This is a genomic window from Allobosea sp. CRIB-10 (genome assembly GCF_900112185.1).
Taxonomy (GTDB): domain Bacteria; phylum Pseudomonadota; class Alphaproteobacteria; order Rhizobiales; family Beijerinckiaceae; genus Allobosea.
Window position 1 is genome coordinate 277,646 of sequence record NZ_FOKP01000002.1, and the last position, 112,040, is coordinate 389,685.

The following is a 112,040-nucleotide window of genomic DNA, read 5'->3' on the forward strand; positions in this document are numbered from 1 at the left end:
AGGCCGGCGCGCACCGCTCGACGGCCTTTTCTGTTTGATGCCGTCTTACTTCCCCACCTTCCCGAAGGCGAAGAACTGGGTCTCGCCGGAGGAATCGTCGACGCCGTCATTGTCGGTGACGACGAAGAGGTTGCCTTCCTTGTCGACCGCCATGCCCTCGACCTTGTCGAGCCCGTAGCCGCCGAGCTTCATCATGTCGGGCGTCAGGTCGCGCAGCAGCGTCTTCTCGACGGTCGGGATCTCCGAGGCGCCGAACGGCGCCGGCTTCAGGCCTTTTACCGAGAAGGTCGCCAGCGTCTTGACCGCCTTGGCGCCGAACTGGTTGTCGCGCTCGATCACGGCGAAGGTCTCATCGCCGAGATAAGTCAGCTCGGAGAGTCCCATCCAGGCGCCCGCGGACGGAGCGGTCAGCGGGTAGTAGAGAATGCCCCAGCTCTTGGTGAAGGGCTTATAGGAGAGGAGCTTGACCTTGCCCTTCGGGTCGTCCTTCCACTCGCGCTGCACGGCGATCCAGACCGTCTCGTCCTGGCCGGTGCCGGTGACGGCGACGCCCTCATAGCCCTGATTGGTCGCCTTGGCGGCGAATTCCTCCGGCAGGACGATCTCCTCCTCGATCTCGCCCTTGGCCGAGGCGCGCAGCAGGAGGTTCTGCGTCGGCTTCTCCTTGCGCTCCGGCGCGCCTTCCGAAGCCAGCCAGAAACCGCCGCCCGGACGGGTCGCGATCCCCTCGAGATCATAGGAGGCGGGCTTGCCGTCCTTGGTCACGGTGATCGCTCCGGTGATCGTCGCCGGCTTCTTGGTCGCGTTGATCTCGAGGATACGCGAGGGCGTATAGGCGCTGTCGGTGACGCTGAAGAGCCGGCCCGGCAATTCAGGATGGGCAGCGAGGGCCGAGAGCGCCCCCCAGCCGAGCGGGGCGCCATCGACATCGGCCGAGACGATGGTCGGATAGGCGGCCGGACCTTCACTGCGCTCATAGATGGTGACTGCCGCCCGCGCGCCGCCCTTGTCGCCGAGATCGGCTTCCGAAGCGGAGACGAAGAGGTTGCGCTGCGGGATGGCGAGCAGGCCTTCCGGCGCGATGCCGCCCGGCAGCGCCTGCAGGAAGCGCGGAGCCTTGCCCGGTCCCTCATCCTTGAAGACGACGACGAGCGAAGCGCGCTCCAGCCCGACGAAGAACAGGCGCTCGCCATTATAGGTGCCGACCTCGATGCCCTCGGGCTCGCTGCCCTTGGCGGCCGAGCGGCGCTCCGGATAATGGCCGAGCCGGATGGCGATGTGGTCGACCATGTTGCCGGCATCGAACTCGACCGTGCCGTCCTTGCGAAAAATCGTGAAGCCGCGCGAGCCGCCCTTCCAGTCGCCCTCATTGGCGGTGACGAAGCGGTCATTGTCGAGCCAGCGCACGGCATCAGGCTCGCGGCGCACGCCCTTCAACTCCTCGACCGGCTTGATCTCACCGTCCCGGGTCTTGTCGATGCCCTTGAGGTCGACGGTACCGGCCGGGAAATGCGCGACGAGCTTGCCGGTCTTCGTATCGACCACGGCAAGGTGGTTGTTCTCCTGCAGCGTCACTACGGCGAGGCCGTCAAGGTTGACGTCGACGAACTCCGGCTCCGGATCACTCGGCTCGACCGCGGCGATGCCGGTGAGATCGACGACCTGCTTCGTGTCGCAATCGGCCTGCCCATCCTTGATACCGATCATAGTGAGGTTGCCGCCGGGAAGCTGCGGCAGGTCGCCCTTGCCCAGCTTCTCGTCGCGCTCGTTCTCGATGACGATGGCGAGCTTGCCCTTGTCCTTGGTCAGCGTGATCGAGTCGGGCTGGCCGCCGAGCTCGCATTTGGCCGTGACCTGCCTGGTCTTGAGGTCGATGGTGGCGAGATGGCCGGCAGGCTCCTTGAAGTTGTCGCCGGAGCTGACGACGACGGCGAAGGCGCGCTCGCCGAGGATCACGACCGAGGTCGGCTCGCCGCCGACCGGGATGAAACCGGCTGGCTTGGGCGCATTGGCCGTGGCGATGTCGACGAGGCCGATCGCCTTCTGCTCGGCATCAGTATAGGCGAGCAGGGTTCCCGCCTCATTGGCAGCGATGATCTCCGCGACCGTCTTCTTTTTCGCATCGCGATCAGCCGGCAGGTTCAGCGGCACCTGGAAGGTGGCGATGCGGTTGAACGTTGGCTCGGCGAGCGCGGTTCCGCCGGCAAGGAGCGTCGCGAGAGCGGCAAGGACGAGAGGTTTGCGCATGGGACGGTCCTGTTCCGCAGGGTGAGGAGGCAGGCCATCCGGCTAGTGAGCACAGGCGACAGTTTCGTGACAAATGGTCGTAAATGAAGGCCGCTGCGCAAGGACCCGCAGCGGCGTGAATTGGGAAAAGGGGCTGGTCAGCGCAGCGCGGCTTCGGCCCCGGCGGCATCGGAGACCGACCTCTTCAGGCCGATCACTTCGAGCTCGGTGACGATGGCGACCGCCGCGGCCTGCGCCAGGACGAAGGCGATGCCGAGGGTGGACGGCGTAAACCAGCCGGCAACCAGGATCAGCACGCTGTCCGCGACCCAGAGGATGTTGATGCCGATCACCGCGTAGACGGCGAGCCGCGGTAGGCGCACCCGGCCGGCAAAGAACGCCAGCGCGGCGGCGCAAGGCAGCAGCACGAGGCCGGCGCCGCGCAGGAATTCCGCGGGGAAGCCGAGCAGGCCGGACAAAGCATCGGCGCCAAAGGTGAGCAGCAGGCCGGTCGCGGCGCAAGCGGCGGCGTCGAGGGCAAGGGCGTTGCGCAGGAAGCGCGAGGACTGGATCAAGGCCATGGTCGTTCTCCGATCGGCCGCCCTGTCATCGGGCAGCGGTTGCTGATGGAGGCCATGCTGACGAAGCCAAGGCGGCCGGTCGATTAAGCGGGAGGTAATTGGAAGGCAGCCCGGCCGCAGCTAGCTTGCACGCCATGAACAAGCACCAGCAGCCCGCGATCGGGCATCTCATCCGCGACTGGCGCCAGCTGCGCCGTCTCAGCCAGCTCGACCTCGCGCTCGAAGCCGAGATCTCGCAGAAGCATCTCAGCTTCGTCGAGAGCGGCCGCTCGGTTCCGAGCCGGGACATGGTCCTGCTGCTCGCCGAACATCTCGGCGTGCCGCTGCGCGAGCGCAACGCGCTCCTGCTAGCCGCCGGCTATGCGCCGGTTTATCTCGAACGCTCGCTGGAGGATCCGGGCCTGCAGGCGGCGCGCAGTGCAATCGACCTGCTGCTCAAGGGGCACGAGCCCTACCCGGCCGTGGCGGTCGACCGGCACTGGACCCTGCTCGCTGCGAACGCGATGATCGCGCCGCTGCTGACGCTGGTCGAAGACGCCGATCTGCTGCGCCCGCCGGTCAATGTGCTCCGGCTCAGCCTGCATCCGCGCGGGCTCGCCCCGGCGATCCTCAACCTCACCGAATGGCGCGGCCATCTGATCGCTCGCCTGCGCCAGCAGATCCGTGCCACCGCCGACCCGCTGCTCGCCGAGCTGCTGACCGAATTGCTGAGCTATCCCGTCGCGGCTGCGCCCTCGGCCAAGGGCAAAGCGCAGGAGGAGGCGGAGCCTCCGATCGTGGTGCCTTTGAAGTTGCGGCTGGGCGAGACCGAGCTGTCGCTGATCTCGACGACGACGGTGTTCGGCACGCCGGTCGACGTGACCTTGTCGGAGCTGGCGCTGGAGACCTTCTTCCCGGCCGACGAGGCAACGGGCCGGGCGCTGCGGGCGATCGCAGAGACGATCACGTCCGCTTGAGCGCGGGAACCAAAATCCGGCCGTGACGTTCTCCCATCCGAAGCGGCGCCGAGGCGCCGAGTTCAACTTATTCGGAAAGGAACACGTCCATGGGCAGCACCGCCGACAAGATCAAGGGCATGGCCAACGAGGCCGCCGGCAACATCAAGCAGGCAGCCGGCAAGGCGCTGAACAAGCCCGAGCTTCAGGCCGAGGGTATCGCGCAGGAGCGCAAGGGCGAAGCCCAGCAAGCGGTCGGCAAGACCAAGGACGCCGTCAAGAAGGTGATCGACAAGGCCTGACCGTCAGGCCGGCTCCGACCACAGAAGAACGGGCGCCGCAAGGCGCTCGTTTTTTTGTTTTCAGGCCGCTCCGCCGAGGCCGCCGAGGAAATCCTTGACCCGGCCGAAGAAGCCGGCTGTCTCGGGATGGGTGGCGCCCGAGCTCTCGCGCTCGAACTCCATCAGCAGTTCGCGCTGGCGAGCGGTCAACTTCTGCGGCGTCTCGACCAGCACCTGGATGTAGAGATCGCCCATCTCGCGCGAGCGCAACACGCTCATGCCCTTGCCCTTCAGGCGGAACTGCTTGCCGGTCTGGGTGCCCTCAGGGACTTTCACCCGGGCCTTTTCACCATTCAGCGTCGGCACCTCGATCTCGCCGCCGAGCGCCGCCGAGGTCAGGCCGATCGGCACGCGGCAGAACAGGTCGGCACCGTCGCGCTGGAAGATGGCGTGCGGCTTGATCGATAGGAAAATATAGAGATCACCCGCCGGCCCGCCGCGCAAGCCAGCCTCACCCTCGCCGGCAAGGCGGATGCGGGTGCCGTCCTCGACGCCGGCCGGGATGTTGACCGAGAGCGTGCGCTCGCGGGTAACGCGGCCGGCGCCCTGGCAGCCGGTGCAGGGATCGTCGATGATCTCGCCGCGGCCATTGCAGGTCGGACAGGTGCGCTCGACCGAGAAGAAACCCTGGCTGGCGCGGACGCGGCCATGGCCGCCGCAGGTCGGGCACTGACGCGACTTGGAGCCCGCCTTGGCGCCGGTGCCGGAGCAGACCTCGCAGGTCACCGAGGTCGGGACGCGGATCGTCTCGTTCTTGCCGGCATAGGCCTCCTCGAGGCCGATCTCGAGATTGTAACGCAGATCGGCGCCGCGCTCGCGGGAGTTGGCGCCGCGCGGACCACCGCGGCCACGGCCTTCGCCGAAGAAGGATTCGAAGATGTCGGACATGAAGTCCGACATGTCGGCCGGGCCACCGCCCCCGCCGCCATTCTCGAAGGCCTGGTGGCCATAGCGGTCATAGGCGGCGCGCTTCTGGCCGTCAGAGAGGATCTGATAGGCCTCGTTGATCTCCTTGAACTTGATCTCGGCCTGCTTGTCGCCCGGGTTCTTGTCCGGGTGATGCTGCATGGCGAGCTTGCGGAAGGAGCTCTTGAGCTCGACCTCCGTCACGGTCCGGGAGACCCCGAGGATCTCGTAATAGTCGCGCTTAGACATTCAACCAGCTGCCCCTGCGCCGCCCTGCGCTTGCTGCGCGAGCCGGCGAGTCATGTCCTGCCGACGCCATCGCCTTAATGGAATGGCCGGGTCAAGCCCGGCCATCCCGTCACAGTCGATGGATGACCAAAAGCGCGATCAGGCGCTCTTCTTCTTGTCGCCCTTGTCGTCGCTGACGTCCTTGAAGTCGGCGTCGATGACGTCGTCCTTCTTCGGCTCCTCGGCAGCGGCGCCGTCGGCGGCATTCGCTTCGGCCTGGCTGGCGGCATACATCGCCTCGCCGAGCTTCATCGACGCCTGCATCAGCTCGTTGGTGCGAGCCTGGATCGCCTCGACATCCTCGCCGGTGAGCGCGCTCCTGAGGGCTTCGAGCGCGGTCTCGATCGCGCCCTTGTCGGCGGCCGAAACCTTGTCGCCATAGTCCTTCAGCGACTTCTCGGTCGAGTGCACGAGGCTCTCGCCCTGGTTCTTGGCCTCGACCAGCTCACGACGCTTCTTGTCGTCGGCGGCGTTCGCCTCGGCGTCCTTGACCATCTTCTGGATCTCGGCCTCGGAGAGACCGCCGGACGCCTGGATGCGGATCTGCTGCTCCTTGTTGGTGGCCTTGTCCTTCGCCGTCACCGAGACGATGCCGTTGGCGTCGATGTCGAAGGTCACCTCGATCTGCGGCATGCCGCGCGGGGCCGGCGGAATGCCCATCAGGTCGAACTGGCCGAGCAGCTTGTTGTCGGCCGCCATCTCGCGCTCGCCCTGGAAGACCCGGATCGTCACCGCGCCCTGGTTGTCCTCGGCGGTGGAGAAGACCTGGCTCTTCTTGGTCGGAATCGTGGTGTTGCGGTCGATCAGGCGGGTGAAGACACCACCCAGCGTCTCGATGCCGAGCGAGAGCGGGGTCACGTCGAGCAGCAGCACGTCCTTGACGTCGCCCTGCAGCACGCCGGCCTGGATCGCGGCGCCGATGGCGACGACCTCGTCAGGGTTGACGCCCTTGTGCGGCTCCTTGCCGAAGAACTGCTTCACGACTTCCTGGACCTTCGGCATGCGGGTCATGCCGCCGACCAGGACGACCTCGTCGATCTGGCCCGCGGACAGGCCGGCATCCTTGAGCGCCTTGCGGCAGGGCTCGATGGTGCGCTGGATCAGGTCGTCGACCAGGCTCTCGAACTTGGCGCGCGAGAGCTTGATGGCGAGGTGCTTCGGACCCGAGGCATCCGCCGTGATGTAGGGCAGGTTGATCTCGGTCTGCGAGGCGCTCGACAGCTCGATCTTGGCCTTCTCGGCCGCTTCCTTCAGGCGCTGGAGAGCAAGCTTGTCCTTCTTCAGGTCGATGCCCTGCTCGCGCTTGAACTCATCCGCCAGGTACTCGACCAGCCGCATGTCGAAGTCCTCGCCGCCGAGGAAGGTGTCGCCGTTCGTCGACTTCACCTCGAAGACGCCGTCGCCGATCTCGAGGATCGAGACGTCGAAGGTGCCGCCACCGAGGTCATAGACCGCGATGGTGCCGGCCTGCTTCTTGTCGAGGCCATAGGCCAGCGCGGCCGCGGTCGGCTCGTTGATGATGCGCAGCACCTCGAGGCCGGCGATGCGCCCGGCATCCTTGGTGGCCTGACGCTGGGCGTCGTTGAAATAGGCCGGGACGGTGATGACGGCCTGCGTCACCGGCTGGCCAAGATAGGCCTCCGCGGTCTCCTTCATCTTCGTCAGCGTGAAGGCGGAGATCTGCGAGGGCGAGTAGTCCTTGCCGTCGGCCTCGACCCAGGCGTCGCCCGACGGAGCCTTCTTGATCTTGTAGGGGACGAGGTCGATGTCCTTCTTGGTCATCGGATCGTCGAAGGTACGCCCGATCAGGCGCTTGATGGCGAAGAAGGTACGCTCCGGATTGGTGACCGCCTGGCGCTTGGCAGGCTGGCCGACCAGACGCTCGCCGTCATCCGTGATGGCGACGATCGAAGGCGTGGTGCGGGCGCCCTCGGAATTCTCGATGACCTTGGGTGTCGACCCTTCCATCACTGCAACGCAGGAATTGGTGGTTCCGAGGTCGATACCGATTACTTTACCCATGGATGGGATCCCTTTCGATTTAGCAGATCGCCGGAAGGCCGCGTCCAGGACGCCGTCCCCCGGCCCATGGCCCCGGATCGCCCCCACCTACCGCGGCGAACGAACCCGGGATATCCACGTCTGGCGACCGAAGTGACGGAACGGAGCCTCGGCTCCTTTCCGGCTTCGCCCGCCGGTTACAACAAAGAGCGGCCGGCCCTGCGTTTCGGCGCTCGCATGCTAGTGCTGGCGCCTGGCGCAATCCGGCCCCGATGGCCTTTGAAAAACCACCGCTTCGGGGCGTATATAGGGAGGGTGACGGGTTGCTTGCAAGGCGCGGAGCCGGATTAAGAATCGGCTTTGCGCATGGTCCTGCACAGAATTCGCGGGGCTGACCATTCCGGGTAAGTGTTGCCCGCATGCTCTTGCGCAGCGGACGTAGCCATTCCATTCAGGAAGACCTTGCGCCACCAGGAAAACAGCCGTGACGACGCTCCGCCGCCCGACTGCCCATCGCCTCGCCGCCGGCGCAGCGCTGGCCTGGCTCGGCCTTGCGGGTTCGGCCATGGCGCAGCCGCTGCAATTGCCGGGCGCACAGCCCTTCAACCAGCCCGGCGCCCAACAGTCGGCCCCAGCCTCCGTCGGCGGCCCGGCGACGCCGCGGCCGCGCACCATGCCAGCCATCAAGATCCCTGGCGAAGACTCGATCCTCGGCAAGACCTTGCGACGCAATGGCGGCTTCGGCGAAGCGACGCTGGAGAAGACCGGCAGCGGCTATGGACTGAAACTGCGGGCGGAAGGCTTCCAGTCCAGCAACCTCGTCGAGCCCTGCGCCATTTCCTTCGGCGACGCGCCCGTGCCGGTGACCTCGCTCGGCAAGCCGGCGGGGCTGCCGCGCTACAAGCTCGAGGCGCCCGCCTGCCCGATCGTCTTCGACGTGCTTGATGGCGCCTTCCTGGTGCTTGAGCCGGAGCAGCCCTGCGTGATCGAGGCCGCCGCCTGCCGCATCGAGCCACGTGGCGTCTGGGGACCGGATTCGCGCACCCTGGCCGCCCGGGCGAAAGACATCGAGGCCGAGCGCAAGCACGCGGAAGGCGCCGTGCGCGATGGCTTCCGGGCGCTCTCGGCCAAGGCCGACCTGACGGAGCAACGCACGATCGCGCGCGAGCAGGCCGGCTTCTCCTCGGAGCGCGAGCAGATCTGCCGCGACTTCCAGCGCGAGGGCTCGCATGGCTTCTGCGGCGCCCGCATCACCGAGGCGCGCGCCGCCTCGATCCGCTCCCGCCTCGGCCTGCCCGAGCCCAAGCCCGAGACTGTCAAGCCGCGCCCCGCCACGGCGAGGCGGACGCCTCCGCCTCCGGCGACGCCCGCTGCGACCATCCAGTAGGTTTTCGCTCAAGCGGCCTCGCCGCCCGCGACCTGCCCGGCCTCCCAGCCCAGGATGGCGCGCTTGCGCGTCAGCCCCCAATGATAGCCGGTCAGCGCGCCGGACTTGCCGATGACGCGGTGGCAGGGCACCACGAAGGAGATCGGGTTCTTGCCGACCGCCGCGCCGACCGCGCGGGCCGCCGAGGGCTTGCCGATATGATCGGCGACGTCGCCATAAGTGGTGGCGCAGCCGACTGGAATGCGCAGCAGCGTCTCCCAGACGCGAACCTCGAAATCGGTGCCGATCAGCACGACGCGCAGCGGCGTCTGCGGCGACCAGCTGCCCGGCTCGAAGATGCGTGTCGCATAGGGCGCCGTCGCCTGCGGATCGAAGCGGTAATCCGCATGCGGCCAGCGCCGCATCATGTCGGCCAGCGCCTCGGCCCGGCCGCCGATGACCTTGCCGCCGTCGAGGCTGTTCGAAACCCAGCCGAGACCGGCAAGGCCGCGCTCGGTCACGACGACCAGCGCCTCGCCGAAAGGCGACTGATGGAAGCCATAGGACATGCGCAGCCCCTCGCCGCCGGTCTTCCACTCGCCCGGCGACATCGCCTCATGGGTGACGAAGAGATCGTGCAGGCGGCCCGGCCCCGAGAGCCCGACCTCGAAGGAGGTGTCGAGGATGCTGGCTGACGCAGCCAGCAGGCCCTTGGCGTTGTCGAGCGTGATCGCCTGCAGGAAGGCTTTCGGCGTCAGCCCGCACCAGCGCCGGAACAGGTGATGCACATCGGTCGGGGTCGCGCCTGCGGCATCGGCGATCGCCTCGATCGTCGGCTGCTGGCGCCAGTTGTTGGTGATGTAGGACAGGATGCGGCGCACCGTATCGTAATCCGAGCCGGGCGCGACCGCCGGGAAATCGGCTTCCGAGGGGATGGCTTCGGTAGCGCGGGCGAGCACGGCGTTGGAGACGACTATCGGTTTCATCGCCGTCCTGAGACTGGAATGAGCGTTCATCTTTCTATCCTCGCGATCTCAAATCTCATGCTCACGAAGCTAGTCATGTCAGCATGCGTCTCCCACCCGAAAGCTGACAAGCTCGTCTTCACCGTGGGAGGCGCGTAGACATCCACAAATGACCGATTCTGCCGACCGCGTCGTCTCGCTCTACACCCGCCATGCCGCCGCCTATGACCAGCAGCGCGGCCGAAAACTGATGGAAGCGCGCTGGCTCGACCGCTTCCTCTCGTTGCTGCCGGCGACGCCATCGGTGCTCGACATCGGCTGCGGCATGGGCGAACCGATCGCAAGGCATCTGATCGAGCGCAACTGCGTCGTGACCGGCATCGATTCGGCGGCACCGTTGATCGCGCTCTGCCGCGAGCGCTTTCCGGAGCAGGACTGGCTGGCCGGCGACATGCGCGAGCTCGCGCTCGGCCGGCGCTTCGACGGGCTGATCGCCTGGGACAGCTTCTTCCATCTGACGCCCGACGACCAGCGCCGGATGTTCCCGCTCTTCCGCGAGCACGCAGCCGAAGGCGCGGCGCTGCTCTTCACCAGCGGTCCCGGCCATGGCGAGGCGATCGGCAGCTTCGAGGGCGAGCCGCTTTACCATGGCAGCCTAGATCCAGCCGAGTATCGCGTGCTGCTGGATGCGAACGGCTTTGCCGTCGTCGAGCATGTCGTCGAGGACCCGGACTGCGGCGGCCATACGATCTGGCTGTCGCACCGGACAACCTGAGGCCTTCCTCAAACGAATTGCAGCAACTTTGTGCGCGTCAGGCGCTGGTTGTTGCGATGCCATTCGTCGTCGGTGAAGAAGACCGGCGAGCCCTCGTCCCAGCCGCTGCAACTATAGTCCGACTGCTCGGCGAAGAAGGCGACGAAGTCCTCGCGCGAGCGCCATTCGGCAATAGCTTGGCCGGGATGATGGCCATCGAGGATGTCGCAGAGCTTGATCCCCGCCTCTGTGCGGATCAGGCCGTGACCGCAGTAGTCGCGGTGGAATTCGTGAATCAGCCCCTGGCCGACCGGACGGGCCGTCACACGATCCCAGACCTGCCCTGCCAGAACCGGGCCGAACAAAGCGCGATCGAGCTTGTCGCGCAGGACGAGCGCATAGCCGCGGACAGCCGCTTCGCCGTCGTTCTCAGCGGGAGGAGGGCCGCGCCGAGCGCGATTGGCCCGCACCGCCGCGATGACGACGACGATGATGGCCGCCCATGCGATCAGCGGGATGACCGTCGCAGCCATACTCAGGCAGGCTCGAAATCCGGGCCGCGCTTGGCCTTGGCGAGCGCCGTACCGAGCGCCTGCGCAAAACCCTCGCGCTCCCCCGGCGAAAGCGCAGAGGCGACCACGGTGCGCCGGCCGCGCGAGACCAGGGACAGCTCGAGCAGGCCGTAATCATCGTCGTCTTCGCGCTCGAGCTTGGTCCAGGCGGGGTTGGAGCGCCAGATCTTCTCGCGGCCGTGATGCGAGACCTTGCGCAGCAGCACTTCGAGCGGCGTCACGACGATACGCTCGAAGGCGCGGGCCGCATTGAAATTGACCTTGAAGGCGATGAAGAGCGCCAGGATGTCGAGGCCGAAGAAGCCGGCGACCGGCCAGGCGCCGAGCACGATGAAGGGAATCGAGGCTGCGACGCTGGTCAGGCAGACCAATGTCATGACGATGCGGAAGCCGTCCTGGCCGAGCGAGCGGTGCGGCGTGATCGTCGCGTCGAAGACAGGCTTCTCGGCCGCTTCGGGGAGGTCGTCTGAATTGGGCTTGCCCAAGGTCATCTGCGAACTATAACGCCGCGATGCCCGCGCCGAACAGCCAAAAACGCCGCAGCCCGTCGCCGAAGCGGATCACGAAGCCGCGCAGCGCCGCCGAGATCTATGAGATCTTCAACCGTTTCCGGCAACAGAGGCCCGAACCCAAGGGCGAGCTCGACTATGTCAACGTCTTCACCCTGCTGGTCGCCGTCGTGCTCTCGGCGCAGGCGACCGATGCCGGGGTCAACAAGGCGACGAAGCGGCTGTTCGAGCTCGCCGATACGCCAGAGAAGATGCTGGCCCTCGGCGAAGACCAGGTGCGCGAGCTGATCAAGACGATCGGGCTCTACCGCAACAAGGCGAAGAACGTCATCGCGCTCTCGGAGAAGCTGATCGCCGAGTTCGGCGGCGAGGTCCCCACCGCGCGCGAGGCGCTGGAGAGCCTGCCCGGCGTCGGCCGCAAGACCGCTAATGTCGTGCTCAACATCGCCTTCGGTGAGATCACCCATGCGGTCGACACTCATGTCTTCCGCGTCGCCAACCGCCTGCGCATCGCGCCCGGCAAGAACGTGCTGCAGGTCGAGCTCGGCCTTGAAAAGGCAGTGCCGGCCGAGTTCGGCCGGCACGCGCATCATTGGCTGATCCTGCACGGGCGCTACACCTGCAAGGCGCTGCGGCCGGCCTGCGAGACCTGCGTCGTCACCGATCTCTGCGATTCGCCCGACAAGCGGATCGCCTGAGCCATCAATTGATCGCCAGCCGAGCCTGCTTGATGATGCCGGCCCAGCGGCGCGACTCGGCCTCCATCATCGCTGCGAACTCCTCCGGCTTGTTGCCGATCGGCTCGGCACCCTCGTTCTGCAGACGCTCGCGGATGATCGGGCTGTTGATGGTCTCGACCGTCGCCTGGCGCAGCTTGGCCGCGATGTCCTTGGGCGTGCCCTTGGGCACGACGAAGCCGTACCAGGCCGTCGCCTCGTAATCCGGCCAGCCGCTCTCGGCCACCGACGGCACCTCCGGGAAGAGCTTGGCGCGCGCCTTGCCGGTCACCGCCAGCGCCCTGACCTTGCCGCCATGGATCAGGCCGAGGACCGAAGGCACGGTGGTGATCATGAAGTCGCTGTTGCCGGCGAGCAGATCGGTCAGCGCAGGCCCGGCGCCGCGATAGGGCACGTGCACGGCCTCGAACTGCGCGGTTTGAGCCAGCAGGATCGTGGCAAGATGGCTGGCGGAGCCATTGCCGGCCGAGCCGTAGGTCAGCTTGCCCGGGTTCTTCTGAGCCTGGCCGACGAGCTCTGCCAGCGTCTTGTGCGGCGAGTTGGGCGAAACCACCACCACGAGCGGCGCCGCGGTGATTAGCGTCAGCGGGTCGAAAGCGGTCAGCGGGTCGACCCGGACATTCTTGAACAGATGCGGATTGACCACCATCGGGCCCTGATTGGCCATCAGCACCGTGTAGCCGTCGGGCGCAGCCGCGGCCGCCTGGGCGGTGGCGAGATTGCCGCCGGCCGAGCCGTTGTTCTCGACCACGAGCGACTGGCCAAGCCTCTCGCCGACGCCCTGCGCGACGAGGCGCGCGATCGCATCCGTGCCGCCGCCGGCGGCGTAAGGCACCAGCAGCTTCATCGGCCTGTCCGGAAAGGCAGCCTGGGCGCGGGCGAAGTCAGGCAGGCAGGTGCTGGCCAGAGCGGCCGTGATCAGGCTGCAGAGATGGCGGCGCGTGATCGTCATGGGTCAGTTCTCCTCCCGTTTCCGCCCTCTCTGCAAGCGCGAGGATCGCACTGGCGGGGACGATGACGTTTCCTTCGAAAATGCGGCGCGCCGTGCGCACCAGGCTGGCGCGGGCCACCTGACCGGCGGCATCGAGCGCAAGGTCGACCTGGATGGCGCCGCTCGGATGCTCGACCGCGACCAGCGAGTCGGCTTCGGCGCTGAGCATCTCGGCGGCGACGCTGCCGGCGATGCGGCTCGCCGCCGCAACGCAGAGCGCCCCGGTGACGGCATGGCTGCGATGGCAGCGATCCGGCGTGAAATAGCGCGAGGTCAGGCTGCCGCCGCGGCGCGCGGGCGAAAGCACACCGACCTTGGGAATGACGCGTCCGGCGACATCGCCGAGTCCCATGCGCCGGCCGGCCTCGCGGCGAAGCTCTTCCAGGCGCGCCAGCAGGGCAGCGTTGGCATCGAGCTCGGCCGGCGTCTCGTCGCCGGCGAGGCCGAGATCGGTGGCGCGCAGGAGCAGCATCGGCGTGGCGTAGTCGACCAGCGTCACCGGGATGCCGTCGATCTCCTCGCGACCGCGGCCAGTCGGCAGCAAGGCGCCGGTCTTCGAGCCGACAGCTTCGAGGAAGCCGAGCTTGATCGGGGCCGCCGTGCCGGCGACGCCGTCGATCGCAGTCGCGCCGTCATAGGCGACGACGCCGCCTGGGGTCTGCACGGCCGCCTCGATCAGCGCGCCGGTGTTGCGGTTATGGATGCGCACGATGGTCTCGCCATCGGCGGCCGGCACGAGGCCGGCCTCGATGGCGAAGGGGCCGACGGCGGAGAGCATGTTGCCGCAGTTCGGGCTCAAATCGACATGGGCACGCTCGACCGCGACCTGGGCGAAGAGATAGTCGACATCGGCATCCGGCCGGCTGGAGCGGCTGACGATCGCGACCTTGCTGGTCAGCGAATTGCCGCCGCCGAGCCCATCGAGTTGCAGCATATGCGGCGACCCCATCGCGGCGAGCAAGACGCGATCGCGCGCCGCCGGATCGGCCGGCAGGTCGCGCTCCAGGAAGAAGGGGCCGCGCGAGGTGCCGCCGCGCATCAGCACGCAGGGAATGCGCAGGGCCTGAGCATGCGGAAGCTGGAAGGGAGCGGACAAGGGCGTCACCCGGCGGTTGGCGATGCCCCACTCTTCTCAAATCGAATAATCGCTGTGAAATGCAGAGATCGGCGCTATTAATGCTTCATGAGCATCAATTTCGAAGCCCTCGATTTGCGCGCCTTCATCTCCGTGGTCGAGCTCGGCGGCTTCCACCGCGCCGCCGAGGCGCTCAACATGTCCCAGCCGGCGCTGAGCCGGCGCATCCAGCGCCTGGAAAGCGCGGTCGGAGCGGCGCTGCTGGAGCGGACGACGCGCCGGGTGGCGCTCACCATGGTCGGGCGCGAAATGCTGCCTTTGGTCCGACGCATGCTCGACGAGTTCGACAGCTCGATCTTCGCGATGCGCGATCTCGGCAGCCGCCGCGCCGGGCTGATCGCGCTCGCCTGCGTGCCGACGGCCGCCTTCTACTTCCTGCCCTCGGTGATCGCGCGCTTCCAGGCGCAGTAGCCGAACATCCGCTTCCGCATCCTCGACCTCTCGGCCAATGACGGCCTGGAAGCGGTGGCGCGCGGCGAGGTCGAGTTCGGCATCAACCTGATCGGCGGCTCCGATGGCGAGCTCAGTTTCGAGCCGTTGATCGACGACCCCTTCGTGCTCGCCTGCCGGCACGACCATGCGCTGGCAAGGAAGTCGGCGCTGGACTGGGGCGACCTCGAAGGCCATCCGCTGGTCACCGTCAGCCGCAGCAGCGGCAATCGCGCCATCCTCGATGCGGCGCTGGTCAAGGTCGGAGTCCGGCTCGACTGGTCCTTCGAGGTGACGCACCTCTCGACCTCGCTCGGGCTGGTCGAGGCGGGCCTCGGCATATCCGTGCTGCCCAAGCTGGCGACGCCGGGCGCGGATCACCCGATCATCGTGACCCGACCGATCCGCGACCCCGAAGTCTCGCGCACGATCGGCGTGGTCAGGCGCCGCGGCGTCAAGCTTGCGCCGGCTGCGGAGCGCTTCCTGGAGATGCTGCTCGGAACCTGGCGCGGGCCCCTGCCCGCTTCAGGCTGACGCTCAGCCGAAGACCCAGAGCCCGGCGAGTCCGGCCGAGCCGACGATGATCCGCCACCAGGCGAAGGGCGTGAAGCCGCGCTTCGAGACGAAATCGAGGAAGCTGCGGACGACGATCAGCGCCGAGATGAAGGCGGTGACGAAGCCGATCGTGATCAGAGTGAGATCGTTGGTCGTCAGCTCCTTGTAGTTCTTCAGGAGGTCGTAGGCGAAGGCGCCGGCCATGGTCGGCATCGCCAGGAAGAAGGAGAACTCGGCCGCGGCCCGCTTGTCGGCACCGAGCAGCATCGCGCCGACGATGGTCGAGCCGGAACGCGAGACGCCGGGCACCATCGCGAGGCACTGGATGAAGCCGATCTTGAGATACATCGGCAGCGGGAACTTGGTGGCGTCGTGATGCTTCACCTCGAGCTCAAGCTCGTCGATGACAAGGAGGACGAGGCCGCCGGCGATCAGCGTGCAGCAGACCAGGAAGGGGTTGAATAGCACGCCCTTGATGAAGCCGTGCGCCAGCGCCCCGATCACCGCCGCCGGCAGGAAGGCGACGAGCACGCCGAGGACGAAGCGCCTTGCGGTCGGATCGGTCGGCAGGCGCAGGGCGATGTCGAGCAGGCGACGGAAATAGACCAGCAGGATCGCCAGGATCGCGCCGAGCTGGACCAGGATCTCGAAGGCCTTGCCCTTGGATTCGAAGCCGAGGAAATGCCCGAGCAGCAGCAGGTGGCCGGTCGAGGACACCGGCAGGAATTCGGTCAGCCCCTCGACCACGCCGAGCACGGCGGCGACAAGCAGGTCATGCATGGGAGGGTCCTTCCGAGCCTTGCTGGTGCGGCGCAACAAAAGCGTGCCGAACGCGTTAAAGCTATGGCGCAGGGTCTTTGCAAATTGGTTACCAGATCGGCAAGGATTTCCGCGCAATCCGCCACTTTCCCCCGTCCCGGGTTGTGAGGCTTAGCCGGCAGGCCTATACGGGGGCGCTCTATCGCGCTGCATCACGCGCCGGCCTACCTCACCCGAACCTTCATCTGTTCCAGCAATCGATGGCCACGCTCCACCATTATCCGCTTTGCCCGCATTCGCGTTTCATCCGGCTCGCCCTCGGCGAGTTCGGCCTCGATGCCACGCTGATCGAAGAGCGCGTCTGGGAACGGCGGCGCGAGTTCCTCGAGCTCAATCCGGCCGGGACGACGCCGGTGCTGCGCGAGGATAGCGGCCTGGTCGTGCCAGGCCCGGGGCCGATCGCCGAATATCTCGACGAGACCCGCGGCCTTGCGCTGGCCGAGCGCCGCCTCCTGCCGGAAGGCCCGGGCGGGCGGATCGAGGTGCGCCGGCTGCTCGACTGGTTCAACATCAAGTTCAACGAAGAGATCACCGCTCCGCTCGTGCTGGAGAAGGTGATGAAGCGCTTCATGAGCCGCGACGAGGGCGGCGGCCCGCCGGAGATGAGCGCGATCCGCGCGGCGCGCGGCAATGTGCGCTATCATCTGCGCTACATCGCCTGGCTGACGGCGAAACGGAACTGGCTCGCCGGTGACAATCTGAGCTATGCCGATCTCGCCGCGGCGGCGCATCTTTCCTGCGTCGACTATCTCGGCGACGTGCCCTGGGACGAGGACGAGGCTGCCCGCGCATGGTATGCGAGGATCAAGTCCAGACCGAGCTTCCGGCCGCTGCTGAGCGACCGGATTCCCGGCATGGCGCCCTCGGCCCATTACGACGACCTGGACTTCTGAGCCCCGACAAGCTCAAGGCCGCGATCGCCGCGCGCGCGAAGGCCGAGGGTTTTTCGGTGCTGCGCGTCGCCTCGACCGATGCGATTCCCGAGGCGCCGGGGCGCCTTGCCGGCTGGCTTGAGGCCGGCCATCACGGCGATATGACCTGGCTGACCGAGCGCACGGCCGAGCGTGCCGATCCGGCGACATTGTGGCCGGCGGCACGCTCTGTCGTCATGCTCGGCATGAGCTATGCCGGCGAAGGCGACCCGCTCGCGGTCCTGGAGCAGCGGGATCGTGGCGCGATCTCGCTCTATGCCCGCCGGCGCGACTATCACGACGTGATCAAGGGCAAGCTGAAGAGCATCGCTGGCGTTCTGGCGGCGCGCGGCGATGCCGAGGTCAAGGTCTTCGTCGACACCGCCCCGGTGATGGAGAAGCCGCTGGCGCAGGCCGCGGGCCTCGGCTGGCAGGGCAAGCAGACAGTGCTGGTTTCGCGCCAGCATGGCGCCTGGCTCTTCCTCGGAGCGATCTACACCTCGGCGGAGCTGCCGCCGGACGAGCCTGAGCGCGACCATTGCGGCTCCTGCACGCGCTGCCTCGACATCTGCCCGACCAAGGCTTTTCCGGCACCCTATCAGCTCGATTCGCGGCGCTGCATCGCGTATCTCACCATCGAGCATCAGGGCCATATCGACCCAGAATTCCGCGAGGGTATCGGCAACCGCGTCTTCGGCTGTGACGACTGCCTCGCCGTCTGCCCCTGGAACAAGTTCGCGGAAGCCTCACACGAAACGCGCCTGGCGCTGAAGAGCGAGCTCGACGCGCTGCCGCTGGCCGACCTCGCAGCACTCGACGACGCTGCCTTCCGCACGCTCTTCGCCGGCACGCCGGTGAAGCGCACCGGCCGCGAGCGCTTTGTCCGCAATGTGCTGATCGCGATCGGGAACAGCGGCGATCTGGCATTGGCCGCAAGCGCCGAAGCTCTGCTCGACGATCCCTCGCCTTTGGTGAGGGCGATGGCCGCCTGGGCGCTTTGGCAGCTTGCCCCCGATCGTGCTGCCGAACTCGCGCCAGCGCGGCTCGCGCAAGAAGCCGACCCCGAGGTCAGAGCCGAATGGACTCAGCCTTCGCCAAACCAACTGGAATCCGTATGAAGCTCGTCATCTTCGGCCTCGGCTATTCCGCCGGGTTCTTCGCGCGCGCCGCTTTGGCCAAGGGCTGGGAGGTCACCGGCACGGTGCGCTCGGCCGAGAAGGCCGGCGAGCTCAGCAAGCAGGGACTGCACACGCTGCTCTTCGGCGGCTTTGCAGTCTCGACGCCTCTGGCAAAGATCGTCGCCGAGGCGGACGCGGTGCTGGTCTCGGCCCAGCCGGACGAGAACGGCGACCCCGTGCTCGGCGCGCTCGCCGACAAGCTCGCCGCCGCCGAGAAACTGCGCTGGATCGGCTATCTCTCGACCATCGGCGTCTATGGCGACCATGGCGGCGCCTGGATCGATGAAACCGCCGAATGCCGGTCGACCAGCCGGCGCTCGCGGCAACGGCTGGAGATCGAACAGGACTGGCTCGCCTTCGGCGATAGCAGCGGCAAGCCGGTCCAGGTCTTCCGCCTTTCCGGCATCTACGGCCCCGGCCGCAGCCCGATCACCAAGCTGAGGGCCGGCACCGCCAACCGGCTGATCAAGCCCGGCCAGGTCTTCAACCGCATCCATGTCGACGACATCGCCGGCTTGCTGATGGCCTCGATCGAACAGCCGCGCGCCGGAGCGATCTACAACGTCACCGATGACGAGCCGGCGCCGCCACAGGATGTCGTCCGCTTCGCCGCAGAGGTCTCAGGGCTTACGCCGCCGCCGGAAACCCCGTTCGACCCGGCCAAGCTCTCGCCGATGGCGGCGAGCTTCTACAGCGAGAACAAGCGAGTCTCGAACGCGCTGGTGAAGCGCGAGCTCGGCTATGCCTTCCGCTATCCGGAGTATCGACAGGCGCTGCGCGACCTCGCCGCTGCGGGCGAGTGAGCCGAATCAGGCGGCGTAGCGCCCGGCGTCGCCGTCGAGATACTCGATATAGCGCCGGTCGATCGCGGCGACGGGCAGGATGACCAGCACGTCGGTGGTGCCGAACTGCTTGTCGATCACGGCGCCGGAGCCGAAGCGGGCGCCGAGGCGCAGATAACCCTTCACCAGCGGTGGCAGGCATTTCAGCGCGAGCTTGGCGTCGACCATGCCCGCGGGCAGGCGATCCATCCCGACATGCCGCTCCGGCTGCGCCACGACGCGCCACTCGCCCTGGGCGGTGGCGTGGTGGTGGATGAAGCTGAGCGGCAGGGCCAACATGTCGGGATCGACGCCATCGAAGCTGGCGCAGCCGAACATCGCGTCGATGCGGTGATGCCGGCAATAGGCCCAGATGCCGTGCCAGAGCAGCTCGACCGTCTTCTTGGTGCGGTAGGGCTTCAGCACGCAGGAGCGGCCGAGCTCGAGGAAGCGCATGTCGGGATGGCGCGCCAGCAGTGGCGCGATGTCGAATTCGGATTGGGTGTAGAAGCCGCCGAGCTTGGCGACGGCCTGCTCGCGCATCAGCCGGTAGGTGCCGACCACCTTGGGCTTGATCCCGCCGAAGCGGCCACGCGCGGCGTGGTCGATGACGAGGAGATGGTCGCAGACCGCGTCGAACCGGTCAGCATCGCGGCGGAACATGCGCGAGACGACGTCGGGCTTGGCCGACATCTCCTGATAGAAGACACGATAGCGCAGGCGCTGCGCCCGCCAGATCTCGCGCGGCCCGCGCGCCAGCCGGACCTCGAGCGTGCCGGAGCGGCCGAGCGTGCCGGAGAGAGCGTCGGGACCGGGAAAAGCGAAGCCGCCAAGCTGCTTGCCGGCAGCCAACAGGTTCGACGGGGAGAAACGCTGCAACAGGGCCTGGCCGGCCGGCTTCTGCTTTGCCGGCTGACGGGAACCCTGAAAAACGTCGTGCGTCATAGACGGTCTGGCCCCTGCGATCTCGGATCGGCGCATGACAGCTCTGCGCCGACCGTCTTACGGGATCGCGACAAAACTACGTCACTGCGATGACGAAGCCAACCGTCTGTGGAGGAAACCCGGCTCAGGCCGACAGCATTTGTGTCGTTCGCAGATGCGAAAGCCGCTCGATCCAGCCGCGTAACTGCTCGCGCGAGAGCGGCTTAGCCAGGCAATCATCCATGCCGGCGGCGAGCGCCTCGCGCCGGTCCTCCTCCGCCGTGTTGGCGGTCACGGCAACAATCGGTAGCCGCTCCGAGCCTGGCGCCTTCTCGGCCGCACGTATCCGCCGGGCGACGGCGAGCCCGTCCAGTACCGGCATGCGGACATCAAGCAAGGCGAGATCGAAGCCTTTCACCTCGCCCGAGCGCGCCTCCTCGATCAAACGAACAGCCTCGCCGCCATCGCGCGCCCAGACCGCGCTGCAGCCGAATCGCTCCAGGCTGCGGGTCAGCAGCAGCGCGTTGATCTCGTTGTCCTCGGCGACGAGGACCCGCAGACCGGCGACAGGCTGCCGTGCCGAGGCGACGCCGGCCGGCGCTGCGACAGCTGTGCCCTGCGAGCGCTTGACGGGATCGAGCCGCACCTGGAGCGAGCGGGCTCGGACCGGCTTGACGAGGAACCCACTGAAGCCCGCGGCATAGGGCGAGCCGAAGCTGCGGCGCTCGGCTGGCGCCAGCATGATCACGATGTCGGCGACGCCGGCCCGGCGCGCCGCGGCTGCCACAGCCTCGATCTCGCCGCCCGGGAGGTTGCGATCGATCAGCACCGCGGACGGGGCCGAATCGCCGGCGAGCTCGGCAAAGGCCTGAGCATGATCGCCAGCCTGCACAACCTGTGCGCCCATGCGTTCGAGGCAGGCGACGATATGCGCGGCGCTGAACGGCGCGGAAGACGCGACCAGGATGCGCCGGCCTGCCCAATCCGGCGAAGCGGGAGAGGCGCCGGCGTCCACGGCTGCCCGCAACGGCAGGGCCAACCGGAACAGCGCGCCGCATCCCTCGCGATTGGTGGCCTCGATGTCTCCGCCCATCGCGCGGGCGAGCCGACGGGCAATGGCGAGGCCGAGGCCGGTGCCGACCTGCTCGCGGTGGCCGGTCATGCCGCCCTGCTCGAACTCCTCGAAGATCGTCGCCAGGCGTTCCGGCGGGATGCCTGGACCGGTGTCGGCGATGCTGACGACGAACCCGCCAGCGACTGCGTCCGCCTCGATGCCGACGCCACCCTCTTGCGTGAACTTCACGGCATTGCCGACGAGATTGAGCAGAATCTGGCGCAGGCGCTCGGCGTCTCCGACGAGCTGCCCAGGCAAGTCCGGCCCGAGCAAGGCGGAGATCTCAATGCCCTTGGCTTGAGCGCGTGGCGCCATCAGCTCGGTCACATCCTCGATCAGCGCAGCCGGATCGAACGGCGTATCGAGGAGTTCGAGCTTGCCGGCCTCGACCTTGGCGAAGTCGAGGATGTCGTCGACGAGACCGAGCAAGGCCTCGCCGGAGCTGCGCAGTGCCTTGACGTAAGTGCTCTGCTCCGGATCGAGCCTGGTGTCGCCGAGCAGATCGGCCATGCCCAGAATGCCGTTGAGCGGGGTGCGGAACTCGTGGCTGACGGTCGCGAGAAAACGCGACTTGGCAGCGCTCGCCTCCTCGGCCCGGCTGCGCGCCTCCTCAAGCGCCGTTTCAGTCGCGATCCGCCCGCTGATCTCGCGGCCGACACGCTGCAACACGGTCTGCCCGGCGGCGACCGGCACGATCGTCTCGACCCAGGATAACCAGCGTTCGCCCTCTTGCGTCTCGATGCACTCGTCGACGACGCGGGCACCATTTGGCAGCACCTGGACCGGCCGAGCAATACGGACGCGCGGCTGTTCGACGCTGCCGACGGCCTCGACCTCGCTCTTGCCGATCAGCGCCGCATAGGCGGCGTTGGCGTAAATGATCCGGCCCTCGCTGCGACGCACGATCAGATCGCCCTGCGCCTCGATCAGGCTGCGATAGCGCTCCTCGCTGTCGGCAAGCACCCAGAGCCGGTCACTGAGCTTCTCGACATCGGCCGTCAGAGCCCGCGCCTGCTGCGTGATCTCCTGCCGCTCGCGCAGCAGGCGGATCGCTACGACGGCACACGCAATCGCCAGGGCGACGGCGGCGCCAGACAGCAGGACGGCGAAGGACGGCAGCTCGATCATGCCATACCATCTAGCATCGACCCTCTTGAGAAAGGGTTCGCCCCATCAGCGAGGGTGCCAGATGGTTTGAATGGTTTCGTTAACCTTTCATCAGGCGGCAATCCGTCGTCAGGCAGCCTGGGCCGCCTGGTCGATGCGCGAGCGATAGGACAGCGCCTCCGCGAGATGAATGCGCCCGAGCCGGTCCTCGCCGTCGAGATCGGCGAGCGTGCGCGCGACCTTGAGGACGCGGTGATAGCCGCGCGCCGTCAGCCGCATCGCCTCGGCGGCGTTTCGGAGCAGCGCGAGCCCGGCCGCATCCGGCCGCGCCACCTCGTCGAGTTGCGCGGACGGACAACGGGCATTGGTGGTACCGCCCGGAAGCCCGAGCGCGGCGTAGCGCTCCGATTGGCGGGCACGAGCCGCGGCGACGCGGGCGGCGACCTCGGCCGAGCCCTCGGCCGCGGCCGGCAGGATGAGATCGGCGGCGGTCAGCGCGGGTACGTCGATGGTGATGTCGATCCGGTCCAGCATCGGGCCGGAGATCCTCGCCTGGTAGCCCGCCATGCAGCGCTCGTTCGGCTGCCGGCGGCAGGCATAGCCGGGCTCGGTCGCCTTGCCGCAGCGGCAGGGATTCATCGCCGCGATCAGCTGGAACTTGGCGGGATAGACGGTGCGGTGATTGGCGCGCGAGATCAGCACCTCGCCGGTCTCCATCGGCTGGCGCAAGGCATCGAGCGCCTGCGCCTGGAACTCCGGCAACTCGTCGAGGAAGAGCACGCCGTGATGGGCGAGCGAGACCTCGCCCGGCTTGGCCTGCAGCCCGCCACCGACCAGCGCCGCCATCGAGGCGGAATGATGCGGTGCGCGGAAGGGGCGCCGGTCGGTCAGCTCCCCATCGGCGAGATGGCCGGCGACCGAGAGCACCATCGAGACCTCGAGCAATTCGCGCGGATCGAGCGGCGGCAGGATCGAGGGCAGCCGGCTCGCCAGCATCGACTTGCCGGCACCGGGCGGCCCGTTCATCAAGAGGTTATGGCCGCCGGCCGCAGCGATCTCGAGCACGCGCTTGGCGCTTTCCTGGCCCTTGATCTCGCGCAGATCCGGCAGCGGCCCGCTCTGGCGGGCGACGGCGGGCTGCGGCCGCGCCATCACCTGCGTGCCCTTGAAATGGTTGGCGAGCTGGATCAGCGAGCGCGGCGCGAGGATGTCGAGATCGCGGGCCGCCCAGGCCGCCTCCGGCCCGCTCGCGGCCGGGCAGATCAGCCCCTGCCCTCGGCCATAGGCCGCGATCGCAGCCGGCAGCACGCCGGCGACCGGTGTGATCGAGCCGTCGAGGGCGAGTTCGCCGAGCACAGTGTAGCCGGCGAGCGCATCGGCCGGAATCGCGCCGATCGCCGCCATGACGCCGAGCGCGATCGGCAGGTCGTAATGGCTGCCTTCCTTGGGCAGGTCAGCCGGAGCGAGGTTGACGGTGATGCGCTTGGCCGGCAGCGCCAGCCCCGAGGCGATCAGCGCGGCGCGCACCCGCTCCTTGCTCTCGCCGACAGCCTTGTCGGGCAGGCCGACGAGAATGAAGGCGACGCCGCCCGGCGTGACCTGGACCTGGACATCGACGGCGCGCGCCTCGATGCCTTCGAATGCCACCGTCGCGACCCGCGTCACCATTCCAGCGCACCCCGTCCCCGCGCAGTGACGCTAGCGGAAGCGCGTCAGGGTTGCAAGAACATATCAGGAACTTCTACGCTGGCGCGACAGCTGCTTTCCGCGCGAGCGCCTGCCGCAGCAGCACCGGCGCCGCGATCACCAGACCAAGCGCGACACTCATCGGCATCGCCAGGATCAGCGGCAGCGCGGCGATTCCGAGGATCAGCCGCTCCCACATCGCCAGCGGCGCCAGCAGCCAGCCCGAGAAGGCGGCGGAGAGCAGGGTGATGCTGGCGAGGCAGGCCGCGGTCGAGCCGATCAGCTCCGTCCAGGTGAAGCTCGGCACCATGATCAGCATCGAGGGCGAGAACACGAAGACGAAGGGCACCAGCACCTTGCCGAGCGCCAGCCGAAAGGCGGTGTTGCCGGTCTTGAACGGGTCGGCGCCGGCCATGCTCGCCCCGGCATAGGCGGCGATCGCGACCGGCGGCGTCACGTCGGCGAGCACGCCGTAATAGAAGACGAAGAAATGGGCGACGAGCGGGTTGACGCCGAGCATGCCGAGCGCCGGCGCCGCCACCGTCACCATGATGATGTAGTTCGCCGTGGTCGGCACGCCGCAGCCGAGCAGGATGCAGACGATGCCGGTCAGCAGCAGCGTGAAGAACAGGGTCGCGGTCTTCACGTCGAAGGGCAGGAACGGGACGAGATCGAGCACGCCCTTGGCCCATTGATCGGCGAGCGAAGTCACGATCCAGGAGATCTTGAAGCCGACGCCGGTCAGGGTGACGACACCGACGATGATGCCGACCGTCGCCGCAGCGGCGCCGACGCCGATGGCGTATTTGGCGCCGAGGATGAAGGCGTCGACCATGTCGTTGACGCGCTTGCGACCCTCGGCCGACTTCAGCAGTACGCCATGGGCCATGACCGCGAAGGCGGCGAGCGTGAAGGCGGCGTTCACGCCGGGCACACGCAGGAATTCGGTCGGCGCGGCGATGCCTATCGCCAGGGCGAAGGCCAGCGCCGAAGCGGCGCGGTAATGCGCGAGGCCGACCAGCATGCAGCCGGTGATGCCCCAGAAGGCGGCGAGATAGGGCGTATAACCAGTGAAGAGCACGACGATCAGGCCGAAGAGCGGCGCGATCGTCGGCCAATCGCGGGCGAAGACCTCTTTCAGCTTGGGCGCCTCGGCATCGGTCATGCCGCGCATGCCGTTGCGCCTGGCTTCGAAATGCACCTGCATCAGCACGCCGAAGAAGTGCATGAAGGCCGGAATCACCGCGGCGATGACGATGGTCGCATAAGGCAGATTCAGGAACTCGACCATCAGGAAGGCGGCGGCGCCCATGATCGGCGGGGTGATCTGGCCGCCGGTCGCTGCCGTCGATTCGACGGCAGCAGCAAAGTGACGCTGGTAGCCGAGCCGGATCATCATCGGGATCGTCAGCGAGCCCACGGTGACGGTGTTCGCCACCGAGGAGCCCGAGATCATGCCGAACAGGGCCGAACCGAAGATCGAGACCTTGGCCGGCCCGCCGGCGAAACGACCGGCGACGGCAGCGGCGACACCTAGGAACAACCGGCCGAGGCCGATGCGCGTCGCCAGCACGCCGAACAGCACGAAATGGAAGACATAGGTCGCGACCACGCCGAGCGCGACGCCGTAGACGCCCTGGCTGGTCAGATAGAGATGATTGACCAGCACCGACCAGGTCGCGCCCGGATGCAGGAAGATGCCGGGAAACCAGGGACCGAAGATCGCATAGATCATGGCGAAGAGCGCGATCAGCGGCAGGCCCCAGCCGATGGCGCGGCGCGTCGCCTCGATCATCAAGACGATCGTGATCGTGCCCATGACGACGTCGAGCGTCGAAGGATTGCCGACACGGAAGACCAGATCCTCGAAGATGTAGGGCACGTAGAGGCTGGCGACGGCAACCGCTGCGGCGCAGATCCAGTCATAGAGCGGCACGCCGCCCGGGCGCCAGAAAGTCGAGGCGTGCACCGTTCTGGCGTCGCTCTTGCGCGCGGAGAAGACGAGGAAGATCAGCCCGAGCACGAAGGCGAGATGGATGCCGCGATGCGTCGTCTCGCGCAGCAGGCCGAAGCCGGCGGTGTAATAGTGGAAGGCCGAGAGCGCGAGCAGCAATCCGCCGATGATCAGCGCCGTGCCATGCGGCACCTTGCGGAACGCCATTTCTGGATCGAGCTCTTCCTCGAGCCTGGCGAGTTCGGCGGCGGAGGGCTGGTTGGCCATGGTGGACTTTCGATACGTCGCGCCTTTGGGCGCAGGCGAAACCTTCATTCTCGGGCGGCACGAGGTGCCGGCCCGAGAATCGTGGGCAAGGGATGCTCAGGGCAGGCCCGAGCATGACGCCTATGGCGTTACTTCAGCAGACCGGCTTCCTTGTAGAACTTCTCCGCACCGGGATGCAGCGGCACGCCCTGCAGGCCGGAGAGCGCGGTCTCCTTACGGATCACCTTGCCCTTGGCATGGCCGGCATCGAGCGCAGCGCGGGTCTTGTCGCTCCACAGCGCCTTGGTCACGGCGTAGACGGTGTCGTTTGAGATCTTGGCCGAGGTCACCCAATGGGCGCCAACCGCCACGGTCTTGACCGCGCCGACGTCCTTATAGGTGCCGGCCGGGATCTCGTCGGCGGCGAAGAAGGGCGAGTCCTTGGCGAGCTTCTCGGCTTCGGCGCCGGTGATCGGCAGGATGGCGATGCCCGAGCCGGTCGAGGCCAGCTCGGAGATCGCCGCCGCCGGATAGCCGCCGGTGAAGAAGAAGGCGTCGACCGAGCCGTCCTTCATCTTCTCGGCCGCCTGGTTCGGCTTGAGGTATTCGGCCGAGATGTCCTTCTCACCGACACCGAAGGCGGCGAGGATCGCCTTGGCGTTGAGCAGCGTGCCGGAGCCCGGCTCGTCGAGCGAGACCTTCTTGCCCTTGAGATCGGCGACGCTCTTGACGTTCGCGGCCTTGCGCACGACGAGATGCACCGATTCCGGATAGAGATTGGCGATCGAGCGCAGCTCCGCGACCTTCGGCTTGCCCTCGTAGACGCCGGTGCCGGAATAGGCCCAGAAGGCGACATCGGCCTGGACGAAGCCGGATTCGGCGGCGCCACCGACGATGGAATTGACGTTGGCGACCGAGCCGTTGCTGGCGACCGCGGTCGAGACCAGCTGCGGCGGCGCCGAGATCGCGTTCGCGATCAGCCCGCCGATCGGGTAATAGGTGCCGGCCGTGCCGCCGGTGCCGATGCGGAAGAAGGCGGGCGCCTGGGCGAGCGCCGCGCCGGCGAGCGCAAGGGCGCCGAGCCCGAGCGCGATCGAGGCCGTGCGGCGCGTAAACTTGGACTGCATGGAGAACCTCCCGTTGAAACGGGAAGTCTCCGAAGCTTTGCCGCGGCAATCAAGCCACCAACAGGCAAATCCCGTGCGTTTGTTGGGCCGGCGGCGCAAGATTGTGTTTAAAATGCGGCGAATACGCTTTCGCTGCCGTTCGAGCGGCCAAGCCGGATGCAGTCAGCGCCGCGTGACGATACCGATCTGAGGCTTGGGCGCAGCGCCGAGCCAAAGCAGCAGGAAACCGAGCAGCAGGCCGGCCGCGGCGGTCGGCAGTTGCAGTGTATGGATCAGCACGGGGTCCCAAAGCATGGGGTGAAGATTGCGCTCGACGGCGGGCTGGAGCTGTCGGAAGCGCTCGCCGACGAAGGTCAGCAAGGTCTCGCCCAGCGGCGTGAACCGCAAAGCCGAGTTGGCGATCGAACGGGCGCCGTCAGTGAGCAGCACCACGAATCCTCCGGCAACGAGGAGATAACCCAGCATTCTGACGAGAAAGCGCAATTCGTCCCCCGATCCCCGCAACGCCGGACCTGGCGCGCCTCGCCTCAGGCGCCCGCTGGCCGAGGAACCCGGATGTGTCCCTTCGCCCTGCGCATTGCAACGGCAAAGGACAATCGCACGCAACCCTGTTGAGCTGCGGCTTTAGGCCTTGAAAGTCGCGCGCATGGACGCCATAAGCAGCCCGCCGGACAGGTGGCCGAGTGGTTGAAGGCGCACGCCTGGAAAGTGTGTATACGGGAAACCGTATCGCGGGTTCGAATCCCGCCCTGTCCGCCATTTCCCTTATCTCACGCCAGTTCGCTATCCCCTCAGCCCGCGAAGCTCCGGTCGAGCGGCGGCAGGATTCGCAGCAATTCCTCCTGCCGGTCCTGCAGGCTCGGCGGGATGATCAGGCGTGTTCCCAAGGTCTCGCGGGTCTCGTCGATCAGCAAGCCCGGGCCGTCGGTCGAGATCTCGATCAGGATGCCGTCCGGACCGCGAAAGTAGATCGAGCGGAAATAGTAGCGGTCCTTGACGGGGCTCGTAGCGATGCCGAATCGCGCCTGCAGCATCTCTGCCATCGCCGCGAGATCAGCCTCGTCCCTGGCGCGGAATGCGACGTGGTGGATCATGCCGGCGCCGAGCCTGGGCCGCGGCTGCTCGCGCCGCCGGTGCAGGCACAGTCGCCCGCCCGGGCCGCCATGAGCCGAGAAGGTGATCTGGTCGCCTGCGTTCGCGATCTCGGCAAAGCCCAGGACCTCCGTCAAAATCCGGGCCATGAGCTCCGTGCCGCGCACGCTCACGGTGACGCCGAGGAGCGCGCGGACGGCAAGGGCCGCAGGGATATCCGGGGGCGACCAGATCGTCGCCGGTGTCAGGTCCGTGCCGATCAGCGCCAGCGGCGTCCGGTCGGGGTCCTCGAACATCAGACTGGGGCGCCCGTCGGCCGTGCTGGCGCGCCGGCAGGACACATTGCAGGCGCCGAGCCGCGTCTCCCACCAGTCGATCGCCTCCGGCACGACCGCGAAGGAGACGTATTCGGAACCGCTCGGGCGCAGGCTGGCGCCGGCGCTCACCCAGGAGAAGAAGGAGAGCCGGCTGCCGGGCGAACCTTCCTCGTCGCCATAGATCAGGTGATAGGCACCGGGGTCCTCGTGCGTCACGGTCCGTTTCACCAGGCGCAGGCCGAGCACGCGCGTAAAGAAATCGAGATTGCACGACGCATTGGTGGCGATTGCGGTGACATGGTGCAGTCCACGCCCGGTCATCGTCGCGATCCTCCGCCTCGACGGTATCGCTGATCGAACGCCCGAGCATGGCTGCAGCTTGGTGTGCCCGGCGCCCAATGGGCGATTCCAGGGCATTGTCTGGCGGGCGTCTTGGACAATGGCACGATCGTTTGGACGGGAGCGTCATCGCGCTCCGCTCATGCCGGTATTGTAATCCGAAAGACCGGAAACACTCAATTGGACGGGCGCGCCCCGGGCCTCGCCGAGAGGTTGTTCGACAGTCGGTGAGCAACAAATCCCTGCGCGGTGCCTGCGCCTCAGAGCGGATGCGTCTGCGTCACATGGATCTCGAAGAAATCGGAGAAGGTCGCGACCCGCAGCGGCAGGCGCTCATAGGGCGGATAATAGAGTGTGAGCCACAGTTCCTGTGGCTGCCAGGCCTCCAGCACCGGCACGAGCCGCCCCGAGGCCAGCGCATCGGCGACGATGAAGCGCGGCAGCAGGGCGATGCCTTCGCCATTGACGGCGAGCCCGGCTAGGAGATCACCGCTATCGGCTCGGAACCGGCCGGCCGCCCGCACCACACTGCGCCCCGCCTCATTCCGCAGCTCCCAGCTCTCGCCGGCGGGCTCGGCGCCATAGGCGAGCAGTTCGTGCTCGGAGAGATCGTCGGGACTGCGCGGCGTGCCCCGCGCCAGCAGATAGGACGGCGCAGCGACCAGCAGCCTTGGCACCGGACAGAGCTTGCGCCAGATCGTCGACTTGTCCGTCGGCACGCCCGAGACGCGGATGGCGAGATCGGCGCTGCCGTCGAGGATGTCGACGAAGGCATCGGTCAAGCTCAGCGCCACCCGGACGGACGGGTGGACCAGGCCGAACTGGCTCAGCACCGGCGGCAGCACCTTGAGCCCGAGCGAGAGCGGGGCGGCGACGCGCAAGGTGCCCGCGACCAACCCCTGCGTCTCGCGCGTCTCCTGCGCCGCCTGCTCCAGCCCGGCGGTGAGCGGGCGCACGCGCTCGGCATAGAGGGAGCCGGCGGCGGTCAGCGCCACCGTTCGCGTCGTGCGGATGAAGAGCTGCACGCCGAGCCGCGCCTCCAGCGCCGCCACAGCGCGCGTGGCGGCGCTCGGCGTCATGCCCAGAGCAGCGGCCGCGGCGGCGAAGCCGCGCTTCTCGGCCACCGCCAGGAAGACCCGGACCGCTTCCAGCTCGCCGACCACGGCGTCACTCCATTATCGCGATAATCGCAATAATAAGCTGAGAAATACGTCTATTCAAGCAATGACTTTCTTGGCCCATCTTCCTGACCACGCCAGGCCGACACGCCGGCGACGACATTCGGAGGCAAAGCCATGCTCAAGCAGATCAAGGGTCTTCACCACGTCACCTCGATGGCGGCCGACGCCCAGGTGAACAACAGCTTCTTCACGCACACGCTCGGCCTGCGCCGGGTCAAGAAGACCGTCAATTTCGATGCGCCTGATGTCTATCACCTCTATTACGGCGACGAGATCGGCACGCCCGGCACGGTGATGACCTATTTCCCCTTCCCGCACATCGCCCGGCGGCGCTCCGGGACCGGCGAGGTCGGCGAAACCCAGTTAGCCGTCGCCCCCGAAGCGCTCGCCTACTGGAAGGAGCGTCTCGACAAGGCCGGCGTCGCCGGGCTCGGCGAAGCCGAGCTGTTCGGCGAGAAGCATCTGCGCTTCCAGGGACCGGACGGCGACAATTTCTCGCTGGTCGGCATCGCCGGCGACAAGCGCGCGCCCTTCGCCGGCGGGCCGGTCCCCTCCTCCGAGGGCGTTCACGGCTTCCGTGGCGTCACCCTGCGCCTGCGTGACGAGGGGGCGACTGGCGAGTTGCTGAAGTTCATGAACTACGAGGTCATCGGCAAGCAGGGCGCAGTGACGCGCTACGCCGTGCCGGGCGGAAACGGAGCGGACATCGTCGACATCGAGACGCTGCCCGGCACCGAGGGCGCCCGGCAGGGCGCGGGCTCGGTGCACCATGTCGCCTTCGCGGTCGACGACAAGGCCGCCCAGGCCGAGGTGCGCAAGGCCCTGATGGACACCGGCCATCAGGTCACCCCGCAGATCGATCGCGACTATTTCTGGGCGATCTATTTCCGGGCGCCCGGCGGGGTGCTCTTCGAGATCGCCACCAATGAGCCCGGCTTCGCCCGAGACGAGGACACCGCCCATCTCGGCGAGGCGCTGAAGCTGCCGCACCAGCATGCCCATCTGCGCGCCGAGCTCGAGCGCATCTTGCCGCCTATTCAGAACTGAACCGAACCGCGGTCCCGCCGCCAAGGCGGCGGGACCGCCGTCTCGCCCAACGAGGATTGCGATCGATGAACGCTCAGCTCGACCTCGAGTCCAACACGAATGCCTATCGCCATTTCGCCAAGCCGGCCGCACCGGGCGCGCCGCTGGTCTTCGCCTTCCACGGCACGGGCGGCGACGAACGCCAGCTCTCCGGCCTCGTGGCCCAGATCCTGCCGGATGCCGGGATCGTCGCTCCGCGCGGCGATGTCTCGGAATACGGCGCCGCCCGCTTCTTCCGCCGGACCGGGGAAGGCGTCTACGACATGCCCGACCTCGCCGCGCGGACGCAGAAGATGATCGGCTTCATCCGCGCCCATCGCGCTGCCAATCCCGGCAGCAAGGTTTATGGGATCGGCTATTCGAACGGGGCGAACATCCTCGCCTCCGTCCTGTTCGCAGCACCCGAGCTATTCGATAGCGCCGTCTTGATGCACCCGCTGATCCCCTTCGAGCCCGCGCCGCAGCCCGGCCTGGCGAAAGTCGAGGTGCTGCTCACGGCGGGGCGCCGCGATCCGATCTGCCCTGCCCCGCTGACGGAGCGGCTGGAAAGCTGGCTGGCTTCCCAGGGCACCACAGTCGAGACGCTCTGGCACGAAGGCGGGCACGAGATGCGCGAGGCCGAGATCGTCGCCGCGACGCGTTTCCTCTCGGCGTAAGCGCCGACATCGCCTCCGCCCCGCGGGCGAAGCGCCCGCTCAGCGAGACAACTGCTCGTCATCGCCGATCGGGAGATCCTTCTGACCGCGGCGCCAGGCCCCCGGGCTTGCGCCGGCGAGCTGCCGGAAAACGCGGGTGAAATGGCTCTGATCGCCGAAGCCGCACACCAAGGCGATGTCGGACAGCGGCAGATGCGGCTGGGACAGATGCTTCTTCGCCTCAGTGATCCGCAACTGCATCAGATAGCGCTGCGGGGCGACGCCGGTGCTCCGACGAAAGGCGCGGGCGAAGTGGCTCGGCGTCAGCCGGCACTCGCTCGCGACTTGTGCGATCGTCAGATCGGAGGCCAGGCGCGCGAACATGATCTCCTTGGCCCGGCGCAGCTGCCAGCCGGCGAGTTGCCCGAGCCGTGCGGGCGATCCGATGTCGAGCCCGCCATAGGCCTGGGCAAAATGGGTCAGCAGGCTGATCGCGAGCTGATCGATCAGCAGCTGATTCGCACTGGCCGAGATCGAGGCATGAAGCAGGGCTTGCGAGAGCCCCCACAGGATCTCGTCGCGGGCGTCGCCCTCCCAGCGCAGGCTCGACGCGACCCGGCCGCCGTGCTGCGCGGCGATCGTCGCGACGGCGCTCGACGGGACGTAGAACTGCAACGCGTCGAACCGGCCCTTGAACTGCCATTGCGGGTCCTCGCGCAGGTCGACGATGTTCACGGATTTTGCGAGGAACTCGCCCGAGCGCTGCCACTGGCCGCCTCGCCAGCAGGCATGATCCTCCAGATCGTCGATCTGGTAGAGAATCGAGAAAGCGCCCTCGTCAGGGGTTCGATCGGTACGCTCCCTGAAGCGGCGTCCGCAGGACAGCCGCGTCGCGGCCAATCCGAGTTGCCCGTCGAGCCGGAATTCGGAGACGAGGCGCCCTTCCATGCCGAAATGATCGGCGATGCGCTGGCCATAGAAGCCGCTCGAACTGCCCGGCGTCGACCTCTCCATAGCGCCCCCCCGACGATAGGTGCACCCGCCGAGGTCTCGGCGGGTTTCACAGCAGTGAATCTCCAGCTCCGGTCCGTATCGGCGCGGCTGCCGAATGGTTGCGCCGCGATCGTGAGCACATGATAATCGTGCACGGCCGATGATAGGTAGGCGACGATAGTCGATAGCGCTAGGGGCCGTGCCAAGTCCAGGACGAAGACCCATGGTTGCCAAACCGCTGCTCGCCCGCGTGGCGCTCGTCGATCAGGTCACGGCGCTGCTTACCCAGCGCATCCTGGATCGGGCCTATGCTCCCGGCGACAGGCTGAACATCGACGCACTGACGCGCGAATTCGAGGTCAGCTCCTCGCCGATCCGCGAGGCGCTGACGCGGCTCGCGGCGCTGGGCCTCGTCGCCTCGACCTCGTTCTCGGGCTTCTCGGTGGCGCCCGAGCCGCCGCGCGCCTGGTTCGAGCAGCTCCGTGACTTCCGCATCCTGAACGAGAGCTGGGCTGCCCGGCAGCTCGCGCGCACCCGGCAGGCCGGGCCGATCGCGGCCATGCGGGCCAGCGTCGAGGCGATGGAACAGGAATTGTCACGCAGCGCGGAAAGCGACTGCGACTATGTCGGCGCCAGCCGGCTGGACGAAGCCTTTCACGGGGCCATGCTGTCGGCCTGCGGCAACGAGATCCTGGCGCGGGCCGTCCGCAACCTGCACCCGCATCTGCACCATGCGCGCTTGTTCAACAGCCGCCCGCACGGCATCAAGCCGGTGCTCGACGAGCATGGAGCGATCCTGGAGGCGATCGTCCGGGGCGACGAGGACGCGGCCGCGGCGGCCGTCGCGCATCATCTCAACATTTCCTGGCAGCGCTATTGCGACGACGCCTCGCTGCAACCTGTCGGCGTCGCGGCCACGGCAGCTTCACCGCCGCGCAGGGCGGCTCCCGCGCCGGCCTCGCGGCGGGCGGCCGCTTCGCCATCCTGACCACCGATGCGGGCGCCACCGCGCCCGCATCGGCGGAGCGGCTCAGTTCGAGACCTTGGCCGGGTTCGGGCCGATGGTCTCGCCGTGAGTGACGCGCTCGGGCGCGCTGTGAACCATGGTGTAGGCGTAGTCGACACCCATGCCATAGGCGCCCGAATGCTCCTTCACGATCGCCATCACCGCGTCATAGGTGTCGCGATGGGCCCAGTCGCGCTGCCATTCGAGCAGGACCTGCTGCCAGGTCACGGGCACGCAGCCAGCTTGCACCATGCGGTCCATCGCGTATTTATGGGCGTCGCTGGAGGTGCCGCCGGAGGCGTCCGCCACCATGTAGATCTCGTAGCCGCCTTCCAGCATGGCGCAAAGCGCGAAGGTGGTGTTGCAGACCTCGGTCCAGAGCCCGGAGACCACGATCTTCTTGCGGCCATTGGCGGCGAGCGCATCGCGGACGTTCTGGTCGTCCCAGGAGTTCATCGAAGTCCGCTCGAGGATCTTGTTCTGCGGGAACACCGCCAGCAGCTCGGGATAGGTGTGACCGGAGAAGCTCGAGGTCTCGACCGTGGTGATCGTGGTCGGGATGTTGAAGGCCTTCGCCGCCTTGGCCAGGCCGACGACATTGTTCTTCAGGACCTGGCGGTCGATCGACTGCACGCCGAAGGCCATCTGCGGCTGCTGGTCGATGAAGATCATCTGGCAGTTCTTGGGGGTCAGGACTTCCTGGTATTTCGACATGATGGTCTCCGGATGAGTCTTCCGTTGGTCAACGGCGCCGGGCCGGCGCCAAGCATCGAGCAGCACTATCGCTGGCAGGATATTTCTCGGATTGTCGTTCTGCTGCGCGGGTTTGCGATTTTCGCGGTCGATCCCCCTCCCCTCAGAATGAGACCGTCGCCCAGCCGGCGGCGAATGAGCCGGAGACGCCGCCGGCGCGCCGGATTCGGTCGCCCGGCTCATAGGCGACATAGGTTCCCCCGAGCGTCAGATGCTCGCTCGGGCTCCACTCCAACTTGGTCGAGACCTGGTGGCCGAGATAGCGGCCGGCGCCGCCGGTCGTGCGCGCCACCGGCGTGATCGCCGGGCCGTAATAGGCATCGGCCTTTTCCTGCTTCCAGAGCGGGTTCCAGCCGACCGTCAGCTTCACCTTGGGCAGCAGGGTCAGCGTGATGTTCGGCTGGATGTCGATCAGGTTGGCCGGGCCGACGAGGTTGGCCTCGGAGAAATAGGGCAAACGCGGGTAGAGCGGGTTGAAGGTGCCGAGCTTGCCGCTGCGCAGATTGCCGTCGCCACTGATCGCATCGGCATTGAGGCCGAGGCGCGGCGAGAACGGCAAGTCCGCGAAGCTGTAGCCCACCACCGCCGAGACCATCCAGGCCTGGATGTCGGCGCGCCCGAACCGGCCGAACTGATAGGCGCCCTCGACGTTCCAGTCGAAGCCGCCCGACTTGCCGAACAGCCTTGCGCCGACGGTGTGACGATGCTCGTCGGCCGTGCCCTGCGCGAAGCGCGCATTCTCGCGGTTCAGGCCGAAATAATAGAGGTCGGCCTTGAGCAGCGGGATGCCAGGGACGGGGCTGGTGCCGTAAAGTCCCCAGAAGACCTGGGCCGGGTCGGACTTGTCGTCGAAGATGCCGCCTTGCGGCGTGACCGGTCGCACCAGAAACGCGTCGATACGCGCCTCCGGTGAGGCGATCCACGCCGCGCGGACGCCGTCGAAGGCGCGCCGGATGTTCGGGCTGTCGCGCACGCCGACCAGACGCGAGGAGCCGAAGCTCATCTCCTGGCGCCCGCCACGGACCATCAGGCTGCCAGCCGCGATCGGCACGGTGAGCTCGCCATAGCCCTGGCGCAGGTCGAGTCGGTCGAGCTGCGTTCCCGGCGGCGTGCCTGCCCAGATCGGCGCTTGCCCGCTGACGATCTCGACGAAGGCACGCAGATGAGGGCCGAGCCGCAGATCCGCCGACAGGAAGGAGCGGATCAGCAGCCCGTTATTGTGGTCGGGGGCCGCCAGCCCGAACACCGGATGGCGGGAGAACTCCGGCCGGACGCGTAGCTGCCCGCCCAGGCTGAGCGTGACCGCGCGATCGGCTGTCAGCGGGATGTTCTTGAACCGATCGATCGGATCCTTGGCCGGGGTATCATCGGGTCTGTCGGCCTGCGCTGCGGCAAAACCGGCCAGCGCCAGCCAGCATGCGCCGGCCAGCGCCGCCTTGCGCAACCAGCTCATGGCTCAGCCCCGCTGCCGGGCGCCGCCGGGCGATGCAGCGGATCGACATGGAGGAAATGCCGCACCACCGGCCCGGACTCTCCGACATGGAAGCGCCGGACCTCACTCTGCAAGTCGGCATCGGCCCTCGAGACGCGGCGATGCTGGCGCAGATGCTCGGCCCAGGACGAGACCATGAACCATTCGACCAGCTTGCCGGGATCGGCGGTGTCCTCGGTGATGCCCCAGCCATAGGCGCCGTCGCGGCGCCGCTCGACCGACAAGGCGTTGATCGCACGCAGGAAGGCCTCACGATCGGCTTGCGGCACGCTGTACTCGATCAGGATCAGGACGGGACCGCGATCATTGTCGATGGCCTCCGCCACGAGTGGCTCCGGCCAATGATTGGAGGGCGCGAGGTCGGCCTCGCCCGCCGGCAGCTTGATCCGGTGCATGACGAGGCCGGCGACCAGCAGCGCGCCGGCGCCGATCAGCAGTGTGCCGCTTATGCCGGCGGCTTCCGCCACCGCGCCCCAGCCGAGGCTGCCGGCGGTCATCGCGCCGTTGAACACGGTGAGATAGACGGCGAGCGCCCGGCCGCGCACCCAGTTCGGCAGGATCGCCTGGGCGACGCCGTTCAGCGTCGTCAATGCCACGATCCAGGCCGCGCCGAGCAGCAGCAGGATGAGCAGCGCCAGCCATTGCGGCGGCCCGAGCGTCAGCGCCGCCATCACCGCGGCGGTGACGACAGCCGAGAGCAGCAGCAGCCCGTCGGCGTCGAGCCGGGCGCGCAGGCGCGGCAGCAGCACGGCGCCGCCGATCGCACCTGCACCGACCGCGCCGAGCAGGATGCCGTAGAAGCCGGCACCGCCGCCGAGCAGGTTGCGCGCGACCAGCGGCAGTAGCGCCCAAACGGCGCTGGCACAGGCGAAGAAGATCGCGGCGCGCAGCAGCACGACGTGCAGTTCGCGGCTGGCCCTGGCATAGCGCAAACCGGCGCGGAAGGCGCCGGCGAAGCGCTCACTCAGCGCATCGTCCGCGCCTTGCGGCCGCCGCCACCAGAGCAGCGCGCCGATGACGATGACGTAGCTCAACACGTCCGCGCCATAGGTGAAGCCGGCGCCGAAGGCGGCGAGGATAAGCCCGCCCAGCGCCGGACCGATGGCGCGCGAGATGTTGATGCCGAGCGAGTTCAGGGCGACGGCGCTCTTCAAATCCGCCTTGCTCACCAATTCGGGCACGATCGCCTGCCAGGTCGGCGCCATCAGCGCCGCGCCGACGCCGCCGAGGAAGGTGAGGCCCACAAGTGCCGGCACGCTGAGCTGGCCCAGGCTCGCCAGCGCCATCAGCGCGAGGCTGACGCAGCCGAGCAGGATCTGGATGGCGATCAGGAACTTGCGCCGGTCGAGGATGTCGGAGAGCACCCCGGCGGGGATCGCCAGCAGGAAGATCGGCAGCGTCGCCGCCGCCTGGACCAGCGCCACCGCCGCTGGCGCACCGGAGAGGTCGGTCACCAGCCAGGCGCTGGCGACGTCGCGCATGAACGACCCGATATTGCCGATGATCGTCGCCGCCCAGAGCACGGCGAAGACTTTTTGGCGCAGCGGCGCGAAACTCGAACTCGGCGGATGCGGCGGGGCTTTGCTCATCGGCTCACGCCTTCTTCCAGGTGAGATCGTCCAGCGCCACCAGCAGGAAGCCGCCGATCAGGCCGAGATGCTCGAAGAAGCTGTTCGTCGCCATCATCCGCCCCTGGCCGGCGGGCAGCTCCCAGAAGCGGATGGCGATGAAAGTCGCGACCAAGGTGAAGCCGGCGAGCGCGAGCGCCGCCAGCCAGCGCCAGCGGCCGATCAGGATCAGCGCGCTCATCGCGAGCTCGAAGACGATCACGCCGACCGCGAAGAGCGGCGCCGGCGTCAGGCCGAAATGGGTCATCTCGGCGAGCGCGCCCGGAAAATCGAGGATCTTGGTGACCGGTCCCTGGATATAGGCGGCGCAGAGCAGGAGCAGGGCGAGGAAACGGACTGCGCCGGCCATCGTCACACCGCCCAGCAGGCGCAGCCGAGCGCGCCCCACAAGCTCCTGAGATCACCCACCGGCAGCTTGCTCGACCAAGCGCTGGCATGATCATGGCCATGCACGCCGCAGGAACTGGCGCAGCCGCAAGTCGTCATCGCCGCCCGCCGCAGCGAGTTCTTGCCGGCGCCATCAGGCTCGCCCCAGGCGCCATAGCCCTTGAAGGTGCGCACCGGCGACCAGTCCGGCATCGCCGGCGGCGGCGCGCTCTCGTCGGCGCTGGCGAAATCGCGCGCGCCATAGACGACCTTGCCGCCGACGACGGTGAGATCCGCGCTGATGAAGGAGATCTCGTCCTCCGGGCAGGCGAAGAAGTCGCGGTCGGGCACGATCAGGTCGGCGAACTGGCCGACCGCGATCTGGCCCTTCTTGCCCTCCTCATTCGAGAACCAGGTGACCTTCTCGGTCATCATTCGCAATGCCGTCTCGCGGTCGAGGCAATTGCGTTGCGGCGTGAGACGCAAGCCGCCCACGGTCTTGCCGGTCACCATCCAGGACAGCGAGACCCAGGGGTTGTACGAGGCGACACGGGTGGCGTCGGTGCCGGCCGAGGTCCTGACGCCCTTCTCCAGCATGCGCGCGACCGGCGGAGTCGCCTCGGCGGCGGCGGCGCCATAGCGCGCGACGAAATACTCGCCCTGATAGGCCATGCGGTGCTGCACGGCGACACCGCCGCCGAGTGCCGCGATCCGGTCGATCGAACGCTCCGAGATCGTCTCGGCATGGTCGAAGAACCAATTCAGCCCCTTGAGGGGGATATCCTTGTCGACCTTCTCGAAGACGTCGAGCGCGCGCGAGATCGTCTCGTCATAGGTCGCATGCATCCGCCAGGGCCAGCGATTCTCGGCAAGGATGCGCACGACGCCTTCGAGATCGCCCTCCATCTCCGGCGGCATATCGGGTCGCGGCTCGCGGAAATCCTCGAAATCGGCGGCGGAGAAGACCAGCATCTCGCCGGCGCCATTATGGCGGAAATAGTCGGTGCCCTGTTTGTATTTCGAGGTCTTCGTCCAGTTGAGGAAGTCGTCCTTCTCCTGCTTCGGCTTCTGCGTGAACAGGTTGTAGGCGAGCCGAATGGTGAGCTGCCCCTCGTCGGCGAGTTTCTGGATGACGGCGTAATCGTCGGGATAATTCTGATAGCCGCCGCCGGCATCGATCGCGCCGGTGACGCCGAGCCGGTTGAGCTCGCGCATGAAATGCCGGGTCGAATTGACCTGATAGTCGAGCGGGAGCTTGGGGCCCTTCGCCAGCGTCGCGTAGAGGATGTTGGCGTTCGGGCGCGCCAGCAGGAGGCCGGTCGGATTGCCGTTGGCGTCGCGGGTGATCTCGCCGCCCGGTGGCTGGGGCGTGTCCTTCGTATAGCCGACGGCGCGCAGCGCAGCAGCGTTGAGCAGAGCGCGGTCGTAGAGATGCAGGATGAAGACCGGCGTGTCCGGCGCAACCGCGTTGAGCTCCTCGATCGTCGGCAGGCGCTTTTCGGCGAACTGGTGCTCGGTGAAGCCGCCGACGACGCGGACCCATTGCGGCGGTGGCGTCACCGCGACCTGGCGCTTGAGCATGTTCATCGCATCGGCGAGCGAGCGCACACCGTCCCAGCGCAGCTCCATATTGAAGTTGAGCCCGCCGCGGATGATGTGCAGATGGTTGTCGATCAGGCCGGGCAGCGCGCTGCGTCCCTTGAGATCGATAACCCTCGTATTCGGCCCGGCATGGGCCATGACCTCGGCCTGGCTGCCGACGGCGAGGAACTTGCCGTCCTTGATCGCGACCGCGCTCGCGGTCGGCTTGCCGCGATCGAGCGTGGTGAAGCGGCCATTGCTGAGGATGAGATCGGCGATCATCGCTGGGGTTCCGCGTGGCTGAGGCTGCCCCTGGGCCAGGGCTGAGGAGGCGAGGCCCGGAAGGGCCAGGCCACCTAGTATCGTACGCCGGGTCGGCATCAGCTGCGCTCCCTTTCCGTATCAGCGACAGCCTCGACCGGCGGCTTCGCACCGCGGGGCAGATGGCCGAAGACATGCGGCTTGACCTGATGATGCCAGGACACCGTCCCAGGCTCCTTCGCCCAGATGGCGCGCAGGAGCGGCGGCAATTGCTCGCCGATCAGGATGCCCAGCAGGCCGACCAGCGCCACGATCGGCGGCGCCGGCGAGCGCACACTGATCAGGCTGTAGATGACACCGACCAGCAGGCCGGCGCCGAGCGACATCAGGTAGATCTTCATCGTCGAACACTCCTGCCGAGGCCCGAGACATGGCGCGGAGGACCAGCATGCCGCGGAAGCTGGCGGCCGAGCCGGTGGATGTCTTGTCCGATTTGGCGATCCTTTGCCGAAATTCGCGGAGGTGAACCCAGTAGCCTCGCGGCGGACCCTTCCCGTCTCAGTACGCCTCCCGCGTCGACCCCCGCACGATCAGCTCGGCCGGCATCAGCGTCACAGATGTCTCGGCATCCGGGTCGGCGAGGCGCTCCAGCAGCCGTTGCGCCGCCGCCCGCCCCATCTCGACATGGGCGATCCGGACGGTCGTCAGCGGCGGGTCCACCATGTCGACCAGCGGCATGTCGTTGTGGCCGACAATCGAGAGGTCGCCCGGGCACGACAATCCCCGCCGCTTCAGCTCCAGATAGGCGCCGAGCGCGAGCAGATCGTTGCTCGCCGCGATCGCGGTCAGGCCGGGTGCGGCGTCGAGCAACGCCGCCGTCGCCGCCTGCCCTTCCACACGGCTATAGGCCCTGGCGACGGCGATCGCCGAAGGGTCGAGCCCTGCCGCCTGCATCGCCAACTCGAAGCCTCTGCGGCGCAGAATGCCGGTCGAGAGCCCTTCTGGGCCGGCGAGGTGCCCGATTCTGCGATGCCCGAGGCCGGCGAGATGCTCGACCGCGAACCGCATGCCGCAGATATCGTCCGAAACCACGGTGGCAGCCCGCGGCTGGTCCTCGGCGCGGTTGACCAGCACGGTCGGCACGCCCGCCTCCAGGCAGACCGTCAGGACCGGATCGCTGCGCCGGGCGGTAGCCAGCAGCAGCCCGTCGACGCGCCGGGCGATCAGCTCCTCGACGATCACCACCTGGCGCGCCCCGCCCGCGCCGCCATCGGCGACCAGCATCGAATAGCCCTGTTCGGCCAAAGCGGCGCCGACCCCGTCGAGAATCGGAGCGAAGACCGGGTTGGCGAGATCGGGCAGCACGACGCCGACCAGGCGCGACCGCCCGGTCCGCAGGGAGGCCGCGATCGCGTCGCGCCGGTAGCCCTGCCGCAACGCCTCCGCCCGCACTTTCTCGACCACTTCCTGCGAGATGCGATGCGCCTGCGCCGGGTCGAGGGCGCGCGCCGCCGTCGAACGATGCACGCCCGCCGCCTCGGCGATCGACTGCAGGGTCGCGCTGCGTGCGGCGGCTGATGCTGCTGATTTCATTGAGATTCCACGATCCGAACCACGGGCCGCAACAAATCATGATTCAGCTTGCTTGACAACGTGCAATCGATCGCATAACTCTTTGTGCAATCGATCGCACAACATGAGCGCCGGAGGAAACGACGATGGCAGCCAAGGAAGCGGCCGTGGGAGCGGAGCAGGCGCTCCGCTCCCACATCATCGAAACCCAGGAGGCGGTGACGCCGGTGGTGCTCGACGCGATGTCGCGGGCCCCGAATGCGCGCCTGACGGAGGTGATGGCCTCCTTCGTCCGGCACATGCATGCCTTCGCCCGCGACGTCCGGCTGACCGAGGAGGAGTTCGAGCTCGGCCTCGACGCCCTCAACCGCATCGGCCAGGCGACGAACGACAGCCATAACGAGGCCGTGCTGTTCTCCGACGTGATCGGCTTCTCGACGCTGGTCTGCCTGCTGAACAACGGCCAGAACGGCGCGACCGAGACGGCAGCGGCCCTGCTCGGCCCGTTCTGGCGGATGCATTCGCCGGCGACGCCCAATGGCGGCTCGATCATCCGCTCGGAAACGCCCGGCCCCGCCCTCTTCGCCAATTGCCGGGTCACCGATCCTGACGGCCGCCCCATCGCCGGCGTCGAGGTCGATGTCTGGCAGGCCTCGCCGGTCGGGCTATACGAGAACCAGGACCCTGGCCAGGCCGAGATGAACCTGCGCGGCAAGTTCACCACCGACGCCACCGGCTGCATCGCCTTCCGCTCGGTCAAGCCGGCCGGCTATCCGGTGCCGACCGACGGCCCGGCGGGCGACTTGCTGCGGGCCCAGCAACGCCATCCCTACCGGCCGGCGCATCTGCACTTCCTCGGCTTCAAGCCGGGCTACAAGACCCTGATCACCCAGGTCTTCGTCGACGACGACCAGCATCTGGAAAGCGACGTCGTCTTCGGCGTGACCCGCCATCTGATCGGCGACTTCCGCCTGGGCACCGGCCCGGCGCCAGAGCCCGATGTCGAGGGCCCCTGGTACCTCTTCGACTACGTCTTCGTGATGGAGCCCGGCGAAGCCAAGCTGCCGGCGCCGCCGATCCGCTGACTCCCCTTATTCCCCCCTTTTTGCCCTTTTCACAGACAGGGATCGCCATGTCGCATCTCGCCCAGCCGGACACCACCATCGTCGCCCCGCCCCGGGCCCGCTATCCGCGCTCCCTAAAAGGCAAGGTCGCCCTCGTCGTCGGCGGCGCCGGCGCGATCGGCGCCGCCACCAGCCGGATGCTCGCCGCCGCCGGCGCGACCATCGCCGTCACCCATCTCGACAGCGAGCGCGATACCCAAGCCGCCAAGGCGCTGATCGCCGAGCTCGGCGACGGTCACGCCGCCTTCATCGCCGATGTCGCCGACACCCCTTCGCTGATCGCCCTGCGTGATGCCATCCAGGCTCGCTACGGCCGGCTCGACATCCTGGTCAACGCCGCCGGCTACACCAAGCCGGTCCCGCATGCCGATCTCGACGCGCTCACCGACGAGCTCATCGACCGGATGCTGCAGGTCAACTGGCGCGGCCAGTTCGCCACCATCCGCACCTTCGCACCGATGCTGAAGGCCTCGGGCGACGGGCTCGTGGTCTCGATCTCCTCGATCGCCGCCTTCACCGCCGTCGGCTCCTCGATCGCCTATTGCGCCGCCAAGGCCGGCATCGACGTGATGACCAAGGCGCTGGCGCGAGTGCTGGCGCCGGAGGTCCGGGTCCTCGCGGTCTCGCCCGGCGTGGTCGACACCGAATTCGTCCCCGGCCGCGGCGCCGACTTCAACGACAAGGTCAGCGCCTCGACACCGCTGAAGCGCATCGGCGCGGCCGACGACATCGCCGCCGCCATCACCGCCTGCGCCACCATGCTCGGCTACTCGACCGGACACATCGTCCAGGTCGATGGCGGCCGGGCGCTCTGAGGGAGGGACCGCCATGCGCGCGCCATTGCCAAAGGTCTTCATCACCTGCGCGATCACCGGCAACCTGACCAGGCCGGAGCAGAGTCCGCATCTGCCGATCACGCCGCAGCAGATCGCCGAATCCGCGCTCGAAGCGGCGGAGGCCGGCGCCGCGATCGCCCATATCCATGTGCGCGATCCCGCAACCGGCCGGCCCTCGATGGAGCTGTCGCTTTATGAGGAGGTGGTCGAGCGCATCCGCGCCGGTAATCCCGACCTGATCATCAACCTGACGACCGGGCCGGGCGGACGCTTCGTCCCCTCCGAGCACGATCCCAAACTAGCAGGCCCCGGCACGACGCTGATGCTGCCGGAGCAGCGCGTCGCCCATGTCGCGGCGCTCAACCCCGACATCTGCACGCTCGACCTCAACACCATGAATTCCGGCGGCGAGGTCGTGATCAACACGCCCGCCAATGTCCGCCGCATGGCCAAGGTGATCGCGGAGGCCGGCGTGCGCCCCGAGATCGAGCTGTTCGACTCCGGCGACATCGCCCTGCTGAACGACCTGATCAAGGACGGCACATTGCAGCAGAGGCCGCTCACCTCCTTCGTGATGGGCGTGCGCTACGGCTTCCAGCCCTCGCCGGAGACGGTGCTCTATGCCCGCGGCCTGCTGCCGGAGGGGGCGCTGTTCACCGCGATCGGCATCGGCCGCTCGGCCTTCCAGAGCGTGGCGCTGTCCTATCTCGCCGGCGGCCATGTCCGCGTCGGGCTGGAGGACGGCGTCTATATCGACCACGGCGTCCTTGCCCCCTCCAACGCCGCGCTGGTCGAAAAGGCTCGCCGCATCGTCGAAGGCCTCGGCGGCCAGATCGCCAGCCCGCAGGAAGCCCGCGCCCTCATCGGCCTGCCCGATCGCGCCGCCGGCGCGAAACGGGTGGCCTGACCCTCTCATCGGAAGCGAACCGCCATGCCCCCTGCCACCGAAGCCCTCATTCGCGAAGCCCAGGCCGCCCGACCGCTGACCGTGCGCGGCCTGCGCCTCCACGCCAAGGCCGCGAGCTATGACGAGATCGCGCTGCCGATCGAGGAACGGCCGTTGCGTCCGCTCGCCGCCGATGAAGTGCTGGTCGAGGTCCAGGCCGCGGCGGTCAACCCGTCCGACGCCAAGGCCGCGACCGGGCTGATGCCCTATGCCGTGTTCCCGCGCACGCCGGGCCGGGATTTCGCCGGCAAAGTTATCGCCGGCCCTGCCGCCCTGATCGGCAAGCAGGTCTTCGGCTCCTCCGGCGATCTCGGCATCCGCCAGGACGGTGCCCAGGCGAGCCATCTGATCGTCGAAGCCGGGGCCATCGTCGAGGTTCCGGCCGGGGTGAGCGTCGAGGAAGCCGCCGGAATCGGCGTGCCCTTCGTCACCGCCTGGGAAGGCCTGCGTCGCGCCGGCCTGCCGAAGGCGGGCGAGACCGCGCTGATCCTCGGCCTCAACGGCAAGGTCGGCCAGGCGGCGGCGCAGATCGCGAGCTGGCGCGGCGCCAAGGTGATCGGCATCACGCGTCGCGAGGAGCCCTATGCCGGCCATGCCAGCGGCCCGGTCGAGGTCGTCTCCGCCGCCGGCACGGACGTCCCGGCCCGCGTGCGCGAACTGACCGGCGGCAAGGGCGCGGACATCGTCTTCAACACGGTCGGCGACCCCTTCTACCAGATCGGCCAGAAGTCGCTGGCGGTCGGCGGCCGGGCGATCTTCATCGCGGTGATCGACCGCTTCGTCACCTTCGACATCCTCGCCTTCTACAAGGGCCGCCACACCTATGTCGGCATCGACACGATCGCGCTGAGCTCGATCGAGACCGGCGCGGTCCTGCGCGACCTCGCCCCGGGTTTCGCCGGCGGCTTCCTGAAACCCTTTCCGATCAAGCCGAGCGCGATCTATCCGCTCGCCGACGCCCACGCCGCCTATCAGGCCGTGATGGGCTCGTCGCGCGACCGTGTCGTGCTGGTGCCGGGAGCCTGACGCCATGCATGTCGTCCGCTTCGACGAAGCCCCGTCCTATGACGCTCCCGGCCATGCGCTGATGCAGATGGTGCGCCTGCAAGGCCGCGAGGCCGGCCCGGCCGACACGGTCTGGCTCGGCGTCTCGACCATCGCGCCCGGCGGCGGCACCACGCTCGACGCCTCCGGCGTCGAGAAGCTCTACGTCGTCCTCGACGGCGAGGTCGCCCTGTCGAACGGGCAGGACGAGGTCAAGCTGAGGCGCTGGGATTCCTGCCGGATCGCGCCCGGCGAAGGGCGCCAGCTGCGCAACGACACCGACCGGGACGCCTCGATCCTGCTCGTCATGCCGCTCCCGCCGGCATCGGCGTGACCCCTCATAAACACCAAGGGAGGTATCCATGAACCGTCGTCGATTGCTGACTGCTGCTCTTCTTGCCACGGCTACGGTGCTCACACCGATCTCTGCCCTGGCGCAGTCGTCCGACCCTGCATCGTCTTATCCGAACCAGCTGGTCCGCATCGTGGTGCCGTTCTCCGCCGGCAGCATGACCGACATCCTGGCGCGCGCCCTCGCCGAGAAGCTCACGGCGAAATGGAAGCAGCAGGTGATCGTCGAGAACAGGTCCGGCATTGCGGGAACCGCAAACGTCGCGAAGGGGCCGGCCGACGGCCACACGATCATGCTGACGTCGAACGGGCACGCCGTCATCAGCGCCATGAACCGGAACCTGAACTTCGACCCGCTGAACGATTTCGTCGGCGTGACGCAGGTTGCGACGATGCCGTCGATCCTGGTCGTTCCGCCCGACGCGCCGACAAGGACGCTGAAGGATCTGATCGAGGCGGCGAAAGCGAAGCCCGGCTCGCTCAACTATAGCTCCGCCGGCCTCGGCAGCGCGACCAACATCGCAGCCGAACTCCTGCGCCAGACGGCGCGGTTCGAGATCGTGCATGTCCCCTACAAGGGCATGCCCGACGCCCAGACCGCCATCATGCGCAGCGATGCGGCGATGGGCTTCACCTTCTTCAATGTCGGCGGCGACCTGATTCAGGCCGGTAAGATGCGCGCCGTGGCGGTCACCGGCACCCAGCGCATGGCCCAGCTTCCCGACGTCCCGACATTCGCCGAAGCCGGTGTACCGGACTTCGTCTACGACGCCTGGTTCGGTATCCTGATGCCGGCGGCGACACCGAAGCCGATCGCCGCGAAGATCGCGCAGGATATCGCCGAAGCCGTGCAGGCGCCCGGCATGAAGGAGCGCTTCAGATCTCAGGGCGTCGAACTTGTCTCCTCGTCGCCGGCGACGTTCGACGCCGTCGTCCGGAGCGATGCCGAGCGCTATGCCAAACTGTACCGGAAGACCCAGGGCAACTGAGCAAGCAGGGTGCGCCGCCGATCGGGCCCGTGGCGAACTCGCGCCGCGAACCGGGCCCGACTTCCCCGAGGCTCTCGTTCCGTCATCACCAGCTTGGCGTGGCACAGTGGTTCTTTGCCGTCCGCCGAGGCGAGCATCGTCATCGAAAGCTGACGGCGCTTGTCGATACGCCGCATTGTCTGGAGCGGCCATCTCGGACATGGCGGCTGATGGTCCGGCGCCGTCGACGCAGCATGAGACACCCGGTATTGATGCCGGTATCGACAAGGCGCCGAGCAGGGCAGGCTGACGACCGGCGCTCCTGGCGGGTAGGCATGATGGACGACCCTGCCTGCGGCAGGGCAAGCGATGAGGGAGCGATGACGCGCAAGATTTACGACGGCCCCGAGGCGGCGCTCGACGGGCTGCTGTTCGACGGGATGACGATCATGTCGGGCGGCTTCGGCCTGTCGGGCAATCCCGAGAGCCTGATCCCGGAGGTCCGCCGCTCCGGCGTGAAGGACCTCACGGTGATCTCGAACAATGCCGGCGCCGACGGCTTCGGCCTGTGGATGCTGCTGGAGACGCGGCAGATCAAGAAGATGATCGCGTCGTATGTGGGTGAGAACAAGCTGTTCGAGCAGCAATACCTCTCCGGCGAGCTCGAGCTCGAGCTCAACCCGCAGGGCACGCTGGCCGAGCGCATCCGCGCCGGCGGCGCCGGCATCCCGGCCTTCTATACCCGCACCGGCGTCGGCACGGTGGTGGCCGAGGGCAAGCCGGTCGAGGAATTCGAGGGCCAGCTTTATGTCCGCGAGACCTGGCTGCGGGCCGATGTCGCGATCGTCAAGGCGTGGAAGGCCGATACCGCCGGCAACCTCGTCTACCGGCGCACCGCGCGCAACTTCAACCCGAACATGGCGACCGCCGGCAAGGTGACGGTGGCCGAGGTCGAGGAGATCGTCCCGGTCGGCTCGCTCGATCCCGAAGCGATCCACACGCCCGGCATCTATGTCGACCGCATCATCAAGAGCACGATCAACGAGAAGAAGATCGAGAAGCTCACCGAGCGCAAGAGGGAGGCAGCCTGATGGCCTGGACCCGCGAACAGGTGGCCGCCCGCGCCGCCAAAGAGCTGCAGGACGGCTTCTACGTCAATCTCGGCATCGGCATCCCGACGCTGGTGGCGAACTACATTCCGGACGGCGTCGACGTCACCTTGCAGTCCGAGAACGGCCTGCTCGGCATCGGCCCCTTCCCCTATGAGGGCGAGGCCGACCCCGACCTGATCAATGCCGGCAAGCAGACGATCACGATCCTGCCGAGCTCGAGCTTCTTCTCCTCGGCCGATAGCTTCGCGATGATCCGCGGCGGCCATATCGACCTGACCATCCTCGGCGCCATGGAAGTGGCGGCCAATGGCGACATCGCCAACTGGACCATTCCCGGCAAGATGGTGAAGGGCATGGGCGGCGCGATGGACCTCGTCGCCGGCGTCAAGAAGGTGATCGTGGTGATGGATCACGCCAACAAGGCGGGCGTATCCAAGGTGCTGGAGCGTTGCTCGCTGCCGCTGACCGGGGCCGGCGTGGTCGACCTGATCATCACAGATCTCTGCGTCATGACCTGCGACAAGGCCAATGGCGGCGGGCTGACCCTGATCGAGCTCGCGCCGGACGTCACGCTCGACGAGGTCAAGGCCAAGACCGCCGCCCCCTTCGCGGTCGCGCCGACGCTGGCGAAGGCGGCCTGAAGACGCAGGCAGGCAGCTTCACAGGCAATCAATCGGCGAACGGCCCCTGCCGACCAGGCATGGGGCCGTTCGCACGATCGTGACGGGCCAGCTCAGATCCCGAGATAAGCCTCGCGGATGCGCGGATCGGCGATCAGCTCCTCGGCCGTGCCGCTGAAGCCGATGCGGCCGGTCTCCATGACATAGCCGCGATCGGCAATCCGCAGGGCCGCATAGGCGTTCTGCTCGACCAGCAGCACGGTGACCCCGAGCGACTTCAGGTTTTTCACGACATCGAAGATCTGCGCCACCAGGATCGGCGCCAGCCCCATGCTGGGCTCGTCGAGCAGCAGGCAGGCGGGCCGGGCCATCAGCGCGCGGCCGATCGCCAGCATCTGCTGCTGGCCGCCGGAGAGGCCGCCGGCCGGCAGATTGCGCTTCTCCTTCAGGATCGGGAACATGGCGAAGGCGTCGGCCATGTCGTGCTCGACACGCTCGTCGGCGAAGAGATAGGCGCCGAGCCGCAAGTTCTCCTCGACGGTCAGGTTGGTGAAGATCAGCCGGCCTTCCGGCGATTGCGAAAGTCCCAGCCCCACGCGGCGGTGCGCCGGAATCGCCTTCAACGCCTCGCCGCGGAAAATGATCGCGCCGCCGCTCGCCGGCTGGACGCCGGAAATGCAGCGCAGCAGCGTTGTCTTGCCGGCGCCGTTGGCGCCGACGACGGTGACGATCTCGCCTGAGCCGACTTCCAGATCGACCCCATGCAGGACCTCGATGCGGCCATAGCGCGAGCGCAGTCCCTCAACCGAGAGCATGGCCCGCCTCCGTCGCTTGCGTGCCGAGATAGGCCTCGATCACCCTGGGATCGCGCGAGACGGACGCCGGCGCGCCCTCCGCGATCTTCTCGCCGCGGTCGAGCACGACGATGTGCTGGGAGATGCGCATCACCATCTTCATGTCGTGCTCGACCAGGAGGATGGCGACACCGGATTTGGCGACCTCGGCGATCAGATGATCGATCTCCTCGGTCTCGACCGCATTGCAGCCAGCCGCCGGCTCGTCGAGCAAGAGGATGCGCGGCTCCAGCGCCAGCGCGCGGGCGATCTCCAGGCGCTTCAGCGCGCCATAGGAGAGCGAGGAGGCCTCCCGTTCGGCGGCACGCGCGAGCCCAACGCGTTCCAGCAATTCGGCGGCTCGAGCACGCGTCAAAGCGCTGCGGCGCCGCGAGGACGGCAGGCTGAGGAGGTCGCCGAGGACCGGCCCGCGCTCCTTGAGGTGGCAGCCGGTCATGGCGTTCTCCAGCACGCTCATGCGCTGGAAGATCTGCAGGTTCTGGAAGGTGCGCGACAGGCCGCGCTCGGCCAGCCGGTTCGGCGCCAGGCCGGTGACGTCCTGTCCGTCCAGCACGATCCGGCCGCGTTGGGGCTGGTAGACCCCCGAGATCATGTTGAACAGCGTGGTCTTGCCGGCGCCGTTGGGGCCGATCACCGAGACGATCTCGCCCGGCGAGACCGAAAAGCCGACATCGTTGACGGCGCGCAGGCCGCCGAAATCGATGCCGAGACCCTCGACCGAGAGGAGCGCCATCAGCCCCTCCCCTTCAGGCGGCGCATGATCGAGGGCAGCAGCCCCTCGCGCATGAAGATCATCACCAGCATCATGATCAGCCCGAGGATGAGGTTCTCGTATTGCTGCAGCACGGTCAGCGCCTGCGGCAGCAGGGTCAGCGTCGCCGCGCCGAGGATGGCGCCCGGCACCGAACCGACACCGCCGAAGACGGTCATGGTCACCAGCTCGACCGAATGCAGGAAGCCGGCGACATCGGGCGTGATGAAGCGGTTCATCAGCGCCAGCAGCGAGCCGGAGAGCGAAGCGTAGACGGCCGAGATCACGAAAGCCGACAGCTTGAGCCGGGCGACGTCGACGCCGACGGTGCGGGCCGCGACCTCGGAATCGTGCAAAGCACGCAGCGCCCGGCCCGACGGGCTGTCCTGCAGGTTGAGCGCGATCCAGGCGCCGGCGAGCATGGAAAAGCCGGTGGCGGCGTACCAGAACTGGGCGTTGCTGAGCCCAATGCCGACGGAAGCAAGCGCGCTGCGCAGGCCGAGCTCGGCGACCTCGCGCCCGTCCGGTCCGCCAGTGATCTTCGCCTCGTTGGCGAGCACCATCGAGACCAGGATGCCGAAGCCGAGGGTGGCAACGGCGAGGTAATAGCCCTTGAGCCGCAGGATTGGCCGGCCGATCAGCCAGGCGATAACGCCCGAAAGAACCGCGCCGAACAACATGGCGAGGCCTGGATGCAGCCCGAGATAGCCGGGCGCCAGCGCGCAGGCATAGGCACCGATCCCGGCAAAGCCGGCATGGCCGAGGCTGATCTGGCCGGCAAAACCGATCAGCACGACGAGGCCGGTAACGGCAAGTCCGTTGACGAAGATCAGCGCACCGATGCGGTAATAGAAGTTCGAGGGGAAGAAGGCCGGCGCCAGCGCGATCAGCACCGCCAGCACGATAAGGGTGAGATGCTTTTGGGACAGGCGCATCGTCACACCCGGTCCATGGCCTTGCGGCCGAACAGCCCTTGAGGCCGGGCGAACAGGATCACGAGGATCAGGATGAAGGCGACGGCGTCCTTGTAGACCGAACTGACATAGCCGGCGGTGAGCGCCTCGATCAGCCCGAGCAGCAGGCCGCCGACCAGCGCACCAGCCGGAACGCCCATGCCGCCGAGCATGGCGGCGGCGAAGCCCTTCAGCGCCATCGCCACGCCGAGATCATAGCTGGTCAGGGTGATCGGGGTGACCAGCACGCCAGCGAGCGCGCCGATCGCGGCCGAGACGGCGAAGCTCAGCGTCATCATGTGGTTGGGGTTGATGCCGACGAGGCTCGCGGCGATGCGGTTGTTGGCGGTAGCGAGCACGGCCTTGCCGGTGAGCGTGCGGGCGAAGAACAGCCAGAGCGCTAGGAAGACCGCGACCGCCCCGGCGATGACCCAGAGGCTCTGCGGCAGCATCGTCGCGCCGAGGATCCGGAGCGGATCGTCACCGGAGAAGCTCGGAAAGCGGTGGAGTTGCTTGTCGAAGACGAGCTGGGCGCTGCCGCGCAAGAAGATCGAGGCGCCGATGGTGATGATGATCAGGCTGGCGACGGGCGCACCACGCGCCGGCTCGATCGCCAGCTTGTTGAGGAGCACGCCGATCGTCGCGGCGGCGAGGATGGCGAGCAGCGCCGCCAGCGGCAGCGGGATGCCGGCCTGCCAGGCGAAGAAGGTGATCATGCCGCCGAGCATGACGAACTCGCCCTGGGCGAAGTTCACCACGTCGGAGGCGTTGTAGATCAGGGTGAAGCCGAGCGCGACCAGCGCATAGACCGCCCCGACCGTCACGCCCGACAACAGGTATTGGAGAAGTTCCGCCACTCTCTGCTCCCCGTGGCCAGATCAGATGCTGAAGGCCAAGCCAGCTCGTCATGCTCGCCCTTGTGGCGAGCATCCACGTCTTGAACACCGCCTTGCCCGAAGGAAGACGTGGATGGTCGGGACAAGCCCGACCATGACGGATAGGGCTGCGCTCAATGACCTCGGGTCGCGCCCCGCCTACTGCACCAGCGCCCAGTTGCCGCCCTTGATCTCGAGCATACGGAAGGCGGAGAGGTCGAGGCCGAGATGGTCTGATGCCGCCAGGTTGAAGGTACCGGTGACGCCGACGAAGCCCTTGGTGCCCTCGAGCGCGTCGCGGATCGCCTTCGGCTCGGCCTTGCCGGCACGCTTGATCGCATCGACCAGCAAACGCAGGCCGTCATGCGCATAGCCGCCGAAGGTGGAGGCCGGCTGGTTGAACTTGGCCTGATAGGCGCTCGTATAGGCGGAGACGACCGCCTTCTGCGGGTCGTTCGCCGGCAGGAGATTGGCGACGAGGACGGCTGTACCGGGCAGGCGCACGCCTTCAGAGGCCGGGCCGGCGAGATCGATGAAGCTCTTCGAGGCGACGCCGTGCGACTGGTAGAGCGGCGTCTTGATGCCGAGCTGGCCATAATTGCGGGTCACGATCGCCGGACCCTGGCCGAAGCCGGGATTGAGGATCGCCTGCACCTCGCCCTTTGAGCGGATATTGGTGAGCTGCGGGGTCATGTCGGCGTCGTTCGGGCCATAGGTCTCCTCGGCCAGCACGGTGATGCCGAACTCGCCGATGACCTGCAGGCACTGCTTGCGCATCGAGGCGCCGAAGCCGTCCGAGCCGGAGATCAGGGCGATCTTGCTGAAGCCCTTGGCCTTCATGTCCTCGAAGATCTTGCGGCAGGCCATCCGGTCGGTATGCGGCGTCTTGAAGACGAAGGGCTTGACCGGATCGATGATCTCGATCGCGCCAGCCAGCGAGATGAACGGGATCTTGGCGTTCTCGACCACCGAGACGATCGACATGGTGGTGCCGGTGGTCGAGCCGCCGACGATGGCGACGACCTCGTCGTCCTCGACCAGGCGGGTGGCGAAGGTCCGGGCCTTGTTCGGGTCGCCGCCATCGTCATAGAGGACGAGCTTGATCTTCTGGCCGAGCACGCCGCCGGCCGCATTGATCTCGTCGACCAGCAGCTTGAGGGTCTTGGCCTCGGGGTCGCCGAGCGAGGAAGCCGGTCCGGTCTCGGAAACCGAGGCGCCGATCTTGATGTCGGCGAAGGCCGGGCCAGCCAGGCCGAGCGTCAGCGCGAGCGCGCTGCCGATAACTCCGAACTTCATTGTTTCCTCCACGGTCCAAGCGCTTTCGTGCCGAAGCGCCCTTGTTTTCATGCCGCGCGGCTGAGGCCTCAGAGCGCGGTCGTTATCGTTTCCCCGCAGGCTCGATGCCGGCCGCGGACAGGCTGGGCCCATCCACGGCGCTCGCGCCTTCGTTGAGTTAATAATTGACCGACCGTTCGGACTATGCAAGGAATTTTTTGAAGCGACGGCCCAAAGGCCGCGACGTCATGGGAGGAAGGCTGGTGTCCGACACGGTCAAGGTGGAGCTCGCCGACGGCCTGCTGCGGCTGACGCTCAATCGTCCCGACAAGCTCAATGCCTTCAATGACGCGATGCATCTGGCGCTGCGCGCCGGTTTCCAGCGTGCGCATGACGAGAGCGAGGTCCGCGCTGTCCTGCTGACGGGGGCCGGGCGTGGCTTCTGCGCCGGCCAGGACCTGGGCGATCGCGACCCGCGCAAGGAGATGGCGCCGGATCTCGGCCGCACGATCGAGACCTTCTACAATCCCCTCATCCGGCTGATCCGGAGCCTCGACAAGCCGGTGATCTGCGCGGTCAACGGCGTGGCGGCCGGCGCGGGCGCCAATATCGCGATCGCCTGCGACATCGTGCTGGCCGCCCGCTCGGCCAAGTTCATCCAGGCCTTCTCCAAGATCGGCCTCGTGCCCGATTCCGGCGGCACTTGGAGCCTCGCGCAACTGCTCGGCGAAGCCCGCGCCAAGGCGCTCGCCCTGACGGCGGAACCGCTGACGGCCGAGACCGCAGCTTCCTGGGGCCTGATCTGGCGCGCCGTCGACGACGCCGAATTGATGAGCGAGGCCGAGGCGCTCGGCAGGAGGCTCGCCGCTGGCCCGACCTTCGGGCTCGGCCTGATCAAGCAGGCGATCCAGGCCTCGGCTGGCAACACGCTCGACCAGCAGCTCGATCTCGAGCGCGATTTGCAGCGCCAGGCCGGTCGCAGCGCCGACTATGCCGAGGGCGTCCTCGCCTTCCTCGACAAGCGCCAGCCGAAGTTCAGCGGACGATGAGCCTCGACTTCTCCGATCCGCTCGCCGTCGCCCGCGCTTCTGCCGCCGCGATGTGGGAGAAGGACCTCGCCTCCCGCAGCCTCGGCATGAGTCTCGATGCGGTCGGTCCCGGCGAGGCGACGCTGTCGCTGACCGTCACGGCCGCGATGACCAACGGCCACAAGACCTGCCATGGCGGCTACATCTTCACCCTGGCAGACTCGGCCTTCGCCTTCGCCTGCAACAGCTACAACCAGAATACCGTCGCGCAGCATTGCTCGGTGACCTTCCTGCGCCCGGCCTTCGAGGGCGACCGCCTCACCGCAAGCGCCCGCGAAGTCTCGCGCATCGGCCGCGGCGGCATCTACGACATCAAGGTGACGAACCAGAACGGCGAGCATGTCGCGGAATTCCGCGGCCACTCCCGCACCGTCAAGGGCACGCCGATACCCGAGCCGGGCTGAACGTTCCGGCCGAAACAAGACAAAAGCGGAGGACACCCATGGAAGACCTTTCGCCCCGTCCGGGCGATCTCGATCCCATCGAAACCGCCTCCCGGGACGAAATCTCGGCGCTCCAGCTCAAGCGCCTGAAGACGACGCTCGACCACGCCTATCGCAACTCGCCGCACTACCGGGCGAAGTTCGACGAGGCCGGCGTCCATCCCGAGGATCTCAGGACGCTGTCCGACCTCTCGAAATTCCCGTTCACGGTGAAGCAGGACCTGCGCGACACCTATCCGTTCGGGATGTTCGCGGTGCCTCAGGACAAGGTCGCGCGCATCCATGCCTCCTCCGGCACGACGGGCAAGCCGACGGTCGTCGGCTATACCCAGAACGACATCGAGATGTGGGCGACCTGCGTCGCCCGCTCGATCCGGGCGGCGGGCGGACGGCCGGGCGACATCTGCCATGTCGCCTATGGCTACGGCCTGTTCACCGGCGGCCTCGGCGCCCATTACGGCGCCGAGAAGCTCGGCTGCACGGTGATCCCGATCTCCGGCGGCATGACCGAGCGCCAGGTCTGCCTGATCCAGGACTTCAAGCCGCGCATCATCATGGTGACGCCGTCCTATATGCTGTCGATCCTCGACGAGTTCCGGCGCCAGGGCATCGACCCGCGCAGCTCCTCGCTCGCCGTCGGCATCTTCGGCGCCGAGCCCTGGACCAATGCGATGCGCGAGGAGATCCAGCAGGATTTCGACATGCATGCCGTCGACATCTACGGCCTATCGGAGGTGATCGGCCCCGGCGTCGCCAGCGAATGCGTCGAGACCAAGGATGGTTTGCACGTCTGGGAGGACCATTTCTACCCGGAGATCATTAACCCTGAGACCGGCGAGGTCCTGCCCGATGGCGAGATGGGCGAACTGGTCTTCACCTCCCTGACCAAGGAGGCGCTGCCGATCATCCGCTACCGCACGCGCGACTTGACCCGGCTCCTGCCCGGCACGGCGCGGGCGATGCGCCGAATCGAGAAGATCACCGGCCGCAGCGACGACATGATGATCCTGCGCGGCGTCAACATCTTCCCGACGCAGATCGAGGAGCAGCTGCTGAAATGCGGTGGGCTCGCCCCGCATTTCCAGATCGAGCTCGTGCGCGCCGGCCGGATGGACGACATGGTCGTGCATGTCGAGGCGATGCCGCACGCCGCCAATGCCGCCGCGCGCGCCTCGTCAGCCAAGGAACTTGCGCACCACATCAAAAGCGTGGTGGGGGTGAGCACCAAGATTGAGGTCGGCGATCCCGATTCGGTCGAGCGTTCGGCCGGCAAAGCGAGACGCGTCGTCGACAACCGGCCGAAAGGATAACAGGCGATGGCCCGGACCAGGGCTGCGGATTTCGACGAGAAGCGGCGCAGCATCCTCGACAGCGCCGCGGCCGTCTTCGCCAAGCTCGGCATGGAGCGCGCCTCGATGGCGCAGATCGCCCAGGAGAACAACGTCTCCAAGGCGCTGCTCTACCATTACTATCCGAGCAAGGACCTGCTCATCTTCGATATCGGCCGCACCCATCTCGTCGAGCTGGAGGCGGCGATCATCGAGGCCGACCGGCCCGATCTCGAGCCAAGGGCGCGCCTGCGCCATCTGATCGGCGGCGTGCTCGAGAATTATCGCACCGCCTCGAACTTCCACCAGGTCCTGCTCAACGGCACCGGCTCGCTGACCGATGCCCAGAGGTTGGACCTGCGCGAGATGGAGCGCCGCATCGTCAAGGCGTTCTCGGACGTGCTGGTCGATATCAACCCGGCGCTGGCGAAAAGCAGCGCCGGTGTGACGCCGGTCACCATGTCGCTCTTCGGCATCCTGAACTGGGTCTACACCTGGTTCCGGCCGAGCGGCGCGCTCAGCCGCGAAGGCTATGCCGACATGGTCACCGCGTTGTTCCTCGACGGCGCCAGCGCGATGAAATAGGCCGCGCTCACGCCGGCCAGGTCTTCGCCACCATGGTCAGCACATCGTATTGCGCGACGAGCTGGGCCTCCTGATTGGTCACCGTGCAGTCCCAGCGCACCTCGCCATATCCTTCCGTCTCGCGCGGATTGATCTGCTTGCAGGTCAAGGTCACCTGCAGCGCGTCGCCCGGATTGACCGGCGTCAGGAAGCGCAGCGCATCGACGCCGTAATTGGCGAGCACCGGGCCCGGCGCCGGATCGACGAACAGGCCGGCCGCGAACGACACGATCAGATAGCCATGCGCGACGCGCCCGTCGAAGAACGGGTTCGCCTTGGCGGCCTCCTCGTCCATATGGGCGTAGAAGGTGTCGCCGGTGAAATGGGCGAAATGCTCGATGTCCTCCAGCGTCACCGTGCGCGAGGCCGTGACGAACTGGTCGCCGATCTCCAGTTCGGCCAGCGACTTGCGGAAGGGGTGGATGCCGTCCTGACGCGTCTTCGCGCCCTGCATCCAGCGCCCGGTGACCTCAGACAGCAGCCAGGGCGCGCCCTGGACGGCGGTGCGCTGCATATAGTGCTTGACCGAGCGCATGCCGCCCAGCTCCTCGCCGCCGCCGGCACGGCCCGGGCCGCCATGGACCAGCACCGGCAAGGGTGAGCCATGGCCGGTCGAGGATTTGGCGCTGACGCGGTTGCCGAGCATGACGCGGCCATGCCACGGCCCGAGCGCCTCCACGGCCTCCCGCGCAAAGGCGGCATCGTTGGTGAAGACCGAGGCGACCAGGCTACCCTTGCCGCGCCGGGCCAGCTCCGCCGCTTCCTCGGCAGTCTCGTACGGGATGATCGTGCTGACCGGGCCGAAGGCCTCGACATCGTGCACGGCCTTGGCGGAGCCGGGCTTGTCACAATAGAGCAGCACGGGGCTCAGGAACGCACCGGCCTCAGCATCGCCCGAAGTCAGCTTCGCGTGGCTGGGATCGCCGGCGACGATCTCGGCATCCCCCTGCAGTTCGGCGATGCGGGCGCGGACCTCGTCGCGTTGGGCGAGGCTGGCAAGTGGCCCCATCCTGGTCGCCTCCTCGCCGGGATTGCCGAGCGCGGTCCTGGCGAGCCGCTCGCCGAGCGCCTTGATCAATGGCTCGACCGTAGCGCGCGGCGCGATCACGCGGCGGATCGCCGTGCATTTCTGCCCGGCCTTCACCGTCATCTCGCGGGCAACCTCCTTGACGAAAAGGTCGAACTCCTTGGTACCGGCGATCGCATCGGGGCCCAGGATCGCGGCGTTGAGCGAATCCGCCTCCATGGTGAAGCGCACGGAATTCTCGACGATCGCCTTGTGCGCCCGAAGCTTGCGGCCGGTAGCGGCCGAGCCGGTGAAAGTGACGACATCCTGGCAGTCGACATGGTCGAGCAGGTCGCCGACCGAGCCGCTGATCAATTGCAGCGCCCCCTTTGGCAGGATGCCGGTCGCGATGATCTTCCGAACCATCAATTCGGTCAGATAGGCGGTCTGGCTCGCCGGCTTGACGATCGCCGGCATGCCGGCGAGCAGCGTCGGCGCCAGCTTCTCCAGCATGCCCCAGCACGGGAAGTTGAAGGCGTTGATGTGGATCGCGACGCCTTCCAGCGGCGTCAGGATGTGCTGGCCGGAGAAGCTGTTGTCACGCGAGAGCGCCTCGACATCGCCGTCGACGAGAGTGCGCGTGTTCGGCAGTTCGCGCCGGCCCTTGGAGGCATAGGACAGCAAGGTGCCGACGCCGCCCTCGATGTCGATCCAGCTGTCGGTGCGCGTCGCGCCGGTGGCGGTGGAGAGAGCATAGAACTCCTCCTTCGCCTCCATCAGCGCCTGGCCGAGCGCCTTCAGCATCAAGGCGCGCTCGTGGAAGCTGAGCTTGCGCAGCGCCGGGCCGCCGGCCTCGCGGCCATGGTTCAGGGCGCGCTTCATGTCGAGGCCGCTGGCGTCGATCAGCGCGACCTCCGCGCCGGTCGCCGCGTCGAGCAGCGGCACGGCCTTGCCGGCGCCGCGGACCCAGTCCCCGGCGATATAGGATTCGAGCTGGCGGACGGTCTTCACTGGCGCGTTCATCCCTGAAGTTTCCTTGTCGATCGCGATGTGCGGTTGGATGTGCCGGTCAGGCCATGCCGATGGTGCGCAGCAGCTCGTCGACCTGCCGCTCCCAGGCGGCGGCGAGCTCGGCGTTGCCGGTGTGGCGCAGACCGAACTTCCTCTGCGTCTCGAAATGCGCCGAGCTGCCGCGGCCGAAGCTCGCGGCGACGCGCGGGCGCCAATAGGCGAGCGCAGCGGCGACCTGCGGCCGATTGGCTGCATCCTCAAGTAGCTTGCGCAAACCTTCCTCGCCCAGCTCGGTGTGCCGACGCTCGCGCGGCAGAATGGCGCGGAAAATCTCGGCCAGCGGCTGGTAGGAAAGCCCGGCGAATTCCTCGATCTGAATCACCACGGCCTGGCCCATCAACACGTTCATCACGACCGCGTCGAGCCAGCCCTGCAGCGGGTAGTGCAGCACGGCAAGCCGCATGTCGGCGCCGTGGCGGGCAGCACCGAGATCGCTGTCGCGAGCGACACGCTCGGCCCAAGGGTGATGATTGGCATAGCGCGAGATGTCGGCGCCGAACTCGCCCATCACGGCGAGCACGCGCTCGGCATGGTCGAGCTTCTCAAGCACGATGCGGGAGGCGGCGATGCGCTCCTTGATGCCCGGCCCCTGGTTGATGATATCCGCGAAGCCTGCGGCACCCGCCAGCTCGCTGTCGACGAAGGTCGCCATCAGCCGCAGCAATTCGCCGCGATAGCGCGGCGGCGCGTTCTCCGGCGTGGTCAGCTTGCCGCCCTGCGCCAGATAGGCTTCGAGCGGCATGGTGTCGGTGTCACTGGTCATAGGTCACCACCACCCGGTCGGAGAGCGGATAGCACTGGCAGCTCAGCACATAGCCCTGGCGGACTTCGTAGTCTTCCAGGGCATGGTTGGTCGCCATCTCGACCTCGCCCTCGACGACCATGGCGCGGCAGGTCGAGCACACGCCCGCCTTGCAGGCATAGGGGGCATCGAGGCTGGCGCCGAGCGCGGCTTCCAGAATGGTCTGCCCGGTCTTGGCCATCTCGATCACGCGCGTCGTGCCGTCGAGCGTGATCGTCGCGGTGCAGGTCGCGGCCTTGCCGGTGTCGGCGGCCGTCCTGACGACATGTTTGCCGCGGCGCGGCGCCGAGGCAAACAGCTCGAATTTGATCTGGTCGTCGCGCAGGCCATGCTCACGCAATGCCGCCGCGATCGCCAGCATCATCGGCTCCGGCCCGCAGATGAAGGCCATGTCGATGGCGGCGATGTTGATCCAGCCCTTGAACAGCCTGGCGCATTTCTCGGCGTCGATGCGGCCGGAGAAGAGCTCGACCTCCTGCGCCTCGCTCTCCAGCACATGCACGACGTTGAAGCGGCCGAGATGGGTGTTCTTGATGTCCTCCAGCTCCTCGCGGAACATGATCGAGCTGACAGAGCGGTTGCCGTAGACCAAGGTGAAACGGGAGCCCGGCTCGCGCGCCAATGTCGTCTTGATCAGCGAGAGCACCGGCGTGATGCCGCTGCCGCCGGCGAAAGCGAGATAATGCCGCTTCTCCTCCGGCTTCAGCGGCACATGGAAGGCGCCCATCGGCGGCATCGCCTCGACCACGTCGCCGGGCTTCAGCTCCTCGTTGGCCCAGGTCGAGAAGGCACCGCCATCGACGCGCTTGATGCCGACCTTGAGGATGCCCTCGTCCTTGCCGGCGCAGATCGAATAGGAGCGGCGCAATTCCTCGCCCTCGAAATCCCTGCGGAAGGTCAGGTACTGGCCTTGCGTGAAGTCGAAGGCGGCGCGGTCCTCCGCGCGTGGCGCGAGCGTGACGACCACCGCATCGCGCGTCTCGCGGCGGATATCGGCGACCTCCAGCGGAAAGAAGCGGGCCATCGGTCCCTCAGATGCTCTTGAAGTAGTCGAACGGTTCGAGGCAGTCGGTGCAGCGGAAATGCGCCTTGCACGGCGTCGAGCCGAACTGGCTGATGCGCTCGGTCCGCTGCGAGCCACAGCGCGGGCAGGACACCTGAAGCGGCACCAGCGCTCCGGCGCAGGCGGCGGTGCCTTCGACCGGCGGGGCGATGCCGTATTCGCGCAATTTGGCGCGGCCCTCGGCGCTGATCCAGGCGGTGGTCCAGGCCGGCGACAATTGCCGCTTGAGCCTGAGCTTCTCGATGCCGTGCTCGCGCAGGCCGCGCTCGATCTCGAAATTGATCACGCCCGTCGCCGGGCAGCCGGAATAGGTCGGGGTCACCGTCACCTCCAGCAGGTCGCCGGCGGCCCAGGCGACGTCGCGGATGATGCCGAGATCGACCAGCGAGATCACCGGGATCTCGGGATCGGGAATCTCGCCGAGCCAGGACCAGATCTCGGCGACGGCCGGGCGGGAGATGGTGGCGGCGTCCATCAGCGCCTCCTCACCAGCTGGCGCCGGGATAGGCGCGCTGCAGGAACTGCATCTCGGCGAGGATGTAGCCGAGATGCTCGGAATGGACGCCGCGGCGGCCGCCCTTCTGGGCGAAGCTCTTCTCCGGCGCCTTCAACGTCGCCTCGGCGAAGGTGCGCGTGACATGCTCCTGCCAGGCGGCCTTCAGCGATCCCGGCTCCGGCGCTAGACCGGCGGCCACCAGCTCCTCGTCGAGCGCATCGGCGAGGAACATCTCGCCGGTATAGGGCCAGAGAAAGTCCACAGCCGCCTGCATGCGGGTGTGGCTTTCCGCCGTGCCGTCGCCGAGGCGGACGACCAGATCGGCGCTGCGCTCAAGATGATAGGCGACTTCCTTGGAGGCTTTCTCGGCGATCTCGGCGATACGCTTGTCCGCCGAGCCCATCAGCGCCTTGAGCAGCGGCAGATGCCAGGCGTCGAACAGATATTGCCGCATCAGCGTGCGGCCGAAATCGCCATTGGGCTGCTCGACCAGCAGGAGATTGCGATAGCCGGAGACGTCGCGCAGGAAGGCGATCTCGTCGGGCCTACGGCCCTTGCCCTCGGCCTCGCAGGCGAGCCCGAGCCAGAGCTGGGTCTGGCCGATCAGATCGAGCGCGGTGTTGGCGAGCGCGATGTCCTCTTCGAGGGCCGGGGCATGGCCGCACCATTCCGAATTGCGATGGCCGAGGATCAGGCAATTGTCGCCCATGCGCAGCGCGAACTCGGCGACCGCCGGCGAGAGGCCCACAGCGCTCATCACATGTGTCCCACTTCGTCCGGCACGTCGAAGAAGGTCGGGTGCCGGTAGACCTTGGCGTTGGCGGGATCGAAGAGAGGCCCCTTGTCGGAAGGCGCGCTGGCGACGATGTCGGCCGAGCGCACCACCCAGATGCTGACGCCCTCATTGCGGCGCGTATAGACGTCTCGGGCATTGAGGATCGCCATCTCAGCGTCCGGCGCGTGCAGGCTGCCGACATGCCGGTGGTTGAGGCCGTGCTGGCCGCGGATGAAGACCTCCCAGAGGGGCCATTCGCTGGACATTGCTTGCTTCCTTGCGCTGCCGGCGTTGCTATTCGGCTGCGATACGGGCGGCCTGGCGCCGCGCCGCCTGCTTGCTCGCATGGGCGGTCAGCCCGTCGCGGAACCAGGCACCGTCGTTCCAGGCCTTGCGGCGCGCCTCGAGTCGTTCGTGGTTGCACGGGCCTTCACCTGAGATCACCGCGAAGAACTCGGTCCAGTCCGGCTCGCCGAAATCATGACCGCCCTTTGCCTCGTTCCACTTCAGCGCGGGATCGGGGACGGTGAGGCCGAGATACTTGGCCTGCGGCACGGTCTGGTCGACGAATTTCTGGCGCAGCTCGTCATTCGAGTTCTGCTTGATCTTCCAGGCCATCGACTGGGCCGAGTGGACCGAGGCATCGTCGGAGGGGCCGAACATCATCAGCGACGGCCACCACCAGCGATCGAGCGCGTCCTGCGCCATCGCCTTCTGCTCCGGCGTGCCCTTGCTGAGCACGGTCATGATGTCGAAGCCCTGGCGCTGGTGGAAGCTCTCCTCCTTGCAGATGCGCACCATGGCGCGGGCGTAAGGCCCGTAGGAACAGCGCTGCAACGGCACCTGGTTCATGATCGCCGCGCCATCGACCAGCCAGCCGATCGCGCCGATATCGGCCCAGCTCAGCGTCGGATAGTTGAAGATCGAGGAGTACTTCGCCTTGCCGGAGTGGAGTTGCTCGTACATCTGGTCGCGGCTGATGCCGAGCGTCTCCGCCGCGCAGTAGAGATAGAGGCCGTGGCCGGCCTCGTCCTGGACCTTGGCGAGCAGGATCGCCTTGCGCTCAAGCGTCGGGGCGCGCGTGATCCAGTTGCCTTCCGGCAATTGGCCGACGATCTCGGAATGGGCGTGCTGGCTGATCTGGCGGATCAGCGTCTTGCGATAATCCTCCGGCATCCACTCCTTCGGCTCGATCTTCTGGCCGGCATCGATGCGCTCCTGGAAGGCGCGCTCCTGCGGCTCCATCTCGTCGAGGCTGCGGACCCGCTTCGCCTCGGTCTTGACCATCTGGGCATACATCGGCCTGCCTCCTGTTCCGGTTCGCGCGTCAGACGCGCTCGAGGATCACTGCAATCCCCTGCCCCACCCCGACGCACATCGTGCACAGGGCGTAACGCCCGCCGCTGCGCTGGAGTTGCCACATCGCCGTCGTCGCCAGCCGGGCGCCGCTCGCGCCGAGCGGATGGCCGAGCGCAATCGCGCCGCCATTCGGATTCACCTGCGGGGCATCGTCGGGAAGACCGAGCTCGCGCAGCACCGCGAGCCCCTGCGCCGCAAAGGCTCGTTGAGCTCGATCACATCCATCTGTCCGAGCTCCAACCCGGCGCGCTGCAAGACCTTGCGTACCGCCGGCACCGGGCCGATGCCCATGATGCGCGGCGCGACGCCGGCCGCAGCCATGGCGACGACACGGGCACGCGGCGTCAGGCCGTTGGCCTTCGCCGCCGTCTCGCTCGCCACGATCAGCGCTGCCGAGCCGTCATTGACGCCCGAGGCGTTGCCGGCGGTGACGCTGAGATCGAGGCCGTTGACGCCCTTGAGCCTGGCCAATTGCTCGAGCGTCACATCGGGGCGCGGGTGCTCGTCGCGGTCGACGATGACAGGATCACCCTTCTTCTGCGGCACGGAGACCGGCGCCATCTCGTCGGCGAACCGGTTGGCGGCCTGGGCGGCGGCCCAGCGCTGCTGGCTGCGCAGCGCGAAGGCGTCCTGATCCGCGCGCGAAACGCCGAAATCGGCGGCGACATTGTCGGCCGTCTCCGGCATGGAATCGATGCCGAAAGCCTTCTTCAGCTTCGCGTTGACGAAGCGCCAGCCGATCGTGGTGTCGTAGACCGCATTGGCGCGCGAGAAGGCGGCATCGGCTTTCGGCATGACGAAAGGCGCGCGCGACATGCTCTCGACGCCGCCGGCGATCATCAGCTCGCAATCGCCGGCGCGGATCGAGCGGGCGGCGAGCCCGAGCGCATCGAGCCCCGAGCCGCAGAGCCGGTTGACCGTGGTGCCGGGCACCTCGACCGGCAGCCCGGACAAGAGCACGGCCATGCGCGCGACATTGCGGTTGTCCTCGCCGGCCTGGTTGGCGCAGCCGAGGATGACGTCGTCGACGGCAGTCCAGTCGACGGAAGGGTTGCGCTGCATCAGCGCCGCAAGGGGGATCGCCGCGAGGTCATCGGCCCGGACACTCGAAAGCGCCCCGCCATAGCGGCCGACGGGCGTGCGAACCGCATCGCAAATGAAGGCGTCCGCCACCATTTCTCTCCCCGAAATCCGTCGTTTCGTTTTTATCAACCGACCGGTCGGTCATTTAATTGCACGAATTCGAGCAGAGATCAACAGGTCGAAGGAGCTGTTGCGACGGGCCTTGCTCGACCACTGCGCAGCGCGAGCCGGGCGCAGCGGAAAACGGGCGTAGTCAGATTGAAAATCGGGCAGGCACAGCGCCGGGCGCGTGGCCGCGTGCGCCCGGCGCGCCGCATCAGCTCCGCCGTCGTCTCAGCGCCCAGACCAGACAGGGCGCATCGATCAGCGAGACGAACAGGCCGACCCGCATCCGTCGCTTCCTGCACGGATGCGAGCAGTCAGGCTCCGCTCTGGACGTCGTCGCGCCCCCTGCCAGAACGCATGGTGTCAATCATCAACGTGATCGTGGCCGCCAATGCGCCCGGGCCGCCAGTAGCCCTCCGACGCAATGGCGGTCTTCGGCATCCCGCGTTCGACCAGATGACGGCGCCAGGAGCGGACATTGCTGGTCTCGCCGACCAGATAGGCCTGGCCCTGGCCGGAAGGCAGCTGCAGCGCCCGCAAGGCCTCCAGCACCAATGGATTCGGGCCGGGCGCGATGCCATCGCGCGCCAGCCATCGACTGGTTAGCGTCGCCAAAGTCTCGATCGGTGTTTCGTCCGAGGCCGAGGCGGTTTCGATCAGAGCGAGGACGGTCGCCGCGGCCGGCATCGTCTCAAGCATGTGGCGCAGGGCCGGCATGCCGGTCTCGTCGACGCAGAACAGATGCCAATCCGCACCCGGAGCGACGACCGTGCGACCGCGCGGGCCAAGCGCGAGCAGGGTGTCTCCAGCCTGCGCCGCCCTGGCCCAGCTCGGCGCCGGCGTCGAGCCATGCAGGACGAAATCGATGGCGAGGCGCTTCGCCTCCCGATCGAGCCAGCGGATGGTGTAGTCGCGCCGGCCGGTGCGGCCCTCCGGCAGCGGCATGCGCAGCACCAGCGCCTGGCCCGGCCGATAGTCGAGCTGGTCCAGAGCGTCGGCGGTGAAGACGACGCGGCGCAGGCGCGGCTCGACGTCGAAGGCCTCGACGACGGAGAGGTGCCACTCTTCGAGGGCAGGGCGAGATGCAGGCGCAGCAGACGCATCGGTCATGGCAGTGAGGTCCAGTAGACGCCGTCGATCGGGAAGGGCTGGAAGCGCTGGTGCAGCTGGCGCAGCAGCCTCTCCGGGTCAAGATCGGCGAAGAGTGCGGGGTGCATCCATTTGGCAAACGCCTGCACCGCCGCGACGTTGAAGGGCGAATTGTAGAAGTGGTGCCAGACCGCATGCGCCCTGCCAAGGCGCACCGCCTCCAGCTGCGAGATGCCGGTGCGCGCCATCGAGCGCTTGAGGCTTGCCTGCGCGACCTCTGCGGAAACGCCGGCGCCGAGCGCGAGCCAAGGCTTGCTGTCGGCTGAGGCGGCGCCGCCGATCGCCGTGCCGACATAGACCTGCGGCGGATGGGCGAGAAGCCATTCAAGGCTGACGGTCCCGGCCTCGCCCGGCACCATCGCCTCGGCGACATTGAAGCCGCCCGCCGCCGTGACGAAGCGGCCGATCATGCCGCGCGTCATCGTCTCGCAGCAGCTCGCATCGAGCCCGACGCGGCTTTCGACGAAGACACCGACAAGCGCCGGTTTCGCCTGCTTCAGCCGATCCTCGACCTCAGCCAGCGCCGCACGCCAGACCGTGAGGAATTCAGCTGCCTCCTTTTCGCGGCCGAGCACCTCGCCGAGCAGCTCCAGCGATTTGGGCGTGTTGACCAGGGGATCGCTGCGGAAATCGATGAAGACGATCGCCGTGCCGGTCTTCTCCAGCGCGGCGATCACTTCGCCCGACCGGGTATCCGGGCCATGACCGCCAATACCGAAGATCGCAACCTGCGGCTTCAGCGCGATCGCCTTCTCCAGGCTGAAGCTCTCCTTGGCGGCGCGGCCGATGCGGGCGATCTCGGCGATCTTCGGGAAGCGCTCGCGATAGCGGGCATAGCTTGCCGGATCGACAGCCTCGTAATCGCCCATCATCCCGACGACGCGGCCGACCGGATCGTCGCGGTCGAGGATGGCGAGAGCCGGGACATAACGGCCCTCGCCGATGATGATGCGCTCGACCTTGTCGGGAACCGTCACGGTCCTGCCGGCGAGATCGGTCACCTGCTTTGCCCCCGCCATGGCGGGGGTAAGCAGGAGAGCCAGGCTGAGCAGGGTGGTGCGCAGCATCGCGTTCACGTCCGGCGCATTAGAAATCGACCTGAGCCGAGACCACGAAGGTCCGGGGCGCTCCGACCGCCAGGAAGCCGCGCGCGGCGGAAGCCCAATAGGTCCGGTCGAAGACGTTCTCAACCGCGGCCCTCAGCACCACAGGCTTGCCGGCCGGGCCAGTGAAGGCATAGCGCAGGCCGAGATCGAAGCGCGTCCAGTCGGGGACCGATTGCGTATTCGCCTGATCGTAGAACATCTTGCTCGTGTAGATCATCCGGCCGGTGAGCGTGAGCCCGCGCACCCAGGGCAGATCGTACTCGCCATAGAGGTTGATCGCGGTGGTCGGAATGCCTGGCGCGGTCTTGCCGTTGAATCGGCCGCCGGCCGTGTCGGTGAGTTCGGCGTCCATGAAGGTGACGCCGCCGAGCAGCCTCACGCCTTCGATCGGCTCGCCGAACACCGTGAACTCGGCGCCGCGATTGACCTGCAGACCGCTGACCGAGAAGCGGTTCGTGGCCGGGTCGGTGAAGGCGTTCGGCTGCCGGATCTCGAAGAGCGAGGCCGTGACGGCCACGGTGCCGAAATCATATTTGGCTCCGACCTCCGTCTGCTTGTTCACGACGGGGGCGAAGACCTGGTTGGCGTTGACCGCCGTGGCCGGGGCGCTCGGCCCTTCGGTCAGGCCTTCGATGTAGTTGGCGTAGATCGAGAGCTTGTCGGTCGGCCGCACGACCGCCGCGACCGCGGGGCTGAAGCGCCCTTCATTATAGGTCGAGGCAAGCCTGCCCTGGGTGGGAACGGGGCGCGTGACATAGCTCTTCAAGACGATGTCCTGATAGCGCCCACCCACCGTCACCTGAACCCGATCGCCGGCGATCGAGAGCGTGTCGGCCACAGCAACGCTGCGCAGCATCAGGCTGGTGAAGAGCGGCTGGTTGCGGGACTTCGGGAAGCCCGACGTATTGATCGCGTTACGTGGCAGATGCACCGGGGCGTAGATGTTGGTCTGGAAGGTCGGCAGCGCCGGTGGGAAGAACCCGCGCGAGTAGTTCTCGTTGATCGATTGCGAGGCCGAGATGTTGACCTGATGGTCGATGAACCCGGTCTGGAACTTCGAGCGCAGGCCGATCTCGCCCGAATAGCCCCGCAGCTCCAGCGGCATGATGGCGAGGCTGTTGGTGGCGCGGCCGTCCGCGCTGGTGATCTGATAGGACGAGGACAGGAAATCCTCGCGATAGCGGCTGGCGCCGGCGGCGGCGTAGATCGTCGTGTCGGGCAGGAGATCGAATTCGACCCGGCCGGCCGCCATGTTGTAGCGGCTGTCATTGTATTCGAGCGAGCTTGAGGTGTTCCGGCGTCCGTTCGGAGCCCGTGGGATGGCGATGTTCGGCACCGCGGCATTGAACAGCGAAGTCGGCGCCGTGACGTTCTGAGTGGAATGGGCGAGATCCAGAGAGGTGCGGAAACGGTCGCCGCGATAGTCGAGGCCGAGTGCGAAGTTGCCGACCTCGATGGCATTCTTGTCGAGCGGTGTGTCGCCCTTCCGATAGGAGCCGTTGAAGCGCACGCCCCATTCCTTGGACGCGCCGAAGCGGCGACCAAGATCGACATGCGTCCAGAGCTGGGCGTCGCTGAGATAGGTCGTGGTGACGCGTGTCAGCGGCTCGTCGAAGGCGCGCTTGGGAATGAGGTTGATCGTGCCGCCGATACGGCTGACGCCGCCATTGATCAGGGCGGTGGGCCCCTTCAGGATCTCGACCCGCTCGATGCCCTCGACGACGCTGCGGCGCGGATTGGCGATATAGGCCAGGCCGTCGAAGGACGTGTCGAGATTGACGACCGAGAAGCCGCGGATGAAAAACGAATCCCGCTCGCTGAACGGCGGGGCATCGTTACGCACCGAGGGGTCGTTCTGCACGACGTCGGCGAGCGACCTCGCCTGCTGGTCCTGGATCAGCTTCGCCGTATAGCCGGTCACGTTGAAGGGCGTCGTCAGGACGGAGCGGTTTCCGAAGAAGCCGAGCCGGGTTCCCGTCGCGACCTGGCCGCCGGCATACGGCACCGGCGGCTGCCCGATCGTTCCGGTCGGCGGCGGCAGCCCGCGCGCGCCTTCGACGAGCACCTCGTCGAGCGGGATCGCGCCGGCGGGGGCCGTACCGGCCGTGGCCCTGGCCTCGACCGTGACCGAACGCGCGCCGGTGAAGCGATAGGTCAGGCCGGTGCCGGCGAGAAGGCGCTGCAGCGCGGCTTCCGGCGACTGCGCACCCGAGACGGCGCCGGAACGCTTGCCTGCGGCAAGCGAGGACGGCACGAAGATCTCGATCCGGGTCTGGCGCGAGAAGGCGATCAGGGCGGAGGACAGAGCCTGGGCAGGGATATCGATTGCGGCGTTCGTCGCCGCAGGCGTCTGTGCCGACACCGGTTGCGCAGCGAAATGGCCGATCGCCGTTCCCGCCAGCAGCGCGGCAACCATCGCCGGCCGGACTGCCAGCTGCCCGACCTTGTTCCTGCTCTTCATCGTCCGATGCCCCTGTCCGCGATCACGCGGAGCGCCGTTCTGGCGCTCCCGTTGGGGAAGACGCTCGGGGGAAGAAAACCAATTAGGCGCCGGCGCGATTTTTCTCACCAGGCGACGAGAGCGACCAGGTAATCGCTCATACGCAACAGCCGCAGGTCGAGATTGCGGGCGATGGTCTCGAGTGCCGCATCCGGGCGCTTGGCGTCGAACACGGCGGTGATACGCCGCTTGCCGAGCTCGCCGCCGAGGAGCTGGATATGGCCGCGGCGATAGCGGCCGAGTTCGCTCAGCACCGTATCGAGCGGTGTATCATGGAAGACGAGCTGATCCTGCCGCCACGCCTGGGCGGAATCGAGATCGGCCGGGCGCACGGCCGAGACGCCATTGCGGTCATAGCTGACCTCCTGGCCGGCCACGACGCCGACGGCACTGCTTCCGCTGGCGCTGACCGCGACCTTGCTCTCGGTGACGACGACCGAGACCGTCTCGCTCTGGCCGATCTTGACGTCGAATGCAGTGCCGAGCACGGCGATCTCGCCCTGGCCGGCCCCGACGACGAAAGGCCGGGCCGGATCACGCGCCACGGTGAAGAAGGCCTCGCCCGCTACCAGCCTGACAGCTCGCCGGGCATTGCCCAGGTCGACCTCGATCGCACTGGCCGGCCCGAGCTCGATACGCGAGCCGTCCGCGAGATCGACGACGCGGCGTTCGCCGATCCCGGTGCGGTAGTCGGCGAGGAGGCCGGATGGAAGCAGGCGCAGACCCGCGGTCACGGCCAGTAGCAGCATCGCCGCTGCCGCCAGCGGGCGCCAGAATGCTCGTGGCCGGCGCCGCTCTGGGCGGTCGGTGACCGGAGCGACCATTCTCGGAACTGCGACTTGATCGAGCGCGCCCCAGAGCGCTTCGAGTTCGCCCCAAGCCCGCTCATGCGCCGGATCGGCCTTCAGCCAGACGGCAAAGGCCGCCCGATCTGCTTCGGTCACCTCCTCGTCGCGCAGCATGAAGAACCACGCGACAGCGGCTTCATCGACCGCATCGGCATCGACCTTATCCATCGGCGCGCCGGTTCGGGCCGCAATGCGGTGTCCGCAGATGCATCGCGCGCCGGAACTCCATCGATCCCGCCTGTTGGCTCGTCTCGCTGTTTAGACGATCCGGCCCGGAAAACTAATTAGCACCTGGCGGATTTTTCTCGCGCATCCGTCGACGCAGCTGGTTCATGGCGTTGGCGAGATGGACCATGACCGTGTTGCGGGAGATACCGAGGCGCTGCGCGATCTCGGCATAACTCAGCTCCTCGAACTTATGGAGCAGCAGCACCTCGCGGCAGCGCGGCGGCAGGGACGAGAGCGCCGCCTCCAGCTTGAGAAACCGATCCCGCTCGACGAGACCGGTTTCGGCCGTCGGCCTGGGATCGGCGATCATCAGCGCATCGGGCGGCTCGGCCTCGAACAGCAGTTTCGCCCGCTGCTCCCGCCGCCAGTGGTCGATCGCGATCGTGTCCGCGGCGCGGCTGAGATAGGCGCTGGCGTCGCGAATGTCGCTGCGCGGCGTCCTCAGCAGGCGCAGGAACAGCTCCTGGACCGCATCGGCCGCCTGCTGAGCGCTGAGGCCGCGCCCGATCAGCCGCCGCCTGAGCCTGTCCTGCTCGGCGGCGTAGAGCGCGGCGACGCTGAGCGCGCTGTCCGACATCTGCCCTCGTGAACCCGCGCCGTGACGGCGCCCGAGAAGGGCTATCGGCATCAAGAGCAAGAAAGTCAATAAAAACAGTAGTTTAAATGAATTCCAATCTGTGACTGATCCGATTCAGACGGCCAGCTCCGCCAGGAGCTTCGCGCGGTCTGCCTCGTCCTCGGCATCGCCGCTGAGCACGATCCGCCCGCGCTCGATCACGACGAAGCGGTCGGTCACCGACAGCGCCTCGTGCACGTTCTGCTCGACCAGCAGCACGATGCAGCCGCGCTCGCGCAACTCCCGCACGATGGCGAAGACCTCGGCGACGATCATCGGCGCCAATCCCTCGCTCGGTTCATCGACCAGCACGAGCCTGGGCTCGCCGACCAGCACGCGCGCCATGGCGAGCATCTGCTGCTCGCCGCCCGACAGCGTCGTGCCGAGCTGGCGGCGGCGCTCGCCGAGGCGCGGAAAGCGGTCGTAGATCTGGTCGATGGCGGCGCGCTCGACCTTGGCTGCCCGGCCGCGCACCTGGAGCAGGCCCAGCTGCAGGTTCTCCTCGACGGTGAGGCCGGGAAAGATGCGCCGCTCCTCGGGCACCAGCCCGACGCCGGAGAGGCAGATCCGGTCGGGCGCGAGCCCGTTCAGGGATTGCCCGCCGAGCGTGATCGCGCCTTCGCTCGGCCTGACCCACCCGGCGATCGTCTTGAGCAGCGTCGTCTTGCCGACGCCGTTGCGGCCGAAGATGCCGATCACCTCGCCGGGCGCCGCCGAAAGGTCGATTCCCTGGATGACGTGGCTCAAGCCGTAATGGCTGTGCAGTCCGTTGATCGCGAGCATGTCAGTGATGTCCGAAATAAGCGGCCTGCACGGAAGGATCGGCCCGCACCACGGCGGGCGGCCCCTCGGCGAGCTTGCGGCCCTGATGCATGACGACGACATGGTCCGAGAGGGCCATGACCAGTCCGATATCGTGCTCGATCAGCAGCACGCTGACGTCGCGGCTGAGCTCTCGCACCAGCTTGGCCGTGTCGGCGGTGTCGGCATGGCTCATGCCCTGCGTCGGCTCGTCGAGCAGCAGGATCTTCGGCTCCGACGCCAGGCAGACCGCGATCTCGAGCCGGCGCTGGTCGCCATGCGAGAGATTGCCGGCGAGCTCGTCGCGCTTGTGGCCGAGCTGGAAGCGCTCGAGCATCTCGCCGGTCTTGGCGAGCGCCCGGGTCGAGCGGCCGAGCGGCAGGAAGGCGCGGGCCTTCGGCTCCAGCACCTGCGCCGCCATGCGCAGGTTCTCGGCTACCGTCAGCTCGAAGAACAGGTTTGTGATCTGGAAGGAGCGCGACAGCCCGGCCGCCTTGGTGCGCGCCGGCGAGGCCCCGGTCATGTCGATGCCGTCGATCAGGAGCTGACCGGATTTCGGCTTCAATGCCCCGCTGATCAGGTTGAACAGCGTCGACTTGCCGGCGCCGTTCGGCCCGATCACCGTGGTGATCCGGTTGCGCTCTGCGCTGAAGCTGACCCTGTCGACCGCCTTCAGGCCGCCGAAGGTGATGCCGAGCTCGCGGATTTCGAGGACGGGACCGGTCATGGCTTGGCACTCCCCGCTTCGAGCCGGGCCGGGGCGAAGGACGGCGCGGCCGGCTTTTGCGTGCCGGCGAGCAGGCGCTCCTCGATGCGCGGCCGGATGAAGCCGACCAGCCCCTTGGGCAGGAACATCACGCAGACCATGAAGATCAGGCCGATCACGATGAGATGGTGCTCGGTCCAGCTACCGATGATCGACTTCAGCAGGACGAGCAGCACCGAGCCGTAGATCGCGCCGATCAGCGTGCCGACACCGCCGAGGATGACCGAGATCACCGCATTGCCGGACGTCGCGAAGAACATCAGCTCCGGCGAGACGAAGCCGCGCAGCATCGGATAGAGCGCGCCCGAGAGCCCGGCGATCAGCCCGGCCAGCACATAGGAGAACATGCGCGCCCGCCAGACCGAATAGCCGAGGAAGGGCACGCGCTTCTCATTGGCCTTGAGCGCGGTCAGCACCCGCCCGAACGGCGTGTCGAGCAGATAGGCGGTGAGCCCGTACAGCCCCATGATGATCGCGAGCACGACCAGGAAGAAGCCGACAGGGTTGCCGGCCGAGACCGAGACCGGGCCGAAGCCGATCTCGATGACGGGAATGCCGATCATGCCGTCGGAAGCGCCGAGCTCGCGGGTGTTGTAGACGACCTTGGCGACGACCTGCGCCAGGCCGAAGGTGATCAGCGCGAAATAGACGCCGCGCACCCGGTTGGCGATCAGGCCGCCGATGATCGAGGCGACGAGCGTCGCCCCGCCTGCCGCCGCCATGGCGAGCCAGAAGGACGGCACCTTCAGCAGGGTCAGCGCCGAGACATAGGCGCCGATGCCGAAATAGAGCGCCTGCCCCAGCGAGAGCGCGCCGGAATAGCCGAGCAGCAGGTCGACCGAGAGGGCGAGCCCCGCAAAGATCAGCGCCTCCGTGCCGAGGCGAAGATAGAAGGTGTCGCCGCTGGCGGCGCCGATCGCGGCGAGCGCGAGCGCGGCCGCGACGAAGACCAGGGCGAGCAGATGACTCGCGCGCATCGACAAAGTCAGCCGGTCACGCATGGCCGAGCCTCCCGAACAGGCCCTGCGGGCGGAAAACGAGGAAGGCGACCATCGTCCCGAACACGATCGGATCGGTCCAGACCGGCGAGATCACCAGGCTGGCCAGCGCCTGAACCTGCGTCAGCAGCAGGCCGGCGACGACGGCGCCCCAGATCGAGCCCATGCCGCCGACGATGACGACGGTGAAGGCGAGCAGGATGAAGTCGCGCCCCATGGTCGGGAACACCGAATAGATCGGCGCGAGCAGGACGCCGGCGAGGCCCGCGAGTGCGACGCCGAAGGCAAAGGTGCCCGCATAGACCAGCGCCACCGGCACGCCGAGCGAAGCCGCCATGTTGCGGTCGAAGGCGGCTGCCCGGACCATCGCGCCGAGACGGGTGCGATAGACGACATAGGCGACTCCGCTGACGATCGCCGCGCCGACCACGATCAGGAAGAGCCGGTAGTTCGGCACGATGATGCCGGCGAGCTCGGTCGCGCCGGGGATCGGCGTCGGCGGCCGCTGGGTGTTGGGCCCGAAGGCGACCTTGAGCAGATCCTCGACCACGAGCGCGAGGCCGAAGGTGACGAGCAGCGTGGTGACGTGCCGATCCCGGCTGTCGAAGACCGGCCGGATCAGCAGGCGCTCTGCCGCCATGCCGAGCGGCACCATCAGGACCGGCACCAGCACGAGCAGGAACCAGAAACTGATCCCGGCTGCGCCCAGAGCGAGAGCCGCATAGGCGCCGATGGCGTAGAACTCGCCATGGCTCATATTGATGACGTCGAGCATGCCGAAGATGATCGTCAGCCCGAGGGCGACCAGCACCACGGCGACCCCGAGCGCGAGCCCGTTGACGACCTGCGGCGCCAGCACGAATTGGAGGTAGTCGAGGGCATTCATGTCATGTGCTTTCGCGAGGGCGGTGTGACCCCTCCCACGTGAAGGGAGGGGTCGGCGCCTGTCCTCAGAACCTTGTGCAGGCGTCGGGGCCGATCGCCTTGTCGGCGTCGACCTTGTCGATGATGTCGAACTTGCCCTTGGCGACGCGCACCACATACATCGGCTGCATCGCCTGATGATCGCCGGCGCGGATGGTCTTGGCGCCCTGCGGCGTCTGCCAGCTCAGCCCGCGCAGCGCCTCGCGCACCTTGTCGGTCTCGGTCGAGCCCGCCTTCTCGACGGCGGCCTTATAGGCGAAGAGCAGGCCGTAGCTGTCGGCGCCGTAGAGATCGGGATCGGCCTTGTTGGCCGCGCGGAAGGCTGCGACGAACGCCTTGTTCTCCGGTGTGTCGATCTGCGGGGAATAGCCGACGCCGGTGGCGAAGCCCTCGGCCGCCTGGCCGATCGCGCCGATGTTCTGCGAAGTCACGGTGCCGGAAGCGCCGACGACCTGCAGATTGGTGAGCAGGCCGAAATCCTGCAGCTGGGTCAGCAGCCTGACGGTGTCGTTGCCGGCGACGGAGGTATAGAGCACCTGCGGCCGCGAAGCGCGAATCTGGCCGAAATACTGGGTGTAGTCCTTGGAATCGAGCGGCGCGAACACCTCGCCGCCGGTCGGCGCGCCGGATTTCTCGGCGCTGCTCTTGAAGGCGGCGACGGTCGAGCGGCCCATCTCATAGTCCGGGCCGAGATAATAGACCTTGGCCTTCGGCTTCTCCTTGGCGAGCCAGGCGGCGAGCGCGACCGATTGCTGCTCGGCGCGCGCATTCACGCGGAACATGTTCGGCGAGCATTTGTCCGTGGTGATCGAGTCGGCGAAGGAGACAGTCGTCGCCGCGAGCTTGGCATTGCGCTCGGCCAGCTGGGCGACGGCGAGCGTCGAGCCGGAATTGACTGTGCCGGTGAGGAAGTCGACCTTCTCGACCTGGAACAGCTTCTCAGCCTTCTGCACGGCGACGGCCGGGTTGGCCTCCTCATCCTCGAAGACCAGGTTGACCTGCCGGCCTGCGATGCCACCCGCGGCATTGATCTCCTTGGCGGCGAGCTCCAGGCCCCAGCGGACCTGCTGGCCGATCGGGGTATAGGTCCCCGAGAGCGGCGTGACGACGCCGATCTTGATCGGGCCGCTCTGGGCAAGCGCGCCGCCCGTGAGCGCCGTCGCGGCGAGCACTACGGCGGCGACAGTGAGATATCCGGTCGTCTTCATGGTCGTTCCCTCGGTTCTGGTTGTTGTTCTGCGATGTCGGCTTGGCGGACCTGCGCGAGGCATTGCTCGCGCAGGCATTTTGCCGGCTCAGCGGCCGGTGAACTTCGGTGCGCGCTTGGCGTGGAAGGCCTCGACGCCCTCGCGGAAATCGTCGGACTGGCGCAGGCGGCTGTAGCAATGCCCTTCCAGCTCGATCGCGATCGCCAGCGTCGAATCCTCGGTGTCGTTGAGCAGCTTCTTGGCGGTGCGCTGGGCGATCGGCGAGAAGGAGCGCAATTCGTCGACCAGGCGATCGGTCGCGGCCTCGAGCTCCCCATCCGGAACGCATTCGGTGGCGATGCCCCAGTCGAGCGCCTGCTTGCCCGAGATGCGCCTGGAGCGCATCACGATGTCCTTGGTCCGGGTGATGCCGACGATCTTCTGCAGGCGGGCCGAGCCGCCCGAGCCGGGGATCTGCCCGAGCTTCTGCTCCGGCAGCGCGTATTGGCAGGTCTCCGAGACGATGCGGAAGTCGCAGGCGAGCGAGATCTCGAAGCCGACGCCGAAAGTGTAGCCGCGGTTGGCGACGATCACCGGCTTCGCGCAGCGCGCCGGGGCGGCGATGTTCCAGGCGAGCTTGGAGACATGCTCGGGCGAGGCCTCCAGGAAGCCCTTGATGTAGCCGCCAGAGGAGAAGTGCTCGCCGACGGCGCGCAGCACGATGATGCGCACGCGATCGTCCTCGTCGAGCGCCTCGAACACCTTGCGCAGCTGGTCGCGCTGGGCCATCGCCACCGTGTTCATCGGCGGCCGGTCGAGGATGATGTCGGCGCGTTCGCGAGCGGGATCGATCTCGACGCGGAAACCGTCGAGACCGGTGAGGCTGGCGTGGATCGGGGTGACTGCGTTCATGGCTTTAGCTCTCGGTTTCAGGGTTGGGATCATTCGGCGGCGAGATCGGGTCGCTCGGGCTCGTACTCGCCGGCGACGAGCTGGCGGCGCAGCAGCTTGCCGACCGGCGATTTCGGGATCGCCTTGACGAACTCGTAGCGGCGCGGACGCTTGAAATTGGCGAGGCCGGAGATCTTGCAATGCCGGTCGAGTTCCTCGGCGGTGACGGCCGAGGCGCGCTGCACGAAGGCGACGACGATCTTGCCCCAGCGCTCGTCGGGCAGGCCGACCACGGCGACTTCGGAGACGGCCGGGTGCAGCGACAGGCAGCTCTCGATGTCGACCGGCGAGACGTTCTCGCCGCCGGTGATGATCATGTCATCGACGCGGCCGGTGACGAAGAGATCGCCGTCCTCGTCGAAATAGCCGGTGTCGCCGGTGAAGTACCAACCGTCGCGCAGCGATTTGGCGTCGGCCTCGGGCCGGCGCCAGTAGCCCTCGAAGGCTTCGTCGCTGGCGGCAAGCGCGATGATCTCGCCTTCCTCGCCGGGCCGGGCCAGCTCCGCGGCCGAGGCCGCACCGAGCCGGACCACACGGATGAGCTGGTTGAGCCCGGCCTTGCCGGCGCAACCCGGCTTCGCCGCGGCCTTCTGGTTGAGGGTGAAGGTGTAGATCTCCGACGAGCCGTAATGGTTGACGAAGAGCTCGGGCCTGAACGCCTCGGTCAGCTTGCCGAGCAACCCGTCGGTCATCGGCGCGCCGGCGAAGCCGAGCTTGCGCACCGAGGAGACGTCGCTCCCGGCGAAGCGCGGGTGATGGACGACGTCATGATAGAGCGTCGGCACGAGATAGAGATTGCTGACGCGCTCGGCCTCGATCAGCTCCAGCGCCCGCGCCGCATCGAAGCGCGGCAGGCAGACGAAGCTGCCGCCGATCAGCGACATCGCCAGCAGCGAGCGCACCCCCATCGTGTGATAGAGCGGCATGACGCCGAGCGTGCATTCGCCATTGCCGTAGAGGTTCTGCGCGACATGGGCGAGCGCGGCCATGCGCTCGGCCCGGTGCCGCCGCGGCACGCCCTTGGGCTTGGCCGTGGTGCCGGAAGTATAGAGCATCAGCGACCAGTCTTCGGCGCCGGCGCGAGGCGTCGCGGTCGGCGCCTGATTGCCGATCATCTCGCCGAAGCTCAGATCGGCAGGGCCGGCATCGCTGCCGACCGCGATCCGCGGCAGGCTCGCGCCGAGTGTGCTCTCGGCCATGGCAATAGCGGAGACGGCTTCGAAGGCGATCGCTTTGGCGCCGGCATTCTCCAGCACGAAGTCGATCTCGTCCGGCTTCGCCCGCCAGTTGATCGGCGTCATGATCAGCCCGGCGAACTGGCAGGCCCAGTGCAGGCTCGCCGCTTCCCAGCGGTTCTGCAGCACGCTGACGAAATGGTCGCCGGCCTTGAGCCCGATGCCGTCGAAGGCGGCGACGAGCGAGGAGATGCGCGCCAGCCATTGCGTATAGTTCAGGCGGACCTCGCCATCGACGATGGCGAGTGCGTCGGGGGTACGCGCCACGCTGGCAGTGAAGCTGGTCCCGAGGTCAAACATCGAGGGATTCCAAGGCGATAGTCTGGGCAATGGTCTGGGATTCCCGGCGCAGCAGGGCAGCGGCCTCGACTGCGGCGGCGATGATCGGGGTGTAGCCGGTGCAGCGGCAGAGATGCCCGCCGACGACCTCGCGCAGCTCCTGCTCGCTGGGCTCCGGCTGCTCGCGCAGGAAGGCGTCGAGCGAGATCAGGATGCCGGCCGTGCAGAAGCCGCATTGCAATGCGTGGTGCCTCCGGAAGGCGGCCTGCAGCACCGAGAGACGATCCTGCGCCGGCGCCAGCCCCTCGACCGTAGTGACCTCCCGGCCTTCGAGCTGGACGGCGAGCGTCAGGCAGGCGCGGGCCGGCGCGCCGTCGATCAGGATGGTGCAGGCGCCGCAGACGCCGTGCTCGCAGCCGACATGGGTGCCGGTAGCGCCGATGTCGTGGCGCAGCGCGTCGGTCGCGAGCAGGCGCGGCTCGGCCTCGACCGAGACGGGCTTGCCGTTCAGCGTGAAGCCGACGCGGTGGCGGGTGGCGGCGCTCAGGCGAGGCATCGGCCGGCCTCCTCGATCGTGCGGCGGCCGAGGGTGCGGACGAGGTCGCGGCGCAGCCTGGCGCTGGCATGGAGATCCTCGCGGGCGTCGAGCTCCCAGGCGAAGGCGTTGAGCGCATCGTCCAGCGCCGAACCGTCCAGGCGCGGCCAGCTCCGGCGCTCAGGCTTGTCGGCGACACCGGCGACCGCGAGATGAATCTGCCCGGCCTCGACCATCGCCGCACAGCCGACGATGGCGAAGTCGCCATGCCGGCGCGCCACCTCGTTGAAGGCATAGCCGGTGCCGGGCCGGGCAGCCGGAAAGGCGACGGCCTCGATCAGCTCGTCATCGGCCTTCCCGGTCACCATCATGCCCGCGAAGAAGTCGGCCGCCTTGAGCACGCGGCGCTTGCGGCGGGAACGCAGCCGGACCTCGCCAGCGAGCGCGACCAGGCAGAGCGGAATCTCGGCGCTGGGATCGGCATGGGCGGCCGAGCCGCAGACCGTGCCGCGCGCCCGGGTCTGGTAATGGCCGAGCCAGGGCAAGGCGGCGGCCAGCAGCGGCTGCTCGCTCGCAAGGCCCGGCCGCTGCAGCAGCGCCGCCTGCCGGACACCGGCCGGCACGACGATGATCTCGCCCTCGCGCCGGACCTCGCCGAGCCCGGCCACGCCCATGATGTCGACGAGCACGGCTGGCTTGGCCAGGCGCATGTTCAGCATCGGCAACAGCGACTGGCCGCCGGCGATGATCCGCGCCTCGGAGCCATGCTCGGCGAGCGTTGCCAGGGCCTCGTCGAGATTGCCGGCGCGCAGATAGTCGAAGGGCGCGGGCTTCATGCGCGCCTCCCGAACAGGCGGGCGAGCAGGCCGGGCTTGCCCGGCGACGCCTTGCGCGCCAGCGCCGCGAAGAACTGGCCGATGATCGCCTTGGCCGCGCCGTCGAGCAGGCGCCCGCCGATCGCCGCGACCTTGCCGCCGACAGCCGCCTCATAGGCGTAGCCGATCACGGTGCCGCCAGCGCCATCAGGCGTCAGCGTCACGCGGCCGGAGCCGCCGCCGGTGCCGAGCGCGCCCGAGACCGAGCCGGTCAAGGTCGCGGCCCTGGGCTCGTCGAGGTTCGAGAGCTTGATCTCGGCCTTGTAGCGCCCCTTCACCGGGCCGACGCCGAGCGTGACATCGGCCTTGAAATGCGTGTCGGACAGCTTCTCCACGCCATGGCAGCCGGGGATGATCGAGGCGAGCGTGTCGACGTCGAGCAGCATCGCCCAGATCGCCGCGGGTGCGGCGGCGACCCTCGCCTCGCCTTCGCCGCGCAGGCTGCGATCGCCCGGCCTGGCGGCAGGCACTACCGCACGGCCGGTCTCTGGCTGGGCCGGCTCGGGCCCGGCGGCGAGTGCCGCGAGCCTGGCCGGGGTCAGCGGCAGGTTGATCTCGGAGACCCCGAGCGCATCGGCGACCGCATTCGCCAGGCAGACCGGCGTCGACATGCAGTTGCCCTCGCCGACGCCCTTGGTGCCGAGCTGCGTGAAGGGCGACGGCGTCTCGATGTGCAGGATCTCGATGTCCGGCGTCTCGGTCGCGGTCGGCAGCAGGTAGTCGGCGAGGGTGCCGGTCAGGAAGGCGCCGTCCTCGGCATAGGCGAGCTCCTCGTAGAAGGTCGCACCAAGCGCCTGGGCGAAGCCGCCGCGGATCTGGCCCTCGACCATGCCGGGATGCAGGACGCGGCCACAGTCATGCATGGTGACATAGCGGTCGATCCGCGCCTTGCCATTGGCCGGATCGACCTCGACGCCGGCCATGTCGAAGATGAAGCCATGGCAGAGCGAGGAGTTGATCTCGTCGCCCTCGCTCGGCGCCGTCAGCTGCGGCGGCGTCCAAAAGGCGGTCTCGCGGATGGTCTGGTCGACACCATCAGGCAGCAGCGCCGGCGCCCAGTGGCAGAGCGCCGCGACACGGCCGAACGGGATGGTCTTGTCCGGATTGCCCTTGGCGAAGACCGCGCCGCCGGCAAAGCCGATCTGCGTGGACTCGGCCTTAAGCTGGTCCGCCGCGATCAAGGCGAGCTTGTCGCGCAAGCGGATCGCGGCGAGATGAGCGGCGCCGGCCACCGCCGCAGCAAAGCGGCTGGAATAATTGCCGGAGGCGATCGACCAGGCATCCTTGCCGGTATCGAGATCGGCGACGACCCTGATGTCGCGATGCGGCAGACCGAAGATGTCGGCGACGACCTGCGCCAGAACGGTGCGGTGGCCCTGGCCCTGCGGCGTCGAGGCGACATGGACGCTGACCGAGCCGACCGGATCGATCGAGACCGTCGCCGTCGCCTGCGCGCCGTTCTTCGGCCCGGCCTTGCGCCGTTCCTCGGCGGTCAGCACGGTGGTGATGTAGCCCATATTGGAGACACTGGGCTCGACCGCAGCGGCGAAGCCGATGCCGTAGCGCTTGCCGGCGGCGCGCGCTGCATCGCGGCGCTGTTCGAGCTCGGCGAGGCGGCCGGCGACCGCCTGCTCGACCGCCGCCTGGTAGTCGCCGGAGTCGTAGAGCGCGCCGGTGGCGGTGCGGTAGGGGAAGGCGCCGGCCGGGATCAGGTTCCGGCGGATGACGTCGAGCGGATCGAGCTGCAATTCGACGGCGATGCGCTGCATCAGCCGCTCCAGCGCGAAATAGACCTGCGGGCCGCCGAAGCCGCGCACCAGCCCGGTCGGCGCCTTGTTGGTCAGCACGACGCGGTTGCGCATCGCAACATGGCGGATGTCGTAGGCGCCGGTCATGTTGCCATGCATCCGGTAGAGCGTCGCCGGCTCCGGAGCGCGCGGATAGGCGCCGCAATCCTCGATCTGGTCCCAGTCGAGCGCGCTGATGCATCCCTCAGCAGAGACGGCGGCCTTGAGCGCGGTGACGCGGTTGGTCGCCGCCACCGCCGCGCCGAGATGCTCGAGCCGGTCCTCGATCCATTTCACCGGCCGCCCGGCGATCCGCGCGGCGACCCCGATCAGAACGGCATAGGGGGCGACGCCCTGCTTGACGCCGAAGCTGCCACCGGAGTCCGGCGGCATGCGCAGCCGCAGGCGGTTGCCGGGGACCTTCAGCGCCCGCGCTAGCACGGTGTGGATGCTGAACGGGCCCTGGAAATTGGCGAGTATGTCGTAGACGTCCTCATGCGGGTCGTAGTCGGCGACGACGCCGAAGGTCTCCATCGGCGCCCCGGTATTGCGCGGATAGGCGACGCTGACCGAGATCGTGTGCGCGGCCGCGGCGAAGGCGGCTTCGGGCTCGCCATAACGGAAGCGCCGGTCGCTGACGAGGTTCGCACCGGCCTTCTCGTGCAGGACGGGCGCGCCCTCCCCCATGCTGGCGACGGGATCGACGACCGTCTTGAGCGGCTTGTACGCGACCTCGATCGCGTCGAGCGCATCCTCGGCAAGATAGCGGCTCTCGGCCACCGCGATCGCGACGGGCTCGCCGACATAGCGCACGCGCTCGAGCGCCATCGGCCAGTTCTCGGCGGCGATCTTCAGCCCGGCGACCATCGGCGTGGTCAGCTTGGCAAGATCGCGGCCCGTGACGATCGCGACCACGCCCGGCAGCGCGGCGGCGGTCTCGGTCTCGATCGAGAGGATGTCGGCATGGGCGTGCGGCGAGCGCAGGATCGCGGCGTGCAGCGTGCCCGGCCTGGTGCCGAGATCATCGATGAAGCGCCCGCGACCAGTCAGCAGGGCGGCGTCCTCGACGCGCTCCACGGACTGACCCGTCCAGGAAATGATTTCAGCCTTCACCAGCGTTCTGCTCCCAGGAGGCGCTCTTACGGAGGCGCCTCCTGGGAAGGTTCGGTCATCGGCCGGCCAGGTTCGATCCCGCCCAGTCTTGCGACTTACCGAATAGTCTCAAATTCGAAGGAATCAGCGGCCGAGGCGCGCCACGTTGCGGAACTCGCTCGGCGCCACCGAGCAATGATCGCGGAAGAAGCGGGTGAAATGGGCCGGCGCGCTGAAGCCGAGCCGGTCGCCGATCGCGCTGAAGCTCTCATCGCCGTCGACGACGGCGCCGACCGCGAGCTCGACCTTCAGCACATTGAGGAAGACGTGGGGCGTCACGCCGGTCGAGCTCTCGAACATCCGGAAGAAATGCGCCCGCGACAGGCCAGCCTCGCTCGCCAGCCGCTCGATCGAGAGCGGCGCTGCGGGGTCGGATCGCATCAGCGAGATCGCCCGGCGCACCCTAAAATCAACCGCGCTCGAACGCGCGATCTCGCGCAAGGAAGCGCCGATCGAGCGCCAGGGCGTGAAGCGCTCGATCACGGCGATCATCAGCTCGGAGAGCAACTCCTCCTGGCGGCGGCTGGCGCCGGGCTCGTGCACCATCTCCGCGGCAAGATCGAGCGCGGTCTGGCGAATATGCGCGCTGACTTCGCCGGCGGAGTGCTCGAAGAAGCCGGGCGAGCCGCTCGCCGCCCAGTTCGGCCGGAAACTGCGCAGCCAGTCCGGCTCGATATAGAGCGCCAGGATCAGCGCGTTCTTGCGCGAGGGATCATGGACGTAGGCATGCGTCTCCCAGGCATTGACCAGCACGGCGAGATCATCGGTCAGCGGCGCGACATGGTCTCCGACCAGGAACTGCGTGTCGTCACCGTCGACCTTCAGCAGGACATGGCAATGCGGATGCGCGTGCCGGACGAGGCTGCGATCCATGTCGAGCAGCGCCACCCGGCCGAAAGCTCCGTGCGCGATGCGCAGGGCATCCGACATACCGTTTCCTCACCGAGCATCTTGTTGCTTGCGGGCCAGCCGGCGAAAGAAAGATATTGAACGGCCGCTCACCGCCTTTCAAGACAGCCAGGGTCGGCCGCTTTGTCGCGGCTTCCCCCTCGCATTGCTTCGATACCTCGAAACGGCAGGCGTCAGCCCGCGCCTCCTCAGGCTCTCAGCTCGGCAGCGCCGTTTTCCCGGGGCTGGTACGTCGTCGTCCGCGCCACGCTCTGCGCCGGGCGCTTCTCGCCGGCCAGCACCTCGAAATCGAGATGGTTCTCGGGCGGCACCAGCGGGCAGGTGACGAAGTTGGTGAAGGCGCAGGGCAGCGCCACCGCATAGTTGAAGTCGATCCAGTCGATGCGGGTGTTCGCCGCATCAGTGAACTGCAATTCGATGACGCGGCCAGCGCCATAGGTGATCGGGCCGCTGGTCCTATCGCGGACATGGGCGACGGGCTGCACGCCGGTCGGCGTGTCCTTGCCGATGAGCACGACGGTGTGGCTCTTGCCGCCGAACTCGAAGGTGAAGGTGCCCATGCGCGGCGTCGTCTCGCGCACGCCGGCTTCCACCGTCTCGGCCTCGAACTCGACGCGCTCCGCCGGCGTGTAGACGCCGGGGATGCGCCAGGCCGGATCGTAGTCGAAGGCGGTGACACCGGCATCCTCCAGGCGCGTCGCCTGGCGCGGGTCGCGCACGCGAACGCCGTAGAGCCGGCTGCCGTCATGCTTGGTGCGGACGATGGTCTCGACCTCGTTCACGCCGAAATAGACCGGGACGCTCTCGCCATGGCCATAGGTCTGGTTGCGGCCGGGGACGATCTCGACCGGGCCTGTGGGGTATTCGCCGTTCACCGACAGGGTCGGGCCCGAAGCCGGTGGCGTGAAGATGACCCGACCGCCCTCGACCGACCAGCGGCCGGGAAGGAGCTCGAACGCAACGTCGCGATCGTCCTCCTCCAGCCAGTACTGGGCGACGAGCGCGGTCCAGCCATAGGGGCGGAACATGGTGGCGACATGGGCATGGCGCCATTCGCGCCACTGGCCTTCCAGATGTTCTCGCGTCGGCATGGTCGTTGTCCTTCGAAGGCTCGGAATGTCTGCTTGCGGCTGAGTGTCGGGCTAGCGGCCGGTGACCTCGGCCAGGAAGGCGAGGACGCCGCGCCAGGAGCCGTCATCGGCCCGTGCATTGCCGGAGGGCGTGCCGCCGCTGGTGTAGGGCACCTTCGAGACCGGGTGCTCGCGGCTGAGCTGCGTCGTCGGCACGAAGGGCAGGTTGATGGCGTGGCCGGCATCGTCGAAATCGAGATGGCGGACGAGATGGGGATGGCCGTGCCGGCTCAGGGTCGAGACGACCATGCGAGAGTAGAGGCTGGAGGGCCAGGCGCGGTCGTCGCGGCCGGAAACCAGCAGCACCGGGCCGACGATCCTCTCGACCGGGATGCGAGAGCGCTCCGCCAAGGCGCGGTCCTTCAGCCCCTCAAAGAAGACGGAATGGTGCCGACTGGGCGGGGCATCGCCGGCCCAGGGATGCCAGTGCACGGCGGCATTGTCCTGCCAGAGATGCGGCAGGGGCACGCCGTCTCTCGTCCAGGTCACGCCCTGCCAGCCGCCGCGCGCCGGATCGCCGGCGCCCTGGGCGCCATGGACCATGGCGCCGGGCACATAGGCGATCACGGCCGAGACGAGATCGGGGAAGGTCGCGCCCAGCAGCAAAGCGAGCTCGCCGCCGCGCGACTGGCCGCTGACCGCGACGAAACCGTCCTTTGGCTGGAGTTCGCGATGCGCCCAGCGCAGGCCGGTCTCGAGATATTCGAGCGGGGTCTCGGTGATGAAGGGCGAGAGGCCCGGCGCCTTGAAATAGCCGAGCGCGAAGGCCTGGTAGCCATGCGAGGCGTAGAGCGCGCCGCGCGGCTCGTTGATGCCGCCGCCCGAGCCGTTGAGCACGACCACGACCGGATGCGGACCCGGACCGGCCGGCGTGAACAGCGTGCCGACCAGCCCGTCCTCGCGGATCTCCCGCCGCGACACCCCCGGCGCGGCGAAGCGCTGGAGCAGCTCGGCCTCGGCGCGGGCACCGTCGGCGGTCTCGGCGGTCAGCGCCGTCCACAAGGGCTGCATGACGTCGTCGGCGAAGAGCTCCTGGCTGGTGCCGCCGGCCGGGTGCTGGCTCCAGAGCAGGCCCATCGCCGAGACCTCGGCATAGTCGCCGCCGACGGGCGCGTCGCGGCTGAGATCAACCACACCGTCGGCATCGGCCATGAAGGTCGCCTGGCTGTCCCAGACGACGCCGCGCGAGCGCAAAGTCCGGGCGGAGATGGCGACGAGTGCGTCGGGGGCAAGTCCGGTGACGGTGATCCGGCGCGGCTCGTCGATCTGACCATCGGCAGGTGTGACCGTAAAAACAGGACGGGAAGCAGTGGGCGTCGTCATTTAGGCTCTTGTCCGTTGCATCACCGGTTTCCCCGGCTCGTCATGCGGTCGAGATGGGCGTCGAGACGCCGGGCGAAGTCGGGGTCCAGCGTCGCCTCTGTCGGCAGCCCGCCGCCGCGCGGCCAATGACCGCCACCGGTCGTCCAGTCGCTCTTCAAACCGGCGAGCTTGCCTTGCCAGTCTATGGTCTCACCCGCAGCCGCTGGATCGAAGGCGAGGAGGACAACGCCGCGCCCCTTCGGATCGCCGCGGCCGCCACCGGCGACCCCCGCGATGAGCTCGACCACGAGGCCGAGCAGCGAGCCGACCTGGCCGCCGCGCGGCAGCAGGGCCGCGACCTCGGCGGCGATGCTGGTCGGCCTGCCCTTGGCGTCGAGCGCGATCCCGGCCGGCAAGGGTTGCCCGGTGGCGCGGGCGTTGCGGATATCGGCCATGGTGGCGCTGCTGCTGGCGACGTCGATGACGATGCGCCCCTCGCCCCGGCCCATGGCGATGGCGAGCGGGTTGGTGCCGATCACGGCCTTCGTGCCGCCATGCGGCGCGACGAAGGGCGGCCCTTCGGCGCCGGCGAGGCCGACGAGCCCGGCATCGGCGAGATGGCGGACGAAGGGGGCGAGCCGGCCGACACCGCGGATGCCGCGCAGGAACACGGCGGCAAGGCCGAATTGCCGGGCAGCGGCTTCAAGGTCGAGCGTGGCTGAGGCAACGGCGAGCGGCGCGAAGCAGGCGGAGCAGTCGCGCCAGCTGATCGCCTGCGGCTCGCCCGCCGCCGGCAAAGGCGCGGCGTCGGCGCTCCATTCGTCGAGCATGGCGATACCGAAGCGCGGCAGGCCGAGCACGTCGGCTTCGACCAGCGCCGAGGCGGCGAGCGTGGCTGCCGAGCCGTCGCCGAGCGCCGCCGATAGCTTTGCTACTGCTGTGGGGGTCGTGATCACGGGCCTGTGCTCCGGGCCGCGCTGCCGACCCTGATCTCGCTCTCCGAGAGATAGCCCAGCGTCATCAGGCGCTCGATCAGGAATTCCCGGGCATGCCGGATATGGGCTGTCTCGATCGCGGCGGCGCGCTCGCCGTCGCCGGCCTCGATCGCATCGACCAGCGCCGTGTGCTCGTCGGAGTGCTGCCCGGCCTTGACCGTGAAGTCGATGGCGAAGCGCAGCAGCCGTTCGAGCTCGTCGAACAGGCTCTCGGAAAGGGCGACGACGCGCTTGTTGCGGGCGCAGCGGGCGATGGCGACATGGAAGCGCCGCGCCACCTGCTGCATCGCGCCGACATCGAGCGGCGCGGCGTATTCCCTGACGATCCCGCGCAGTTCGGCGATCTCGGCGGCGGTGGCGTAGCGCGCCGCCTGCCGGGCCGCGTGCGGGCCGATGGCGGCGCGCAAATCGAGGATCTCGTGCACGGCCTGGAAGGTGATGGCGGCGACGCGGTAGCCGCTGCGCGGCAGGATCGCGACCAGCCCGTCGGCGGCGAGCTTCTGCATGGCGTCGCGCACCGGCGTCTTCGAGACCTCATAGCGGTCGGCGATGGCGGCGGCGTCGAGCGTCGTGCCCGGCGCGATCTCGCAGCGCATGATTTCTCTCCGCAGCGCAAGGTAGATGCGCTCCGAAACCGGCGTGTGGGCGGTGGCGGCCGGGCTGGCGTCGACGCTCATGATCCAGCGCCCCTCAATGCTTCGCCCAGGGCACGAAGCGCCGCTCCAGCGCCTCCAGCGCGAGGATCGTGAGGTAGCCCATCGCCGAGATCACGACGATGCCGACGAACATCCTGGAGACCGCGAAGGTCTGCCAGGACGCCCAGATGAAGAAGCCGACGCCGCTGCGCGCGCCCAGAAACTCGGCCGCGGCGATGATGATGTAGGACGAACCGGCGGCGAGCTTCAGCCCGGTGAAGATGCTCGGCAAGGCGGCGGGGAAGGCGATGCGCCGGAAGGTCTGGAAGCGGCTTGCACCGGCGTTCTTGGCGACGTCCATGTAGATTTGCGGCGTCTGCATCACCCCGCTCATGGTGTTGTAGAGCATTAGGAAGAACACGCCGATGGCGATGACCACGAATTTCGAGGCGTCGCCGACGCCGAAGATCAGCAGGATCAGCGGCAGGATCGCGATCTTCGGCACGGGGTAGAGCGCCGAGAAGATCGGCCCGAGCAGCCGCCGGGTCGGCCGCGACAGGCCGAGGATCAGCCCCATGACGATGCCGGGCACCGCGCCCATGGCGTAGCCGACGCCGACACGGCGGAGCGTCGCGCCGATATGGTCGAACAGCTCGAAGCTCAGCACCATCCGCCAGGCGGTCTCAGCGATCGCGCTCGGGGCCGGGAAGAAGCGCCGGTCGATCAGGTTGAGCTGGCTGGAGACTTCCCAGAGCAGCAGCAGGAGCAGCGGGCTGAAATAGGAGGCGAGCCCGAACCAGCGCTCGCGCCGGGCCGGCGCCTTGAGGCGGCGCAGTTCGTCTTCCGTGAGGGTGGCGGGAACGGCGCTCATCTCATGCCCTCGCCGGGGAAGCCAGCAGATGCCAGACCTCGTAGGTCAGATCCCAGAAGCACTTGTCGCGTCGCATCTCGACGACGTCGCGCGGGCGCTCGAACGGCACTTTGAGGTCGGCGACCAGCGTGCCGGGGCGCGGTGACATCACCAGCACCCGGTCGGCCAGCGTCAGCGCTTCGTCGACGCTGTGGGTGATGAAGACCACGGTCTTGCCGGTCGTCTCCCAGATGCGCAGCAGCTCTTGCTGCAGGGTGAGCCGGGTCTGCTCGTCGAGCGCGCCGAAGGGCTCGTCCATCAGCAGGATGTCGCGATCGTCGACCAGAGCCCGCGCCACCGAGACGCGCTGCTTCATGCCGCCGGAGAGCTGATGCGGGCGAGCTTTGGCGAAATCGGTCAGGCCGGTGAGCGCCAGCAGCTCGGCGACCCGCTTGTCCTGCTCGGCGCGCGAGACGCCCTTGAGGCTGAGCGGAAAGGCGATGTTCTCCGCGACAGTGAGCCAGGGCAGGACAGAGGCTTCCTGGAAGACCATGGCCGGCGGCGTCGCGCTGTGCAGCGCAACCGTGCCGCTGAGCTTCTGCTCGAGATCGGCGAGGATGCGCAGCACCGTGGTCTTGCCGCAGCCGCTCGGCCCGACGATGCAGACGAACTCGCCCGGTGCCACGGAGAAGCTGACATCGGAGACGGCGAGCGTCACCCGGTCGCCCTCGCTGTCGTAGAACGCCTTGGTCAGATGGGCGACCTCGATGGCGGGCCGGGCCGCTTCGATGGGAGCAGGGCTCACGAGCTTGAGCGCCGGCGCCATCAGGGCTTGCTCGCGAGGAGCTCGTTGGCGCGCTTCAGGAGATCGAGACGGTAGACGGCGTCGATCTTGGCCGGGCCCTTGTATTCGAGGGCGCCGCGCTTGCGGAAGAACTCCTCCTGCTCGCGCACCGAGGCCATGTCGATGGCGCCGTCCTCGGAGCGGACGGTATAGGGGATGCCGCGCAGGGCGTCGCGCTCGGTGCCGGTGTACTTGGCGACGATGTCGAGGATCTTGTCGTCTTGCCAGCCGCCCTTGTCGAGCAGGCGGGCGGCCTTGAGATAGCCTGCCATGAAGCGGACCACCGCATCCTCGTTCCTGGCGACGAAGTCCTGGTTGAAGGCGATCAGGCCGAGCTCGGTGCCGAAGGTGTGGTCCTCGACCAGCCGGCGGCCGAGGCCCTGCTTCTCGAGCTGCCGGGCGAAGGGTTCGATGCTCCAGCCGGCCTCGAGCCCGCCATTGGCGAAGGCGGCGGCCGTCGCCGGCGGCGGCAGATAGACCGGCTCGACATCCTCGATCGTCAGCCCGCCCTTTTCCAGCGCCTTGGCGACCGAGAACATGCCGAAGCCGCTCGGCCCGGGAATGCCGACGCGCTTGCCCTTGAGGCCGGCGACCGTGCGTATGCCGGCGTCCCAGGCCTTCTGCGAGATCATGAAGGGCGAGGGCGACGGCACGCTCGCCGGCATCCGGGCCGAGGTCGCGATGATCGCGACGGTGGCGCCACGGTCGAGCGCATTGAACAGGCCGGCGCCCCAGGTCGCGGCGCCCGCCTCGGTGTTGCCGGAGGCGAGCAGCTGGATGGTCTCGGCCGTGCCGCCCTTGGGCGAGAGCGTTACCTCGACGCCGAAATCCCTGAAGAAGCCGAGCTCCCTGGCGACGAAGAACGGCGCGTAGTCGGCGAAGGGCGAATAGAGGAACTCGACCTTGGGCAGTTTCTGGGCCCGGGCCGCCGAGGCGAATGCGGGAGCGAGGGCGACTGCCGCCGCTGCTGCCATGAGATCACGACGGCTGACTGAAGGCATGTGCGGAGCTCCTCGTGCGCCAATCCGGCTCTGCAGCGCCTGCTCGTCTGCGGCGAAGATCGTGCCGCCGATCGGGAGGGCCACCGGGCCAGATACGACACGCTAGAGCTAATGCATCAGTTCTGCAAACTGATACTTTCATCGATGCGGACGGCGCCTTGCCTGCGCCCGAGCAATGCCGGCGTAATCACGCCGGCATGGCTCGCAGACCAAGCACTCGCATTCAGGCGATATAGCCGGAGACACCGTCCCAGAGCAGCTTCAGCGCCGTCACGACCAACAGCCCGTAGCAGGCGCGGTAAACTTGGCGCTGGTCCAATGCGCCATGCAGCCGCCAGCCGAGCCAGACGCCGAGCGGGATCGCCGGGAGGCAGATCGCCATCAGCGCCCAGACCTGGCTGCTCGGCTGCACCAGCAGCAGCCACGGAACAGCCTTGAGCAGGTTGCCGACCGTGAAGAACATGCTGGTCGTTCCGGCGTAGAGCTCCTTGCCGAGGCCGAGCGGCAACAGGTACATCGCCAGCGGCGGCCCGCCAGAGTGCGCCACCATGGTGGCGACGCCCGAGGTGAAGCCCGCCGCAACCGCCTTCGGCGTCGAGCGCGGCTGCAACGTCACCCCTGCTCCGCGCAGAAGCCAGAGGCCAACGAAGATCAGGGTGATCACCGCCATGACGATCGCGATGGCGCGATGATCAAGGAAGCGGAAGACCAGGTAGCCGCAGCCGATGCCGCCCACGAGGCCCGGCAGCAGCGGCTTGAGGTCCGGCTTCGACCAGGTCGACGGCTTCCAGTGGCGCAAGCCGTAGAGGTCCATCGCGATGAAGAGCGGCGCGAGCAGGCCACCGGCCGTGATCGGGTCCATCACGGTCGACAGCAGCGGGATGCCGACGATGGCGAAGCCGCCGCCAAAAGCTCCCTTCATGAAACTGATCAGGAGCACGCCGGCAAAGGCGACCAGCATGGTGGCGATGGTCAGCTCCATGACGATGCCTGCGACAGCATAGTTGCTCGCGCCTGCCCATCACGCCCTCCTTCGACCGGGCCGCGGGACGAGGCCATGCACAGCCGCCTCGATCTGGCTTCTGTCGATGCCGATGTCGTGCAGGGCGTGCTCGTCGAACTCGCGCAGGCTCGCAATCGCGGCGCGGTAGCCGAAATAGCGTGTGACCGCCCGGTAAAGCGAACCTGGCAGACGGAGCAATGTCTCGGAGCGCTTCGCGCTGACGGGGCGGGTGATGATCGGCAGAACTGCAGACATTTTTGCCTCCGTTTGGTTGCACCGGGTCAGACGTCGGCAAGAAGCTATCGTTACGTCGGCGAGGTGATCGCCGGCCGTCGTAACCCTCGCGATACCCGATGCGGCTAGGTTGATATGAATACAATGACCCGATGCATATCTCGGAGCAATAAAAACATTGAACTCGGATCAATAAAGATCGAGATCGCGACATGGTCGGGATTGTCGAAGGCCGCCGCCGAGCGCGCGAAGGTGGCGTCGTCGAAGCGCCATTGCGGCGAGGCGAGCTCCCAGATCAGCCGGGCGAAGTCGTGGGTGTACTTGGCGTAGCCGAGCGCGCCCCGCTCGGTGGCGAAATAGTACTGGTACCACCATTGCTGCTCGGCCTTGGGCGGCAGCGGCGCCTTGTTCGCCTCCTGGCTGCCGATCAGATAGCCGCTGACCGAGACCATAGCCTTGACCCGCTCGGGCCAGAGCGCGGCGATGACGTTCGCTGTCCGTCCGCCCCAATCGTAGCCGGCGACGATCGCCTTCTCGATCTTCAGCGCATCCATGAAGGCGATGACGTCGGCGGCGAGCGCAGCCGGCTGGCCGTTGCGGGCCGTCGCCTCCGAGAGGAAGCGCGTCGTGCCGTAGCCGCGGACATAAGGAACGAGCACCCGATATCCGGCCCTGGCCAGGACCGGGGCGACCTCGACATAGCTATGGATGTCGTAGGGCCAGCCATGCAGCAGGAGCACCGGCGGCCCATCCGCCGGCCCGGCCTCGGCATAGCCGACATCGAGCACGCCGGCGTTGATCTACTTCAGGGCCCCGAAGGACAGGTTGCCGCGTGGCGCGGCGGCGGGTGCCGCGGCGTGCGCCTGCGCCGGATCGGTAAGGCTGAGCCCGGCGGCGGCGAGCGAGAAGGCCGTCCAGCCGACGAACTGGCGGCGCTCCCGGTTGAGTCCCACGGGGATGTCGACCTTGCTCATGGACCCGTTCCTGACGTCGAGAAAATCACGATGTTACGGGCATCTACCCGCATTTCCGTTTCGTCACGCTTGAAATAAATTCGCCTGAACCTGCCCTACGGCGGCAGACGGCGAGGAGTCTCGTGAAATTCATCGAGCCCAACAGTATAATGCTCGATTTCACGCAACTCTTATCTACGCTCGACGTAACATCTGCTGCACTTCCATACCTCCCGATATGAGACTCCGGGAGAGAACACACCATTAGACGTCGGTTGCGCGCCGTCACACTTGCGCTTTGGCGCACCATACGAAGGTTTGCATAAGTCCGGATGTTGCTTTGCCTGGTTTCTCAACCCGCACGCACGGGCGAGAGCCGTCCGCTCGAGCGACCGCGCCGTTCCGTTTCGGCAATCCGGGCCGTGCAGAATTGCGCATGGCGCATCGCGCAGGCTTTCGCCTTACTCATGAGTAATCTCGTGAACAACGAGTAGAGGCACTGCGGCGGCAAACGATCGTGGACCTGAGGGGAACGTCATGGATCAGGCCGGGAGCCCGGTGCTGCTCGCGATCGAGCACGCCGTCGCCATCGTCACACTCAACCGTCCGCGTGTGCTCAACGCGATCGACCCGCAGATGGCGCGCAGCCTTGCGGATGCCGTCGCACGGATCGAGCAGGACGGCACGGCGCGCGTCCTGCTGCTGCGCGGCGAGGGCCGCGCCTTCTGCGCCGGCGGCGATGTCGCCCGCTTTGTCGAGGGCGATCCGACGGCGGCGATCGAAGCGATCATCGACCCGCTTCACGAGGCACTGCGCGCGCTCGATGCGCTGAAGTTGCCTACGCTGGTCGCCGTGCAGGGACCCGTGGCAGGCGCGGGGTTCAGCCTCGCAATGGCCTGCGACCTGTGCATCGCGGCCGACGACGCCGTCTTCACCATGGCCTATTCGCGCATCGGCGCCTCCCCGGACGGCTCAGCGACCTATCGGCTGCCCCGCCTCGTCGGCACGCGCAAGGCGCTCGAGCTGGCGATGCTGGCCGAGCCGGTGCGTGCGCCCGAGGCGCTGACGCTCGGGCTGGTCAACCGCGTCGTGCCAGCCGCCGATCTGGCGAGCGAGGCGCTGGCGTTGGCACGCCGGCTCGCGCAGGGGCCGACGGCGGCCTATGCCCGGATCAAGCACCTCGTCGGCCGTTCGCTCGGCAACGACCTCTCGACCCAGCTCGATCTCGAACGCGAGGCATTCCTCGCCGGCACGCGCACGGCAGATTTCCGGGAAGGCGCACACGCCTTCCTGGCCAAGCGAACGCCGCAATTCGAGGGGCGCTGAGATGGTGGCTTCGCCCATCCTGGAGGTCTCGGGCGTCTCGCTCGCCTTTGGTGGGGTGCGTGCGCTCAGCGATGTCTCCTTCAGCGTGCCCGAGGGCGCGATTACCGCCGTGATTGGCCCGAACGGCGCCGGCAAGACCTCACTGTTCAACACGATCTCGGGCTTCTACCGGCCGCAAGCCGGCAGCATCTGCTTCGCCGGTGAGAGCCTGGAGGGTGTGCGCGCCCCGCAGCGCGCCGCGCGCGGCCTCGCCCGCACCTTCCAGAACATCGCGCTGTTCCGCGGCATGACCGTGCTCGACAACATCAAGCTCGGCCGCCACGCCCATATGCGCACGGGCGTGCTCGATGCGCTGCTCTATTGGGGCCGAGCGCAGAAGGAGGAACTCGAACTGCGCGCCGAGATCGAGGAGCGCATCATCGACTTCCTCGAGATTCAGCATATCCGCAACGCCTCGGTCGGCACGCTCTCCTACGGCCTGCAGAAGCGCGTCGAGCTGGCTCGGGCGCTCGCCATGCGGCCGCGCATCCTGATGCTAGACGAGCCGGTCGCCGGGATGAACCGCGAGGAGACCGAGGACATGGCCCGCTTCATCCTCGATGTGAAGGAGGAATGGGGCGTCACCATCCTGATGGTCGAGCACGACATGGGCATGGTGATGGATATCTCCGACCATGTCGTGGTGCTGAATTTCGGCCAGGTCATCGCTAGCGGCACGCCGCGCGAGGTCCAGGGCAACGACGCCGTGATCGCCGCCTATCTCGGCTCGGGCGATGTCGGCGCGATCGCGCGGCGGATCAAGGCGGAGGCGGCGTGATGGACGCGCTCTTCCTCGCCGAAGTGACGTTGGCCGGCCTCGGCGCCGGCGCGCTTTATGCGCTGACCGGCGTAGCCTTCGTGCTGATCTACAAGGCCACGCGCGTGGTGAACCTCGCCATCGGCGAGATCCTGATGCTTGGCGGCTATGCCTTCCTCGGCTTCGCGGCCGGACTCGGCCTCTCGCCCTGGCTCGCGCTACCGCTTGCGATCGCGGCCGGCGGTGCGCTGGGCTGGCTGGTCGAGCGCGCCCTGATCCGGCCGATGCTCGGCGAGAGCCCGATCTCGGTGTTCATGGTCACGATCGGCCTAGGCTCGATCCTCGCCGGCGTCGTGCAGCTCGGCTGGGGCGCGGATCCGCTGCGGCTGCCCGAATTCATGCCGTCGAAGCCGGTCTTCATCGGCGATGCCTATCTTGCGCCCAAGGTCGCGATCGGCTTCGTCGCGGCTGCCGTGGTGATCGGGCTTTTCCTGGCCCTGTTCCGCTTCTCACGCGGCGGCGTCGCATTGAAGGCGACCGCGGCCGACCAGGGCGCGGCCTATTCGGTCGGCATCGACGTGCCCCGCGTCTTCTCGGTCGCCTGGATCCTCGCCTGCGCCACCGCCGCCGGGGCCGGCGTGCTGGTCGGGGCGATCGGCGGCATCTCGCCGACCATGGGCGTGTTCGGCCTCTCGGTCCTCGTCGTCGTCATCATCGGCGGGCTCGACTCGATCGCAGGCGCGCTGGTCGGCGGCCTGCTGATCGGGCTGGTCGAGGCACTCGCCGGCGCCTTCCTCGGCGGCGAGTTCAAGCTCGTCGTCACCTTCGCGCTGCTGCTCGTGCTGCTGATGGTCCGTCCCTACGGGCTGTTCGGCACCCACGAGATCGAGAGGCTCTAGCGCCATGCGGATCGGCACGCTCAAGACCAGCTACGCCGCCGACGAGGCGCTGTTCGATACCTCGGTGCAGCGTGGGCTCCTGGTGCTGCTCGCGCTCGGCGCGATCGCCTTTCCCTTCGTGGCCAGCCCCTACTGGCTCTTCCTCGCCTGCCTCTGCGCGATCAATGTCGCGAGCGCGACCGGCCTCAATTTGCTCACCGGCTATACCGGCCTCGTCAGCCTGGGCCAGGCCGCCTTCATGAGCGTCGGCGCCTACACCGTCGCCGTGCTGGAGATCAGGCTCGGTACACCGTTCTTCATCAACCTTCTGGTCGGCGCCGGCTTCGCCGCGCTGATCGGCGTCCTCGTCGGCATTCCCAGCCTGAAGGTGAAAGGGCTCTATCTCGCCATCGCGACGATCGCGGCCTCGGTCATCCTGCATTTCCTGTTCTCGCACTGGTCGCTGACCGGCGAGTCGCGCGGACTGTCGATGCCGCCGGCGCGCCTGTTCGGCCTAAATCTCGACCAGCCCTTCCTGCTCTACTGGCTGATCCTGCCGGTGACCTGCCTGATGGTGCTCGGCGCGGCCAACCTGCTACGCACACGGATCGGCCGCGCCTTCATCGCGATCCGCGACCGCGACATCTCGGCCGAGGTGCTCGGCATTCCCCTGCTGCGCTACAAGCTGACCAGCTTTGCGATCTCGTCCTTCTATGCCGGGCTCGCCGGCGGGCTCTGGGCCTATTTCTTTCGCGTCGTCACGCCCGAGAGCTTCCCGCTGGTCAATTCGATCTTCTACCTCGCCGCGATCATCGTCGGCGGCATGGGGACGATCCTAGGCGGCATCCTCGGCGCGGTCTTCATGACGCTGGTGCCGGAGCTCCTGAAGTTCGTCGCGAACTGGGCGACGCCGTTCTATCCGGACGCACTCGCGGCGCTGGCGCCGGTGCGCACCATCGTTTTCGGGGGGCTGATCGTCGGCTTCCTGATCTTCGAGCCGCGCGGCCTCGCCGAGATCTGGCGGCGGCTGCGGCGCTTCTTCCATCTCTGGCCGTTCCGGACCTGAGCACTTCGCTGAAACGGCTGCCGTCAAGAGCAGCCAACCCAAGGGAGGATGAGATGACGAATACGACTCTCGACAGGCGCCAGCTCCTGGCCGGCACCGCAGCGCTCGCCGGCGGATTGACGCTCGGTGTCAGGCCGCTTGCGGCGCAGGAGGGCGGCGACATCGTGCTCGGCGGCTCGATACCGCTGACCGGCGTCTTCGCCTTCGCTGGCGTCGGCATCCATGCCGGCATCCAGGACTATCTCAAGATCCTGAACGATGGCGGCGGCATCAAGGGCCGCAAGATCAAGTATGTCGCCGAGGACACCGCCTACAAGGTCGACGCCTCGGTCGCCGCCTTCAACAAGATCACCGGCCAGGAGAAGGTCTCGCTCTACTATGGCGACTCGACCGGCTTCTCCAAGACGATCAATCCCGAGCTCGAGCGCCGCGGCAGCATGATCATGGCCGGCGCTTCCTTTGCGACCGAGCTCAACGATCCCAAGAAGTTCCCGCTGCAGTTCATGGCCGGGCCCGACTACACCGAGATGTTCGGCATCCTGCTGCGCTACATCGCCAAGGAGAAGCCGGGCGCGCGCGTCGCCTTCGTCTATTCCGACAGCGAGTTCGGGCGCGATCCGATCGTGCCGAGCGAGGCCGTCGCCAAGGAGCTGAAGCTGAGCGTCGTCGAGAAGATCGTGACCCCGCCCGGCAGCGTCGACGTCTCGACCGAGGTGCTGAAGCTGCGCCGCGCCAATCCCGACTTCACGATCTTCCACGGCTATGTGCTGGCGCCGATCCCGGAATTCGTCACGCAGGCGAAGCAGATGGGCATGAAGAGCCAGTTCATGGGCACGTTCTGGACCATGGACAACTCGACCGTGCAGCGCATGGGCGACGCCGCCGAGGGCTTCATGGGCGTGATGCCGTACCGCTACTATTACGACAAGGACGGTTCCTCGCCGATGCTGGAGAAGATCCGGCAGATGCGCCCGGAATACCAGTCGACCGGCTATCTGCAGGGCTTCGTCACCGCCATGCTGATGGCCGAGGCGGTGAAGCGCACGCTCGACGCCGGCAAGGAACTTACCGGCGCCAATCTCAAGGCCGGGCTGAACAGCATCAAGGATTTCGACACCGGCGGGCTGTTCGGCGTGCCGATCTCGATCCCCGGCAATTCCGTGCCGGTCGGGCGGATCTACCGCTTCGACGCCAAGGCCAAGCAGATGCAGCCGGCCTCCGACTGGATCAAGCTGTAGTCGCTGCTGCCGGATGAAGGGCTAGAGGTCATGGCCGGTCCCGCGGTGCTCGACGTCAACAATGTCGAGGTGGTCTATAACCGGACCGTGCAGGTGCTGCGCGGGCTGTCGCTGCAAGTGCCGGAGGGCGAGATCGTCGCCCTTCTCGGCTCGAACGGCGCCGGCAAGTCGACACTGCTCAAGGCGGTGTCGAACCTGCTCTCGCTCGAGGATGGCGACGTCACCGCCGGCGCCATCCGCTTCCGCGGCGACGACATTGCCGCCCTGACCCCGCATGGCCTCGTCCGGCGCGGCCTCTTCCACGTCATGGAGGGGCGGCGGATCTTCGAGGACCTCTCCGTCGAGGAGAACCTCACCGCCGCGACCTTCGCGCTGACCGGGCGCAAACTGCCCGCCGCCGATTTCGACCTCGTCTACAGCTACTTCCCAAGGCTGCATGAGCGCCGCAAGGGGCTCGCCGGCTATCTCTCCGGCGGCGAGCAGCAGATGCTGGCGATCGGCCGCGCGCTGATCGCGCGGCCATCGCTGATCCTGCTCGACGAGCCCTCGCTCGGCCTGGCCCCCAAGCTGGTCGAGGAGATCTTCGCGATCATCGCCCGCATCAATGCCGAGCAGAAGGTCTCGATGCTGCTGGTCGAGCAGAACGCCGCCGTCGCTTTCGCCGTGGCGAGCTACGGCTATATCCTGGAAATGGGCAAGGTCGTGATCGACGGTCCGGTCGAGAAGCTGATGCGCGACCAGGACGTGCGCGAATTCTATCTCGGCCTCGGCGGGGCCGGGGCTGAGCGCAGCTATCGCGACATCAAGCACTACAAGCGCCGCAAGCGCTGGCTCTCGTGAGGATGGTGGCGATGCGCGAGCTTCCGAACCTCACTTTGCCGCAGATGCTGCGCGAGAATGCGCGGACCATGCCGGAGCGCATCGCGCTCAGGCAGAAGGATTTCGGCATCTGGCTGCCGATCAGCTGGGCCGAGTACGACCGCCGCGCCCGCCATTTCGGCCTCGGTCTGCGCGCGCTCGGCCTCGCGCAAGGCGGCCATGTCGGCATCCTCTCCGAGAACCGGGCCGAATGGGTCGTCGCCCAGCTCGGCGCCGGCATGGTCAATGCGGTCGCGATCGGGGTCTATGCGACCAGCCCGGCCAACGAGGTCGCCTATGTGCTGGGCCATGCCGAGGTCGAGATCGTGGTCTGCGAGGACCAGGAGCAGACCGACAAGGTGCTGGAGCGGCTGGAGGAACTGCCGAGGCTGAAGCGCATCGTGGTGATCGACCCCAAGGGCCTGCGGGGCTACGCCTCGGAACTGGTCGTATCCTTCGCCGAGGTGCTGCGCCTCGGAGCCGAGCACGAACAGAAGCATCCCGGGCTGGTCGAGGCCTGCCTCGCCGCGCAGACCTCCGCCGATATCGGCCTGATGGTCTACACCTCCGGCTCCACCGGCAAGCCCAAGGGCGCGATGCTGAGCTATCGCAACATGCGCGCCCAGGCGGCCGGCGTGGTTGAGCGGCTCGGCTACGATGCGACTACGACCAACCTGTCCTATCTGCCGCTCTGCCATGTCGCCGAGCAGATGCTGAGCACAATGGCGCCGATCTATGCCGGCTCCTGCGTTTCCTTCGGCGAGTCGATCCGCACCGTGCAGGAAGACTTGCGCGAGGTCGCGCCGACGCTCTTCCTCGGTGTGCCCCGCATCTGGGAAAAGCTGCACGCCGCGATCCACATCAAGCTGATGGAGGCCGGCGGCTGGCGCCGGGCTATGTTCGAAGCTGGCCTTGCCGCCTGCGAGCCCTTCGCCACCAAGCCCAAGGCTGCACGCAGCCTGCGCGAGAAGGCGGTCGCGGGCTTCTACCACCTCGTCATCTTCCGGGCGCTGCAGAACTTCATCGGCCTGCGCAAGGCGAAGGTCGCGCTCACCGGTGCGGCGCCGATCCCGCCGCGTATCGTGCAGTTCTTCCGCACGCTCGGCGTGCCGCTTGTCGAGGTCTACGGGCTGACCGAGACCTCCGGCATGGCGACGGGCCAGCGCCTCGGCCATCTCCTGTCCGGCTCGGTCGGGGAGGCGGTCGCGGGTGCCGAGGCCAAGCTCGGCGATCAGGGCGAATTGCTGGTGCGCGGCGACATCGTCTTCGAGGGCTATTTCCGCAATCCCGAGGCGACGCAGGGCGTGCTGCGCGAAGGCTGGCTCCATACCGGCGACGTCGCCGTGATCGAGGCCGGCCAGGTCAGGATCGTCGATCGCCTCAAGGACATCATGATCACCGCCGGCGGCAAGAATCTGAGCCCCTCGGAGATCGAGAACACGGTGAAGGGCAGCGCCTTCATCAAGGAGTGCATCGTCGTCGCGGACGGGCGCCGCTACCCCTCCGCCCTGATCCAGATCGATGCCGAGACAGTCGGCAAATGGGCCGAGGAGAACCGCATAGCCTTCACCCATTTCCGCAGCCTCGCCGAGCATGAACGCGTGCGCGAACTGATCGCTGCCGAGATCGAGCGCGCGAACAGCCAGCTCGCGCCGGTGGCGCAGCTCAAGCGCTTCCACCTGCTCGTCAAGGAGCTCGACCATGACGATGACGAGGTGACCGCGACGATGAAGGTGCGCCGCGCCAGCATCGCCAAGAAATACGCCGCCGAGATCGAAGGCCTGTACAAGCCCGAACGGCAGGCCGAACCAGCCTGAAGGAGAGAGCAATGAGCCGTCATGTCGTCATCACCGCGGGCGTGCGCACCGCGATCGGAACCTTCGGCGGGGCGTTCTCCGGCCATGCGCCGACCGCGCTCGGCGCTGCTTGCGTCGGCGAGGCGCTGCGTCGGTCGGAGCTGCCGGCCTCCGAAGTCGGCCATGTCGTGTTCGGCAACGTCATCCTGACCGAATCCAAGGATGCCTATCTCGCCCGCATTGCCGCGATCGACGCCGGCATCCCGGTCGAGGTGCCGGCCATGACGCTGAACCGGCTCTGCGGCTCCGGCGTGCAGGCGATCGTCTCGGCTGCGCAGGCGATCATGCTCGGCGATTGCGACACCGCCGTCGCCGGCGGGGCGGAGACGATGAGCCGCGCGCCGCACCTGCTCTCGACCGCCCGCTTCGGCCAGCGCATGGGCGACACGGTCGCCTCCGACCACCTGACCGGCATCCTGACCGACCCGTTCGGCAACGGCATCATGGGCATCACCGCCGAGAACGTCGCCGAGCGTTATGGCATCGATCGCGAGGCGCAGGATGTCTTCGCTGCCGAGAGCCAGCGCCGCGCCGCCGAGGCGATCAAGGACGGCCGCTTCCGCGAGCAGATCCTGCCGGTCGAGGTCCGCAAGGGTCGCGACATGATCAGCTTCGACACTGACGAGCATCCCAAGCCCGGCACCACGGCGGACTCACTCAAGGGCCTGCGCCCGACCTTCAAGAAGGACGGCACGGTCACGCCCGGCAACGCCTCGGGCATCAATGACGGCGCCGCCGCCATGGTGCTGATGGAGGAAGGCCGCGCCGGCCGCGAGGGCAAGCCGATCCTGGCGCGTATCGTCGGCTATGCCCATGCTGGCGTCGAGCCTGGTGTGATGGGTATCGGCCCGGTGCCGGCGGTGCAGGCGCTGCTCAAGCGCACCGGGCTCTCGCTCGCGGATTTCGATGTCATCGAGTCGAACGAGGCCTTCGCCGCGCAGGCCTGTGCCGTCGCCAAGGAGCTCGGCTTCGATCCGGCCAAGGTCAATCCCAATGGCGGCGCGATCGCGCTCGGCCATCCCGTCGGCGCGACCGGCGCGATCATCACCCTGAAGGCGGCCTATGAGCTCAAGCGCACCGGCGGCCGCTATGGGCTGGTGACGATGTGCATCGGTGGCGGCCAGGGCATCGCGCTCGCGATCGAGCGGGCCTGAGCCGATCATGGCGACAGCCCTCTGGAAGACGCCGGCGCAGCGCGAGCGCGAGCGTGCCCTGAAGCGCGAGGCGGTTTTGCGCGTCGCGGCGCAGGCCTTCGCCGAGCAGGGCTTCCACCGCACCTCGCTCGACGATGTCGCAGAGCGGCTGAACGTCACCAAGCCGACGATCTACCATTATGTCCGCAGCAAGGACGAGATCCTGTTCGAATGCGTTCGCATCGGACTGGAGCGGCTCGATGCCGCCGCCGCCTCGGCCGAGGCCAGGCGCAGCGGCGGCAGCGGGCTCGAGCGGCTGATCGTGCTCTGGACCGAATACGCCCATATCGTCACCGAGGATTTCGGGCGTTGCCTGATCCTCGTCGGCGAGGATCCCCTGCCGGCGGAAACGCGCAAGGACCTGCGCGCCCTGAAGGGCAAGATCGACAAGCGCTTCCGCGGGCTGATCGAAGCCGGCATCGCCGACGGCTCGATCCGCGCCTGCGATCCCAAGCTGCTCGCCTTCGCCGCGGCCGGCGCGTTGAGCTGGATCGCGCGCTGGCACGATCCGGCCGGGCCGCTCTCGGTCGAGCACATCGCCCGCGAGACGATCGGGCTGTTCGTGAATGGTATCGGGGCAATCGATGCCCCGCGCGCCGCGTCGGCTTGAGCGCTCAGCTCAGAATGCGAGGCGAGCCGGTCGATGATCGACGCGATGCTCAGCGCCGATGCCCCGATCCGGCAGGGGTCATCCCCTGCTGTAGACGCTCCGCGCGCCGATCACCCTTGTGATCGCCCCACCCTACGCGCTGCCCGATCCGTGCCTCGCTGGGCATTGTGAAGAGAAGTGGCAAGGCGTCACCTCAGGCGGCGGCCGTTGCGGAGCTTTCGCCCGGATCAGCGCAGCCGCTTGATCTCCTCGGCGGTGACGCTCGGCTGCTGCCCGCCCCAGCTCGCCCGCAGCCAGTTGGAGAGGTCGGCGACCTGCTGGTCGGAGAGCTGCCCGGCGAAGCCCGGCATCGGCTGCATGCGCTCGAGACCCGGAAAGCGCTGGGCCGGGATGCCGCTCAGGATGACCTTGTTCAGGTTGCGCGCATCGGCCAGCCGCAGCGAGGCATTGGTCGCCAAGGGCACCACGACATGCGGGATGCCTTGCCCCTCGCCCCCATGGCAGCTGGCGCAGACGGCGAGATAGCTGGCGCGGGCCGAAGTCGCGACTTCCGGAGAGACGGCTACCGGCTTCGGCGGCGCCGGCGGGGTCGCGCTCTCCGGCAATTTGTCGAGGTCGAAGAGATAGGCCGACATCGCCGCGAGGTCCTCGGCGGTGAAATACTGGGTCGAGAAGTGGACGACCTCGAACATCTGGTTGGTCATGGCGCCCTGCGCCGAGATGCCCGACTTCATGAAGCCCGTGAACACCAGCGGATCGAAGCCCATCCGGGTCAACCCGGCCTTGGTGATATCCGGCGCAATCACGCCTTCGAGCTCCGAACCCTGGAGGTAAGCGCTCTCCTTCATCCCCATCGCAAGGTTGCGCGGCGTATGGCACTCACCGCAATGGGCGAGCCCGTCGGTGAGGTAGCGGCCACGATTCCACAGCGCCGAGCGCCCGGCGACCTCGGTCTTGGTGTCGGAGGAGAGGTTGACCAGGTTCCAGAAGGTCAGCCCCTGCCGGATATTGAGCGGGAACGGCATGTGGTTTGCCTTGTTCGCCACCTTCATCGGCTCGCGGCTCATCAGGAAGGCGTAGACCGCGTCGACATCGTCAGCCGTCAGCTTGCGATAGGAGGCGTAGGGCATGGCCGGGTAGAGATGGCCATGCTTGCCGACGCCGTCGCGCACGGCGCGATGGAACTCAGCGCGCGTCCAGGTGCCGATGCCATATTCCTTGTCGGGCGAGATATTGGTCGAGAAAATCGTCCCCAGCGGCGTCTCGAACGGCAGGCCACCGGCCCAGGGCGCACCGCCCTTGACGACATGACAGGCATAGCAGTCGGCGGCGACGGCGACATAGGCGCCGCGCTTGGCGAGCGCCTTCATCTGCTCGGCCGAGAGCGGCTGCTCGATCTCCTTGGCGACCACGCTACGCTCGAACAGGCCGAGGAAGACGGCTCCTCCTGCGAGCGCACCGACGACAGCGACCGCCAGGGCGGCCAGAAGCAGCTTCCTCGCCATCAGCCTTACGCCTTCACCAAGCCGGGAGTTTTGAGGACGAGATCGCGGACCGCCTCGAAATAGCGGACATAGCCGGTGCAGCGGCAGATATGGCGGTCGAGCGCCTCGCTGATCACCTGTTCCAGCGCCTCGCGCCTGACCGGGTTACGCCTGAGCTGGTCGAGCAGCACCGTCGCGCCGGTGACGAAGCCGGGCGTGCAATAGCCGCACTGGAAGGAAAAGTGCTCGATGAAGGCCTGCTGGACCGGCGAGAGCTCGGTGATCGCGCCATTGGCGTCGCGCTTGGCCTGCCCTTCCACGGTCCTGATCTTGCGGCCGGCGAACCAGTGCGCGCCGGTGATGCAGGTGCGCATCTCCTCGAGCGAGCCATCCGCCTTCTCCAGCACCACGGTGCAGGCATGGCAGATGCCCTGGCCGCAGCCCATGCGCGAGCCGGTCAGATTCAGATACTCGTAGAGGAAGTCCTGCATCATCATCGTCTCGGGCACGTCGATCGGGCCGACGGCCTTGTCGTTGATGGTGAGGGAGAGCTGCTTGGTCGGAATCGTCATGCCAGCGCCTCTTTGATCCTCTCCGGCGTGAGCGGCAGGGTGTAGAAGCGCTTGCCGATGGCATGGGCGACGCCGTTCACGATCGCCGGCACCACTGCGATCATCACCACCTCGGCCATACCCTTGGGCGGATCGGTGTCGGAAAGCGGCGGCAGCACCTCCGCCGTCTGCTTCCAGACCGCGACGTCGTTCGAGGTCGGCAACTCGTAGCGGTTCCAGTTCCAGGTGCCGTCGCCCGGCCCGTCCTCATAGAGCGGCAGATACTCCTTCAGCGCGTGACCGATTCCCATGGCGAGCCCACCCTGGATCTGGCCAGAGACCAGCTCCGGCACGATCTGGTTACCGCATTCGAGGATGGAATGGTGCGAGAGCAGGCTGACCTCGCCACTGCCGGTGTCGACCACGATCTCGGCGAGCGTCGCCATCGGCGCGTAATAGGTGACGCCGGCATTGTTGCGCTGCGCCGGCGGGTAGGAGACCGAGGCGCGCTCGACAAAATGCCAACCGCCCTGCGTCATCAGCGCCTTGCGCTCGCTTGGGGCGCCGTCACCGTACTTCACCGACAGCGCATCGATGGCGAAGCGCCGCCGTCCTGTCCCTGGCAGCTCGAACTCGGCCTCGGCCCATTGCCAGCGATTGAAGCTGTGCACGGTGATGCCGGTGACGAGGCCGAGCCGGTGGGCCTCGGCCGCGATCTCGGCAAAGGCGAGCGGCTGCATCGCCGCCGCCGTCACCTTGCCGTTGACGACACGCAGATCCTCGCGGCGCACCGCTTCCGGCGCCATCTGGCCGCCGCCGATGCCGTGCGACCAGAGCGAGCGCGCCGCCGGCCAAACCGTGAGTTCGACTAGAATGCGCGCCGCCTCGCGCGTGGCGTGGCCGAGATAATAGACGCTGTTGGAGGCGCTCATCGGCGAGGTGAAGCTCGGCGTCCAGCGCGGATTGGCCATCCGCCTGTCTTCCTCCTCCTGCGAGAGCGTATAGGGCTCGTCGGTGGTCTCCAGCGGCATTTGCGGCCAGCGCACCTTGCCGAACACGGTCTCGTCCGGCTGCTTGCCGAGGATGGCGGCGGCCATCACCGCCTGCGAGGTCGTCGCGCCCGTGCCGATCTCATGCGCGACATGCGACAGCTTGAGGCGCCCGCCCGCATCGAATTCGAGCGCGCAGAGCGCGGCCTCCGCGCCGGTGCCGTAATCCTTGTGCACATGGCCGTAGCCGACGCCATATTTCTTACCGGGATTGGCTGCCTCGAACTCGGCCTTGCGCTTCTGCCGGTTCACCCAGAGCGGGTGCTTTTCCGCCTTGGCCAGGATCTCGTCATGGCGCAGCGCGCCCGAGGGGATCGCGCCCTGCGAGTTCTTCATGCCCGATTTCAGCGCGTTGCGCCGGCGGAACTCCATCGGGTCGAGACCAAGCGCCTCGGCAGCTTCGTCAACCATCATCTCGGTCGCCGCCATGGTCTGCAGCGTGCCGTAGCCGCGCATCGAGCCCGCATCGACCGCGCGGGAGGACAGGATCGCGGCGGAGAAATCGCTCTTCGGCAGATAGTAGATCGACTGCGCCGCCGTCGCCCCGACCGTTCCGACCGAGACCGAGAAGTTCTCGCGCCCGCCGCCATCGTTCTGGTAGCGCCCGGTCATCGCCCGGAACTTGCCGGTCTTGCGGTCGATCACCATGACCTTCTCCATCTGGAAGGCATGGCGCTTCAGCGCGGTCTGGAACTGCTCGTAGCGGTCGTTTGCGAGCCTGACCGGCCGTCCCTCGCCATAGAGGCCGGCGAGCACGCAGAAAAACGGGAAGAGGGCGTGGTCCTTGGTGCCGTAGCCGACCGTGTAGCCGATCCTGAGGTCGATGCTCCCGAGCGCGAACTGCGACTTCGCCAGCATATGGGCCGTCATCTCGGCCACCTCATGCGGCGACTGCGTCGCGATCAGCGCATGCAGCACGCCGGTGCCGCGCTCGTACCAGACATTGCCGTTGTCGGCCTCCATGGCGGAGGCGTCGGCCGACTGGGTCGAATAGGAGCGCCGCAGCACCAGCACGTCGTCGCCGGCATTGGCGATCTCGCGCTCGATCTCGGCCGCCGCCGCCATGCCGCGCGCCATCGCATCGCCCTCGCCGGCAGCAGGCCATTGCGGCTGCGTACCCTTGAAGCCGGCGCGGATCGTCGTGTCCTTCAACGCGGAATAGCGGTCCTCGGCGTCGGGATTGCCGCCATCGATCCGGACATAGCGCGCCGCGCCATAGGGGCCGGGCGTGGTCGAGGGACCTTCCGCGCCATAACGCACGACCTTGTCGTTGAAGCGCAGCTTGCGCTTGGCCGCGTCATAGCGGGCGAAGTCGTGATAGATCAGCATCGCGACGGGCTGGCCGAGCAGCCGGGCCGTCTGCCCTTTCGGCACGAAGAAGACGTCGCCATAGAAGCCCGGCCACGGCGCAGGCATCGCGACGCCGTCGGCGACGAGGTCCTCCTGCAGCACCAGCCGGTCCGGCTTGAGATCATCGCCGAGCAGGGACAGGTCGACGCCGTCGAAGACGCGGTCGACCCGCGTCGCGTGGAGCATGAAGGCGTGCGCCTGCTCCTTCGGCCAGCCATCGAGATCGCGGGCGCGATAGTCGCGGGTGAAGGTCTTGCCGCCGGTGACCTTGGCGATGGCGTCGAGCCGGTATTTCGGCTTGCCGCCGGAAAGCCAGCCGACGCCGGGACGCGGCGGCGTCTCGATCAGTTCGGCCTGTGTCGCGGAGGGCAGCAGGGAAATCTTGACGGCAATGCCGGCGGCGCCAATCTTGAGGAAGCTTCTGCGCGACAGAACCGTCTTCACGCGCGATCTCCCCCTGCTTTTCTGACGAGCACATCTCGTTTTCGCGAATCATTCTAAAAGCAGATAGCGGCCGCGTACATGGGATTATTGCTCGGCCTGGTTGTGCGATGCGGCAAAGAGTGAACCGAAGCCTAATAATGGAAGGTCCAGAGCAGGCTTTCACTCAGCCCCTTCAGGGCCTCGACCGCATCGGGACGCTCGCGCGCCAGCGTGGTGATCAGCGCGTCGGCCACGGCGAAGGCGGCGGTCGGCGAGTTCGGCAGGAAGCTGTTGCGGGCTGGGGCAAAGAAGGTCATGTCGGCCAGCGGCACCAGCGGCGATGACGGGCTGTCGGTCAGGGCGACCAGGACAGCGCCGCGCTTCTTGGCGAATTTGGCGAGCTCCAGCGTTGCACGCGAATAGCGCGGCAGCGAGATCGCGATGACGACGTCCTGCGGGCCGGCCGAGAGCATGTGGCGGACGGCGCGCTCGGGCCCGCCGCGCGAGGAGGCGAAGACGACCTCGGCGTCTAGGTAGAGCGCCAGCCCATCCTCCAGGAAAGCCCCGACATAGTGGCTGGCGCCGGAGCCGACGATGAAGATGCGGCGCGCCTTCAGCATCAGGCCGATGGCGCGGTTGACCGTCTTCTCCTCCAGCGTCGCGATCGCCTCGTCGAGATTGGCGGCCTCGCCCTTCAGCGTCGTCGCCATGGTGGCGAAGACCGATCCGGCAGTGGCGCGGGCGTCGGCGAGGCCCTCGACCGGCGCGAGCGCAACCTTCAGCGCCGTCGACAGCGCCGCGCGGAAGTCGCCATAATTGCGGTAGCCGAGTGCCCGGACGAAGCGGGTCACGGTCGCCGTCGAGGTGCCGCTCTTCTCGGCCAGCCCCTCGATCGTCACCGTCGCCGAGTCGAGCGGGCTCTGCAGCACGAAATCGGCTGCCTTGCGATGGCCCTCGCTCAGCGAGGGGTAGATCCGGGCGATGCGATTGGCCAGGTCCGTCGTCGGCTTCAGGGCGCGTGACATGGCTCTCCCGGTGATTGACGTCGGATCATTTTCATGTTTGCTACCGCGTGAAAATAAAGCTGTCAAAACTACCAGCCACGGGAACGGAGACCGACCGATGCGTCAGCGCGCATTCATCACCCTTCTGCTCGGCGCCAGCATGCTCAGCGCGAGTGCGCTCAGCGTTCCTGCCATGGCGCAGACCCTGCGCATCGCGCTCGCCTCCGAGCCGACCGCCGTCGACCCGCATTATCATGACCTCACCCCCAACAATGCACTGGCCCAGCACATCTTCGACAGTCTCGTGCGTCAGGACGAGAAGCAGGCGCTCCAGCCCGGCCTCGCCACCTCCTGGGAGAATGACGGCAAGAACCGCTGGACCTTCAAGCTGCGCCAGGGCGTCAAGTTCACCAATGGCCAGCCCTTCGGCGCGCAGGACGTGGTCTTCACCTTCTGCCGCACGCTGAAGAACGAGACCAAGGTCTCCGATTCCTTCGCCGACATCACCGGCAATTTCGCCAAGGTCGAGACGCCCGACGCGGGCACCCTGATCATCGAGACCAAGGAGCCGGAGCCGCTGCTGCCGAACCTGCTCTCGGGCCTGCCGATCCTCTCGGCCTCGATCGTCCAGCATGGCGGGATCAAATACGACATCGCCAGCAATTGCGGCGTCACCGGCCCCTGGCCGGCGGTCAACAATTTCAACGACGGCACGATGGCGATCGGCACCGGGCCGTACAAGCTGAAGTCCTATGTCCGCGGCTCGGCGATCGAGCTCGAGCGCAACGCCGACCATTGGGGCGGCCAGCAGCCCTGGGCGAGCGTGCGCTTCCTGCCGGTCACGAATGCCGGCCCGCGCCTCGCCGGCCTGCTCGCCGGCGACTACGACGTGATCGAGAACCCGGCAGCGCGCGATCTCGGCCGGATCAAGAGCGACAAGCGCTTCGGCTCGGTCATCACGCCCTCGACCCGCATCATCTATTTCCAGCTCGACGTCGCCCGCGACGAGAGCCCCTTCGTCAAGGCGCCCGACGGCAAAAACCCGCTGAAGGATGCCCGCGTGCGCAAGGCGATGTCGCTCGCCATCGACCGCGAGGCGATCGTCAAGCGCATCATGGACGGCGCCGCCGAGCCGGCCTACCAGTACCTGCCGACCGGCATGTTCGGCACGCTGCCGAACCCGCCCAAGCTGGCCTACGACCCGGCCACCGCCAAGAAGCTGCTGGCCGAGGCCGGCTATCCGAACGGCTTCCAGCTGACGCTGTCCTCGACGAACGACCGTTACATCAACGACAGCCAGATCACCCAAGCTGTCGCGCAATACCTGACCCAGATCGGCATCAAGACCGAAGTCGACGCTATGACGCGCGCGATCTACTTCCCGCGCCGCGCCAAGAAGGAATTCAGCGTCGCGATCGGCGGCTGGGGCTCGGCGACCGGCGAGGCCGCCTCCTTCCTGCGCCAGTGGCCGCCGACCCCGAACGAGGCCAAGACCCTCGGCGGCTCGAACTATGGCGGCTACAAGAACGACGAGTTCGACAAGGTGATCCGCGCCGCGGTCTCGACGCTCGACGACAAGAAGCGCGCCGAATTGTTGCAGCAGGCGATGAAGCTCGTCCTCGACGACGGCGCCTTCATCCCGCTCCATTTCGAAAGCGGCATCTGGGCCCACAAGGCCGAGCTCCAGGTCGTCGGTCGCGCCGACCAGTTCATGCTCGCCATGTCGGTGAAGCCGGCGAAGTAAGCCGGCGATCCCTTCCCCGAGGTTCGGCGCATGACCGCCTTCGTCTTGCAGCGGCTGATCCAGAGCGTGCTCGTGCTGCTCGCGGTCTCGATCGTGGTCTTCCTTGCCGTCTATGGCATCGGAGACCCGATCGAGCTCCTGGTCTCGCCCTCGGCCAGTGCGGCCGAGCGCGAGGCGCTGATCCGCCGCCTCGGCCTCGATCTGCCGGTCTGGCAGCAATATCTCACCTTCATGGCCAACGCCTTGAAGGGCGACCTCGGCCGCTCCTTCGTGCATGGCGTCCCGGCGCTGCAGCTGATCCTGCAGCGTTTGCCGGCGACCTTCGAGCTGGTGCTGCTGGCGATGACGCTGGCGCTCGTCGCCGGCATCCCGCTCGGGTTGATGGCGGGCCTGAACCCCGACAGCCGGAGCGCCCGCATCGTCATGGCCGGCACCGTGCTCGGCTTCTCGCTGCCGAGCTTCTGGAAGGGCATGATGCTGATCCTGCTCTTCGCCGTCTGGCTCGGCTGGCTGCCGACCGCCGGGCGCGGCGACACGGTCACGATCCTCGGCATCCAGACCAGCCTCCTGACGCTGGACGGGCTGCAGCACATCGCCTTGCCCGCCCTCAACCTGGCGATCCCGAACCTCGCTCTGATCATCCGGCTCGTCGCGGCCGGGACCACCGAGACGATGACGCAGGACTACGTCAAATACGCCCGCGCCAAGGGCGTGCGCCCCAGGCGCATCGTCAACCGGCACATCCTGCGCAACATCCTGATCCCGGTCGTCACCGTGGTCGGCGTCGAGTTCGGCAGCCTCGTCGCCTTCTCCACGATCACCGAGACCGTCTTCGCCTGGCCGGGCATGGGCAAGCTGCTGATCGACTCGGTCTACCAGCTCGATCGCCCGGTGGTCGTCGCCTACGTCCTCCTCGCGACGCTGCTCTTCGTCACTGTCAACTTCCTGGTCGACGTGCTCTATGCCGCGCTCGACCCGCGGGTGAAGCTCGCCGGAGAGCAGGCATGAGCCTCGACACTCCGCGCCTCGCCGGCCCCATCAAGGCCGACACGCCCTTACGCGAAAAGGTGCTGCGCCATCTGCGCAATCGCCCGACCACGCGCGGCGCCGCGATCCTGCTCGGGATCATGGTGACGCTCGCTTTGCTGGCTCCGTTCATCACGCCGCAGAACCCGCATGACCTCGGCTCGCTCAGCGTGATGGACAACCGGCTGGCACCGGGCGAACAGGGCATGAGCGGCTTCACCTTCTGGCTCGGCAGCGACGCGCAGGGCCGCGACATGCTGAGTGCCATCCTCTACGGGCTGCGCACCAGCCTGCTCGTCGGCCTCGCCTCGACCGTCGGCGCGCTCTCGATCGGCATCCTCGCCGGGCTCGCCGCGGCGCAGTTCGGCGGCATGGTCGACGCCGTCATCATGCGCGTCGTCGACTTCATGCTCGGCTTCCCCTCGATCCTGGTCGCGCTGGTGCTGCTCGCCTCGATCGGGCGCGGCGTCGACAAGGTCATCCTCGCCATCGTGCTGGTGCAATGGGCGCAATATGCTCGTCTGATGCGGGCGGCGGCGCTGGTCGAGCGGCGCAAGGAATATATCGAGGCGGCCGTCAATTTCGGCCTGCCGACCCGCCACATCATGCTGGCGCATCTCCTGCCAAACTCGGTCGGTTCAGTGCTCGTCGTAGCCAGCATCAGCATCGCCTCGGCGATCACGCTGGAGGCGACGCTCTCCTTCCTCGGCGTCGGCGTGCCGGTAACGCAGCCTTCGCTCGGCCTGCTCATCGCCAACGGCTTCGAATTCCTGCTCTCCGGCGAATACTGGATCGCCGTCTTCCCCGGCATCGCGCTCGTGCTCCTGATCATGTCGCTCAATCTCGTCGGCGATCGCCTGCGCCGCAGCTTCAACGTGCGCGCATGAACGACGCCCCTCTCCTCTCCGTGCGCGGCCTCAAGACCGTGTTCCATGCGCAGGACGGCGCCTGGCCGGCGGTCGACGGCGTCGATTTCAGCGTCGCCAAGGGCGAGGTGCTCGGCCTCGTCGGCGAATCCGGCTCGGGCAAATCGGTCACCGGCTTCTCGCTGGTGCAGTTGATCGATCCGCCGGGCGAGGTCGTCGCGGGCGAGGTGCTGTTCGACGGCGGCGATCTGCGCGCCGCCTCGCCGGAGCGCCTGCGCCAGCTGCGCGGCGACCGGATCGCGATGATCTTCCAGGACCCGCTGATGACGCTGAACCCGGTGCTCAGCATCGGCGAGCAGATGAGCGAGGCGATCCTCGAACATCGCGCCTGCAGCCGGCAGGAGGCGCTCGAAAAGGCCGCCAAGGCGCTGACGCGTGTCGGCATCTCCTCACCGGAGGCACGCCTGAAGCAGTACCCGCACGAATTCTCCGGCGGC

103 protein-coding genes, 1 tRNA gene and 3 pseudogenes (1 of these 107 cut by a window edge) are annotated in these 112,040 nt (G+C 67.6%); 38 read left to right on the forward strand and 69 right to left on the reverse strand.

Features of this window, described 5'->3' with window-relative positions; all coding sequences use genetic code 11:
- Positions 1-45: 45 nt before the first annotated feature.
- Both BMZ69_RS04140 and BMZ69_RS04145 read right to left on the reverse strand, forming a co-directional pair.
- Positions 46-2,247 (reverse strand): esterase-like activity of phytase family protein, encoded by a 2,202-nt coding sequence (locus BMZ69_RS04140; protein ID WP_092155151.1) that lies wholly within the window; start codon positions 2,245-2,247, stop codon positions 46-48.
- A gap of 137 nt (positions 2,248-2,384) precedes the next feature.
- A complete protein-coding gene (locus BMZ69_RS04145) occupies positions 2,385-2,807 on the reverse strand; it encodes a hypothetical protein (protein ID WP_092155153.1) in 423 nt (140 codons plus the stop codon).
- A 134-nt stretch (positions 2,808-2,941) separates the two neighbouring features.
- Here BMZ69_RS04145 and BMZ69_RS04150 point away from each other — a divergent pair, with 134 nt between their 5' ends.
- The gene (locus tag BMZ69_RS04150) at positions 2,942-3,763 is read left to right on the forward strand and encodes a helix-turn-helix domain-containing protein (protein ID WP_092155155.1); all 822 of its coding nucleotides are present in this window, start codon (positions 2,942-2,944) and stop codon (positions 3,761-3,763) included.
- An 89-nt stretch (positions 3,764-3,852) separates the two neighbouring features.
- The gene (locus BMZ69_RS04155) at positions 3,853-4,044 is read left to right on the forward strand and encodes a CsbD family protein (protein ID WP_091833448.1); all 192 of its coding nucleotides are present in this window, start codon (positions 3,853-3,855) and stop codon (positions 4,042-4,044) included.
- Positions 4,045-4,104: 60 nt separating this feature from the next.
- On the opposite strand, the gene dnaJ is transcribed toward BMZ69_RS04155, so the two are convergent.
- Together dnaJ and dnaK are read right to left on the reverse strand one after the other, a co-directional pair.
- Positions 4,105-5,238 carry a molecular chaperone DnaJ gene (dnaJ, locus tag BMZ69_RS04160; protein WP_092155157.1) on the reverse strand — a complete coding sequence of 378 codons (1,134 nt, stop codon included), beginning with the start codon at positions 5,236-5,238 and terminating at the stop codon, positions 4,105-4,107.
- Between the two features lie 138 nt (positions 5,239-5,376).
- Positions 5,377-7,299, reverse strand: a complete 1,923-nt coding sequence (dnaK, locus tag BMZ69_RS04165) for a molecular chaperone DnaK (protein ID WP_092155159.1) — start codon at positions 7,297-7,299, stop codon at positions 5,377-5,379.
- A gap of 463 nt (positions 7,300-7,762) precedes the next feature.
- Between dnaK and BMZ69_RS04170 the strand changes: the two genes are divergently transcribed.
- Complete coding sequence (locus BMZ69_RS04170; RefSeq protein ID WP_092155161.1) at positions 7,763-8,665, forward strand: hypothetical protein; 903 nt, start codon at positions 7,763-7,765, stop codon at positions 8,663-8,665.
- Between the two features lie 8 nt (positions 8,666-8,673).
- On the opposite strand, the gene BMZ69_RS04175 is transcribed toward BMZ69_RS04170, so the two are convergent.
- Positions 8,674-9,660, reverse strand: a complete 987-nt coding sequence (locus BMZ69_RS04175) for a methylated-DNA--[protein]-cysteine S-methyltransferase (protein ID WP_244543200.1) — start codon at positions 9,658-9,660, stop codon at positions 8,674-8,676.
- Positions 9,661-9,778: 118 nt separating this feature from the next.
- On the opposite strand from BMZ69_RS04175, the gene BMZ69_RS04180 reads away from it, so the two are divergent.
- Entirely contained in the window at positions 9,779-10,384 is a 606-nt protein-coding gene (locus BMZ69_RS04180; RefSeq protein ID WP_092155165.1) for a class I SAM-dependent DNA methyltransferase, read from the forward strand.
- 8 nt (positions 10,385-10,392) lie between these two features.
- On the opposite strand, the gene BMZ69_RS04185 is transcribed toward BMZ69_RS04180, so the two are convergent.
- The gene (locus BMZ69_RS04185) at positions 10,393-10,896 is read right to left on the reverse strand and encodes a hypothetical protein (RefSeq protein WP_092155167.1); all 504 of its coding nucleotides are present in this window, start codon (positions 10,894-10,896) and stop codon (positions 10,393-10,395) included.
- 2 nt (positions 10,897-10,898) lie between these two features.
- A complete protein-coding gene (locus tag BMZ69_RS04190) occupies positions 10,899-11,426 on the reverse strand; it encodes a DUF2244 domain-containing protein (RefSeq protein WP_092155169.1) in 528 nt (175 codons plus the stop codon).
- Between the two features lie 20 nt (positions 11,427-11,446).
- Between BMZ69_RS04190 and nth the strand changes: the two genes are divergently transcribed.
- Positions 11,447-12,142, forward strand: a complete 696-nt coding sequence (gene nth / locus BMZ69_RS04195; RefSeq protein WP_092155171.1) for an endonuclease III — start codon at positions 11,447-11,449, stop codon at positions 12,140-12,142.
- A 4-nt stretch (positions 12,143-12,146) separates the two neighbouring features.
- Here the strand turns inward: nth and BMZ69_RS04200 are convergent, their stop codons facing one another.
- A complete protein-coding gene (locus tag BMZ69_RS04200) occupies positions 12,147-13,133 on the reverse strand; it encodes a Bug family tripartite tricarboxylate transporter substrate binding protein (protein ID WP_092155173.1) in 987 nt (328 codons plus the stop codon).
- The gene (locus BMZ69_RS04205) at positions 13,066-14,268 is read right to left on the reverse strand and encodes a 4-oxalomesaconate tautomerase (RefSeq protein ID WP_280142063.1); all 1,203 of its coding nucleotides are present in this window, start codon (positions 14,266-14,268) and stop codon (positions 13,066-13,068) included. The genes BMZ69_RS04200 and BMZ69_RS04205 overlap by 68 nt, the downstream gene beginning before the upstream one ends.
- Positions 14,269-14,355: 87 nt before the next feature.
- Here BMZ69_RS04205 and BMZ69_RS04210 point away from each other — a divergent pair.
- A pseudogene (locus tag BMZ69_RS04210) lies at positions 14,356-15,270 on the forward strand (LysR substrate-binding domain-containing protein).
- Positions 15,271-15,273: 3 nt separating this feature from the next.
- Here the strand turns inward: BMZ69_RS04210 and BMZ69_RS04215 are convergent.
- The gene (locus BMZ69_RS04215) at positions 15,274-16,071 is read right to left on the reverse strand and encodes an undecaprenyl-diphosphate phosphatase (RefSeq protein ID WP_092155175.1); all 798 of its coding nucleotides are present in this window, start codon (positions 16,069-16,071) and stop codon (positions 15,274-15,276) included.
- Positions 16,072-16,310: 239 nt separating this feature from the next.
- On the opposite strand from BMZ69_RS04215, the gene BMZ69_RS04220 reads away from it, so the two are divergent.
- From BMZ69_RS04220 to BMZ69_RS04230, 3 genes are read left to right on the forward strand one after another with little or no spacing between them, the layout of a single operon-like run.
- The gene (locus BMZ69_RS04220; RefSeq protein WP_092155470.1) at positions 16,311-17,003 is read left to right on the forward strand and encodes a glutathione S-transferase family protein; all 693 of its coding nucleotides are present in this window, start codon (positions 16,311-16,313) and stop codon (positions 17,001-17,003) included.
- Complete coding sequence (gene queG, locus BMZ69_RS04225) at positions 17,000-18,139, forward strand: tRNA epoxyqueuosine(34) reductase QueG (protein WP_348272451.1); 1,140 nt, start codon at positions 17,000-17,002, stop codon at positions 18,137-18,139. Before BMZ69_RS04220 ends, queG begins: the two co-directional genes overlap by 4 nt.
- Positions 18,136-19,002: an SDR family oxidoreductase gene (locus BMZ69_RS04230; protein WP_092155179.1), complete on the forward strand. Its 867-nt coding sequence runs from the start codon at positions 18,136-18,138 to the stop codon at positions 19,000-19,002. Before queG ends, BMZ69_RS04230 begins: the two co-directional genes overlap by 4 nt.
- A gap of 6 nt (positions 19,003-19,008) precedes the next feature.
- On the opposite strand, the gene BMZ69_RS04235 is transcribed toward BMZ69_RS04230, so the two are convergent.
- From BMZ69_RS04235 to BMZ69_RS04260, 6 genes are all read right to left on the reverse strand, one after another.
- Complete coding sequence (locus BMZ69_RS04235; RefSeq protein WP_175506658.1) at positions 19,009-19,965, reverse strand: l-ornithine N(alpha)-acyltransferase; 957 nt, start codon at positions 19,963-19,965, stop codon at positions 19,009-19,011.
- Positions 19,966-20,089: 124 nt separating this feature from the next.
- Positions 20,090-22,186: a response regulator gene (locus BMZ69_RS04240; protein ID WP_139218968.1), complete on the reverse strand. Its 2,097-nt coding sequence runs from the start codon at positions 22,184-22,186 to the stop codon at positions 20,090-20,092.
- 108 nt (positions 22,187-22,294) lie between these two features.
- Positions 22,295-23,833: a YifB family Mg chelatase-like AAA ATPase gene (locus tag BMZ69_RS04245; protein WP_092155183.1), complete on the reverse strand. Its 1,539-nt coding sequence runs from the start codon at positions 23,831-23,833 to the stop codon at positions 22,295-22,297.
- Positions 23,834-23,906: 73 nt separating this feature from the next.
- Complete coding sequence (locus BMZ69_RS04250) at positions 23,907-26,072, reverse strand: TRAP transporter permease (RefSeq protein ID WP_092155185.1); 2,166 nt, start codon at positions 26,070-26,072, stop codon at positions 23,907-23,909.
- A gap of 128 nt (positions 26,073-26,200) precedes the next feature.
- Positions 26,201-27,178, reverse strand: coding sequence for a TAXI family TRAP transporter solute-binding subunit (locus BMZ69_RS04255; RefSeq protein WP_092155187.1), 978 nt, complete (start codon positions 27,176-27,178; stop codon positions 26,201-26,203).
- Positions 27,179-27,340: 162 nt separating this feature from the next.
- Entirely contained in the window at positions 27,341-27,661 is a 321-nt protein-coding gene (locus BMZ69_RS04260; protein WP_139218969.1) for a hypothetical protein, read from the reverse strand.
- A 186-nt stretch (positions 27,662-27,847) separates the two neighbouring features.
- On the opposite strand from BMZ69_RS04260, the gene BMZ69_RS04265 reads away from it, so the two are divergent.
- A tRNA-Ser gene (locus BMZ69_RS04265) sits at positions 27,848-27,937 on the forward strand.
- Between the two features lie 32 nt (positions 27,938-27,969).
- On the opposite strand, the gene BMZ69_RS04270 is transcribed toward BMZ69_RS04265, so the two are convergent.
- Together BMZ69_RS04270 and BMZ69_RS04275 are read right to left on the reverse strand one after the other, a co-directional pair.
- Positions 27,970-28,908, reverse strand: coding sequence for a ring-cleaving dioxygenase (locus tag BMZ69_RS04270; protein WP_175506659.1), 939 nt, complete (start codon positions 28,906-28,908; stop codon positions 27,970-27,972).
- A 278-nt stretch (positions 28,909-29,186) separates the two neighbouring features.
- The gene (locus tag BMZ69_RS04275; protein ID WP_244543201.1) at positions 29,187-30,089 is read right to left on the reverse strand and encodes a LysR family transcriptional regulator; all 903 of its coding nucleotides are present in this window, start codon (positions 30,087-30,089) and stop codon (positions 29,187-29,189) included.
- Between the two features lie 132 nt (positions 30,090-30,221).
- Here BMZ69_RS04275 and BMZ69_RS04280 point away from each other — a divergent pair, with 132 nt between their 5' ends.
- Together BMZ69_RS04280 and BMZ69_RS04285 are read left to right on the forward strand one after the other, a co-directional pair.
- Positions 30,222-31,154, forward strand: a complete 933-nt coding sequence (locus tag BMZ69_RS04280; RefSeq protein ID WP_092155193.1) for a ring-cleaving dioxygenase — start codon at positions 30,222-30,224, stop codon at positions 31,152-31,154.
- 65 nt (positions 31,155-31,219) lie between these two features.
- Complete coding sequence (locus BMZ69_RS04285) at positions 31,220-31,849, forward strand: alpha/beta hydrolase (RefSeq protein WP_092155195.1); 630 nt, start codon at positions 31,220-31,222, stop codon at positions 31,847-31,849.
- Between the two features lie 39 nt (positions 31,850-31,888).
- Here the strand turns inward: BMZ69_RS04285 and BMZ69_RS04290 are convergent, their stop codons facing one another.
- Positions 31,889-33,046 (reverse strand): helix-turn-helix transcriptional regulator, encoded by a 1,158-nt coding sequence (locus BMZ69_RS04290; RefSeq protein ID WP_244543215.1) that lies wholly within the window; start codon positions 33,044-33,046, stop codon positions 31,889-31,891.
- Between BMZ69_RS04290 and BMZ69_RS04295 the strand changes: the two genes are divergently transcribed.
- Positions 33,045-33,809, forward strand: coding sequence for a GntR family transcriptional regulator (locus BMZ69_RS04295; protein WP_092155199.1), 765 nt, complete (start codon positions 33,045-33,047; stop codon positions 33,807-33,809). The two genes, BMZ69_RS04290 and BMZ69_RS04295, sit on opposite strands and share 2 nt — an antisense overlap.
- A gap of 42 nt (positions 33,810-33,851) precedes the next feature.
- Here the strand turns inward: BMZ69_RS04295 and BMZ69_RS04300 are convergent, their stop codons facing one another.
- The 7 genes from BMZ69_RS04300 to BMZ69_RS04330 form a co-directional block, all read right to left on the reverse strand.
- On the reverse strand, positions 33,852-34,541 hold the full coding sequence (locus BMZ69_RS04300; RefSeq protein ID WP_092155471.1) for a hydrolase: 690 nt from the start codon (positions 34,539-34,541) through the stop codon (positions 33,852-33,854).
- 142 nt (positions 34,542-34,683) lie between these two features.
- Positions 34,684-36,033: an alginate export family protein gene (locus tag BMZ69_RS04305; RefSeq protein WP_092155201.1), complete on the reverse strand. Its 1,350-nt coding sequence runs from the start codon at positions 36,031-36,033 to the stop codon at positions 34,684-34,686.
- Positions 36,030-37,661, reverse strand: coding sequence for an MFS transporter (locus BMZ69_RS04310; protein ID WP_092155203.1), 1,632 nt, complete (start codon positions 37,659-37,661; stop codon positions 36,030-36,032). The genes BMZ69_RS04305 and BMZ69_RS04310 overlap by 4 nt, the downstream gene beginning before the upstream one ends.
- Positions 37,662-37,665: 4 nt before the next feature.
- Positions 37,666-38,049, reverse strand: coding sequence for a DoxX family protein (locus BMZ69_RS04315; protein WP_092155472.1), 384 nt, complete (start codon positions 38,047-38,049; stop codon positions 37,666-37,668).
- A 2-nt stretch (positions 38,050-38,051) separates the two neighbouring features.
- Positions 38,052-40,028 carry an amidohydrolase gene (locus BMZ69_RS04320; protein WP_092155205.1) on the reverse strand — a complete coding sequence of 659 codons (1,977 nt, stop codon included), beginning with the start codon at positions 40,026-40,028 and terminating at the stop codon, positions 38,052-38,054.
- Positions 40,028-40,309: a XapX domain-containing protein gene (locus tag BMZ69_RS04325; protein WP_092155207.1), complete on the reverse strand. Its 282-nt coding sequence runs from the start codon at positions 40,307-40,309 to the stop codon at positions 40,028-40,030. Before BMZ69_RS04325 ends, BMZ69_RS04320 begins: the two co-directional genes overlap by 1 nt.
- Positions 40,310-40,466: 157 nt before the next feature.
- The gene (locus tag BMZ69_RS04330; protein ID WP_092155209.1) at positions 40,467-41,501 is read right to left on the reverse strand and encodes a LacI family DNA-binding transcriptional regulator; all 1,035 of its coding nucleotides are present in this window, start codon (positions 41,499-41,501) and stop codon (positions 40,467-40,469) included.
- A 125-nt stretch (positions 41,502-41,626) separates the two neighbouring features.
- On the opposite strand from BMZ69_RS04330, the gene BMZ69_RS04335 reads away from it, so the two are divergent.
- From BMZ69_RS04335 to BMZ69_RS04370, 8 genes are all read left to right on the forward strand, one after another.
- Positions 41,627-42,565 (forward strand): dioxygenase family protein, encoded by a 939-nt coding sequence (locus tag BMZ69_RS04335; RefSeq protein WP_092155211.1) that lies wholly within the window; start codon positions 41,627-41,629, stop codon positions 42,563-42,565.
- 47 nt (positions 42,566-42,612) lie between these two features.
- Positions 42,613-43,419, forward strand: a complete 807-nt coding sequence (locus tag BMZ69_RS04340; protein WP_092155213.1) for an SDR family NAD(P)-dependent oxidoreductase — start codon at positions 42,613-42,615, stop codon at positions 43,417-43,419.
- Between the two features lie 13 nt (positions 43,420-43,432).
- Complete coding sequence (locus BMZ69_RS04345; protein ID WP_092155215.1) at positions 43,433-44,347, forward strand: beta-keto acid cleavage family enzyme; 915 nt, start codon at positions 43,433-43,435, stop codon at positions 44,345-44,347.
- A gap of 24 nt (positions 44,348-44,371) precedes the next feature.
- A complete protein-coding gene (locus BMZ69_RS04350; RefSeq protein WP_092155217.1) occupies positions 44,372-45,412 on the forward strand; it encodes a quinone oxidoreductase family protein in 1,041 nt (346 codons plus the stop codon).
- 4 nt (positions 45,413-45,416) lie between these two features.
- A complete protein-coding gene (locus tag BMZ69_RS04355; protein WP_092155219.1) occupies positions 45,417-45,764 on the forward strand; it encodes a cupin domain-containing protein in 348 nt (115 codons plus the stop codon).
- A gap of 28 nt (positions 45,765-45,792) precedes the next feature.
- Positions 45,793-46,770, forward strand: coding sequence for a tripartite tricarboxylate transporter substrate binding protein (locus tag BMZ69_RS04360; protein WP_092155221.1), 978 nt, complete (start codon positions 45,793-45,795; stop codon positions 46,768-46,770).
- A gap of 359 nt (positions 46,771-47,129) precedes the next feature.
- Positions 47,130-47,840, forward strand: coding sequence for a CoA transferase subunit A (locus tag BMZ69_RS04365; RefSeq protein ID WP_092155223.1), 711 nt, complete (start codon positions 47,130-47,132; stop codon positions 47,838-47,840).
- Positions 47,840-48,502 (forward strand): 3-oxoacid CoA-transferase subunit B, encoded by a 663-nt coding sequence (locus BMZ69_RS04370; RefSeq protein WP_092155224.1) that lies wholly within the window; start codon positions 47,840-47,842, stop codon positions 48,500-48,502. Before BMZ69_RS04365 ends, BMZ69_RS04370 begins: the two co-directional genes overlap by 1 nt.
- A 92-nt stretch (positions 48,503-48,594) precedes the next feature.
- Here the strand turns inward: BMZ69_RS04370 and BMZ69_RS04375 are convergent, their stop codons facing one another.
- From BMZ69_RS04375 to BMZ69_RS04395, 5 genes are all read right to left on the reverse strand, one after another.
- Positions 48,595-49,296, reverse strand: coding sequence for an ABC transporter ATP-binding protein (locus BMZ69_RS04375; RefSeq protein WP_092155226.1), 702 nt, complete (start codon positions 49,294-49,296; stop codon positions 48,595-48,597).
- On the reverse strand, positions 49,283-50,068 hold the full coding sequence (locus BMZ69_RS04380; protein ID WP_092155228.1) for an ABC transporter ATP-binding protein: 786 nt from the start codon (positions 50,066-50,068) through the stop codon (positions 49,283-49,285). Before BMZ69_RS04380 ends, BMZ69_RS04375 begins: the two co-directional genes overlap by 14 nt.
- Positions 50,068-51,021: a branched-chain amino acid ABC transporter permease gene (locus tag BMZ69_RS04385; protein WP_175506660.1), complete on the reverse strand. Its 954-nt coding sequence runs from the start codon at positions 51,019-51,021 to the stop codon at positions 50,068-50,070. The genes BMZ69_RS04380 and BMZ69_RS04385 overlap by 1 nt, the downstream gene beginning before the upstream one ends.
- Before the next feature lie 2 nt (positions 51,022-51,023).
- Complete coding sequence (locus tag BMZ69_RS04390; protein ID WP_092155232.1) at positions 51,024-51,896, reverse strand: branched-chain amino acid ABC transporter permease; 873 nt, start codon at positions 51,894-51,896, stop codon at positions 51,024-51,026.
- 177 nt (positions 51,897-52,073) lie between these two features.
- Entirely contained in the window at positions 52,074-53,210 is a 1,137-nt protein-coding gene (locus BMZ69_RS04395) for an ABC transporter substrate-binding protein (RefSeq protein WP_092155234.1), read from the reverse strand.
- A 242-nt stretch (positions 53,211-53,452) separates the two neighbouring features.
- On the opposite strand from BMZ69_RS04395, the gene paaG reads away from it, so the two are divergent.
- Genes paaG through BMZ69_RS04415 form a run of 4 tightly spaced genes read left to right on the forward strand, consistent with a single transcriptional unit; the run spans position 53,453 to position 56,633 of the window.
- Positions 53,453-54,238, forward strand: coding sequence for a 2-(1,2-epoxy-1,2-dihydrophenyl)acetyl-CoA isomerase PaaG (gene paaG, locus BMZ69_RS04400; RefSeq protein ID WP_244543202.1), 786 nt, complete (start codon positions 53,453-53,455; stop codon positions 54,236-54,238).
- Positions 54,235-54,681 (forward strand): hydroxyphenylacetyl-CoA thioesterase PaaI, encoded by a 447-nt coding sequence (gene paaI, locus BMZ69_RS04405; RefSeq protein WP_092155238.1) that lies wholly within the window; start codon positions 54,235-54,237, stop codon positions 54,679-54,681. Before paaG ends, paaI begins: the two co-directional genes overlap by 4 nt.
- 38 nt (positions 54,682-54,719) lie before the next feature.
- The gene (paaK, locus tag BMZ69_RS04410) at positions 54,720-56,030 is read left to right on the forward strand and encodes a phenylacetate--CoA ligase PaaK (protein ID WP_092155241.1); all 1,311 of its coding nucleotides are present in this window, start codon (positions 54,720-54,722) and stop codon (positions 56,028-56,030) included.
- A gap of 6 nt (positions 56,031-56,036) precedes the next feature.
- Positions 56,037-56,633, forward strand: a complete 597-nt coding sequence (locus tag BMZ69_RS04415) for a TetR/AcrR family transcriptional regulator (RefSeq protein WP_092155243.1) — start codon at positions 56,037-56,039, stop codon at positions 56,631-56,633.
- 7 nt (positions 56,634-56,640) lie between these two features.
- On the opposite strand, the gene paaZ is transcribed toward BMZ69_RS04415, so the two are convergent.
- The 34 genes and pseudogenes from paaZ to BMZ69_RS04585 form a co-directional block, all read right to left on the reverse strand.
- Positions 56,641-58,701 (reverse strand): phenylacetic acid degradation bifunctional protein PaaZ, encoded by a 2,061-nt coding sequence (gene paaZ / locus BMZ69_RS04420; RefSeq protein ID WP_092155245.1) that lies wholly within the window; start codon positions 58,699-58,701, stop codon positions 56,641-56,643.
- A 46-nt stretch (positions 58,702-58,747) separates the two neighbouring features.
- Complete coding sequence (locus tag BMZ69_RS04425) at positions 58,748-59,512, reverse strand: Phenylacetic acid catabolic protein (RefSeq protein ID WP_092155247.1); 765 nt, start codon at positions 59,510-59,512, stop codon at positions 58,748-58,750.
- A complete protein-coding gene (gene paaE / locus BMZ69_RS04430; RefSeq protein ID WP_092155249.1) occupies positions 59,502-60,575 on the reverse strand; it encodes a 1,2-phenylacetyl-CoA epoxidase subunit PaaE in 1,074 nt (357 codons plus the stop codon). Before paaE ends, BMZ69_RS04425 begins: the two co-directional genes overlap by 11 nt.
- Positions 60,576-60,582: 7 nt before the next feature.
- A complete protein-coding gene (gene paaD, locus BMZ69_RS04435; protein ID WP_092155251.1) occupies positions 60,583-61,089 on the reverse strand; it encodes a 1,2-phenylacetyl-CoA epoxidase subunit PaaD in 507 nt (168 codons plus the stop codon).
- Positions 61,090-61,099: 10 nt separating this feature from the next.
- The gene (gene paaC / locus BMZ69_RS04440; RefSeq protein ID WP_092155253.1) at positions 61,100-61,867 is read right to left on the reverse strand and encodes a 1,2-phenylacetyl-CoA epoxidase subunit PaaC; all 768 of its coding nucleotides are present in this window, start codon (positions 61,865-61,867) and stop codon (positions 61,100-61,102) included.
- Positions 61,867-62,151: a 1,2-phenylacetyl-CoA epoxidase subunit PaaB gene (gene paaB, locus BMZ69_RS04445; RefSeq protein WP_038360406.1), complete on the reverse strand. Its 285-nt coding sequence runs from the start codon at positions 62,149-62,151 to the stop codon at positions 61,867-61,869. The genes paaC and paaB overlap by 1 nt, the downstream gene beginning before the upstream one ends.
- Before the next feature lie 28 nt (positions 62,152-62,179).
- Complete coding sequence (paaA, locus tag BMZ69_RS04450) at positions 62,180-63,184, reverse strand: 1,2-phenylacetyl-CoA epoxidase subunit PaaA (RefSeq protein WP_092155256.1); 1,005 nt, start codon at positions 63,182-63,184, stop codon at positions 62,180-62,182.
- Between the two features lie 28 nt (positions 63,185-63,212).
- Positions 63,213-64,417, reverse strand: a pseudogene (gene pcaF, locus BMZ69_RS04455) (3-oxoadipyl-CoA thiolase).
- Positions 64,418-64,795: 378 nt separating this feature from the next.
- Positions 64,796-65,542 carry a siderophore-interacting protein gene (locus BMZ69_RS04460; RefSeq protein ID WP_092155258.1) on the reverse strand — a complete coding sequence of 249 codons (747 nt, stop codon included), beginning with the start codon at positions 65,540-65,542 and terminating at the stop codon, positions 64,796-64,798.
- A complete protein-coding gene (locus BMZ69_RS04465) occupies positions 65,539-66,648 on the reverse strand; it encodes a TroA family protein (RefSeq protein WP_092155473.1) in 1,110 nt (369 codons plus the stop codon). The genes BMZ69_RS04460 and BMZ69_RS04465 overlap by 4 nt, the downstream gene beginning before the upstream one ends.
- Positions 66,649-66,667: 19 nt before the next feature.
- Positions 66,668-69,148, reverse strand: a complete 2,481-nt coding sequence (locus BMZ69_RS04470) for a TonB-dependent receptor (RefSeq protein WP_244543203.1) — start codon at positions 69,146-69,148, stop codon at positions 66,668-66,670.
- A gap of 104 nt (positions 69,149-69,252) precedes the next feature.
- The gene (locus BMZ69_RS04475; protein ID WP_092155260.1) at positions 69,253-70,203 is read right to left on the reverse strand and encodes a FecR family protein; all 951 of its coding nucleotides are present in this window, start codon (positions 70,201-70,203) and stop codon (positions 69,253-69,255) included.
- A gap of 112 nt (positions 70,204-70,315) precedes the next feature.
- Entirely contained in the window at positions 70,316-70,840 is a 525-nt protein-coding gene (locus BMZ69_RS04480; protein WP_092155262.1) for an RNA polymerase sigma factor, read from the reverse strand.
- A gap of 114 nt (positions 70,841-70,954) precedes the next feature.
- A complete protein-coding gene (locus tag BMZ69_RS04485; RefSeq protein ID WP_092155265.1) occupies positions 70,955-71,662 on the reverse strand; it encodes an ABC transporter ATP-binding protein in 708 nt (235 codons plus the stop codon).
- 1 nt (position 71,663) lies between these two features.
- Positions 71,664-72,407: an ABC transporter ATP-binding protein gene (locus BMZ69_RS04490; RefSeq protein WP_092155267.1), complete on the reverse strand. Its 744-nt coding sequence runs from the start codon at positions 72,405-72,407 to the stop codon at positions 71,664-71,666.
- Positions 72,404-73,447: a branched-chain amino acid ABC transporter permease gene (locus tag BMZ69_RS04495; protein WP_092155269.1), complete on the reverse strand. Its 1,044-nt coding sequence runs from the start codon at positions 73,445-73,447 to the stop codon at positions 72,404-72,406. The genes BMZ69_RS04490 and BMZ69_RS04495 overlap by 4 nt, the downstream gene beginning before the upstream one ends.
- Positions 73,440-74,330 carry a branched-chain amino acid ABC transporter permease gene (locus BMZ69_RS04500; RefSeq protein WP_092155271.1) on the reverse strand — a complete coding sequence of 297 codons (891 nt, stop codon included), beginning with the start codon at positions 74,328-74,330 and terminating at the stop codon, positions 73,440-73,442. The genes BMZ69_RS04495 and BMZ69_RS04500 overlap by 8 nt, the downstream gene beginning before the upstream one ends.
- A gap of 64 nt (positions 74,331-74,394) precedes the next feature.
- Positions 74,395-75,576: an ABC transporter substrate-binding protein gene (locus BMZ69_RS04505; protein WP_092155273.1), complete on the reverse strand. Its 1,182-nt coding sequence runs from the start codon at positions 75,574-75,576 to the stop codon at positions 74,395-74,397.
- An 87-nt stretch (positions 75,577-75,663) separates the two neighbouring features.
- Positions 75,664-76,467 (reverse strand): enoyl-CoA hydratase/isomerase family protein, encoded by an 804-nt coding sequence (locus BMZ69_RS04510; RefSeq protein WP_092155275.1) that lies wholly within the window; start codon positions 76,465-76,467, stop codon positions 75,664-75,666.
- A 29-nt stretch (positions 76,468-76,496) separates the two neighbouring features.
- A complete protein-coding gene (locus BMZ69_RS04515; protein ID WP_092155277.1) occupies positions 76,497-78,041 on the reverse strand; it encodes an AMP-binding protein in 1,545 nt (514 codons plus the stop codon).
- Positions 78,034-78,576, reverse strand: a complete 543-nt coding sequence (locus BMZ69_RS04520) for a (2Fe-2S)-binding protein (protein ID WP_092155279.1) — start codon at positions 78,574-78,576, stop codon at positions 78,034-78,036. The genes BMZ69_RS04515 and BMZ69_RS04520 overlap by 8 nt, the downstream gene beginning before the upstream one ends.
- Positions 78,564-79,391 (reverse strand): FAD binding domain-containing protein, encoded by an 828-nt coding sequence (locus BMZ69_RS04525; protein ID WP_092155281.1) that lies wholly within the window; start codon positions 79,389-79,391, stop codon positions 78,564-78,566. Before BMZ69_RS04525 ends, BMZ69_RS04520 begins: the two co-directional genes overlap by 13 nt.
- Positions 79,388-82,330, reverse strand: a complete 2,943-nt coding sequence (locus tag BMZ69_RS04530) for a xanthine dehydrogenase family protein molybdopterin-binding subunit (protein WP_092155283.1) — start codon at positions 82,328-82,330, stop codon at positions 79,388-79,390. Before BMZ69_RS04530 ends, BMZ69_RS04525 begins: the two co-directional genes overlap by 4 nt.
- A gap of 123 nt (positions 82,331-82,453) precedes the next feature.
- Complete coding sequence (locus BMZ69_RS04535) at positions 82,454-83,299, reverse strand: helix-turn-helix domain-containing protein (protein ID WP_092155285.1); 846 nt, start codon at positions 83,297-83,299, stop codon at positions 82,454-82,456.
- Positions 83,300-83,466: 167 nt separating this feature from the next.
- Entirely contained in the window at positions 83,467-84,369 is a 903-nt protein-coding gene (locus BMZ69_RS04540; protein WP_092155287.1) for a DUF1684 domain-containing protein, read from the reverse strand.
- A gap of 51 nt (positions 84,370-84,420) precedes the next feature.
- Positions 84,421-85,731, reverse strand: coding sequence for an acyl-CoA thioesterase/BAAT N-terminal domain-containing protein (locus BMZ69_RS04545; RefSeq protein WP_092155289.1), 1,311 nt, complete (start codon positions 85,729-85,731; stop codon positions 84,421-84,423).
- 20 nt (positions 85,732-85,751) lie between these two features.
- Positions 85,752-86,666, reverse strand: a complete 915-nt coding sequence (locus tag BMZ69_RS04550; RefSeq protein WP_092155291.1) for an Ldh family oxidoreductase — start codon at positions 86,664-86,666, stop codon at positions 85,752-85,754.
- Positions 86,663-87,382, reverse strand: coding sequence for a GntR family transcriptional regulator (locus tag BMZ69_RS04555; protein WP_092155293.1), 720 nt, complete (start codon positions 87,380-87,382; stop codon positions 86,663-86,665). The genes BMZ69_RS04550 and BMZ69_RS04555 overlap by 4 nt, the downstream gene beginning before the upstream one ends.
- Before the next feature lie 13 nt (positions 87,383-87,395).
- The gene (locus BMZ69_RS04560) at positions 87,396-88,211 is read right to left on the reverse strand and encodes an ABC transporter permease (protein WP_092155295.1); all 816 of its coding nucleotides are present in this window, start codon (positions 88,209-88,211) and stop codon (positions 87,396-87,398) included.
- A gap of 1 nt (position 88,212) precedes the next feature.
- Positions 88,213-88,995, reverse strand: coding sequence for an ABC transporter ATP-binding protein (locus BMZ69_RS04565; protein ID WP_244543204.1), 783 nt, complete (start codon positions 88,993-88,995; stop codon positions 88,213-88,215).
- 20 nt (positions 88,996-89,015) lie between these two features.
- Positions 89,016-90,035: an ABC transporter substrate-binding protein gene (locus BMZ69_RS04570; RefSeq protein WP_175506661.1), complete on the reverse strand. Its 1,020-nt coding sequence runs from the start codon at positions 90,033-90,035 to the stop codon at positions 89,016-89,018.
- 223 nt (positions 90,036-90,258) lie between these two features.
- Complete coding sequence (locus BMZ69_RS04575; RefSeq protein WP_092155301.1) at positions 90,259-91,017, reverse strand: sulfite exporter TauE/SafE family protein; 759 nt, start codon at positions 91,015-91,017, stop codon at positions 90,259-90,261.
- A 39-nt stretch (positions 91,018-91,056) separates the two neighbouring features.
- Positions 91,057-91,293 carry a DUF1127 domain-containing protein gene (locus tag BMZ69_RS04580; protein WP_092155303.1) on the reverse strand — a complete coding sequence of 79 codons (237 nt, stop codon included), beginning with the start codon at positions 91,291-91,293 and terminating at the stop codon, positions 91,057-91,059.
- A 176-nt stretch (positions 91,294-91,469) separates the two neighbouring features.
- A pseudogene (locus BMZ69_RS04585) lies at positions 91,470-92,231 on the reverse strand (alpha/beta hydrolase); the annotation flags it as partial.
- A gap of 531 nt (positions 92,232-92,762) precedes the next feature.
- Here BMZ69_RS04585 and BMZ69_RS04590 point away from each other — a divergent pair.
- The 9 genes from BMZ69_RS04590 to BMZ69_RS04630 are packed head-to-tail and all read left to right on the forward strand — an operon-like array spanning position 92,763 to position 102,046.
- Positions 92,763-93,551: an enoyl-CoA hydratase/isomerase family protein gene (locus tag BMZ69_RS04590; RefSeq protein WP_092155305.1), complete on the forward strand. Its 789-nt coding sequence runs from the start codon at positions 92,763-92,765 to the stop codon at positions 93,549-93,551.
- A gap of 1 nt (position 93,552) precedes the next feature.
- Positions 93,553-94,368, forward strand: a complete 816-nt coding sequence (locus tag BMZ69_RS04595; RefSeq protein ID WP_092155307.1) for an ABC transporter ATP-binding protein — start codon at positions 93,553-93,555, stop codon at positions 94,366-94,368.
- A complete protein-coding gene (locus BMZ69_RS04600) occupies positions 94,368-95,246 on the forward strand; it encodes a branched-chain amino acid ABC transporter permease (RefSeq protein ID WP_092155309.1) in 879 nt (292 codons plus the stop codon). The genes BMZ69_RS04595 and BMZ69_RS04600 overlap by 1 nt, the downstream gene beginning before the upstream one ends.
- 4 nt (positions 95,247-95,250) lie before the next feature.
- Positions 95,251-96,291, forward strand: a complete 1,041-nt coding sequence (locus BMZ69_RS04605; RefSeq protein ID WP_092155311.1) for a branched-chain amino acid ABC transporter permease — start codon at positions 95,251-95,253, stop codon at positions 96,289-96,291.
- Between the two features lie 53 nt (positions 96,292-96,344).
- Positions 96,345-97,529, forward strand: a complete 1,185-nt coding sequence (locus tag BMZ69_RS04610; RefSeq protein ID WP_092155313.1) for an ABC transporter substrate-binding protein — start codon at positions 96,345-96,347, stop codon at positions 97,527-97,529.
- Positions 97,530-97,559: 30 nt separating this feature from the next.
- Positions 97,560-98,369 (forward strand): ABC transporter ATP-binding protein, encoded by an 810-nt coding sequence (locus tag BMZ69_RS04615; RefSeq protein ID WP_092155315.1) that lies wholly within the window; start codon positions 97,560-97,562, stop codon positions 98,367-98,369.
- Positions 98,370-98,380: 11 nt separating this feature from the next.
- A complete protein-coding gene (locus BMZ69_RS04620; RefSeq protein WP_244543205.1) occupies positions 98,381-100,204 on the forward strand; it encodes an AMP-dependent synthetase/ligase in 1,824 nt (607 codons plus the stop codon).
- An 11-nt stretch (positions 100,205-100,215) separates the two neighbouring features.
- A complete protein-coding gene (gene bktB, locus BMZ69_RS04625; RefSeq protein ID WP_092155319.1) occupies positions 100,216-101,397 on the forward strand; it encodes a beta-ketothiolase BktB in 1,182 nt (393 codons plus the stop codon).
- Positions 101,398-101,404: 7 nt separating this feature from the next.
- Positions 101,405-102,046 carry a TetR/AcrR family transcriptional regulator gene (locus BMZ69_RS04630; RefSeq protein WP_092155321.1) on the forward strand — a complete coding sequence of 214 codons (642 nt, stop codon included), beginning with the start codon at positions 101,405-101,407 and terminating at the stop codon, positions 102,044-102,046.
- 227 nt (positions 102,047-102,273) lie between these two features.
- On the opposite strand, the gene BMZ69_RS04635 is transcribed toward BMZ69_RS04630, so the two are convergent.
- From BMZ69_RS04635 to BMZ69_RS04650, 4 genes are all read right to left on the reverse strand, one after another.
- The gene (locus tag BMZ69_RS04635) at positions 102,274-103,551 is read right to left on the reverse strand and encodes a cytochrome c (protein ID WP_092155323.1); all 1,278 of its coding nucleotides are present in this window, start codon (positions 103,549-103,551) and stop codon (positions 102,274-102,276) included.
- Positions 103,552-103,556: 5 nt separating this feature from the next.
- A complete protein-coding gene (locus BMZ69_RS04640; protein ID WP_092155325.1) occupies positions 103,557-104,102 on the reverse strand; it encodes a (2Fe-2S)-binding protein in 546 nt (181 codons plus the stop codon).
- On the reverse strand, positions 104,099-106,924 hold the full coding sequence (locus BMZ69_RS04645) for a xanthine dehydrogenase family protein molybdopterin-binding subunit (RefSeq protein ID WP_092155327.1): 2,826 nt from the start codon (positions 106,922-106,924) through the stop codon (positions 104,099-104,101). Before BMZ69_RS04645 ends, BMZ69_RS04640 begins: the two co-directional genes overlap by 4 nt.
- Before the next feature lie 131 nt (positions 106,925-107,055).
- A complete protein-coding gene (locus BMZ69_RS04650) occupies positions 107,056-107,928 on the reverse strand; it encodes a MurR/RpiR family transcriptional regulator (RefSeq protein ID WP_092155329.1) in 873 nt (290 codons plus the stop codon).
- Between the two features lie 97 nt (positions 107,929-108,025).
- Here BMZ69_RS04650 and BMZ69_RS04655 point away from each other — a divergent pair, with 97 nt between their 5' ends.
- The 4 genes in view from BMZ69_RS04655 to BMZ69_RS04670 are tightly spaced (at most 30 nt apart) and all read left to right on the forward strand, a layout consistent with a single transcriptional unit that may run on beyond the window.
- Positions 108,026-109,651, forward strand: a complete 1,626-nt coding sequence (locus BMZ69_RS04655; RefSeq protein WP_092155331.1) for an ABC transporter substrate-binding protein — start codon at positions 108,026-108,028, stop codon at positions 109,649-109,651.
- Between the two features lie 30 nt (positions 109,652-109,681).
- Entirely contained in the window at positions 109,682-110,659 is a 978-nt protein-coding gene (locus BMZ69_RS04660; protein ID WP_092155333.1) for an ABC transporter permease, read from the forward strand.
- Positions 110,656-111,564, forward strand: a complete 909-nt coding sequence (locus tag BMZ69_RS04665) for an ABC transporter permease (protein WP_092155335.1) — start codon at positions 110,656-110,658, stop codon at positions 111,562-111,564. Before BMZ69_RS04660 ends, BMZ69_RS04665 begins: the two co-directional genes overlap by 4 nt.
- Positions 111,561-112,040, forward strand: the 5' end (the start) of a protein-coding gene (locus tag BMZ69_RS04670) for an ABC transporter ATP-binding protein (RefSeq protein WP_092155337.1). Its footprint extends 504 nt past the window's final position; 480 of the gene's 984 nt are visible here — the first part of the coding sequence; it begins with the start codon at positions 111,561-111,563; its stop codon lies beyond the right edge, outside the window. Before BMZ69_RS04665 ends, BMZ69_RS04670 begins: the two co-directional genes overlap by 4 nt.

Coding starts and splice junctions, on each gene's coding strand:
- BMZ69_RS04605 (WP_092155311.1), top strand. CDS start 95,251: ATGCGGATCGGCACGCTCAAGACCAGCTACGCCGCCGACGAGGCGCTG.
- BMZ69_RS04655 (WP_092155331.1), top strand. CDS start 108,026: ATGCGTCAGCGCGCATTCATCACCCTTCTGCTCGGCGCCAGCATGCTC.
- paaB (WP_038360406.1), bottom strand. CDS start 62,151: ATGTCCAGCGAATGGCCCCTCTGGGAGGTCTTCATCCGCGGCCAGCAC.
- BMZ69_RS04155 (WP_091833448.1), top strand. CDS start 3,853: ATGGGCAGCACCGCCGACAAGATCAAGGGCATGGCCAACGAGGCCGCC.
- BMZ69_RS04150 (WP_092155155.1), top strand. CDS start 2,942: ATGAACAAGCACCAGCAGCCCGCGATCGGGCATCTCATCCGCGACTGG.
- BMZ69_RS04375 (WP_092155226.1), bottom strand. CDS start 49,296: ATGCTCTCGGTTGAGGGACTGCGCTCGCGCTATGGCCGCATCGAGGTC.
- BMZ69_RS04635 (WP_092155323.1), bottom strand. CDS start 103,551: ATGGCGAGGAAGCTGCTTCTGGCCGCCCTGGCGGTCGCTGTCGTCGGT.
- BMZ69_RS04535 (WP_092155285.1), bottom strand. CDS start 83,299: ATGTCGGATGCCCTGCGCATCGCGCACGGAGCTTTCGGCCGGGTGGCG.
- BMZ69_RS04185 (WP_092155167.1), bottom strand. CDS start 10,896: ATGGCTGCGACGGTCATCCCGCTGATCGCATGGGCGGCCATCATCGTC.
- BMZ69_RS04250 (WP_092155185.1), bottom strand. CDS start 26,072: ATGGCCAACCAGCCCTCCGCCGCCGAACTCGCCAGGCTCGAGGAAGAG.
- BMZ69_RS04230 (WP_092155179.1), top strand. CDS start 18,136: ATGAAGCTCGTCATCTTCGGCCTCGGCTATTCCGCCGGGTTCTTCGCG.
- BMZ69_RS04380 (WP_092155228.1), bottom strand. CDS start 50,068: ATGGCGCTCCTCTCGGTCGAGGGTCTCGGCATCGATTTCGGCGGCCTG.
- BMZ69_RS04290 (WP_244543215.1), bottom strand. CDS start 33,046: ATGGGTCTTCGTCCTGGACTTGGCACGGCCCCTAGCGCTATCGACTAT.
- bktB (WP_092155319.1), top strand. CDS start 100,216: ATGAGCCGTCATGTCGTCATCACCGCGGGCGTGCGCACCGCGATCGGA.
- BMZ69_RS04610 (WP_092155313.1), top strand. CDS start 96,345: ATGACGAATACGACTCTCGACAGGCGCCAGCTCCTGGCCGGCACCGCA.
- BMZ69_RS04200 (WP_092155173.1), bottom strand. CDS start 13,133: ATGACGATCACGCGCCGCCATCTCTGCAGCCTGATCACGGCCGCTCTG.
- BMZ69_RS04320 (WP_092155205.1), bottom strand. CDS start 40,028: ATGCCGACCCGGCGTACGATACTAGGTGGCCTGGCCCTTCCGGGCCTC.
- BMZ69_RS04660 (WP_092155333.1), top strand. CDS start 109,682: ATGACCGCCTTCGTCTTGCAGCGGCTGATCCAGAGCGTGCTCGTGCTG.
- BMZ69_RS04295 (WP_092155199.1), top strand. CDS start 33,045: ATGGTTGCCAAACCGCTGCTCGCCCGCGTGGCGCTCGTCGATCAGGTC.
- BMZ69_RS04460 (WP_092155258.1), bottom strand. CDS start 65,542: ATGACCGATGCGTCTGCTGCGCCTGCATCTCGCCCTGCCCTCGAAGAG.
- dnaJ (WP_092155157.1), bottom strand. CDS start 5,238: ATGTCTAAGCGCGACTATTACGAGATCCTCGGGGTCTCCCGGACCGTG.
- BMZ69_RS04300 (WP_092155471.1), bottom strand. CDS start 34,541: ATGTCGAAATACCAGGAAGTCCTGACCCCCAAGAACTGCCAGATGATC.
- BMZ69_RS04425 (WP_092155247.1), bottom strand. CDS start 59,512: ATGACCAGTGACACCGACACCATGCCGCTCGAAGCCTATCTGGCGCAG.
- BMZ69_RS04180 (WP_092155165.1), top strand. CDS start 9,779: ATGACCGATTCTGCCGACCGCGTCGTCTCGCTCTACACCCGCCATGCC.
- BMZ69_RS04480 (WP_092155262.1), bottom strand. CDS start 70,840: ATGTCGGACAGCGCGCTCAGCGTCGCCGCGCTCTACGCCGCCGAGCAG.
- BMZ69_RS04545 (WP_092155289.1), bottom strand. CDS start 85,731: ATGACGACGCCCACTGCTTCCCGTCCTGTTTTTACGGTCACACCTGCC.
- BMZ69_RS04285 (WP_092155195.1), top strand. CDS start 31,220: ATGAACGCTCAGCTCGACCTCGAGTCCAACACGAATGCCTATCGCCAT.
- BMZ69_RS04310 (WP_092155203.1), bottom strand. CDS start 37,661: ATGAGCAAAGCCCCGCCGCATCCGCCGAGTTCGAGTTTCGCGCCGCTG.
- paaC (WP_092155253.1), bottom strand. CDS start 61,867: ATGAGCGCTGTGGGCCTCTCGCCGGCGGTCGCCGAGTTCGCGCTGCGC.
- BMZ69_RS04325 (WP_092155207.1), bottom strand. CDS start 40,309: ATGAAGATCTACCTGATGTCGCTCGGCGCCGGCCTGCTGGTCGGTGTC.
- BMZ69_RS04500 (WP_092155271.1), bottom strand. CDS start 74,330: ATGAATGCCCTCGACTACCTCCAATTCGTGCTGGCGCCGCAGGTCGTC.
- BMZ69_RS04580 (WP_092155303.1), bottom strand. CDS start 91,293: ATGTCTGCAGTTCTGCCGATCATCACCCGCCCCGTCAGCGCGAAGCGC.
- BMZ69_RS04315 (WP_092155472.1), bottom strand. CDS start 38,049: ATGGCCGGCGCAGTCCGTTTCCTCGCCCTGCTCCTGCTCTGCGCCGCC.
- BMZ69_RS04540 (WP_092155287.1), bottom strand. CDS start 84,369: ATGCCGACGCGAGAACATCTGGAAGGCCAGTGGCGCGAATGGCGCCAT.
- BMZ69_RS04220 (WP_092155470.1), top strand. CDS start 16,311: ATGGCCACGCTCCACCATTATCCGCTTTGCCCGCATTCGCGTTTCATC.
- BMZ69_RS04595 (WP_092155307.1), top strand. CDS start 93,553: ATGGTGGCTTCGCCCATCCTGGAGGTCTCGGGCGTCTCGCTCGCCTTT.
- BMZ69_RS04350 (WP_092155217.1), top strand. CDS start 44,372: ATGCCCCCTGCCACCGAAGCCCTCATTCGCGAAGCCCAGGCCGCCCGA.
- BMZ69_RS04235 (WP_175506658.1), bottom strand. CDS start 19,965: ATGACGCACGACGTTTTTCAGGGTTCCCGTCAGCCGGCAAAGCAGAAG.
- BMZ69_RS04600 (WP_092155309.1), top strand. CDS start 94,368: ATGGACGCGCTCTTCCTCGCCGAAGTGACGTTGGCCGGCCTCGGCGCC.
- BMZ69_RS04650 (WP_092155329.1), bottom strand. CDS start 107,928: ATGTCACGCGCCCTGAAGCCGACGACGGACCTGGCCAATCGCATCGCC.
- BMZ69_RS04515 (WP_092155277.1), bottom strand. CDS start 78,041: ATGTTTGACCTCGGGACCAGCTTCACTGCCAGCGTGGCGCGTACCCCC.
- BMZ69_RS04665 (WP_092155335.1), top strand. CDS start 110,656: ATGAGCCTCGACACTCCGCGCCTCGCCGGCCCCATCAAGGCCGACACG.
- BMZ69_RS04475 (WP_092155260.1), bottom strand. CDS start 70,203: ATGGATAAGGTCGATGCCGATGCGGTCGATGAAGCCGCTGTCGCGTGG.
- BMZ69_RS04305 (WP_092155201.1), bottom strand. CDS start 36,033: ATGAGCTGGTTGCGCAAGGCGGCGCTGGCCGGCGCATGCTGGCTGGCG.
- BMZ69_RS04620 (WP_244543205.1), top strand. CDS start 98,381: ATGCGCGAGCTTCCGAACCTCACTTTGCCGCAGATGCTGCGCGAGAAT.
- BMZ69_RS04615 (WP_092155315.1), top strand. CDS start 97,560: ATGGCCGGTCCCGCGGTGCTCGACGTCAACAATGTCGAGGTGGTCTAT.
- paaD (WP_092155251.1), bottom strand. CDS start 61,089: ATGGACGCCGCCACCATCTCCCGCCCGGCCGTCGCCGAGATCTGGTCC.
- BMZ69_RS04470 (WP_244543203.1), bottom strand. CDS start 69,148: ATGAAGAGCAGGAACAAGGTCGGGCAGCTGGCAGTCCGGCCGGCGATG.
- BMZ69_RS04630 (WP_092155321.1), top strand. CDS start 101,405: ATGGCGACAGCCCTCTGGAAGACGCCGGCGCAGCGCGAGCGCGAGCGT.
- BMZ69_RS04215 (WP_092155175.1), bottom strand. CDS start 16,071: ATGCATGACCTGCTTGTCGCCGCCGTGCTCGGCGTGGTCGAGGGGCTG.
- BMZ69_RS04240 (WP_139218968.1), bottom strand. CDS start 22,186: ATGATCGAGCTGCCGTCCTTCGCCGTCCTGCTGTCTGGCGCCGCCGTC.
- paaZ (WP_092155245.1), bottom strand. CDS start 58,701: ATGAACGCGCCAGTGAAGACCGTCCGCCAGCTCGAATCCTATATCGCC.
- BMZ69_RS04355 (WP_092155219.1), top strand. CDS start 45,417: ATGCATGTCGTCCGCTTCGACGAAGCCCCGTCCTATGACGCTCCCGGC.
- BMZ69_RS04510 (WP_092155275.1), bottom strand. CDS start 76,467: ATGAACGCAGTCACCCCGATCCACGCCAGCCTCACCGGTCTCGACGGT.
- BMZ69_RS04485 (WP_092155265.1), bottom strand. CDS start 71,662: ATGCTCGCGATCAACGGACTGCACAGCCATTACGGCTTGAGCCACGTC.
- BMZ69_RS04385 (WP_175506660.1), bottom strand. CDS start 51,021: ATGCGCCTGTCCCAAAAGCATCTCACCCTTATCGTGCTGGCGGTGCTG.
- BMZ69_RS04255 (WP_092155187.1), bottom strand. CDS start 27,178: ATGCAGTCCAAGTTTACGCGCCGCACGGCCTCGATCGCGCTCGGGCTC.
- BMZ69_RS04570 (WP_175506661.1), bottom strand. CDS start 90,035: ATGCCTTCAGTCAGCCGTCGTGATCTCATGGCAGCAGCGGCGGCAGTC.
- BMZ69_RS04560 (WP_092155295.1), bottom strand. CDS start 88,211: ATGAGCGCCGTTCCCGCCACCCTCACGGAAGACGAACTGCGCCGCCTC.
- paaK (WP_092155241.1), top strand. CDS start 54,720: ATGGAAGACCTTTCGCCCCGTCCGGGCGATCTCGATCCCATCGAAACC.
- BMZ69_RS04505 (WP_092155273.1), bottom strand. CDS start 75,576: ATGAAGACGACCGGATATCTCACTGTCGCCGCCGTAGTGCTCGCCGCG.
- BMZ69_RS04360 (WP_092155221.1), top strand. CDS start 45,793: ATGAACCGTCGTCGATTGCTGACTGCTGCTCTTCTTGCCACGGCTACG.
- BMZ69_RS04145 (WP_092155153.1), bottom strand. CDS start 2,807: ATGGCCTTGATCCAGTCCTCGCGCTTCCTGCGCAACGCCCTTGCCCTC.
- BMZ69_RS04190 (WP_092155169.1), bottom strand. CDS start 11,426: ATGACCTTGGGCAAGCCCAATTCAGACGACCTCCCCGAAGCGGCCGAG.
- nth (WP_092155171.1), top strand. CDS start 11,447: ATGCCCGCGCCGAACAGCCAAAAACGCCGCAGCCCGTCGCCGAAGCGG.
- BMZ69_RS04525 (WP_092155281.1), bottom strand. CDS start 79,391: ATGAAGCCCGCGCCCTTCGACTATCTGCGCGCCGGCAATCTCGACGAG.
- BMZ69_RS04330 (WP_092155209.1), bottom strand. CDS start 41,501: ATGAAATCAGCAGCATCAGCCGCCGCACGCAGCGCGACCCTGCAGTCG.
- BMZ69_RS04345 (WP_092155215.1), top strand. CDS start 43,433: ATGCGCGCGCCATTGCCAAAGGTCTTCATCACCTGCGCGATCACCGGC.
- BMZ69_RS04465 (WP_092155473.1), bottom strand. CDS start 66,648: ATGCTGCGCACCACCCTGCTCAGCCTGGCTCTCCTGCTTACCCCCGCC.
- BMZ69_RS04245 (WP_092155183.1), bottom strand. CDS start 23,833: ATGGTGACGCGGGTCGCGACGGTGGCATTCGAAGGCATCGAGGCGCGC.
- BMZ69_RS04335 (WP_092155211.1), top strand. CDS start 41,627: ATGGCAGCCAAGGAAGCGGCCGTGGGAGCGGAGCAGGCGCTCCGCTCC.
- BMZ69_RS04495 (WP_092155269.1), bottom strand. CDS start 73,447: ATGCGTGACCGGCTGACTTTGTCGATGCGCGCGAGTCATCTGCTCGCC.
- BMZ69_RS04370 (WP_092155224.1), top strand. CDS start 47,840: ATGGCCTGGACCCGCGAACAGGTGGCCGCCCGCGCCGCCAAAGAGCTG.
- BMZ69_RS04365 (WP_092155223.1), top strand. CDS start 47,130: ATGACGCGCAAGATTTACGACGGCCCCGAGGCGGCGCTCGACGGGCTG.
- paaI (WP_092155238.1), top strand. CDS start 54,235: ATGAGCCTCGACTTCTCCGATCCGCTCGCCGTCGCCCGCGCTTCTGCC.
- BMZ69_RS04280 (WP_092155193.1), top strand. CDS start 30,222: ATGCTCAAGCAGATCAAGGGTCTTCACCACGTCACCTCGATGGCGGCC.
- dnaK (WP_092155159.1), bottom strand. CDS start 7,299: ATGGGTAAAGTAATCGGTATCGACCTCGGAACCACCAATTCCTGCGTT.
- BMZ69_RS04575 (WP_092155301.1), bottom strand. CDS start 91,017: ATGGAGCTGACCATCGCCACCATGCTGGTCGCCTTTGCCGGCGTGCTC.
- BMZ69_RS04490 (WP_092155267.1), bottom strand. CDS start 72,407: ATGACCGGTCCCGTCCTCGAAATCCGCGAGCTCGGCATCACCTTCGGC.
- BMZ69_RS04270 (WP_175506659.1), bottom strand. CDS start 28,908: ATGACCGGGCGTGGACTGCACCATGTCACCGCAATCGCCACCAATGCG.
- BMZ69_RS04590 (WP_092155305.1), top strand. CDS start 92,763: ATGGATCAGGCCGGGAGCCCGGTGCTGCTCGCGATCGAGCACGCCGTC.
- BMZ69_RS04175 (WP_244543200.1), bottom strand. CDS start 9,660: ATGAACGCTCATTCCAGTCTCAGGACGGCGATGAAACCGATAGTCGTC.
- BMZ69_RS04140 (WP_092155151.1), bottom strand. CDS start 2,247: ATGCGCAAACCTCTCGTCCTTGCCGCTCTCGCGACGCTCCTTGCCGGC.
- BMZ69_RS04555 (WP_092155293.1), bottom strand. CDS start 87,382: ATGAGCGTCGACGCCAGCCCGGCCGCCACCGCCCACACGCCGGTTTCG.
- paaE (WP_092155249.1), bottom strand. CDS start 60,575: ATGGCCCGCTTCTTTCCGCTGGAGGTCGCCGATATCCGCCGCGAGACG.
- BMZ69_RS04395 (WP_092155234.1), bottom strand. CDS start 53,210: ATGAAGTTCGGAGTTATCGGCAGCGCGCTCGCGCTGACGCTCGGCCTG.
- BMZ69_RS04520 (WP_092155279.1), bottom strand. CDS start 78,576: ATGCCTCGCCTGAGCGCCGCCACCCGCCACCGCGTCGGCTTCACGCTG.
- paaA (WP_092155256.1), bottom strand. CDS start 63,184: ATGTATGCCCAGATGGTCAAGACCGAGGCGAAGCGGGTCCGCAGCCTC.
- BMZ69_RS04640 (WP_092155325.1), bottom strand. CDS start 104,102: ATGACGATTCCGACCAAGCAGCTCTCCCTCACCATCAACGACAAGGCC.
- BMZ69_RS04415 (WP_092155243.1), top strand. CDS start 56,037: ATGGCCCGGACCAGGGCTGCGGATTTCGACGAGAAGCGGCGCAGCATC.
- BMZ69_RS04340 (WP_092155213.1), top strand. CDS start 42,613: ATGTCGCATCTCGCCCAGCCGGACACCACCATCGTCGCCCCGCCCCGG.